General features: G+C 71.7%; 104 protein-coding genes and 1 tRNA gene (1 of these 105 only partly in view). 45 read left to right on the forward strand and 60 right to left on the reverse strand.

What is annotated here, in order from left to right; genetic code table 11:
* Nucleotides 1–568: 568 nt before the first annotated feature.
* The gene (trpS, locus tag NW895_RS23500) at nt 569–1,594 is read left to right on the forward strand and encodes a tryptophan--tRNA ligase (RefSeq protein WP_289937832.1); all 1,026 of its coding nucleotides are present in this window, start codon (nt 569–571) and stop codon (nt 1,592–1,594) included.
* A gap of 41 nt (nt 1,595–1,635) precedes the next feature.
* Here trpS and proC read toward each other — a convergent pair whose 3' ends face one another.
* The 5 genes from proC to NW895_RS23525 all read right to left on the reverse strand — a co-directional run bounded on the left by proC (nt 1,636) and on the right by NW895_RS23525 (nt 5,034).
* Nucleotides 1,636–2,445: a pyrroline-5-carboxylate reductase gene (gene proC, locus NW895_RS23505; protein ID WP_289937833.1), complete on the reverse strand. Its 810-nt coding sequence runs from the start codon at nt 2,443–2,445 to the stop codon at nt 1,636–1,638.
* Between the two features lie 64 nt (nt 2,446–2,509).
* Complete coding sequence (locus tag NW895_RS23510) at nt 2,510–3,265, reverse strand: ABC transporter permease (protein ID WP_289937834.1); 756 nt, start codon at nt 3,263–3,265, stop codon at nt 2,510–2,512.
* Nucleotides 3,262–4,071, reverse strand: a complete 810-nt coding sequence (locus NW895_RS23515) for an ABC transporter ATP-binding protein (RefSeq protein ID WP_289937835.1) — start codon at nt 4,069–4,071, stop codon at nt 3,262–3,264. Before NW895_RS23515 ends, NW895_RS23510 begins: the two co-directional genes overlap by 4 nt.
* Before the next feature lie 84 nt (nt 4,072–4,155).
* Entirely contained in the window at nt 4,156–4,668 is a 513-nt protein-coding gene (locus tag NW895_RS23520) for an EamA/RhaT family transporter (RefSeq protein ID WP_289937836.1), read from the reverse strand.
* A gap of 42 nt (nt 4,669–4,710) precedes the next feature.
* Nucleotides 4,711–5,034 carry an SH3 domain-containing protein gene (locus NW895_RS23525; RefSeq protein ID WP_289937837.1) on the reverse strand — a complete coding sequence of 108 codons (324 nt, stop codon included), beginning with the start codon at nt 5,032–5,034 and terminating at the stop codon, nt 4,711–4,713.
* 181 nt (nt 5,035–5,215) lie between these two features.
* Between NW895_RS23525 and NW895_RS23530 the strand changes: the two genes are divergently transcribed.
* Nucleotides 5,216–7,342 (forward strand): serine/threonine-protein kinase, encoded by a 2,127-nt coding sequence (locus NW895_RS23530; RefSeq protein WP_289937838.1) that lies wholly within the window; start codon nt 5,216–5,218, stop codon nt 7,340–7,342.
* 76 nt (nt 7,343–7,418) lie between these two features.
* Here the strand turns inward: NW895_RS23530 and ilvD are convergent, their stop codons facing one another.
* From ilvD to NW895_RS23550, 4 genes are all read right to left on the reverse strand, one after another.
* Nucleotides 7,419–9,272: a dihydroxy-acid dehydratase gene (ilvD, locus tag NW895_RS23535; protein WP_289937839.1), complete on the reverse strand. Its 1,854-nt coding sequence runs from the start codon at nt 9,270–9,272 to the stop codon at nt 7,419–7,421.
* 159 nt (nt 9,273–9,431) lie between these two features.
* Nucleotides 9,432–10,058 carry a TetR family transcriptional regulator gene (locus tag NW895_RS23540; RefSeq protein WP_289937840.1) on the reverse strand — a complete coding sequence of 209 codons (627 nt, stop codon included), beginning with the start codon at nt 10,056–10,058 and terminating at the stop codon, nt 9,432–9,434.
* The gene (locus NW895_RS23545) at nt 10,055–10,879 is read right to left on the reverse strand and encodes a sugar phosphate isomerase/epimerase (RefSeq protein WP_289937841.1); all 825 of its coding nucleotides are present in this window, start codon (nt 10,877–10,879) and stop codon (nt 10,055–10,057) included. Before NW895_RS23545 ends, NW895_RS23540 begins: the two co-directional genes overlap by 4 nt.
* Before the next feature lie 137 nt (nt 10,880–11,016).
* Nucleotides 11,017–11,949, reverse strand: a complete 933-nt coding sequence (locus tag NW895_RS23550) for a Ppx/GppA phosphatase family protein (RefSeq protein WP_289937842.1) — start codon at nt 11,947–11,949, stop codon at nt 11,017–11,019.
* Nucleotides 11,950–12,020: 71 nt separating this feature from the next.
* On the opposite strand from NW895_RS23550, the gene NW895_RS23555 reads away from it, so the two are divergent.
* Entirely contained in the window at nt 12,021–12,884 is an 864-nt protein-coding gene (locus tag NW895_RS23555; RefSeq protein ID WP_289937843.1) for a hypothetical protein, read from the forward strand.
* 11 nt (nt 12,885–12,895) lie between these two features.
* Here the strand turns inward: NW895_RS23555 and NW895_RS23560 are convergent, their stop codons facing one another.
* On the reverse strand, nt 12,896–14,596 hold the full coding sequence (locus NW895_RS23560) for a hypothetical protein (RefSeq protein ID WP_289937844.1): 1,701 nt from the start codon (nt 14,594–14,596) through the stop codon (nt 12,896–12,898).
* A gap of 508 nt (nt 14,597–15,104) precedes the next feature.
* On the opposite strand from NW895_RS23560, the gene radA reads away from it, so the two are divergent.
* A complete protein-coding gene (gene radA / locus NW895_RS23565; protein WP_289937845.1) occupies nt 15,105–16,514 on the forward strand; it encodes a DNA repair protein RadA in 1,410 nt (469 codons plus the stop codon).
* Between the two features lie 81 nt (nt 16,515–16,595).
* Entirely contained in the window at nt 16,596–17,720 is a 1,125-nt protein-coding gene (disA, locus tag NW895_RS23570; RefSeq protein WP_289937846.1) for a DNA integrity scanning diadenylate cyclase DisA, read from the forward strand.
* Nucleotides 17,721–17,782: 62 nt separating this feature from the next.
* On the opposite strand, the gene NW895_RS23575 is transcribed toward disA, so the two are convergent.
* Nucleotides 17,783–18,634, reverse strand: coding sequence for a hypothetical protein (locus NW895_RS23575; protein WP_289937847.1), 852 nt, complete (start codon nt 18,632–18,634; stop codon nt 17,783–17,785).
* A 354-nt stretch (nt 18,635–18,988) separates the two neighbouring features.
* Here NW895_RS23575 and NW895_RS23580 point away from each other — a divergent pair, with 354 nt between their 5' ends.
* The 5 genes from NW895_RS23580 to cseC all read left to right on the forward strand — a co-directional run bounded on the left by NW895_RS23580 (nt 18,989) and on the right by cseC (nt 23,628).
* Complete coding sequence (locus NW895_RS23580; protein ID WP_289937848.1) at nt 18,989–19,924, forward strand: A/G-specific adenine glycosylase; 936 nt, start codon at nt 18,989–18,991, stop codon at nt 19,922–19,924.
* Nucleotides 19,925–20,169: 245 nt separating this feature from the next.
* Complete coding sequence (locus tag NW895_RS23585; RefSeq protein WP_289937849.1) at nt 20,170–20,709, forward strand: SigE family RNA polymerase sigma factor; 540 nt, start codon at nt 20,170–20,172, stop codon at nt 20,707–20,709.
* Nucleotides 20,710–20,801: 92 nt separating this feature from the next.
* Nucleotides 20,802–21,407, forward strand: coding sequence for a hypothetical protein (locus tag NW895_RS23590; protein ID WP_289938312.1), 606 nt, complete (start codon nt 20,802–20,804; stop codon nt 21,405–21,407).
* Nucleotides 21,408–21,559: 152 nt separating this feature from the next.
* The gene (cseB, locus tag NW895_RS23595; RefSeq protein WP_289937850.1) at nt 21,560–22,264 is read left to right on the forward strand and encodes a two-component system response regulator CseB; all 705 of its coding nucleotides are present in this window, start codon (nt 21,560–21,562) and stop codon (nt 22,262–22,264) included.
* An 8-nt stretch (nt 22,265–22,272) separates the two neighbouring features.
* Nucleotides 22,273–23,628 (forward strand): two-component system sensor histidine kinase CseC, encoded by a 1,356-nt coding sequence (gene cseC, locus NW895_RS23600; RefSeq protein WP_289937851.1) that lies wholly within the window; start codon nt 22,273–22,275, stop codon nt 23,626–23,628.
* A 12-nt stretch (nt 23,629–23,640) separates the two neighbouring features.
* On the opposite strand, the gene NW895_RS23605 is transcribed toward cseC, so the two are convergent.
* The 4 genes from NW895_RS23605 to NW895_RS23620 form a co-directional block, all read right to left on the reverse strand.
* Nucleotides 23,641–24,078 (reverse strand): VOC family protein, encoded by a 438-nt coding sequence (locus NW895_RS23605; RefSeq protein WP_289937852.1) that lies wholly within the window; start codon nt 24,076–24,078, stop codon nt 23,641–23,643.
* Nucleotides 24,079–24,131: 53 nt separating this feature from the next.
* On the reverse strand, nt 24,132–24,572 hold the full coding sequence (locus NW895_RS23610) for a helix-turn-helix transcriptional regulator (protein ID WP_289937853.1): 441 nt from the start codon (nt 24,570–24,572) through the stop codon (nt 24,132–24,134).
* Between the two features lie 165 nt (nt 24,573–24,737).
* A complete protein-coding gene (locus tag NW895_RS23615) occupies nt 24,738–25,439 on the reverse strand; it encodes a DUF4397 domain-containing protein (RefSeq protein WP_289937854.1) in 702 nt (233 codons plus the stop codon).
* Nucleotides 25,440–25,544: 105 nt separating this feature from the next.
* Nucleotides 25,545–26,153: a sigma-70 family RNA polymerase sigma factor gene (locus NW895_RS23620; RefSeq protein WP_289937855.1), complete on the reverse strand. Its 609-nt coding sequence runs from the start codon at nt 26,151–26,153 to the stop codon at nt 25,545–25,547.
* A gap of 107 nt (nt 26,154–26,260) precedes the next feature.
* On the opposite strand from NW895_RS23620, the gene NW895_RS23625 reads away from it, so the two are divergent.
* The gene (locus NW895_RS23625; RefSeq protein WP_289937856.1) at nt 26,261–27,259 is read left to right on the forward strand and encodes a MerR family transcriptional regulator; all 999 of its coding nucleotides are present in this window, start codon (nt 26,261–26,263) and stop codon (nt 27,257–27,259) included.
* A 108-nt stretch (nt 27,260–27,367) separates the two neighbouring features.
* Here the strand turns inward: NW895_RS23625 and NW895_RS23630 are convergent, their stop codons facing one another.
* The 3 genes from NW895_RS23630 to NW895_RS23640 form a co-directional block, all read right to left on the reverse strand.
* Nucleotides 27,368–28,741 carry a deoxyribodipyrimidine photo-lyase gene (locus tag NW895_RS23630; RefSeq protein WP_289937857.1) on the reverse strand — a complete coding sequence of 458 codons (1,374 nt, stop codon included), beginning with the start codon at nt 28,739–28,741 and terminating at the stop codon, nt 27,368–27,370.
* Nucleotides 28,738–30,258 (reverse strand): SDR family oxidoreductase, encoded by a 1,521-nt coding sequence (locus NW895_RS23635; protein WP_289937858.1) that lies wholly within the window; start codon nt 30,256–30,258, stop codon nt 28,738–28,740. Before NW895_RS23635 ends, NW895_RS23630 begins: the two co-directional genes overlap by 4 nt.
* A gap of 389 nt (nt 30,259–30,647) precedes the next feature.
* A complete protein-coding gene (locus NW895_RS23640) occupies nt 30,648–32,237 on the reverse strand; it encodes an MDR family MFS transporter (RefSeq protein ID WP_289937859.1) in 1,590 nt (529 codons plus the stop codon).
* A 122-nt stretch (nt 32,238–32,359) separates the two neighbouring features.
* On the opposite strand from NW895_RS23640, the gene NW895_RS23645 reads away from it, so the two are divergent.
* Entirely contained in the window at nt 32,360–32,956 is a 597-nt protein-coding gene (locus NW895_RS23645) for a TetR/AcrR family transcriptional regulator (protein WP_289937860.1), read from the forward strand.
* Here the strand turns inward: NW895_RS23645 and NW895_RS23650 are convergent.
* Nucleotides 32,953–33,648, reverse strand: coding sequence for a M23 family metallopeptidase (locus NW895_RS23650; RefSeq protein WP_289937861.1), 696 nt, complete (start codon nt 33,646–33,648; stop codon nt 32,953–32,955). The two genes, NW895_RS23645 and NW895_RS23650, sit on opposite strands and share 4 nt — an antisense overlap.
* Before the next feature lie 366 nt (nt 33,649–34,014).
* Here NW895_RS23650 and NW895_RS23655 point away from each other — a divergent pair, with 366 nt between their 5' ends.
* The 3 genes from NW895_RS23655 (at nt 34,015) to NW895_RS23665 (ending at nt 38,412) form a co-directional block, all read left to right on the forward strand.
* Nucleotides 34,015–34,647: an HAD family acid phosphatase gene (locus tag NW895_RS23655; RefSeq protein WP_289937862.1), complete on the forward strand. Its 633-nt coding sequence runs from the start codon at nt 34,015–34,017 to the stop codon at nt 34,645–34,647.
* Nucleotides 34,648–34,777: 130 nt separating this feature from the next.
* Entirely contained in the window at nt 34,778–35,167 is a 390-nt protein-coding gene (locus NW895_RS23660; protein ID WP_289937863.1) for a trypco2 family protein, read from the forward strand.
* On the forward strand, nt 35,164–38,412 hold the full coding sequence (locus tag NW895_RS23665) for a serine protease (RefSeq protein WP_289937864.1): 3,249 nt from the start codon (nt 35,164–35,166) through the stop codon (nt 38,410–38,412). The genes NW895_RS23660 and NW895_RS23665 overlap by 4 nt, the downstream gene beginning before the upstream one ends.
* 66 nt (nt 38,413–38,478) lie before the next feature.
* Here the strand turns inward: NW895_RS23665 and NW895_RS23670 are convergent, their stop codons facing one another.
* Complete coding sequence (locus NW895_RS23670; protein ID WP_289937865.1) at nt 38,479–41,004, reverse strand: ATP-dependent Clp protease ATP-binding subunit; 2,526 nt, start codon at nt 41,002–41,004, stop codon at nt 38,479–38,481.
* A 431-nt stretch (nt 41,005–41,435) separates the two neighbouring features.
* Here NW895_RS23670 and NW895_RS23675 point away from each other — a divergent pair, with 431 nt between their 5' ends.
* Nucleotides 41,436–42,116: an SCO3374 family protein gene (locus tag NW895_RS23675; RefSeq protein WP_289938313.1), complete on the forward strand. Its 681-nt coding sequence runs from the start codon at nt 41,436–41,438 to the stop codon at nt 42,114–42,116.
* A gap of 488 nt (nt 42,117–42,604) precedes the next feature.
* Here the strand turns inward: NW895_RS23675 and NW895_RS23680 are convergent, their stop codons facing one another.
* The 10 genes from NW895_RS23680 to NW895_RS23725 form a co-directional block, all read right to left on the reverse strand.
* Nucleotides 42,605–42,940, reverse strand: a complete 336-nt coding sequence (locus tag NW895_RS23680; protein WP_289937866.1) for an Lsr2 family protein — start codon at nt 42,938–42,940, stop codon at nt 42,605–42,607.
* A gap of 216 nt (nt 42,941–43,156) precedes the next feature.
* Entirely contained in the window at nt 43,157–43,690 is a 534-nt protein-coding gene (locus NW895_RS23685; RefSeq protein WP_289937867.1) for an amino-acid N-acetyltransferase, read from the reverse strand.
* A 9-nt stretch (nt 43,691–43,699) separates the two neighbouring features.
* A complete protein-coding gene (locus tag NW895_RS23690; protein WP_289937868.1) occupies nt 43,700–44,173 on the reverse strand; it encodes a BlaI/MecI/CopY family transcriptional regulator in 474 nt (157 codons plus the stop codon).
* 141 nt (nt 44,174–44,314) lie between these two features.
* Nucleotides 44,315–44,494, reverse strand: a complete 180-nt coding sequence (locus NW895_RS23695) for a hypothetical protein (RefSeq protein ID WP_289937869.1) — start codon at nt 44,492–44,494, stop codon at nt 44,315–44,317.
* A 45-nt stretch (nt 44,495–44,539) separates the two neighbouring features.
* Entirely contained in the window at nt 44,540–45,160 is a 621-nt protein-coding gene (locus NW895_RS23700) for a hypothetical protein (protein WP_289938314.1), read from the reverse strand.
* Between the two features lie 224 nt (nt 45,161–45,384).
* Nucleotides 45,385–46,182, reverse strand: a complete 798-nt coding sequence (locus tag NW895_RS23705; protein ID WP_289937870.1) for a type III pantothenate kinase — start codon at nt 46,180–46,182, stop codon at nt 45,385–45,387.
* Nucleotides 46,183–46,199: 17 nt separating this feature from the next.
* Nucleotides 46,200–47,174 carry a carboxylating nicotinate-nucleotide diphosphorylase gene (nadC, locus tag NW895_RS23710; protein WP_289937871.1) on the reverse strand — a complete coding sequence of 325 codons (975 nt, stop codon included), beginning with the start codon at nt 47,172–47,174 and terminating at the stop codon, nt 46,200–46,202.
* 5 nt (nt 47,175–47,179) lie between these two features.
* Complete coding sequence (locus NW895_RS23715; RefSeq protein WP_289937872.1) at nt 47,180–48,895, reverse strand: L-aspartate oxidase; 1,716 nt, start codon at nt 48,893–48,895, stop codon at nt 47,180–47,182.
* Complete coding sequence (panC, locus tag NW895_RS23720; protein WP_289937873.1) at nt 48,892–49,884, reverse strand: pantoate--beta-alanine ligase; 993 nt, start codon at nt 49,882–49,884, stop codon at nt 48,892–48,894. The genes NW895_RS23715 and panC overlap by 4 nt, the downstream gene beginning before the upstream one ends.
* A complete protein-coding gene (locus NW895_RS23725) occupies nt 49,881–50,810 on the reverse strand; it encodes a DUF2520 domain-containing protein (RefSeq protein ID WP_289937874.1) in 930 nt (309 codons plus the stop codon). The genes panC and NW895_RS23725 overlap by 4 nt, the downstream gene beginning before the upstream one ends.
* Nucleotides 50,811–50,994: 184 nt before the next feature.
* On the opposite strand from NW895_RS23725, the gene NW895_RS23730 reads away from it, so the two are divergent.
* Nucleotides 50,995–52,191, forward strand: coding sequence for a beta-eliminating lyase-related protein (locus tag NW895_RS23730; protein ID WP_289937875.1), 1,197 nt, complete (start codon nt 50,995–50,997; stop codon nt 52,189–52,191).
* Here NW895_RS23730 and NW895_RS23735 read toward each other — a convergent pair.
* Nucleotides 52,181–52,390: a hypothetical protein gene (locus NW895_RS23735; RefSeq protein WP_289937876.1), complete on the reverse strand. Its 210-nt coding sequence runs from the start codon at nt 52,388–52,390 to the stop codon at nt 52,181–52,183. The genes NW895_RS23730 and NW895_RS23735 overlap by 11 nt on opposite strands.
* Nucleotides 52,391–52,547: 157 nt before the next feature.
* Between NW895_RS23735 and NW895_RS23740 the strand changes: the two genes are divergently transcribed.
* Nucleotides 52,548–53,642, forward strand: coding sequence for a DUF5937 family protein (locus tag NW895_RS23740; protein ID WP_289937877.1), 1,095 nt, complete (start codon nt 52,548–52,550; stop codon nt 53,640–53,642).
* Nucleotides 53,643–53,651: 9 nt separating this feature from the next.
* Here NW895_RS23740 and NW895_RS23745 read toward each other — a convergent pair whose 3' ends face one another.
* Both NW895_RS23745 and NW895_RS23750 read right to left on the reverse strand, forming a co-directional pair.
* Nucleotides 53,652–54,323 carry a response regulator transcription factor gene (locus NW895_RS23745; protein WP_289937878.1) on the reverse strand — a complete coding sequence of 224 codons (672 nt, stop codon included), beginning with the start codon at nt 54,321–54,323 and terminating at the stop codon, nt 53,652–53,654.
* A gap of 112 nt (nt 54,324–54,435) precedes the next feature.
* Nucleotides 54,436–55,632 carry a sensor histidine kinase gene (locus tag NW895_RS23750; RefSeq protein WP_289937879.1) on the reverse strand — a complete coding sequence of 399 codons (1,197 nt, stop codon included), beginning with the start codon at nt 55,630–55,632 and terminating at the stop codon, nt 54,436–54,438.
* Between the two features lie 118 nt (nt 55,633–55,750).
* Between NW895_RS23750 and NW895_RS23755 the strand changes: the two genes are divergently transcribed.
* Nucleotides 55,751–56,752 (forward strand): SAM-dependent methyltransferase, encoded by a 1,002-nt coding sequence (locus NW895_RS23755; RefSeq protein WP_289937880.1) that lies wholly within the window; start codon nt 55,751–55,753, stop codon nt 56,750–56,752.
* 24 nt (nt 56,753–56,776) lie between these two features.
* On the opposite strand, the gene NW895_RS23760 is transcribed toward NW895_RS23755, so the two are convergent.
* Nucleotides 56,777–57,928: an NADH-quinone oxidoreductase subunit D gene (locus NW895_RS23760; protein ID WP_289937881.1), complete on the reverse strand. Its 1,152-nt coding sequence runs from the start codon at nt 57,926–57,928 to the stop codon at nt 56,777–56,779.
* Between the two features lie 31 nt (nt 57,929–57,959).
* Between NW895_RS23760 and NW895_RS23765 the strand changes: the two genes are divergently transcribed.
* A complete protein-coding gene (locus NW895_RS23765) occupies nt 57,960–58,502 on the forward strand; it encodes a PH domain-containing protein (RefSeq protein ID WP_289937882.1) in 543 nt (180 codons plus the stop codon).
* Nucleotides 58,499–59,854, forward strand: a complete 1,356-nt coding sequence (locus NW895_RS23770; protein WP_289937883.1) for a PH domain-containing protein — start codon at nt 58,499–58,501, stop codon at nt 59,852–59,854. Before NW895_RS23765 ends, NW895_RS23770 begins: the two co-directional genes overlap by 4 nt.
* Nucleotides 59,855–59,891: 37 nt before the next feature.
* Here the strand turns inward: NW895_RS23770 and NW895_RS23775 are convergent, their stop codons facing one another.
* Both NW895_RS23775 and NW895_RS23780 read right to left on the reverse strand, forming a co-directional pair.
* Nucleotides 59,892–61,262 (reverse strand): hypothetical protein, encoded by a 1,371-nt coding sequence (locus tag NW895_RS23775; RefSeq protein ID WP_289937884.1) that lies wholly within the window; start codon nt 61,260–61,262, stop codon nt 59,892–59,894.
* A 150-nt stretch (nt 61,263–61,412) separates the two neighbouring features.
* Nucleotides 61,413–62,531 (reverse strand): alpha/beta hydrolase-fold protein, encoded by a 1,119-nt coding sequence (locus NW895_RS23780; protein WP_289937885.1) that lies wholly within the window; start codon nt 62,529–62,531, stop codon nt 61,413–61,415.
* Nucleotides 62,532–62,760: 229 nt separating this feature from the next.
* Between NW895_RS23780 and NW895_RS23785 the strand changes: the two genes are divergently transcribed.
* From NW895_RS23785 to NW895_RS23810, 6 genes are all read left to right on the forward strand, one after another.
* The gene (locus NW895_RS23785) at nt 62,761–64,572 is read left to right on the forward strand and encodes a phosphatidylglycerol lysyltransferase domain-containing protein (protein ID WP_289937887.1); all 1,812 of its coding nucleotides are present in this window, start codon (nt 62,761–62,763) and stop codon (nt 64,570–64,572) included.
* A 170-nt stretch (nt 64,573–64,742) separates the two neighbouring features.
* Nucleotides 64,743–65,624, forward strand: coding sequence for a dihydropteroate synthase (gene folP / locus NW895_RS23790; protein ID WP_289937888.1), 882 nt, complete (start codon nt 64,743–64,745; stop codon nt 65,622–65,624).
* Complete coding sequence (locus NW895_RS23795) at nt 65,621–66,124, forward strand: nuclear transport factor 2 family protein (RefSeq protein ID WP_289937889.1); 504 nt, start codon at nt 65,621–65,623, stop codon at nt 66,122–66,124. The genes folP and NW895_RS23795 overlap by 4 nt, the downstream gene beginning before the upstream one ends.
* Nucleotides 66,125–66,408: 284 nt before the next feature.
* The gene (gene folB, locus NW895_RS23800) at nt 66,409–66,768 is read left to right on the forward strand and encodes a dihydroneopterin aldolase (RefSeq protein ID WP_289937890.1); all 360 of its coding nucleotides are present in this window, start codon (nt 66,409–66,411) and stop codon (nt 66,766–66,768) included.
* On the forward strand, nt 66,765–67,376 hold the full coding sequence (gene folK / locus NW895_RS23805; RefSeq protein ID WP_289937891.1) for a 2-amino-4-hydroxy-6-hydroxymethyldihydropteridine diphosphokinase: 612 nt from the start codon (nt 66,765–66,767) through the stop codon (nt 67,374–67,376). The genes folB and folK overlap by 4 nt, the downstream gene beginning before the upstream one ends.
* Nucleotides 67,377–67,431: 55 nt before the next feature.
* The gene (locus tag NW895_RS23810) at nt 67,432–67,920 is read left to right on the forward strand and encodes a DUF3180 domain-containing protein (protein WP_289937894.1); all 489 of its coding nucleotides are present in this window, start codon (nt 67,432–67,434) and stop codon (nt 67,918–67,920) included.
* A gap of 4 nt (nt 67,921–67,924) precedes the next feature.
* Here the strand turns inward: NW895_RS23810 and folE are convergent, their stop codons facing one another.
* The 6 genes from folE to dacB form a co-directional block, all read right to left on the reverse strand.
* On the reverse strand, nt 67,925–68,530 hold the full coding sequence (gene folE / locus NW895_RS23815) for a GTP cyclohydrolase I FolE (protein ID WP_289937895.1): 606 nt from the start codon (nt 68,528–68,530) through the stop codon (nt 67,925–67,927).
* Between the two features lie 129 nt (nt 68,531–68,659).
* A complete protein-coding gene (ftsH, locus tag NW895_RS23820) occupies nt 68,660–70,699 on the reverse strand; it encodes an ATP-dependent zinc metalloprotease FtsH (RefSeq protein ID WP_289938315.1) in 2,040 nt (679 codons plus the stop codon).
* Nucleotides 70,700–70,886: 187 nt separating this feature from the next.
* On the reverse strand, nt 70,887–71,447 hold the full coding sequence (gene hpt, locus NW895_RS23825) for a hypoxanthine phosphoribosyltransferase (RefSeq protein WP_031115895.1): 561 nt from the start codon (nt 71,445–71,447) through the stop codon (nt 70,887–70,889).
* A gap of 61 nt (nt 71,448–71,508) precedes the next feature.
* On the reverse strand, nt 71,509–72,537 hold the full coding sequence (gene tilS / locus NW895_RS23830; RefSeq protein WP_289937897.1) for a tRNA lysidine(34) synthetase TilS: 1,029 nt from the start codon (nt 72,535–72,537) through the stop codon (nt 71,509–71,511).
* A 192-nt stretch (nt 72,538–72,729) separates the two neighbouring features.
* On the reverse strand, nt 72,730–73,869 hold the full coding sequence (locus tag NW895_RS23835; RefSeq protein WP_289937898.1) for a zinc-dependent metalloprotease: 1,140 nt from the start codon (nt 73,867–73,869) through the stop codon (nt 72,730–72,732).
* A 147-nt stretch (nt 73,870–74,016) separates the two neighbouring features.
* Complete coding sequence (gene dacB, locus NW895_RS23840) at nt 74,017–75,639, reverse strand: D-alanyl-D-alanine carboxypeptidase/D-alanyl-D-alanine-endopeptidase (protein WP_289937899.1); 1,623 nt, start codon at nt 75,637–75,639, stop codon at nt 74,017–74,019.
* Nucleotides 75,640–75,718: 79 nt separating this feature from the next.
* Here dacB and NW895_RS23845 point away from each other — a divergent pair, with 79 nt between their 5' ends.
* Both NW895_RS23845 and NW895_RS23850 read left to right on the forward strand, forming a co-directional pair.
* A complete protein-coding gene (locus tag NW895_RS23845; RefSeq protein WP_031115900.1) occupies nt 75,719–76,210 on the forward strand; it encodes an inorganic diphosphatase in 492 nt (163 codons plus the stop codon).
* A 107-nt stretch (nt 76,211–76,317) separates the two neighbouring features.
* The gene (locus tag NW895_RS23850) at nt 76,318–77,976 is read left to right on the forward strand and encodes a threonine/serine exporter family protein (RefSeq protein ID WP_289937900.1); all 1,659 of its coding nucleotides are present in this window, start codon (nt 76,318–76,320) and stop codon (nt 77,974–77,976) included.
* A gap of 21 nt (nt 77,977–77,997) precedes the next feature.
* Here the strand turns inward: NW895_RS23850 and NW895_RS23855 are convergent, their stop codons facing one another.
* The gene (locus tag NW895_RS23855) at nt 77,998–78,945 is read right to left on the reverse strand and encodes a VTT domain-containing protein (RefSeq protein ID WP_289937902.1); all 948 of its coding nucleotides are present in this window, start codon (nt 78,943–78,945) and stop codon (nt 77,998–78,000) included.
* Nucleotides 78,946–79,077: 132 nt separating this feature from the next.
* On the opposite strand from NW895_RS23855, the gene NW895_RS23860 reads away from it, so the two are divergent.
* Nucleotides 79,078–79,443: a YbjQ family protein gene (locus NW895_RS23860; protein WP_289937903.1), complete on the forward strand. Its 366-nt coding sequence runs from the start codon at nt 79,078–79,080 to the stop codon at nt 79,441–79,443.
* A 21-nt stretch (nt 79,444–79,464) separates the two neighbouring features.
* On the opposite strand, the gene NW895_RS23865 is transcribed toward NW895_RS23860, so the two are convergent.
* Complete coding sequence (locus NW895_RS23865) at nt 79,465–80,226, reverse strand: MerR family transcriptional regulator (protein ID WP_289937904.1); 762 nt, start codon at nt 80,224–80,226, stop codon at nt 79,465–79,467.
* A gap of 89 nt (nt 80,227–80,315) precedes the next feature.
* Here NW895_RS23865 and NW895_RS23870 point away from each other — a divergent pair, with 89 nt between their 5' ends.
* Nucleotides 80,316–81,737 carry a glutamate decarboxylase gene (locus NW895_RS23870; protein WP_289937906.1) on the forward strand — a complete coding sequence of 474 codons (1,422 nt, stop codon included), beginning with the start codon at nt 80,316–80,318 and terminating at the stop codon, nt 81,735–81,737.
* Nucleotides 81,738–81,755: 18 nt separating this feature from the next.
* Here the strand turns inward: NW895_RS23870 and NW895_RS23875 are convergent, their stop codons facing one another.
* The 4 genes from NW895_RS23875 to NW895_RS23890 all read right to left on the reverse strand — a co-directional run bounded on the left by NW895_RS23875 (nt 81,756) and on the right by NW895_RS23890 (nt 85,441).
* Entirely contained in the window at nt 81,756–82,397 is a 642-nt protein-coding gene (locus NW895_RS23875) for a PadR family transcriptional regulator (protein ID WP_289937907.1), read from the reverse strand.
* Between the two features lie 25 nt (nt 82,398–82,422).
* Nucleotides 82,423–82,971 carry a DinB family protein gene (locus NW895_RS23880; protein WP_289937908.1) on the reverse strand — a complete coding sequence of 183 codons (549 nt, stop codon included), beginning with the start codon at nt 82,969–82,971 and terminating at the stop codon, nt 82,423–82,425.
* 117 nt (nt 82,972–83,088) lie between these two features.
* A complete protein-coding gene (locus NW895_RS23885; protein ID WP_289937909.1) occupies nt 83,089–84,549 on the reverse strand; it encodes an aldehyde dehydrogenase family protein in 1,461 nt (486 codons plus the stop codon).
* 67 nt (nt 84,550–84,616) lie between these two features.
* Entirely contained in the window at nt 84,617–85,441 is an 825-nt protein-coding gene (locus NW895_RS23890; protein ID WP_289938316.1) for a helix-turn-helix transcriptional regulator, read from the reverse strand.
* A 365-nt stretch (nt 85,442–85,806) separates the two neighbouring features.
* Between NW895_RS23890 and NW895_RS23895 the strand changes: the two genes are divergently transcribed.
* Nucleotides 85,807–86,286, forward strand: coding sequence for an ATP-binding protein (locus NW895_RS23895; protein WP_289937910.1), 480 nt, complete (start codon nt 85,807–85,809; stop codon nt 86,284–86,286).
* Nucleotides 86,287–86,394: 108 nt separating this feature from the next.
* Here NW895_RS23895 and NW895_RS23900 read toward each other — a convergent pair whose 3' ends face one another.
* The 5 genes from NW895_RS23900 to rpmG form a co-directional block, all read right to left on the reverse strand.
* On the reverse strand, nt 86,395–86,664 hold the full coding sequence (locus NW895_RS23900; RefSeq protein ID WP_289937912.1) for a DUF397 domain-containing protein: 270 nt from the start codon (nt 86,662–86,664) through the stop codon (nt 86,395–86,397).
* A 284-nt stretch (nt 86,665–86,948) separates the two neighbouring features.
* Complete coding sequence (gene rpsR / locus NW895_RS23905; RefSeq protein ID WP_289937913.1) at nt 86,949–87,182, reverse strand: 30S ribosomal protein S18; 234 nt, start codon at nt 87,180–87,182, stop codon at nt 86,949–86,951.
* Nucleotides 87,183–87,187: 5 nt separating this feature from the next.
* Complete coding sequence (locus NW895_RS23910; protein ID WP_289937914.1) at nt 87,188–88,408, reverse strand: GTP-binding protein; 1,221 nt, start codon at nt 88,406–88,408, stop codon at nt 87,188–87,190.
* A gap of 4 nt (nt 88,409–88,412) precedes the next feature.
* Nucleotides 88,413–88,670, reverse strand: coding sequence for a type B 50S ribosomal protein L31 (locus NW895_RS23915; RefSeq protein ID WP_289937915.1), 258 nt, complete (start codon nt 88,668–88,670; stop codon nt 88,413–88,415).
* A gap of 8 nt (nt 88,671–88,678) precedes the next feature.
* Nucleotides 88,679–88,843 (reverse strand): 50S ribosomal protein L33, encoded by a 165-nt coding sequence (gene rpmG, locus NW895_RS23920; RefSeq protein ID WP_033524681.1) that lies wholly within the window; start codon nt 88,841–88,843, stop codon nt 88,679–88,681.
* A 62-nt stretch (nt 88,844–88,905) separates the two neighbouring features.
* Between rpmG and rpmB the strand changes: the two genes are divergently transcribed.
* From rpmB to NW895_RS23940, 4 genes are all read left to right on the forward strand, one after another.
* On the forward strand, nt 88,906–89,142 hold the full coding sequence (rpmB, locus tag NW895_RS23925; protein ID WP_289937921.1) for a 50S ribosomal protein L28: 237 nt from the start codon (nt 88,906–88,908) through the stop codon (nt 89,140–89,142).
* An 18-nt stretch (nt 89,143–89,160) separates the two neighbouring features.
* Nucleotides 89,161–89,466, forward strand: coding sequence for a 30S ribosomal protein S14 (gene rpsN / locus NW895_RS23930; protein WP_289937922.1), 306 nt, complete (start codon nt 89,161–89,163; stop codon nt 89,464–89,466).
* 55 nt (nt 89,467–89,521) lie between these two features.
* A complete protein-coding gene (locus tag NW895_RS23935; RefSeq protein WP_289937923.1) occupies nt 89,522–90,010 on the forward strand; it encodes a hypothetical protein in 489 nt (162 codons plus the stop codon).
* A 122-nt stretch (nt 90,011–90,132) separates the two neighbouring features.
* Nucleotides 90,133–90,666, forward strand: a complete 534-nt coding sequence (locus tag NW895_RS23940; protein ID WP_289937924.1) for a DUF4232 domain-containing protein — start codon at nt 90,133–90,135, stop codon at nt 90,664–90,666.
* 4 nt (nt 90,667–90,670) lie between these two features.
* Here NW895_RS23940 and NW895_RS23945 read toward each other — a convergent pair whose 3' ends face one another.
* Nucleotides 90,671–91,789, reverse strand: coding sequence for a DUF2786 domain-containing protein (locus NW895_RS23945; RefSeq protein WP_289937925.1), 1,119 nt, complete (start codon nt 91,787–91,789; stop codon nt 90,671–90,673).
* Nucleotides 91,790–91,876: 87 nt separating this feature from the next.
* On the opposite strand from NW895_RS23945, the gene NW895_RS23950 reads away from it, so the two are divergent.
* The 3 genes from NW895_RS23950 (at nt 91,877) to NW895_RS23960 (ending at nt 95,094) form a co-directional block, all read left to right on the forward strand.
* Entirely contained in the window at nt 91,877–92,509 is a 633-nt protein-coding gene (locus NW895_RS23950) for a LysE family translocator (protein WP_289937926.1), read from the forward strand.
* 74 nt (nt 92,510–92,583) lie between these two features.
* Nucleotides 92,584–93,327 carry a Clp protease N-terminal domain-containing protein gene (locus NW895_RS23955; RefSeq protein ID WP_289937927.1) on the forward strand — a complete coding sequence of 248 codons (744 nt, stop codon included), beginning with the start codon at nt 92,584–92,586 and terminating at the stop codon, nt 93,325–93,327.
* A gap of 66 nt (nt 93,328–93,393) precedes the next feature.
* Nucleotides 93,394–95,094: a bifunctional 3'-5' exonuclease/DNA polymerase gene (locus NW895_RS23960; RefSeq protein WP_289937929.1), complete on the forward strand. Its 1,701-nt coding sequence runs from the start codon at nt 93,394–93,396 to the stop codon at nt 95,092–95,094.
* Here the strand turns inward: NW895_RS23960 and NW895_RS23965 are convergent, their stop codons facing one another.
* Entirely contained in the window at nt 95,095–98,280 is a 3,186-nt protein-coding gene (locus NW895_RS23965) for a BTAD domain-containing putative transcriptional regulator (RefSeq protein ID WP_289937931.1), read from the reverse strand.
* A gap of 413 nt (nt 98,281–98,693) precedes the next feature.
* Complete coding sequence (locus NW895_RS23970) at nt 98,694–99,590, reverse strand: glycosyltransferase (RefSeq protein ID WP_289937932.1); 897 nt, start codon at nt 99,588–99,590, stop codon at nt 98,694–98,696.
* A gap of 224 nt (nt 99,591–99,814) precedes the next feature.
* Between NW895_RS23970 and NW895_RS23975 the strand changes: the two genes are divergently transcribed.
* From NW895_RS23975 to NW895_RS24000, 6 genes are all read left to right on the forward strand, one after another.
* Nucleotides 99,815–102,247, forward strand: a complete 2,433-nt coding sequence (locus NW895_RS23975) for a SpoIIE family protein phosphatase (protein ID WP_289937934.1) — start codon at nt 99,815–99,817, stop codon at nt 102,245–102,247.
* A gap of 680 nt (nt 102,248–102,927) precedes the next feature.
* Nucleotides 102,928–103,902 (forward strand): substrate-binding domain-containing protein, encoded by a 975-nt coding sequence (locus NW895_RS23980; RefSeq protein WP_289937935.1) that lies wholly within the window; start codon nt 102,928–102,930, stop codon nt 103,900–103,902.
* A 42-nt stretch (nt 103,903–103,944) separates the two neighbouring features.
* Nucleotides 103,945–105,219 (forward strand): sugar ABC transporter substrate-binding protein, encoded by a 1,275-nt coding sequence (locus NW895_RS23985; RefSeq protein ID WP_289937936.1) that lies wholly within the window; start codon nt 103,945–103,947, stop codon nt 105,217–105,219.
* A 17-nt stretch (nt 105,220–105,236) separates the two neighbouring features.
* Nucleotides 105,237–106,241 (forward strand): sugar ABC transporter permease, encoded by a 1,005-nt coding sequence (locus NW895_RS23990; protein ID WP_289937937.1) that lies wholly within the window; start codon nt 105,237–105,239, stop codon nt 106,239–106,241.
* Nucleotides 106,238–107,065 (forward strand): carbohydrate ABC transporter permease, encoded by an 828-nt coding sequence (locus NW895_RS23995; RefSeq protein WP_289937939.1) that lies wholly within the window; start codon nt 106,238–106,240, stop codon nt 107,063–107,065. The genes NW895_RS23990 and NW895_RS23995 overlap by 4 nt, the downstream gene beginning before the upstream one ends.
* Before the next feature lie 162 nt (nt 107,066–107,227).
* Nucleotides 107,228–109,546, forward strand: a complete 2,319-nt coding sequence (locus NW895_RS24000) for a TIM-barrel domain-containing protein (protein WP_289937940.1) — start codon at nt 107,228–107,230, stop codon at nt 109,544–109,546.
* A 364-nt stretch (nt 109,547–109,910) separates the two neighbouring features.
* Here NW895_RS24000 and NW895_RS24005 read toward each other — a convergent pair.
* The 4 genes from NW895_RS24005 to tmk form a co-directional block, all read right to left on the reverse strand.
* Nucleotides 109,911–109,987, reverse strand: a tRNA-Thr gene (locus NW895_RS24005).
* Nucleotides 109,988–110,107: 120 nt separating this feature from the next.
* Nucleotides 110,108–111,682: an alpha/beta hydrolase gene (locus tag NW895_RS24010; RefSeq protein WP_289937942.1), complete on the reverse strand. Its 1,575-nt coding sequence runs from the start codon at nt 111,680–111,682 to the stop codon at nt 110,108–110,110.
* A gap of 111 nt (nt 111,683–111,793) precedes the next feature.
* Nucleotides 111,794–112,999, reverse strand: a complete 1,206-nt coding sequence (locus NW895_RS24015; protein ID WP_289937944.1) for a DNA polymerase III subunit delta' — start codon at nt 112,997–112,999, stop codon at nt 111,794–111,796.
* A 124-nt stretch (nt 113,000–113,123) separates the two neighbouring features.
* On the reverse strand, nt 113,124–113,127 hold the 3' end of the coding sequence (tmk, locus tag NW895_RS24020) for a dTMP kinase (RefSeq protein ID WP_289937946.1). Its footprint extends 3,176 nt past the window's final position; only the last 4 of its 3,180 coding nucleotides appear in the window; its start codon lies off the right edge, out of view; the stop codon is at nt 113,124–113,126.

Below are 113,127 nucleotides of genomic sequence, written 5' to 3' on the forward strand. Positions count from 1 at the left end.
AACGGTCGCTTCCTTTGTACTCACCCTCTCGGGCTTTCCTCCGGGCGCTTCCCTTCGGTGTTTCCGACTCTATCAGATCCTTTCGGGCCTGATCCCCAGTCAGCGGGGTTTGTCTTCGCGGCCGTTGGGCCGTTCCGACGAGTGAGACTTTAGCGGATTCCTGGCTCCCGACCTAATCGGGGGCTGCGTCCTTTCGAACGCGGATTCCTCATTTCGCAAATACGCATGCCAAAGACACGCCAGCGCACAACGACAGGTCGTCGATTGTTGGGTAGTACTTGCGGAATGGCTGCCCGGGGACCGACCGGAGTCGGCGCTCACGTCGGACAACCCGGAGAACACTACGGATCGGGTAGGGGCGTGTCAACTCAGGTCCCGAGGGCCCTCTGGAGGCGTACGCTGATGTGTATGAAGACGCGTACGTGCACCCAGCTGTGGTGGGCCGCCTGACGGCGGCCGTACTCACGTATGTACTCAACGGCCGCCGCCTCGGCGGCCGTTCTCGTATCTCCCTCCTCGGAAGGGCGGCCGGCGGGAAGCGGCGGTCCTCATCCAGGAGGTGGAGAAGATGACGCGGGTGTTCAGTGGGGTCAAGCCGACCGGGCATCTGACGCTGGGGAACTACCTGGGGGCCATGCGGCGGTGGGCTGCCGTCGATCAGCACCAGGCCGACGCGCTGTTCTGCATCGTCGATCTGCATGCCCTGACGGTGGAGCACGATCCGGCGCGGGTGCGGCGGCTGAGTCGGCAGGCGGCGTCGCTGCTGCTGGCGGCGGGGCTGGATCCGGAGTTGTGCACCCTCTTCGTGCAGAGTCATGTGGACGAGCACGCACGGCTGTCGTACCTGCTGGAGTGTGTGGCGACCGACGGTGAGACGCGGCGGATGATCCAGTACAAGGAGAAGGCCGCGCGGGAGCGGGCGCGGGGTGGGAGCGTGCGGCTGTCGTTGCTCACGTATCCGGTGCTGATGGCGGCGGACATCCTGGCGTACGGGGCGGATGAGGTGCCGGTGGGGGACGACCAGACCCAGCATGTGGAGTTGACGCGGGATCTGGCGGTGCGGTTCAACCAGCGGTACGGGCATACGTTCGTGGTGCCTCGGGCCACGCGTCCGGCGGTGGCGGCGCGGGTGATGAATCTGCAGGATCCGACGTCGAAGATGGGGAAGAGCGAGGACGTCGGTCCGGGGATCGTCTATCTGCTCGACGAGCCCGACGTGGTGCGGAAGAAGGTCATGCGGGCCGTGACCGACAGCGGGCGGGAGGTCGGGTACGACCGGGAGGCGCGGCCGGGAGTGGCGAATCTGCTGGAGATTCTGGCTGCCTGTACGGGTGGGGACCCCTCGGAGCTGAGCGGTGTGTACGAGTCCTACGGCGCCCTGAAGAAGGACACCGCCGAGGCCGTGGTGGAGGTGCTGAGGCCCGTGCAGGAGAGGCACAAGGAGTTGTGCGCGGATCCCGGTTATGTGGAGGGGGTGCTGCGGGATGGTGCGGAGAGGGCTCGGGCGATGTCCCGGCCGACCGTGGATGCCGCTTATCGGGCGATCGGGTTGTTGCCGGCGGCCGCTGGTACGGGTGTGACGGTGGCCCGGTAGCTGCGGTGTGCCGCCCCCGTCTCGTCGGGGGCGGCGTTCGGTCAGTTGTTGCCGGAGGCGAGTTCGCGGCTGCGGTCGCGGGCGGCTTCGAGGGCGGCGATGAGGGCGGCCCGTACGCCGTGGTTCTCCAGTTCGCGGATGGCGTTGATGGTCGTGCCCGCGGGGGAGGTGACGTTCTCGCGGAGCTTGACCGGGTGTTCGCCGCTGTCGCGGAGCATGGTCGCGGCGCCGATCGCGGACTGGACGATCAGGTCGTGGGCCTTGTCGCGGGGCAGGCCGAGGAGGATGCCGGCGTCGGTCATGGCTTCGACCAGGTAGAAGAAGTAGGCCGGGCCGGAGCCGGAGAGGGCGGTGCAGGCGTCCTGCTGGGACTCGGGGACGCGGAGGGTCTTGCCGACCGCGCCGAAGATCTCCTCGGCGTGGGCGAGGTGTTCGGCGGTGGCGTGGCTGCCGGCGGAGATGACGGACATGGCCTCGTCGACGAGGGCGGGGGTGTTCGTCATGACGCGGACGACCGGGGTGCCCTCGGCCAGGCGCTCCTCGAAGAACGAGGTGGGGATGCCTGCCGCGCCGCTGATGATCAGGCGGTCGGCGGGGACGTGCGGGCCGAGTTCGTCGAGGAGGGTGCCCATGTCCTGCGGCTTGACCGTGAGGATCAGGGTGTCGGCGGTCTTGGCGGCCTCCGGGTTGCTGACCGGGGTGACTCCGTAGCGGGTGCGGAGTTCTTCCGCTCGTTCCTGGCGGCGGGCGGTGACCATGAGGTCGGCCGGGGACCAGCCGGCCCGGATCATTCCGCTGAGCAGGGCTTCGCCGATCTTGCCGGTGCCGAGGACTGCGACTTTCTGGGTCATGGCTGGGGTGCCTCCGGGGGTGCGTCGTCCGGGGTCCATCCTCGCACCCGACGGGCTGGGTCGGTCACGCCGTCCGGCGTCGCAGGGTCGCGGCACCCAGGCCGAGGACCAGCAGGGCGCAGCCGGCCACGATCAGTACGTCCCTCAGGAAGGTGGCGGTGACGTCCGTGTGCCTGAGGACCTCGTTCATGCCGTCGACGGCGTAGGACATGGGGAGGGCGTCGGAGATGCCCTCCAGGACGGGGTGCATGTTCTCGCGAGGAGTGAAGAGGCCGCAGAGCAGGAGCTGGGGGAAGATCACTGCGGGCATGAACTGGACCGCCTGGAATTCGGAGGCCGCGAAGGCCGAGACGAAGAGGCCGAGGGCTGTGCCGAGGAGCGCGTCGAGCAGGGCCACCAGGAGGAGCAGCCAGGGGCTGCCGGTGACGTCCAGGCCCAGGAACCAGACCGCGAGGCCGGTGGCGAGGGACGACTGGATGATCGCGAGGGTGCCGAAGGCGAGGGCGTAGCCCGCGATGAGGTCGCCTTTGCCGAGGGGCATGGCGAGGAGGCGTTCGAGGGTGCCGGAGGTGCGTTCGCGCAGGGTGGCGATCGAGGTCACCAGGAACATGGTGATCAGGGGAAAGATCCCGAGGAGGGACGCGCCGATGTTGTCGAAGGTGCGCGGGCTGCCGTCGAAGACGTAGCGCAGCAGGAACAGCATCACGCAGGGGATCAGGATCAGCATCGCGATGGTGCGCGGGTCGTGGGTGAGCTGGCGCAGGACCCGGGTGGCGGTGGCCGTGGTGCGGGAGGCGTTCAGGGCGCTCGTCGGGCTCATCGCGTGGTCTCCTTCGTGCGGCCCGCTGCGATCGCTTTGTCGACCAGGTGCAGGAAGGCTGCTTCGACCGTCTCGGAGTCGGTGCGGGTGCGCAGGGCGTCGGGGGTGTCGTCGGCGAGGATCTCGCCCTCGCGCATGAGGAGGAGGCGGTGGCAGCGCTCGGCCTCGTCCATGACGTGGGAGGAGATGAGGAGGGTGGCGCCGCGGTCGGCGGCGAGGGAGTGGAAGAGGTTCCACAGGTCTCGGCGCAGGACCGGGTCGAGGCCGACCGTGGGTTCGTCGAGGACGAGGAGTTCGGGGGTGCCGAGGAGGGCCACGGCGAGGGAGACGCGGCTGCGCTGGCCGCCGGAGAGGTTGCCGGCCAGGGCGTCGGCGCGGGTGATGAGGTCGACGTCGGCGAGGACGCGGTCGACGTCGTGCCGGCGTTCGGCGGTGGGGAGGCCGGGGCTGAGGATCGCGGCGAAGTAGTCGAGGTTCTGGCGGACGGTCAGGTCGTCGTAGACGGAGGGGGCCTGGGTGACGTAGCCGATGCGGGTGCGCAGGCCGGGGTGGCCGGCGGGGTGGCCGAGGACGTCCAGGGTGCCGGTCACCTTGGCCTGGGTGCCGACGATCGCGCGCATGAGGGTCGATTTGCCGCAGCCGGAGGGGCCGAGGAGGCCGGTGATCTGGCCGCGGGGGACGGAGAAGTCGAGGCCGCGCAGAACGGTGCGGGAGCCTCGGACGACGGTGAGGCCCTCGGCATGGACGGCGGGGGTGTCGTCGGTGGGGGGCGGTTCGGGGCGTGGTGTACCGGGAGCATTATTCATCACGTGATGAATAATGCTCCTGGGGGTTGGCGCCGTCAAGCGTGGGAGCGTCGGAGAGGGGAGTTTCGGCGCCTGTGACAGGGCCTAGGCGCGGCGGCGCTTCTTCGAGGGGTTGCCGGTGCGGCGGGCGGAGCGGTTCTCGTGCTGGGTGCGGGCCCGGTCGTACTCGGCGCGGTGGAGTTTCTCGCCGGGGGCCTCGATGAGAGAGCGGCAGAAGTAGGCGAGGAGGGAGCCGACGAAGCCGACGGCCAGCAGGCCGCGGAGGGAGGCCTGGCGGTCGGGGTCGGGGCGCCTGGTGAAGCTGTCCCAGGTGTGGCGGAAGGCCAGTGCGCTGCAGATCGCGAACATCACGACCATGAGGAGCGCGACGAAGCCGCCGGTGCCGGCGATCCGGAGGCCCTGGTAGGCGGCGCGGAGGACGAGGCAGGAGGCGACGGCTGCGGCGAGGGAGCCGGCGGCTGCCGCGATACGGCGGATGGTGTAGCCGTGGTCGTGGTGGAGCCAGGTGGTGCCGAAGAAACGGATCGGCTCCGGGCGCGGTCCGGTGGGGGGCGTGGAGCCCGCGGTGGTGTCCGGGGTGCCGGTCTTGTCGCTCACGCGTCGATTATGGCTCCGGCACCGCCGCGGGCTCGGCGCGGGTCAGGAGCAGCGGGGGCGGATGTAGCCGTCGCTGCCGGTGTTGACGTACGCGTCCGAGACGAACTGGCCGCTGGCGATGTTGTCCCAGATGTTCGTGGTGCCGTAGGGCCCGGTGACCGTCGTGCCCGGGCTCTGGCAGTAGATGGCGACCTGGGCGCCCTCGGGCAGGACCTTGACGATCGGGTAGCCGGTGCCGGGGCCGCTGCGGACGTTGAGCCGGACGCCCGGGGCGACCGAGTAGTAGCGGAGCGATGTGGTGGTCGCCGTCGCGGTGAGGGCCTCCTCCTCGCCGCTCGCGAGTTCGTCGACACGATCGACAGACATGCTTTTCCTCCCCCGTTGAACCCATGACTGCCATGGGGTCCCGTTGATTCCCATGAGACGCGCCATGAAACATATGTGCGCGACTCGCACGCGGAGGCTAGCAAGCCGCCTCTGCCGGGGACGAGTCATGGACTAGGCTCCGTGCGTCGCGGGCGCGGACGAACGGCACGGGGGTGGTTCCATGGCGCCGCAGCAGAACGCCGGAGCGGGCGCGGAAGCGGAACTTCCCGAGTACGCCGGTCACTACCGTCTGGAGTCCTGTCTGGGGTCGGGCGGCATGGGGGTCGTGCATCTCGCGCGGAGTACCTCCGGGATGAAGCTCGCGGTGAAGGTGGTGCACGCGCAGTACGCGAGGGATCCCGAGTTCCGGGGGCGGTTCCGGCAGGAGGTGCGGGCGGCGCGGAGGGTGAGCGGTGCCTTTACCGCGCCCGTCGTCGATGCCGATCCGGAGGCGGAGCGGCCGTGGATGGCTACGCAGTTCATCCCGGGGCCGACCCTGTCGGAGCATGTGAAGCGGAACGGGCCGATGGACGCCGCGCAGCTGCGTCGGCTGACGGCCGGGCTCGCGGAGGCGCTGCGGGACATCCACCGGGTCGGGGTGGTGCACCGGGATCTGAAGCCGAGCAATGTGCTGCTCGCCGAGGACGGTCCGAAGGTCATCGACTTCGGCATTTCCCGGCCGAAGGACAGCGAGCTGCGGACCGAGACGGGCAAGCTGATCGGTACGCCGCCGTTCATGGCGCCGGAGCAGTTCCGGCGGCCGCGGGAGGTCGGGCCGGCCGCCGACATCTTCGCGCTCGGGTCGGTGCTGGTGCACGCGGCCACGGGGCGCGGGCCGTTCGACTCGGACAGCCCGTACATCGTGGCCTACCAGGTCGTGCACGACGAGCCCGACCTGCACGGCGTACCGGAGGAACTGGCACCGCTGGTGCGGTCCTGTCTCGCCAAGGAGCCGGAGGAGCGGCCCACGCCGGACGAGCTGATGCGGGAGCTGCGGTCGGTCGCGGCCTCGTACGACACGCAGACGTTCATACCGGCGCAGCGGACCGGTGGGGCGGAGGAGGAGCGCGAGACCGATGGGGCCGGCGGTTCGCCGGAGCCTGAGCCGCGGGTCACGGAGCCGGAGCGTCGGCTCGGGAGGCGTCTCGGGATGCGGGCAGCGCTCGGAGCGGGGGCGATCGGTCTGGCCGTCGTCGGTGTGCTGGCCTCGGTCCAGTTGTTCGGCGGCGGAGACCCGGCGGCGCAGAGCACCAGCCCGCGGACCGCGCCGGCCGGGTTCAGCGCGTGGGAGGCGACGCCGCTGTCCAAGGGGAGCGTCCCCCAATGTGCTTACGGTGCGGGGAAGTTGCTCTGTGCGCAGACGGGGCGGGTGTTCGCCCTCGACCCGGCCGACGGCCGACTGCTGTGGCGGCACGCGGTCGCGAAGACGCCCCCGAGCGGACCGCCCGTCGTGTCCGGTGGGCTGGTGCAGCCGTCGCTGGAGCGGGGGCGGCCGCTGGAGGCGCTCGATCCGGCCTCGGGCAAGGTTCGCTGGCAGTGGGACCGGGCGGCGTACAACGGCCTGCGGTGCGCCGGCGGCATGCTGTTGCTCACCGGTACCGACGGAGCGGTCACCGGGGTGGACAGTGCCTCGGGGGACACGAAGTGGAGCCACGGGATTCCCGGGCACGGCATGCCGATCTTCGCGTCGTTCGCCGGGGACCGGCTGGCGTACGCGGTGAGCACCTCCGGCGACGGGTCGAGCACGCGGGTGACGGCGGTGGATCCGGGTACGGGCGAGGTGCGCTGGGACGCGCGGCTGGACGGAAGCCTGCAGCCGGTCGGTTCGGTGGGTGGCTCCCTGGTGTTCGTCTCCGTCGACGCGGTCTACGGGGACGCGCGGGCCGTGGTCCGCTACACGCCGGGCACGCGGGCGGTGCGGCGGGTGGCGCTGCCCGTGCGGGTCGCCCAGCCCCAGGGCACCGTGCGCGGGAACATGGTCTACCTCACGGGGGCCGGCGGATCGCTCGTGGCCGTCGATCTGGAGGGGCGCAAGGAGCGGTGGCGCCTGGAGACGGGTCTGGCCCGTGGCTCCGCGCCGGTCGCGGACGGCCGGCATGTGTATGTCACCGCCCCCGACGGGCGGCTCCTCGCCGTCGGCGCCCGCGACGGGAAGCTGCTCGGGCAGACGCCCACGCGGCTCGGTACGAACACGGACCGTGTCCCGGCGACCCTGCCCGAGCCTGTGATCGCGAGCGGGCATGTCTACGCGGGCGCCCCCGACGGCACGGTGTTCGCGGTGGACGGACGCGACCCGTCGGTCTGGTAGGCCCCGGCCGCCGCCGGCGCACGCGAAAGGGCCGCCCCCGTCGAGCAGGAGGCGGCCCGGCCGAGCCCGGTGAGCCTCAGCCCAGCTTGCTGACGTCCCGCACGGCGCCCTTGTCCGCGCTGGTGGCCATCGCCGCGTACGCCCGCAGCGCGGCCGAGACCTTGCGGTCGCGGTTCTTCGGGGCGTACGTCCCGTTCAGCGCCTGCTCGCGGCGGGCCAGCTCGGCGTCGTCGACCAGCAGCTCGATCGAGCGGTTCGGGATGTCGATGCGGATCCGGTCGCCGTCCTCGACCAAGGCGATGGTGCCGCCGCCGGCCGCCTCCGGGGACGCGTGGCCGATGGAGAGGCCGGAGGTGCCGCCGGAGAAGCGGCCGTCCGTGACCAGCGCGCAGGCCTTGCCCAGGCCGCGGCCCTTCAGGTAGGAGGTCGGGTAGAGCATCTCCTGCATGCCCGGGCCGCCCTTGGGGCCCTCGTAGCGGATGACGACGACGTCGCCCTCCTTGACCTGCTGGGTGAGGATCTTCTCGACGGCCTCCTCCTGCGATTCGCAGACGACCGCCGGACCTTCGAAGGTCCAGATCGACTCGTCGACGCCGGCGGTCTTCACCACGCAGCCGTCGACCGCGAGGTTGCCCTTGAGGACCGCGAGGCCGCCGTCCTTGGAGTACGCGTGCTCGACGGAGCGGATGCAGCCGCCCTCGGCGTCCTCGTCGAGCGCCTCCCAGCGCTCGGACTGGGAGAAGGCTTCGGCGGAGCGGACACAGCCGGGGGCCGCGTGCCACAGCTCGACCGCCTCGGCGGACGGGGAGCCGCCGCGCACGTCCCACGTCTTCAGCCAGTCGGCCAGGGAGGGGCTGTGAACGGAGTGCACGTCCTCGTTCAGCAGGCCCGCGCGGTGCAGCTCGCCGAGGAGGGCGGGGATACCGCCGGCGCGGTGCACGTCCTCCATGTAGTACGTGCGGTTCTTCGCGACGTTCGGAGCCACCTTGGCCAGGCAGGGGACGCGACGGGAGACCGCGTCGATCTCCGCCAGGCCGAACGGGACGCCCGCCTCCTGGGCCGCTGCCAGCAGGTGCAGGATCGTGTTGGTCGAGCCGCCCATGGCGATGTCCAGGGCCATGGCGTTCTCGAAGGCCGCGAAGGTGGCGATGGAGCGGGGCAGGACCGTCTCGTCGTCCTGCTCGTAGTAGCGGCGGGTGAGGTCCATGACCGTGTCGGCGGCCCGCACGTACAGCTCCTTGCGGGCCGTGTGGGTGGCCAGGACCGAGCCGTTGCCGGGGAGGGAGAGGCCGATGGCCTCGGTGAGGCAGTTCATCGAGTTGGCGGTGAACATGCCCGAACACGAGCCGCAGGTCGGACAGGCGTTCTCCTCGATGCGGAGGATGTCCTCGTCCGAGACCTTGTCGTTGACGGCGTCGGAGATCGCGTCGACCAGGTCGAGCGTGCGGACCGTGCCGTCCACGAGGGTGGCGCGGCCGGACTCCATCGGCCCGCCGGAGACGAAGACCGTCGGGATGTTCAGGCGCAGGGCCGCGTTGAGCATGCCCGGGGTGATCTTGTCGCAGTTGGAGATGCAGATCAGGGCGTCGGCGCGGTGCGCCTCGACCATGTACTCCACGCTGTCCGCGATCAGGTCGCGGGAGGGCAGGGAGTACAGCATGCCGCCGTGGCCCATCGCGATGCCGTCGTCGACGGCGATCGTGTTGAACTCGCGCGGGATGCCGCCGGCCTCCTTGACGGCCTCGCTGACGATCCGGCCGACCGGCGCCAGGTGGGTGTGGCCCGGCACGAACTCCGTGAAGCTGTTGGCGACCGCGATGATGGGCTTGCGGCCGATGTCCGCACCGGGTACACCGGAGGCGCGCATAAGGGCGCGGGCGCCCGCCATGTTGCGGCCGTGGGTGACTGTGCGGGACCTCAGCTCGGGCATCTTCGCTCGCTCCTTCGGAGAGTTCTGCCAGAGGGCGCTTGATTCTGTCAGAGGGCGCTGACAGATCTCTGATTGCCATCGAGCGTACGCCCGTCATCCAGAGGGCGGACACGTTGTCCGGAATGCGGGATGTACGTCTCATCCCGTACGGGGGGGTGCTCACCGTCCGGTGAGATGGCCCTGCACCACCGGCGCCACCCGCGCGATGATCTGCTCCGGGTCCGCCGAGGCCAGCGGTTCCACCCTGATCACGTACCGGATCATGGCGATCCCCACCAGCTGGGCGGCGGCCAGCTCGGTGCGCAGCTCCGCGTCGGGCAGGTCCAGCCGGTCGGCGATGCGGCGCAGCACCTGGGTGGAGAGCAGCCGGCGGAAGACGGCGGCCGCGGCCTCGTTGTTCACGGCCGAACGGACGATCGCGAGAAGCGGCGTCCGGGTCACCGGGTTCTCCCAGAGGCCGATGATCATGCGGGTGAGCCGCTCTCCGACGTCGTCCGGCGGGCCTTCGAGGACGGTGTCCCGGGCCCTGAGCACGGGCGCGAAGGCCACCTCGACGGCCGCCTCGAAGACCTGCTCCTTGGTGCCGAAGTAGTGGTGCACGAGCGCCGGGTCCACGCCCGCCGCCTTGGCGATGCCGCGTACGGACGTCTTCTCGTAACCGCGTTCGGAGAACTCCTCGCGGGCCGCGGTCAGGATGCGGTCGCGGGTGTCGCCGGACTCCGTACGCGGGGGGCGGCCCCGGCGCCGGGAGGCCGGGGAGGTCCCGGGCGCGGTCGCGTCGCTCACCGCCGGGGCACCCCTGCCGCCGAGGCCAGGTGCAGACGTGTGAAGGCCAGCGCCTCCGCCAGGTCGGCCTCCCGCTCGGCGCTCGACATCGCGCGACGGGTGTTGACCTCGATGACGACATGGCCGTCGAAGCCGCTCAGGGCGAGCCGCTCCAGCACCTCGGCGCAGGGCTGGGTGCCGCGGCCGGGCACGAGGTGCTCGTCCTTGGCCGAGCCCCGGCCGTCGGCCAGGTGGACGTGGCCGAGGCGGTCGCCCATGCGGTCGACCATGTCGAGCGCGTCGGTGCGGGCCGTGGCGGCGTGGCTGAGGTCGATCGTGAAATGCCGGTAGTCGTCCTTGGTCACGTCCCAGTCGGGGGCGTAGGCGAGCATCTCGCGGTCGCGGTAGCGCCACGGGTACATGTTCTCGACGGCGAACCGTACGTCCGTCTCGTTCGCCATCCGCCAGATTCCGGCGACGAAGTCCCGGGCGTACTGGCGCTGCCAGCGGAACGGCGGGTGGACGACGACCGTGCCGGCGCCGAGCTTCTCGGCCGCCGCCTGGGCCCGCTGGAGCTTGGTCCAGGGGTCGGTGGACCACACGCGCTGCGTGATGAGCAGGCACGGGGCGTGCACGGCCAGGATCGGGATCTGGTGGTAGTCGCTGAGTCTGCGCAGCGCCTCGATGTCCTGGCTGACGGGGTCGGTCCACACCATGACCTCGACTCCGTCGTACCCGAGGCGCGCGGCGATCTCGAAGGCCGTCGCCGTGGACTCCGGGTAGACGGAGGCCGTCGACAGGGCGACCTTCGCATCCGGGATGCGCACCGCTGGTTCTGCCACGAGGACAGGTTACGGGGTTGGGTCGGGTGCCCATTCGCCGTTGTGGTGTTCGCCACGGGCGCGTGCGGGTCGCCTGGGGTCGATCGCGCCACGCGGCGGAGCCGCAGAGGACACAGGCCCGCGCCCCTTCCGGGGCGCTATACCGACCGCATGTGATCGAGCCGTCGCAGGATCACACCCTCCCTCAGGGCCCATGGGCAGATCTCCAGGTTCTCCACGCCGAAGAGGTCCATCGCCGCCTCGGCCACCAGCGCCCCGGCGAGCAGCTGTCCTGCCCTGCCCTCCGAGACTCCCGGCAGCTCGGCACGCTGCTCGGCGGTCATGGCGGCCAGGCGGGGCACCCAGGCCTCCAGGGACTGGCGCTTGAGTTCGCGCTGGACGTACAGGCCCTCCGCGGAGCGGGCGGCACCGGTGATGCGGGCCAGCTGCTTGAAGGTCTTGGAGGTGGCGACGACGTGGTCGGGGGCGCCGAACCGGCTGAATTCGCCGACCGTGCGGGCGATCTCCGTACGCACGTGCCGGCGCAGGGCCCGGACGTCGTCGGGGTCGGGCGGGTCGCCGGGGAGCCAGCCGGCCGTCAGACGGCCCGCGCCGAGCGGCAGGGACACGGCGGCGTCGGGTTCCTCGTCGATGCCGTAGGCGATCTCCAGGGAGCCGCCGCCGATGTCGAGGACGAGCAGCTTGCCCGCGGACCAGCCGAACCAGCGGCGGGCCGCGAGGAAGGTGAGCCGGGCTTCCTCCTCGCCGGTGAGGACCTTCAGCTCGACGCCGGTCTCGTCCCGCACCCGCGCGAGGACGTCGTCGGCGTTGCTGGCCTCGCGCACGGCGGAGGTGGCGAACGGCAGCAGGTCCTCCACGCCCTTGTCCTCGGCGGCCTGGAGCGACTCGTGGACGACGGAGATCAGTTTGCCGACCCCCTCGGGTCCGATGGCCCCGTCCTCGTCGAGCAGTTGGGCGAGGCGCAGCTCCGCCTTGTGCGAGTGCGCGGGCAACGGGCGCGCGCCTGGGTGCGCATCCACGACCAGCAGATGCACCGTGTTCGAACCCACATCGAGGACACCGAGTCTCATGTACGGAACGCTACTGCCAGCTGGGCGGACAGCGGTCCCGGGCCGGGCCTTGGGCGACTTACCCTGGACGGGTGCCAAAGACGAAAAAGGCGAAGGACGAAAAGAGTGACAAGGCGGCCAGGAAGGCCAAAACCGCCAAGGGTTCTTCGCAGATGAGTGCACCGGACAAGTCGAGGAACGCCCCTGATGACGAGAAGGGCCTCGACTTTGCGCGCGCGTGGGTGGAGTTCCCTGATCCGGCGGACGACGAGCAGGTCTTCCGCTGCGATCTGACATGGCTGACCTCTCGCTGGAACTGCATCTTCGGCAGCGGCTGCCAGGGCATCCAGGCGGGCCGCGCGGCCGACGGGTGCTGCACCCTGGGTGCCCACTTCTCCGACGAGGACGACGAGAAGCGGGTGGCCGAGCATGTGGCGAGGCTCACGCCGGAGATCTGGCAGCACCATGACGAGGGCATGGCGCACGGCTGGGTCTCGGAGGACGAGGACGGCGAGCGGCAGACCCGCCCGTACCAGGGCTCGTGCATCTTCCAGAACCGGCCCGGCTTCTCCGGTGGGGCGGGGTGCTCGCTGCACATCCTGGCGTTGCGGGAGGGCCGTGAGCCGCTGGAGACGAAGCCGGACGTGTGCTGGCAGCTGCCGGTCCGGCGGACCTTCGAGTGGATCGACCGGCCCGACGACACGCGGGTGCTGCAGGTGTCGATCGGTGAGTACGACCGGCGGGGCTGGGGCCCGGGCGGCCACGACCTGCACTGGTGGTGCACGTCGGCGACCTCGGCGCACGGCGCGGGCGAGCCGGTGTACGTGTCCTACCGGGCGGAGCTGACCGAGCTGATGGGCAAGGCGGGCTACGACCGGCTGGTCGAACTGTGCGAGGAGCGGCTGGCCTCGCAGCTGCCGTTGCTGGCGCCGCATCCGGCGGACCCGGTGGACTGAGCCACCGGGTGTCATGAGGCCGACGGGCTCGGAGCGCTGCCGTCGCCGGGCGGGGGCGGCGGGCTCGCGGGATCCGTCGGGGCCGGGTCGGTGGGCGTCGGGTCCGGGGCGGGCGTCGAGGGCGGGTCGCTCGGGGTGGGCTCGGCGGGGGCCGATGCCGTCGGCGCCGGGTCCGGGGCGGGCGGGACGCCGGGGCTGCTGGGGCGGGGGCTCGGGTGGGAGGGGCCGGGCGCGGTGCCGTAGCCCTCGATGGAGACGACGGCGCCGGCGGGTGAGACGGCCACCTGCGCGCTCCAGAACCCGGACGGCTCGCGCAGATGGTCGACGTACACCTTGATCGTGAGCGTCTCGCCGGGGCGGAGGGTTCCCGACGACTGGCTGAGGTAGAGCCAGGGGGCGGTCGTGGACGCGGACCAGTGGACCGGGGCGGCGCCGGTCGCGGTGAGGGTGACGAGGGTGGTGTCGCCGCTGTGGCCGGCCGTCACCGTCAGATGGCCCGCGCCCTTGCGGCCGGCTCCGGTGACGCCGATGACCTCCACGGAGACGTCGGCCTTGCCGTCCTTTCCGAAGCGGGGGCCGGGTCTGGTACTGGCGTTGCCGGCGTTCGCGTAGCCGCCGCCCACCGCCTCGCCGTCCAGGGCGTCCGGTCCGTGCGCCTCGCCGGCGGTGGCCGAGTGGCCCGCGCCCTCGCCGACCGGGGTGCCCCGGTAGGCCGCCCACAGGGCGAGGACGGGGGCCGCCACGACGGTGGCGATGACGGTCGTCGTGACGGCACGCGCGCGTAGGCGGTCCCTTCGGGCCGCGCGGTCCTTGGGGTCCATGGGGAAACCACGCCGGTCGAAGCGGGGTGCGGCGCCCCGCGCGCGCGGGAGGTGCGTCATGGCGTGGTGCAGGGCGGCGCGGGGCGCCGGAAGGACGGGCAGCGCGGCGGGCGTGACGCTGGTGCCGGGCCAGCGGCCGGGGATCGCGCCCTCGGCGGTACGGCGGCACCGGGGGCAGTCGTCGACGTGCCGGACGAGCTCGCGGCGCAGGGCGGCGCCGAGCACGAGCTGGTGGTCGCCGGTGAGGCGGGCCACGCTCGGGCAGGTGCCGGTCTCGACGACGGCGAGGGCCGCGCGGGTGCGCTCCACCTCGCAGGCGGCGGAGGCCAGCAGGTCGCGGGTGGCGGCCAGGCCCATGCCGAGGACGGCGGCGACCTCGTGGGCGGCCAGGTGGTGGCGCACGGCGAGCTCGAGCGCCTCGCGCTGCTCCGGGGTGGTGCCGGCGGCCTCCGGCCAGGCCAGCTGGGCCAGTTCGTCGCGGCGCTGCTCCTGGACCTCCTCGGAGACGGTCGGAGCGGTGGGCTCCTCTCCCCGGCGCGCGTCGCCGTGCCGTCCCGCCGCGTGCGTGCCCTGACGTTTCTGCTTGGCCTCGGCCAGCTTGCGCAGGCACGCCCAGCGGGCCAGCGCGTACAGCCAGGCCCTGCGGTCGCCGGCCGCGCCCGGGCCGCGGCGCTTCTCGGCGAGCGCGAGGGCGTCGCCCAGGGCTGCGGTGGCCGCGTCGTGGTCGCACAGCACGGACAGGCAGTAGGTGAACAGGCCGTCGAGATACGGCTCGTAGCGCCCGGGCGGTCGCTGCACCAGCGTGCGAGCGGCGGCGCGGTCACGCGGTTCCCGCTGCGGCCGGTGGGCGCCGCTCGTGCGGGTCGTGGTCTCGGGACTGCTGCTCATCATCCGGTGACCGTAGGGGGCTGGGGGTGGGGGCTTCTCCCCCGTTCAGCACTTTTAATCCATACGGGTGAAACGATCCCTCATAAGGGGACAGGAGGGGTTGGTTCCGGGGGCGGTGCGGGTCATCGGCGCGACGCGGGGAGGGGGGCGGAAGCAGGGCCCGGGGGACCGGGGAGGGCGGATCACCGGCGCCGGATCCGGGCGGCGCATGCCCGTCTCGCCGCGTCCCCGGCAGGCCCCCGCCGACGGGGGGCGCCCAGCCGCGGGCTCCCGCCCAGAACAGCAGCACCAGGAGGCGCGGGCTGGGCACCCCCGCCGGCGCGGGCGAGGGTGTCGAGGCGGCGGGTGACCCGCGGGCCCGGTCCTGGTCCGGGTCGACGTCGATCACCGACTGGTATCCGGTCAGCCCGGCGTCGAGGAGCACTGCGTACGCCTCTCTGGCCTCCGAGACGCGGTCGTCGTCGGTGGTCGCCGCGCGGTGATGTCAGTGGCCTCGGCTACGGTTTCGTCCATGGCTGCCCGTACCAAGACCACCAAGGACCGGCCGTCCTACCGCTGCACGGAGTGCGGCTGGCAGACGGCCAAGTGGCTCGGCCGCTGTCCCGAATGCCAGGCATGGGGCACGGTCGAGGAGTACGGCGCGCCCGCGGTCCGTACGACGACGCCGGGCCGCGTCACCACCTCCGCCCTGCCCATCGGCCAGGTCGACGGCCGCCAGGCCACCGCCCGTTCCACCGGCGTGCCGGAGCTGGACCGGGTGCTCGGCGGCGGTCTGGTCCCCGGCGCGGTGGTACTCCTGGCGGGCGAGCCCGGTGTGGGCAAGTCCACGCTGCTGCTCGACGTGGCGGCCAAGTCGGCGAGTGACGAGCACCGCACCTTGTACGTCACGGGTGAGGAGTCGGCGAGCCAGGTCCGGCTGCGCGCCGACCGCATCAACGCCCTCGACGACCATCTGTATCTCGCCGCCGAGACCGATCTGTCGGCGGTCCTGGGCCACTTGGACGCGGTGAAGCCGTCGCTGCTGATCCTGGACTCCGTGCAGACGGTGGCCTCCCCGGAGATCGACGGCGCGCCCGGCGGCATGGCGCAGGTGCGGGAGGTGGCGGGGGCGCTGATCCGGGCGTCCAAGGAGCGCGGCATGTCCACCCTCCTCGTGGGCCATGTCACCAAGGACGGCGCCATCGCCGGGCCCCGCCTCCTTGAGCACCTGGTGGACGTGGTCCTCCACTTCGAGGGCGACCGGCACGCGCGCCTGCGGCTCGTACGGGGCGTCAAGAACCGCTACGGCGCCACCGACGAGGTCGGCTGCTTCGAACTGCACGACGAGGGCATCACCGGACTCGCCGACCCGAGCGGACTCTTCCTGACCCGGCGTGACGAACCGGTCCCCGGCACCTGTCTGACCGTCACCCTGGAGGGCCGCCGCCCGCTGGTGGCCGAGGTCCAGGCGCTCACGGTCGACTCGCAGATCCCCTCCCCCCGGCGTACGACGTCGGGCCTGGAGACCTCCCGGGTCTCGATGATGCTCGCGGTGCTGGAGCAGCGCGGCCGGATCAGCGCCCTGGGCAAGCGGGACATCTACTCGGCGACGGTCGGCGGCGTGAAGCTCTCCGAACCGGCCGCCGATCTCGCGGTCGCCCTCGCGCTGGCGAGCGCGGCCAGCGACACGCCCCTGCCGAAGAACCTCGTCGCGATCGGCGAGGTCGGCCTCGCGGGCGAGGTGAGACGGGTCACGGGCGTGCAGCGGCGGCTCACGGAGGCGCACCGCCTGGGCTTCACGCACGCCCTCGTGCCGGGCGATCCGGGCAAGATCCCTCCCGGTATGAAGGTGCTGGAAGTGGCGGACATAGGGGACGCTCTCCGGGTCCTTCCGCGGTCCCGTCGCCGAGAGGCCCCACGGGAGCAGGAGGACCGCCGGTAGACTTTGCCCTGGTCTCGCCCGTCCGTACGAACCGAGTGTGCGAAACGGGAGCGCCCCAGAACCTGCGACCGGAGGAGTGCAGTGGCAGCCAACGACCGGGCAGCAGCTCCCGGAAAGTCCGGTGGGAGTGCCGGTTCCGATGGCCTGATGCGCGCCTCGCTGAGTGCCGTGGCACCCGGCACGTCCCTGCGTGACGGCCTGGAGCGGGTGCTCCGCGGCAACACCGGCGGACTCATCGTGCTCGGCTCGGACAAGACCGTCGAGGCGATGTGCACCGGCGGCTTCGTGCTGGATGTCGAGTTCACGGCGACCCGGCTGCGGGAGCTGTGCAAGCTGGACGGCGGCATCGTGCTGTCCTCGGACCTGTCGAAGATCCTGCGGGCGGGTGTGCAGTTCGTGCCCGACGCGACGATCCCCACGGAGGAGACGGGCACGCGGCACCGCACGGCGGACCGGGTCAGCAAACAGGTCGGTTTCCCGGTGGTCTCCGTCTCCCAGTCGATGCGGCTCATCGCCCTGTACGTCGACGGCCAGCGCCGTGTCCTGGAGGACTCGGCGGCGATCCTGTCCCGCGCCAACCAGGCGCTGGCGACCCTGGAGCGCTACAAGCTCCGTCTCGACGAGGTCGCGGGCACTCTGTCGGCGCTGGAGATCGAGGACCTGGTCACCGTCCGGGACGTCTCGGCGGTCGCACAGCGCCTGGAGATGGTCCGCCGCATCGCCACCGAAATCGCCGAGTACGTGGTCGAGCTGGGCACGGACGGACGCCTCCTCGCCCTCCAGCTGGACGAGTTGATCGCCGGTGTGGAGCCCGAGCGCTCGCTGGTCGTCCGGGACTACGTGCCCGAGCCGACCGCCAAGCGCTCCCGCACGGTCGACGAGGCTCTCGCCGAGCTCGACGCCCTCACCCACGCCGAGCTCCTCGAACTGCCGACGGTCGCCCGTGCCCTGGGCTACACGGGCTCCCCCGAGACCCTCGACTCGGCGGTGTCCCCGCGCGGCTTCCGCCTCCTCGCCAAGGTCCCGCGCCTGCCGGGCGCCATCATCGACCGCCTGGTCGAGCACTTCGGCGGCCTGCAGAAACTGCTCGCCGCCAGCGTGGACGACCTCCAGACGGTGGACGGCGTGGGCGAGGCCCGGGCGCGCAGCGTACGGGAGGGGCTGTCGCGGCTGGCGGAGTCCTCGATCCTGGAGCGGTACGTCTAGCCCTCGGCGCACAGCCTCCGGAAGGTGCCGTCAGGTGCCGTTCCTCGGAACGGCACCCGGCGTCAGTCGTTCTCCAGCACGAAGGACGTCTGCACCTTCGCGAACCCCGGCACCTTGGCCTCCACCAGGTACGTCCCCGCACCGGCCGATCCCGCCGGAGGCGTGGCGCACTGCGCGGCGGACCGCTTGCGGTCCCACTTCACGCTGTAGGTGATCCCACTGTCGGCGGGCACGCGGAACAGCAGGCTCCCCGCTCCCTTGGGGCAGTCGGCCGACGACCAGAACTCGTCGTCGTCGCTCGCCTGAGTGATCGTCAGCACCGCTTTCTTCGGCCCGAGATCGACCTTGCAGTCAGTGCCGGAGATGTTCCGCGCGGTCAGCTCGAAGGCCGGCGTCTGCCCGGGCTCGTAGGTGTTGCGGACGCTGCGCAGGCTCAACTTCAACGCGTCCGCGGTGCAGTTGGGCAACGAGGAACCGGCGGCAAGCGCGTCCCCCGCACCGACACCGGTCGTACCCTCCGCCGCGGATCCCCCGCCGGCCGTGCCACCGCCACCGCCCGAACCGCCGGATCCGCCGGAGTCCCCGGACCCGCCGCCGGACCCCGCACCGGAACCGTCACCGGCCCCCGAACCATCCCCGGAACCCGACCCGTTGGAGTCCCCCGGCCCGGTCTCGTCCCGCCCGCCCGGCGCCTGACTGAACGCCGGCCCCGAACTCGACGGCCCCGGTGTGATGGAGGGCGCGGGATTCTTGCCGTCGGCACCGTTGTCGTGGCCCTTGCCGCCCCCACCGCCCGAGGTCACGATCCACGTGATCAGCAGCGCCAACAGGGCGAGAACAGACAGCAGTACGGCCCTCCGTCGCCAGTAGATGGAGGAGGGAAGCGGCCCGACCGGATTGCGCAGAGATCCCACGGCGCAAACTGTACGAGAGATCGGCGCTTTCCCTGGCCGTACCCGCCGTCCGGAGCACAACTTTTCCGGATCATCATCCCGCAAACAGGCCGTACGCCCCTGTCTGTTGTCAGTTCGCGCCCATGGCGATCGCAGCACGTGACGACGGCGGCGCGATGCCTACGTTCCGTGACCATCAAACCTCGGTGTCACGGCAGCCTCACGCGTTCGCGATCGCGGCGCTTGCACCTGTGGCCACGGCTTTCGCGTAGGTGCCGGTGCGATACGGGGCGCACCGGCTCCGGTCAGTTGCTCCAGGCCCCGCGGTGGCGCTGCGCCCGGATGCGGGCTCCGGCGTGGCAGGATCGGAAGGTCATGACTGCGCCCACGAAGCCCCCGCACAGCCACTCCTCCGACGTCGCCGCCGGCCCGCCCCTCGGCGCGGACCTGCACGCCCCCGTCATCGACTGGTTCGACGAGCACGCCCGCGATCTGCCGTGGCGGCGCCCGGAGGCCGGGCCGTGGGGGGTGATGGTCAGTGAGTTCATGCTCCAGCAGACGCCCGTCAGCCGCGTCCTGCCCGTCTACGAGCAGTGGATGGCCCGCTGGCCCCGTCCCGCCGGCCTGGCCGCCGAGGCCCCCGGCGAGGCCGTCCGCGCCTGGGGCCGGCTCGGCTATCCGCGCCGTGCCCTGCGCCTGCACGGCGCCGCCGTCGCCATAACGGAGCGGCACGGCGGGGACGTACCGTCCGACCACGCGCAGTTGCTCGCGCTGCCCGGCATCGGCGAGTACACGGCCGCGGCCGTGGCCTCCTTCGCCTACGGTCAGCGGCATCCCGTCCTCGACACCAACGTCCGCCGGGTCTTCGCCCGCGCCGTCACCGGCGTCCAGTACCCGCCGAACGCCACCACCGCCGCCGAGCGCCGGCTGGCCCGTGTGCTGCTGCCGGAGGACGAACGGACCGCGGCCCGCTGGGCCGCCGCCTCCATGGAACTGGGCGCGCTGGTGTGCACGGCGAAGAACGAGTCGTGCCACCGCTGCCCGATCGCCGCGCAGTGCGCCTGGCGGCTGGCGGGCAAGCCGGAGCACGACGGGCCGCCGCGCCGCGGCCAGACGTACGCGGGCACGGACCGCCAGGTACGCGGCCGGCTGCTCGCCGTGCTGCGGGAGGCGCACGCGCCGGTTCCGCAGGCGGCGCTGGACCGTGTGTGGCACGAACCGGTCCAGCGGGCCCGCGCGTTGGACGGCCTTGTCGCCGACGGTCTGGTGGAGCCGCTGCCGGGCGGGCTGTATCGGCTGCCGCTGAGCTGAGAGACAGGCATCCCACAGGGCCGGCGGTCTTCGTCACGGCGCCCGGGACCGCCAAATCACCCCATACGCGTCCCAACCAGGCCAGCGCTCTACCCCGTTCCTGCTTTCGTTACACAACCGACGGACAGCCGAGTGCCAGCCGCAGGCTGCTTCGGACAGCGCCGTGACAACACCTCCGTAGCTTCATTTCCGTGCCCGAGAGGGCGGGATGGCTACAGAAAAACGGGGAACGGAGGCGGTTGATCATGTCGCAGGGCGAGGTGCTCGAGTTCGAGGAGTACGTCCGCACCCGGCAGGACGCGCTGCTGCGCAGTGCCCGCCGTCTGGTCCCTGACCCGGTGGACGCGCAGGACCTGCTCCAGACGGCGCTGGTGCGGACGTACGGCCGCTGGGAGGGCATCGCGGACAAGCGGCTGGCGGACGCCTACCTGCGCCGCGTGATGATCAACACGCGGACGGAGTGGTGGCGGGCCCGCAAGCTGGAGGAGGTGCCGACCGAGCAGCTCCCGGACGCCTCGGTCGACGACTCCACCGAGCAGCACGCGGACCGCGCCCTGCTGATGGACGTCATGAAGGTCCTCGCCCCCAAGCAGCGCAGCGTCGTCGTCCTGCGACACTGGGAGCAGATGTCCACGGAGGAGACGGCCGCCGCCCTCGGCATGTCGGCCGGAACGGTCAAGAGCACGCTGCACCGGGCGCTCGCCCGGCTCCGCGAGGAGCTGGAGGCCCGCGATCTGGACGCACGCGCGCTGGAGCGTGAGGAGCGGGAGCGTTGCGCGGCCTAGGCAGGAGCGCCGCCGGCAGCGGGGGCACGGGCGAGGGCTCCGAGGACGTCGGACCCTCCCGGGCCGCTCCCGTGGCGGACGGCGTCGGCTTTCTGGCGGTGAGTGCGGCGGTGGCCGGGCTCGCCGCCCTCGCCCTTTTCCTCTCCGGCTGCGGCGCCGGCGGCACCGGCGCCCGCGACGAGGGCCCCGCCCACGCCGACTCGGTGGCGGGCGCCACCTCCTCCCCTTCGGTGTTCCCCTCCAGCACCCCCGACCGCGTGAACGCGGTCAAGCTGGTCAAGGCCGACCCCCAGGTCTCGGCGGAGGTCAAGCGCGAGCTGAAGCCGTGCGTCGCCGACGAGTACCCGGTCGACGTCTCCTACGGCGACCTGACCGGCTCCTCGGCCGACGACGTCGTCGTCAATGTGCTGACCTGCGGTGACGCGGTGGGTGTGGGCAGTTACGTGTACCGCGAGGAGGGCGGCCGGTACCAGAATGTGTTCAAGGCCGAGGAACCTCCGGTCTACGCGGAGATCGACCGCGGCGATCTGGTGGTGACCAAGCAGGTGTACGAGGAGGGCGACCCGGTGTCGAGCCCGTCCGGCGAGAACGTGATCACGTATCGCTGGGCGTCGGACCGGTTCGTCGAGAAGTACCGCATCCGCAACGACTACAGCAGCGCCGTCGGTCCCGACGCCTCGCCGACACAGAGCGGCTGAGGGCGGTGTGAACCGATCGGGCCGAACGGACCGATGTACGGGGTGAACGCCGGGCGCGATCCTGGCGTCTGCATAGTGGACCGCACCTGCATGGTGACCGCACCTGCTTGGTGACCGCACCCGACAAAGACACGAGGACTGAGAGCACCCGGATGGCAGACCAGACCCACGTCCTGTTCGTCGAGGACGACGACGTCATCCGCGAGGCCACCCAGCTCGCCCTGGAGCGGGACGGCTTCGCGGTCACCGCCATGCCCGACGGTCTGGCGGGCCTGGAGGCCTTCCGGACGAACCGCCCCGACATCGCGCTGCTGGACGTCATGGTCCCCGGCCTCGACGGCGTCAGCCTGTGCCGTCGTATCCGGGACGAGTCCACCGTGCCGGTGATCATGCTGTCGGCGCGCGCCGACTCCATCGACGTGGTCCTGGGCCTGGAGGCGGGCGCCGACGACTATGTGACCAAGCCGTTCGACGGGGCCGTCCTGGTCGCGCGGATACGGGCGGTGCTGCGCCGCTTCGGGCACGCCGGCGGCGGTGACCGGGCGGACCGGTCGGCCTCCTCCGCGGCCGGCGGGGTGCTGACCTTCGGCGACCTGGAGGTCGACACCGAGGGCATGGAGGTGCGCCGGGCCGGACAGCCGGTGGCGCTGACACCGACCGAGATGCGGCTGCTGCTGGAGTTCTCCTCGGCGCCGGGCACGGTCCTCTCCCGCGACAAGCTGCTGGAGCGTGTGTGGGACTACGGCTGGGGCGGTGACACCCGCGTCGTCGACGTCCATGTGCAGCGGCTGCGGCAGAAGATCGGCCAGGACCGCATCGAGACGGTCCGCGGCTTCGGCTACAAGCTGAAGGCCTGAGCCCGGCCATGCGGGGGTATGTGCGGCGCCTGGTCGCCTCGCGGCTGGAGAGCGCGGGGCTTCGGACGGGCCTGAGATGGAAGCTGAGCGCGGCCATCGCGCTGGTCGGGGCGCTGGTGGCGATCGCGCTGAGCCTGGTCGTGCACAACGCGGCCCGGGTGTCGATGCTGGACAACGCGCGCGACCTGGCGGACGAGCGCATCTTGATCGCCCAGCGCAACTACGAGCTGTCCGGGCGGGTGAACTTCCCGGGCGCCGAGCTCGACGACCCGAACCTGCCGGCGGAACTGCGGGAGAAGGTCGAGGCGGGCCGGCGGGCGACCTATGTCACCGACCGGGCGAACGGCGTGCCGGACATCTGGGCGGCGGTGCCGCTGAAGGACGGCCATGTGATGTCGCTGCACACCGGTTTCACCGACCGCAGCTCCGACATCCTCATGGACCTCGACCAGGCACTGGTGATCGGCTCCATCGCGGTCGTGCTCGGCGGCAGCGCGCTCGGCGTCCTCATCGGCGGCCAGCTGTCGCGCCGGCTGCGCAAGGCGGCGGCAGCGGCGAACCAGGTCGCCAAGGGCGAGACGGACGTACGGGTGCGGGACGCCATCGGCGGGGTCGTCCGGGACGAGACCGACGACCTCGCGAGCGCCGTGGACGCCATGGCGGACGCCCTGCGGCAGCGGCTGGAGGCGGAGCGGCGGGTCACCGCCGACATCGCGCACGAGCTGCGCACACCGGTGACGGGACTGCTCACGGCCGCCGAGCTGCTGCCGCCGGGGCGGCCGACGGAGCTGGTCCTGGACCGGGCCAAGGCCATGCGCACCCTGGTCGAGGACGTCCTGGAGGTGGCCCGGCTGGACGGGGCGTCCGAGCGGGCCGAGCTGCAGGACATCATGCTGGGCGAGTTCGTCAGCCGGCGGGTGGCGGCCAAGGACCCGGACATCAAGGTGCGGGTGGTGCACGAGTCGGAGGTCACGACCGACCCGCGCCGCCTGGAGCGCGTGCTGTTCAACCTGCTCGCCAACGCCGCCCGGCACGGCAGTCCGCCCATCGAGGTCACCGTCGAGGGCCGGGTCATCCGCGTCCGCGACCACGGCCCCGGCTTCCCTCAGGACCTGCTCGCCGAGGGACCGAGCCGTTTCCGCACCGGCAGCAAGGACCGCTCCGGCCACGGTCACGGGCTGGGACTGACCATCGCGGCCGGGCAGGCCCGGGTGCTGGGCGCCCGGCTGACCTTCCGCAACGTCCGCTCACCCGGAGCGCCGGAAGACCTGCCGGCCGAGGGGGCGGTGGCGGTGCTGTGGCTGCCGGAGCACGCGCCGACGAACACGGGCAGCTACCCGATGCTGCCGGCGCCGGGCTCGTAGGGCGGCAAGGGTTCAGGAACCGAACTCCTTCGAGAAGTCCAGCTCCTCGCTGCGCTGCGTCAGCGAGTACCAGTTGCCGTTGTCGTCGCGGAAGATCGCCTCGATGCCGTACGGCCGCTCCTGCGGCTCCTGGATGAACTCCACGCCCCGCGCCCGGTAGGTCTCGTAGTCGCCGCGGCAGTCGTCGGTGAAGAATGCCCCGGCGCCGATCACGCCCTTGCCGACCAGCTTCTTCAGCGCCTCGGAGGACTCGGGGTCGAGGCCCGGGCCGTCGAGGCTCATCAGCGCCAGCTGCACGTCCGGCTGGTCCTTGGTGCCGACGGTGATCCAGCGCATGTCCCCCATGGCGACGTCGTCGCGCACCTCGAAGTCCAGCTTCTCGGTGAAGAAGGCCTTGGTGCGCTGCTGGTCGAAGGTCCATACGGTGGTGATGCCCAGGCCCTTGATCATGGCTCTGCTCTCCTGTGGTGGGCGGTCCCGGTGGGTTGCTTCGACCGTAGGTGTCAGGTGCGCCGGGCCGCTTCTCCTGCGTTGCGGTCCTGCCGCGCCTGTCCCTGTCCGAAGCCCCCGGCCCAGAGCATCGCGTAGCACCCGGGGATCAGGGAGGCGCCGCGGCCGACGTGCTTGATCCGGTACTCGGTCGGGGTCAGCCCGGTGCGCGCCTTGAAGCGGGCCGAGAACGTACCGAGGCTGCTGAAGCCGACCAGGTGGCAGATCTCCGTGACCGTGAGGTCGGCGCCGCGGAGCATCTCCTCCGCCCGCTCGATGCGGCGGTGCGTCAGATAGTGGCCGGGCGTCTCGCCGTACGCCTCCTTGAAGGCCCGTATGAAGTGGTACCGCGAGTACCCGGCATGCGCCGCCACCGCGTCCAGATCCAGCTCCGGGTCGGCCCAGTCACGGTCCATGGCGTCCTTGGCGAGCCGCAACCGGTGGGTCTTGTCCATGAGCCCGATGGTGGCACGGGGGTCTGACATCGGCACCGGCCACGGCAGCCTCCCGGGTGCGTCCGCCCGCCTGGGGCCGCGACGGTCCGGCCTCGCGGTGGTGACCGCCGCCGGGACGGCGGTCACCACCGGAAGGCCGGTGAGCCGTCGCCCCGGCGGTCCGCTTCAGCCACTGGCCGGAGAGACGCCGAGCGTCTGGGTGGCCAGCGCCAGGTTCTTGTCCTCGGCGCTGCCCCAGGCGTAGACGGTGTTGCTGGTGCCCTCCTTCAGGTTCAGGTCGGCCGGGCCGATCGCCACGGTGTCCGTGCCGGCGAGCACGACGTCGGCCGAGACGGTGCCGGCGTCGACCACGGTGGTGCCTTCCTTCGGGTTCTCGAGTCCCTTGAACACCGGCTGCCCGCCCGCTCGGACGTCCACGGCCGGAGCGGCGGCGACGTGACGCACGGTCAGCCGTGCCGTGCCGGCGTCCGTCCTGGAGACGTCGTCGACGAAGGCCGTCAGCCGGGGCTTGCCGTCCGCGGAGAGGTGGGCCGCGATGGTGGCGTTCGCTCCGGCCGGTACCTTGATCTCCTTCTCGACGGCCGGTGTGCCGTCGGGGGCCTGGCCGGCGCTGAAGACCTGGATGTCGTAGGTCCCGGCGTCGAGGGCCTGGGGGGCGGTCACGGTGCCGGGCTTGAAGTCGCCGAGCAGCTTGTCACCGTTGGCGTAGACGTCGGCGGTCAGTCCGGGAACGCCGTGGAAGACGGACACCTTTGCCGTGCCGTCACCGCCCGCGGCGGGGGCCGCCATGGCGGGCGCCGTGGCACCGAGGGCCAGAACACAGGCGCCGGCCGCGGCGGCGAGGGCGTGGGAGGTGCGGGAGTTCATGATGAGTCGGTCCCTTCGTCGAGAGGTTCCGCCGGTTGCGGAGTCTCGTCTCTGCTTCCTGCCGGGGCGTCGCCGTGGATGCGCCGGGAGGCGGATGCGGCGTGCCTACGCGGCCCTGCCGGCGGAGCGGGCCTGTTCGATGCCCTCGCGCAGTCGGTGCAGGCCACGCCGGGCGTGGCTCTTGACGGTGCCCAGGGGCATTCCGGTGCGTTCGGCGATCTGGGTCTGTGTCAGGTCGTCGTAGAACGCCATGCACAGCACCTCGCGCTGGTCGCGCGGGAGGCGGGACAGGGCGTCGGCCAGGAGCACCCGGTCCAGGACGTCGTCGGGTGCGCTCACGTCCCGGCGGTGTGCGCCGGCGTCCTGTGCCACCGAGTCGATCAGTGTGAGGCGCCTCGTCCTGGCTGCCAGGGCATCGACGATCTTCCGGCGCGTGATGCCGACGATCCAGGCACCGAGCGGTCCACGCTCCGGACGGAAGCCGGCCCGTCCGCGCCAGGCCCCGAGGAAGACCTGCTGGGTCACGTCCTCGGCCTCGTGCGCGTCGCCGAGCGAGCGGATCGCCATGGTGTGTACGAGGGGCCGCCATCGCCGGTACACGGCCGCGAACGCCGCCTCGTCGGCTGCGCACAGGCCGCGGGCCAGGTCGTCCTCGTACCGGGTCTCCTCCACGGCCGGAGAGCGGTCCGCGGTGGAGGGCGTCTTGGTGCTCATGGCCTGTTCCTCCTGCCCGAGCGGGATGACCGGGTGCCTGGGATCCAGTCTCATGAGCGGAAACGACGCAGACAACATGCGTCGTTTGTGCGTCGTACCATGGGAGTGTGAGGACGAACAGGGACGAGGGGGACGAGGCAGCTGCGCCGCGCGGCGGCGGGCTGACCACCGGAGAGGTGGCGAGGCGGCTCGGGGTGGCGCCCACGACGATCCGTTCCTGGGATCGTCGCTACGGCCTCGGTCCCACCGCACACACCGATGGCCGGCACCGCCGCTGGACCGCCGTCGACGTGGCACGGCTGGAGCGGATGTGCGCTCTCACGGCGAGCGGGTTGCCGCCCGCCGAGGCCGCCCGCCTGGCGCTCGACGAGGCGGGTCCGGACACTTCCCCGCTCACGGGGAGCCCCGCTCCCCCACCGAGGCCGGCAGCCCGGAGACGGAGCCGGGCCGGCACCGGCCTGCGACTGGGCGACGCGCGCCAGGAATGCAGGGGCCTCGCGCGCGCGGCCCTGCGCCTCGACGCCACCTCCCTCGACGAGCTGCTGACGGCCGCGATCGAGGAGCACGGCCTGATCGCCGCCTGGACGGAGGTGATCATGCCTACGCTGCAGGCGGTGGGCCGTAAGTGGGAGAGCTCGGGTGAGAGGTACGTGGAGGTCGAGCACTTCCTGTCCTGGCACGTCTCCGGTGCTCTGCGGCGTCATGCGCCGTCCGTGGCCGCCGACCGGCCCGGAGCCACCACTCTGCTCGCCTGTGTTCCCGCGGAGAATCACACGCTGCCGCTGGAGGTGCTTGCCGCCGCGCTGGCCGAACGCGGCCTTCCGGTGCGCATGTTCGGCGGCGCGCTGCCCGTCGCGTCACTGGTGGCCGCCGTACGCAGGACCGGCCCGGCGGTGGTGGGGCTGTGGGCGCAGTCCCGCACCACGGCGAGCCGGCCGCTGGCCCAGCATGTCGCGGCGATCGAGTGGGGCGTGCGCGGCGCCCGCAGGAAACCGCTGGTCCTCACGCTCGGTCCCGGCTGGGCCGGGCAGACGGCGCCGGGCCTGCCGCATCCCCCGGGGCTGGCGGAGGCCGTCACGGCGGTGGAGTCGGTCGCACTGAGGTGATGCCGACTGTGCGTGCCGGAGCGTCGGGGCACCCGTCGGTCCGGTCGCCCGGCCGGGAGCGGCACGGTCCGCACCGGCGGCTCCGGCGGTGCACGCAGGAGCCGCCCTTCAGCCGCTGCCGCGGGCGCGCCTGAAGCGGGCCAGTCCGTCCGTGAGGCCGATCAGCGGTTCCGGGTAGTCGAGGCGGGCGCGCCGGTCCTCCTGGAGCCGCCATGGTTCGTGCACCAACCGGTCCTCCACGGCGTGCAGCTCGGGCACCCATCGGCGTACGTAGGCTCCCTGCGGGTCGAAGCGTCGGCCCTGGAGCACCGGGTTGAGGACGCGGTGGGGCCGGGTGTCCGTGCCGGTGCCGGCGACCCACTGCCAGTTGAGCTGGTTGTTGACGATGTCGCCGTCGACGAGCAGGTCGAGGAAGTGCCGGGCCCCGATCCGCCAGTCCACGTACAGCGTCTTGGTCAGAAAGCTCGCCACCAGCAGCCGGGCGCGGTTGTGCATCCAGCCCTCGTGACGCAGCTGGCGCATTCCCGCGTCCACGATCGGGTACCCGGTGCGGCCCTCCCGCCACGCGGCGATGTCCTGGGCCGCGTCCTTCTCGCCCCGCCACTGGTCGTGCCGGGTGCGGTAGTCCCGGTAGGACGCGTCGGGGCGGGCCGCCAGCACCTGGTGGTGGAAGTCACGCCAGCACAGCTGCCGCACGAACGCCTCCGCCCCGGGGCCCCCGTGCGCCCGGGCGCGCCGGATCAGCTCGACAGGGGACAGCGCACCGAAGTGCAGATAAGGCGACAGCCGGGAGGTCGCGTCGCCCGCGAGGTCGTCCTGACGTTCCTCGTAGCGGGACAGACCTCCCTCGGCCCACCGGGAGAACCGGTCGCGTCCCGCTCGCTCTCCTCCGGTGGGCAGGCCCGGCGAGACGCCGGACAGGCCGGCGCGGCGCGGCAGCGGCTCGCCGCGCACTTCCTCGGGCACGCGCACGGTACGCGGCGCGGGGCGCAGATCCCGCAGCCGTTCACCCGACCAGCGCCGGAAGTAGGGGGTGAACACGGAGTAGTGGTCGGAGCCGGACGGCGTCACCGCCCCGGGGGCCACAGCGGTGATCACGGCGTCGTGCACCCGCAGCGCCACGCCGCTGTGCCGCAGCAGGCCGCGCAGCCGCTCTTCCCGCCGCTGGGCGTAGCCGGTGACGCCTGCGGCCGTGTGTACCTCTGTGGCACCGCACTCGGCGGCGACCGCCCCGACCTCACGCGCGACCGGCCCCGAGCGCACGACGAGCCGGCCGCCGCGCCGGCGCAGCGAGGCGTCGAGACCGGCCAGGCAGTCGGTGAGGAAGGCGAGGCGGTTGGGGGCGTCGAAGCCCACCGCGCGCATCCCGGGATCGCGTACGAAGAGCGGCACCACCTCGTCGGCCGCCGTGAGTGCGGCGTGCAGCGGCGGATGATCGTGCAGACGCAGATCCGCGGTGAACAGGACGACCGCGACGGTCATGTCGTCCCTCCTGGTGTCATGCCCTTGGCGGCGGCCTGTCCGATGTTGCGGGCCATGCCTCCGAAGACCACGGCGTGGAAGGGGGAGACGCTCCACCAGTAGGCGTGGCCGAGCAGGCCGCGTGGGTGGAACAGGGCGCGCTGCCGGTAGCGGGTGCGGCCCTCGTCGTCGGTCTCGGCGTACATCTCCAGCCATGCGAGGCCGGGCAGTCGCATCTCGGCACGCAGCCGCAGCAGATGGCCCGGCTCGATCTCCTCGACCCGCCAGAAGTCCAGGGAGTCGCCGACGCGCAGGTGTTCGGCATCGCGTCGTCCACGGCGCAGGCCGACTCCGCCGACGAGCCGGTCCAGCCGGCCGCGGACCGTCCAGGCCGGCGGGAAGGAGTACCAGCCGTTGTCACCGCCGATGCCTTCGATCACCTGCCACAGCGCCCGCCGGGACGCGTCGACCCGGAGCTGCCGAGCGTCCTCGTAGAGACTGCCGCCGGCCCAGTCCGGGTCCGTGGGCAGCGGGTCGCTGGGCGCGCCGGGTGCGGCGGCGGACGACCAGCGGGTGGCGACCTGGGCCTCCCGCACGCGCCGCAGCGCCTGGGCCAGTGCCTCGTCGAACGGCAGCGGCCGTCCAGGCGGGTCGGGGACGTAGCGGGTGATGTCGCGTTCGCGGCAGACGACCTCGTGACGCAGCGACTCGGTCAGGGGCCGGGCGATGGAGGCGGGCACCGGGGTGACGAGGCCGACCCAGTGGCTGGAGAGCCACGGGGTGAGGACGGGCACCGGCACGATGATCCGCCGCCGCAGCCCGGCGACGGCCGCGTACCGGCGCATCATCTCCCGGTAGGTGAGGACGTCCGGCCCGCCGATGTCGAACGCCCTGTCCACCTCGGCCGGCATGGTGGCCGAGCCGACGAGGTAGCGCAGTACGTCGCGCACCCCGATCGGCTGCGTCCGCGTCCGCACCCATCTGGGGGTCACCATGACAGGCAGCCGCTCGGTGAGGTAACGCAGCATCTCGAAGGATGCCGATCCCGAGCCGATGACGACCGCGGCCCGCAGCACCGTGGCGGGCACGGGTGCCGCCAGGAAGATCCGGCCGACCTCGGCGCGGGAGCGCAGATGCGGGGAGAGCTCCCGCTCCGGGACGCCGGCGGGCGTGAGTCCGCCCAGATACACGATGCGCCTCACCCCGGCGGCGTGCGCCTGCTCGGCGAAGGTCCGGGCGGCGCGGCGGTCGGTGTCCTCGAAATCCGCGCCCGTACCGAGCGCGTGCACGAGGTAGTACGCGACGTCGATGCCGCGCATGGCCTCGGCGACCGATGCGGCGTCCGTGACGTCACCGCGTACGGTCTCGGCGTCCCGGGCCCAGGGGTGGTCGCGCAGCTTGCCGGGTGAGCGGGCCAGGCACCTCACCCGGTGACCCGCCTCCAGCAGCTCCGGCACCAGACGGCCGCCGATGTAGCCGGAAGCCCCGGTGACCAGGCAGTGCAGCCGCTCCGTCGTCCGCTGTCGGTCCGTGTCCACGAGCGTCCCTCCGTGCGGTCCGGCGTCGTGACCTCTTGTGCTTCCGGTCATGAGCGCTGCGGCGGCGCCGCGCCCGTCGCCGCGGCGCGGCGCGGCGCGAACGGGCACAGGGGCCCGTCCGGCCTCCAAAATCGCCTGCGCGGGCGGCCATGACGGCCGGCTCCCAGGTCACTCGGCAGGACGTCGGGTGATCGGGAGTGCCTCGCAGCGCTGTGGCCCGCGGGACCGGCTGCCGAAGGCATCGGGCGGTTCCCACCACTCCACGCAACCACTTCGGCGGGCACCGGGCATCCGGACGCATGCCCCGGGGACAGTGCCCGGCGCTCACGAGACGCACGGCGAAGCCCCCGGCCGCTGGGCAGCAGCCGGGGGCTTCACTCACCGCGGAATCAGACCGCCTCGGTCACCGGAGCCTTGGCCTCGGCGCCGTCGCCCGGCCCGTCCGCGTCCTTCGGTCCCGCCCCCTTGAGCGGGGTCTCCTTCACGAACACCGCCGCCACCAGCACGACGACCGCCACCACCGCTCCCAGCAGGAACGCCCCGTGCGTCCCGGCGGACACGGCGTGCTGGTACGCCTCCCGCACCGGCGCCGGCAGCTTCTCCAGGCCCGCCGCGTCCAGCTGCGCCGACTGCTCGGTCACCTTGGCGCCCAGCGCCCCGGCCCGCTCGGCCATGACGTCCTGGACCCGGTGGTTGAACAGCGCGCCCATGATGGCGACGCCGAAGGAGGAGCCGAGCGTGCGGAAGAGCGTCGTGGACGAGGACGCGACGCCCATGTCCTTCATCTCCACGCTGTTCTGCGCGACCAGCATGGTGATCTGCATCAGGCAGCCCATGCCGAGGCCGACGACCGCCATGAACACACCGGAGGTGAAGCGGCTGGTCCCGGTGTCCATGGTGGACAGCAGGTACAGCCCGACGAACATCAGCACACCGCCGACGATCGGGAACACCTTGTAGCGCCCGGTGTTCGTGGTCACCCGCCCCGCGATCATCGAGGTGACCAGCATCGCGCCGAGCATCGGCAGGAGCAGCAGCCCGGAGTTGGTCGCGGACGCGCCCTGCACCGCCTGCTGGTACAGCGGCAGGAAGAGCGTGGCCCCGAACATCACGAAGCCGGTGATGAAGCCGATGACGGACATCAGCGTGAAGTTGCGGCTGCGGAAGATGTGCAGCGGCACGATCGGCTCCGCGGCCCGGGTCTGCCAGAAGACGAACCCGACGAGCGCGGCGACACCGATGCCGATGAGCTCCATGATCCGCGCGGAGGTCCAGGCGTACTCCGTGCCGCCCCAGGTGGTGACGAGCACGATGGAGGTGATGCCGACCGTCAGCAGCGCGGCGCCCAGATAGTCGATCCGCGCCTCGGCCCGCTTCTTCGGCAGGTGCAGTACGACACTGATGGCGGCCAGCGCGACCAGGCCGAGCGGCAGGTTGATGTAGAACGCCCAGCGCCAGCCCCAGTTGTCGGTGATGGTGCCGCCGACCAGCGGCCCGCCGATCATCGCCAGCGCCATGACGCCGGCCATCATGCCCTGGTACTTGCCGCGCTCGCGGGGCGGGATCAGATCACCGATGATCGCCATGACGCCGACCATCAGACCGCCGGCGCCGAGTCCCTGAACGGCACGGAAGCCGATGAGCTGGCCCATGTCCTGGGCCATGCCGCTGAGCGCGGAGCCGATCAGGAAGAGCACGATCGAGCTCATGAACGTGCCCTTGCGGCCGTACATGTCGCCGAGCTTGCCCCAGATCGGGGTGGAGGCGGCGGTGGCGAGGGTGTAAGCGGTGACCACCCACGACAGGTGCTCCAGGCCGCCCAGATCGCCCACGATCGTCGGCATCGCGGTACCGATGATCATGTTGTCGAGCATCGCGAGCATCATCGCGATCATCAGCGCGAGCAGCACCACCCGCACGCTCTTCGGCTGTTTGCCGCTGTCCTTGTCGACGGTCCCGCCCGCCGGTGTGTCCGCCATCGTTTCCACTCCCCCACCTACTGCTACTTACTTGCCGCCCGGCTAGTGACTACACTCAGAACGTAGAGGCGTAACTAGCCGGGCGTCAAGTAAGTTTTTGGGAAAGCGCTTGGAGTAGGAGGATGGGCGGCACCATGGACGGCACCAAGCAGCGGCGCCGCGGGAACACCCGCCAGCGCATCCAGGACGTGGCGCTCGAACTCTTCGCGGAGCAGGGCTACGAGAAGACCTCACTGCGCGAGATCTCCGAGCGCCTGGAGGTGACCAAGGCCGCGCTGTACTACCACTTCAAGACGAAGGAAGAAATCCTCGTCAGCATCTTCGAGGACGTCTCCCAGCCGATCGAGGACCTGATCGAGTGGGGCCGCCAGCAGCCGCACACCCTTGAGACGAAGCAGGAGATCCTGCGCCGCTACAGCGACGCGCTGGCGGTCGCGGCCCCGCTCTTCCGCTTCATGCAGGAGAACCAGGCCACGGTACGGGAGTTGCGCATCGGCGAGATGTTCAAGAACCGCATGCTCGGCATGAAGGACATCCTCGTCGACCCGGACGCCGACCTGGTCGACCAGGTCCGCTGTATCAGCGCGATGTTCACGCTGCACGCCGGAATGCACGTCCTGAGCGACATCGAGGGCGACCCCGAGGCCAAGCGCGAGGCGGTCCTCGAAGTCGCGATCGATCTGGTCACCCAGGCCCACCAGGCGACGGAACGCCCTTAGACGGTCACGCCCTTGGCACGCAGGAACTTGACCGGGTCGACGGCCGAGCCGTAGTTCGGGGTCGTACGGATCTCGAAGTGCAGGTGCGGGCCGCTGGAGTTACCGGTGTTGCCGGACTCCGCTATGTGCTGACCGGTCTTGACGACCTGGCCGACCTGCACGTCGATCCGCGACAGGTGGGCGTACTGGGAGTACGTGCCGTTGCCGTGCTTGATGACGATGGCGTTGCCGTACGCGGGACCGTCACCGGCGCCGTTGCCGCCGGCCTTGACCACGGTGCCGCCGTGCGCGGCCATCACGTTGGTCCCGCTCGGCACGGCGAAGTCCTGCCCGCTGTGGGTGGACTGCCACATGCCGCCGGCCTGGGCGAAGCTCGCGGACAGCCGGTACTTCGCCACCGGGTCCACCCAGGAGGCGGCCTTCTTCTCGGCGGCGGCCTTCTTGGCGGCAGCGGCCTTCTTGGCGGCAGCGGCCTTGGCAGCCTTCGCGGCATCGGCGGCCTTCGCGGCCTTGGCCTGGGTGGCGGCCTGCGCCTGGACGGCGGTCGAGGCGCTGGAGGCCGCCGAAGTGTCGGCGGCGGCCGCGACCCCGGCCCCCAGCACGACCGAGGCTCCCAGACCGGCGGCCACCACGGCGGCACGGTTGCGGAGAAGGGACGTACGGGACGAGCGGGACGTGACGCGCTGGGACATCTGAACCTCATGGGGACGGGGACATGAAAACCACCCGGCACTCAGGCGGTCGCCGGATGGGCCATCCCTTGGTAACCCCCGAAGACGAAAATGCCCAAAAGGGCTATCTACTGCCCTTTGTAGTACGTCAGCCCGATAACCCCCTAAAGCCGCATTCCCATCTCCGGATACGCCACTATTCCTGCTAGTAACGGACAAATCGGCTGTGCGGCATGTCACCACAGGGCGAGTTCGGCGGACTGCACAATGTGACGCACGCCTCTAGCCACCTACCGTTCGGTAACCCTACGGTTCCCCTTGCGCCATCCACGCCCCAGATCATGCACCCGTCAATGGCAGCAGTACGGACGTGAGAGGACCCCCCACATGAGCAGCAGACGCCCCTGGTCGCGCCGCGTCTCCGTGACCGCCGTCTCCGCGGCCGCCCTCCTGGCGCTGGCCGCCCCCGCCGACGCCACCACCACGGGCACCACCACGACGGCGACCGCCACATCCGCCGCGGCGGACGTCGACTACGCCACCTGGCAGAAGGACTGCCAGGCCGTCATGGACCAGGCGCTGCCGTACCTGAAGCAGCGGATCGCGGCCACCAGGCCGGGCGAGAAGCAGGCGATCGTCTTCGACATCGACAACACCACCCTGGAGACCGACTTCGGCTTCAGCTACCCGCAGCCCGCCAACAAGCCGGTCCTTCAGGCCGCCCAGTACGCCCAGGACCACGGCGTCGCCCTGTTCTTCGTCACCGCCCGCCCCGGCATCATCTACTCGGCGACCGACTACAACCTCAAGAAGGTCGGCTACAAGGTCTCCGGCCTCCACGTGCGCAGCTTCATCGACCTCTTCAAGAACGTGGCCGAGTACAAGACCGCCCAGCGCGTCGACATCGAGTCGAAGGGCTACACGATCATCGCCAACATCGGCAACAGCGCCACCGACCTGTCGGGCGGCCACGCCGAGAAGACGTTCAAACTGCCGGACTACAACGGACAGTTGTCGTAGGCGGACCTGTCACGACACCAGGGGCCGGTCCCGCCATGGGCCCGGCCCCTTGCGCCAACACCCTCCCCGGCAGCACAAGGGACAGTAAAATCCCCGTAGTTGCTGAGCGCGCGCACTCAACGGGGGACACATGGGCGCCCATTCACCACGCAACGCGCCGGAAGAAGCCGAGGGAATCGACCTCGCCGACGCCGTCGCCACCGTCCGCGACCAGCTCATCGAGGCGGCCGTCCGCGCCTCCGGGCAGCCGGTCTCCTTCGAAGTGGGCGACATCAGCATGGAGTTCACGCTGGAGCTGCGCAGGGAGACCAAGGGCGGCGGCAAGGTCAAGGCGTGGGTGGTGGAAGCCGGCGCCGACACCGCCCGCACCACGGGCCGCACCCACCGCGTCGCCTTCACCCTCACCCCGCGCGACGCCCGGACCAACGCCCCCTGGCGGGTCGGCAACGACGACCCGGGCAGCACGGCGGGCTTCGGCCAGGGCACCCCGGTGCCCCGCCCCGCGCCGCCCGCGCGATGACACCCGCCGACGGTCCGGCCGCCCGCGCCGTCGTGGTGCTGGGCGAGCGGCAGGGCACCGGCGTCGCGCTCAACGGACGCCTCGTGCTGACCTGCGCCCACGTCATCGGCTCCGCCGAGGCGCCGGCCGTCGCCCACCCGCGGCAGGCCGGCCGTACCTCCGCCGAGGTCATCTGGTCCGACCCCGAACGGGACGCCGCCCTCCTCCTCACCTCCGAGGAACTGGCCTGCGCGGCGCACGTACGGGTCGGCCATCTCGCCACCGAACAGCCACTGCCGCACTGCGAGATCATCGGCTACCCGGACATCCAGCGTCAGGACGGGCTGTTCATCACCAGCGACCAGTTCACCGGCACGGTGCTGCCCGCCGCGTCCTACCCGCGCTCCGTCCTGACCTTCGCCTTCGACAGCGCCCCCGCCGCCGAGGTGCCGGACGGCCCGAGCCCGCTCGCCGGCCTGTCGGGCGCGCCGGTCTTCGCCGGCGACGTCCTCCTCGGCATCGTCACCGCCGTCCCGCGCGGCCGCGGCCACCTGCGCGCCGAGGGCATCCGGATCAGCGACCTCACGTCACTGCCGTACGACCTCCCCGAGACCGAGCCGATCACCCGGCACCACCCCCTGGACCGCGCGTACGAACGCGATTACGCCCGTGCCGTCGGCATCGCCTTCCGCACCATGAAGGTCTTCGGCCTCGACGACCTGAACCGCCGGCAGTCCGAATGGGATCTCGACACCGCCTATCTGAGCCTGGAGGCGGCCCCGCGCATCTCCGAGGCGGACGCGCGCAACCTCGACACGGCGACGACCCGGCAGCCGTCCTTCTCCACCTTCTCCACCTCCCTCCCGGAGCGCACCCCGCAGCGCGTCGACACCCTGCTGTCGACCCGCCCCCGCGTCCTGTTGCGCGGCGACGCGGGAGCCGGGAAGACCACCCTGGTGTGGTGGCTGGCCACGCACACCGCCGCCGGCACCCACGGCCCCGCCCTGGCCGCGCTGAACGGCCTGGTCCCCTTCATCGTCCCGCTGCGCACCCTGCGCGCCCAGGGCGGCGCCTTCCCACCGCCCACCCAGCTCCCGCGGGCCGCCCGCCTGGTGGTCGACGAGCCGCCCGACGGCTGGGCCGGCCGCGTCCTGGAGGCCGGCCGCGCCCTGCTGCTCGTGGACGGCCTCGACGAGGTGCCCCAGGCCGAGCGGGAGGAGGCCCACCGCTGGCTGACGGCGCTGCTCGCGCGCTACCCCCGCACCCGCTGCGTGGCGACCGTACGCCCGCTGGCCGTCGAACCCGACTGGCTGGAGGCGGCACGCTTCGAGGAGTTGCGTCTGCTGCCGCTGCGGGACGACGACATCCAGACGTTCGTCGCCGCCTGGCACCGGGCCGCCCGCATGGAGGACGACGACCAGGAGCTGCTCGCGGAACTGGAGCAGGACCTGTCGCAGCAGTTCCGGCACAACCCCGCGCTCCGCGACCTGGCGCGCACCCCGCTGCTGTGCGCGGTGATCTGCGCCCTGCACCGCAGGCACGAGGGCTTCCTGCCCGAGACCCGGTTCAGGCTCTACCAGTCGGCGCTGGAGATGCTCCTCGGCCACCGGGACAAACGGCGCCGTGTGGACGCCCCCGACGGCATCACCATGACCGTCGAGGAACACCATCAGATCCTGCAGCGGATCGCGGTCTGGCTGGTGCGCTGCGGCCAGTCGGAGTTCGGCCGCGCCGAGGCCCGCCCCCTGCTGGAGCAGGCCCTCGCCGGCATGGACCGCGTCCGCCGCCAGGGCAGCCCCGAGGTGATCCTCACGCACCTGCTCAACCGCTCGGGGCTGCTGCAGGAGCGCGGCGACGACTCCTACCAGTTCATCCACCGCACCTTCCAGGACTTCCTCGCCGCGAAGGAGCTCGTGGAGAGCAACTCACTGCGGGAGCTCGTCCGCAACGCCCACGACGAGGTGTGGCAGGACGTCGTCCTGCTGGCGGCCGGTCACTGCCGCCGGGAGATCGGCGACCTGCTGACGGGCCTGCTCGCCAAGGCGGACGCGCCGGGCACACCGCACCCGCTGCGGGTGCAGCTGCACGTCCTGACGGCGCTGTGCGCCCAGCACGCGGCATGGCTCGACGCCGATCTGCTGGAGCGGGTACGACAGCGGATGGTGGCGCTCGTGGGATCCCTGACCTCTGCGGAGGTGCCGCAGGCGGCGCGGCTCGGGCCGTACGTCCTGGAGTTCCTGCCGGATCCGGAGGCCCTGGAGGGCGGGCGGGCGCGGGCGGTCGCGGATCTCGTCGGCCGGGTCGGCGGCGCCGAGGCCATCCCCTACGCCAGACGGCTCGTCGCGGCGCCCGGCCTGCCGAGCTCGGTCTCCGCCCGCCTCGCGCACGCGTGGAGCAACTTCCCCACCGCCGAATACGCCCGCGAGGTACTGAGCCGGATCTCGGCCGGCCTGTCCTTCCCGGTGTCCTCCAGAGAACAGCTGGAACTGGTGCACGAGCTGCCGGTGGGCCGGAGCATCCGCCTCAGCGGCCCCTTCACCTCCCCCGAACTGGCCGTGGCCAACCTGCCGGGGCTCCGCAGACTCCACCTGGAGCGGCTGCCCGCGGTCGAGGACCTGGATTTCCTGCGGCCGCACGGACGGCACCTGCGGTACCTGAGCGTCACCCCGAACACGCCGGCGCTCAAGGACATCTCCGCCGTGGCCGACCTGCCCGCGCTGACCGGTCTGTCCCTGCGGGTCCTGCTGCAGTGCGAGGCGCTGAGGCACCTGGCGGACGCCACCGAGCTCACCTCGCTGACCGTGTCCACGCCCTATCTCACCTCGGTGTCCCAGCTGCCCGTTCACCCGCACGTCACCCAGCTCTCCCTGCCCGTGCAGCGCCTCGTGGAGATCAGCGGCCTCGAAGCGTGGGAGTCGCTGACCTCCCTCACGCTGCCCCGTCCCCTGAACCCGGCCGGGTTCTGGCGGTTCGTCCGCGACTCGCGCCGGATCTCCCACGTCGATACGACCATGGAGTCCCTGACGGAGCTACGGCAGCTCGACGCCATGCCCGCGGTGAGGTCGCTGCGGCTGAGGCAGGTGACCGGACTGCCGGAGGCGGAGGAGCTGACGGCCGCCTTCCCCACGCTCACCGAGCTGGTGCTCAGCCTGGCCCCGGGGCACCGGGTCCAGCCCCACGATCCGGGCCTCGACCGCCTGCGCGTGATCCGGCCGGATCTGAGGGTCGCGTTCTACGAGCCGTCCGCCGCCGGTGGCGCGCACTGACAAGACGAAAGGGGGCCGGCACCCCTGCGGGTACCGGCCCCCTTTCGCGCGGAGACCGCGTGAGGCTTACGCCTCCTTGCTCAGGTTCGGCCCGGCACCGCCGGCCGCCTGCTCGATCGGCGGGACGTCGGGCAGCGCCGACTTCTCCTCACCGCGGAAGGTGAAGGTCTTGTTCTCGCCCTCGCCCTCGGTGTCCACGACCACGATGTGACCGGGGCGCAGCTCGCCGAAGAGGATCTTCTCCGACAGCGTGTCCTCGATCTCGCGCTGGATGGTGCGACGCAGCGGACGCGCACCCAGCACCGGGTCGTAGCCCTTCTTGGACAGCAGCTCCTTGGCGGTCTGGGACAGCTCGATGCCCATGTCCCGGTCCTTGAGGCGCTCGTCCACCTTGCTGATCATCAGGTCGACGATCCGCAGGATGTCGTCCTGGGTCAGCTGCGGGAAGACCACCACGTCGTCGACGCGGTTGAGGAACTCGGGCCGGAAGTGCTGCTTCAGCTCGTCCGAGACCTTGTTCTTCATGCGCTCGTAGTTGGTCTTCGTGTCACCCGCGGCGGCGAAGCCGAGGTTGAAGCCCTTGGAGATGTCCCGGGTGCCGAGGTTGGTCGTCATGATGATGACCGTGTTCTTGAAGTCCACGACCCGGCCCTGGGAGTCGGTCAGACGACCGTCCTCCAGGATCTGCAGCAGCGAGTTGAAGATGTCCGGGTGGGCCTTCTCGACCTCGTCGAAGAGGACGACCGAGAACGGCTTGCGGCGCACCTTCTCCGTCAGCTGACCGCCCTCCTCGTAGCCCACGTAGCCGGGGGGCGAACCGAAGAGACGGGAGACCGTGTGCTTCTCGCTGAACTCCGACATGTCGAGGGAGATCAGCGCGTCCTCGTCACCGAAGAGGAACTCGGCGAGCGCCTTGGACAGCTCGGTCTTACCGACACCGGACGGGCCGGCGAAGATGAACGAGCCACCCGGACGCTTCGGGTCCTTCAGACCGGCGCGCGTACGGCGGATCGCCTTCGACAGCGCCTTGACGGCGTCGTCCTGGCCGATGACCCGCTTGTGCAGCTCCTCCTCCATGCGGAGCAGGCGGCTGGACTCCTCCTCGGTCAGCTTGAAGACCGGGATGCCGGTGGCCGTGGCGAGGACCTCGGCGATCAGCTCGCCGTCGACCTCGGCGACGACGTCCATGTCGCCGGCCTTCCACTCCTTCTCCCGCTTGGCCTTGGCGGCCAGGAGCTGCTTCTCCTTGTCGCGGAGGGAGGCGGCCTTCTCGAAGTCCTGCGAGTCGATCGCGGACTCCTTGTCGCGGCGGACGCCGGCGATCTTCTCGTCGAACTCGCGCAGGTCCGGCGGCGCGGTCATCCGGCGGATGCGCATCCGGGAACCGGCCTCGTCGATCAGGTCGATCGCCTTGTCCGGCAGGAAGCGGTCCGAGATGTACCGGTCGGCCAGGGTGGCGGCCTGGACCAGCGCCTCGTCCGTGATGGAGACGCGGTGGTGGGCCTCGTACCGGTCACGCAGACCCTTGAGGATCTCGATCGTGTGCGGCAGGGACGGCTCCGCGACCTGGATGGGCTGGAAGCGGCGCTCCAGGGCCGCGTCCTTCTCCAGGTGCTTGCGGTACTCGTCCAGCGTGGTCGCACCGATGGTCTGCAGCTCACCGCGGGCCAGCATCGGCTTCAGGATGGAAGCCGCGTCGATGGCGCCCTCGGCGGCACCCGCACCGACCAGCGTGTGGAGCTCGTCGATGAACAGGATGATGTCGCCGCGGGTGCGGATCTCCTTGAGGACCTTCTTCAGGCGCTCCTCGAAGTCACCGCGGTAGCGGGAGCCGGCGACCAGCGCGCCGAGGTCCAGGGTGTAGAGGTGCTTGTCCTTGAGGGTCTCGGGCACCTCGCCCTTGACGATGGCCTGGGCGAGGCCCTCGACGACGGCGGTCTTGCCGACGCCGGGCTCACCGATCAGGACCGGGTTGTTCTTCGTACGGCGGGACAGCACCTGCATGACCCGCTCGATCTCCTTCTCGCGCCCGATGACCGGGTCGAGCTTGGACTCACGGGCGGCCTGGGTGAGGTTCCGGCCGAACTGGTCGAGGACCAGGGACGTCGAGGGCGTGCCCTCGGCAGGCCCGCCGGCGGTGGCGGTCTCCTTGCCCTGGTAACCGGAGAGCAGCTGGATCACCTGCTGCCGCACGCGGTTGAGATCTGCGCCCAGCTTGACCAGGACCTGGGCGGCGACGCCCTCGCCCTCGCGGATCAGGCCGAGCAGGATGTGCTCCGTGCCGATGTAGTTGTGGCCCAGCTGAAGGGCCTCGCGGAGCGACAGCTCCAGGACCTTCTTGGCACGGGGGGTGAAGGGGATGTGGCCCGAGGGCGCCTGCTGGCCCTGGCCGATGATCTCCTCCACCTGCTGGCGGACCGCCTCGAGCGAAATCCCGAGGCTCTCAAGGGCCTTGGCGGCGACACCCTCACCCTCATGGATCAGGCCCAGGAGGATGTGCTCGGTGCCGATGTAGTTGTGGTTGAGCATCCGGGCTTCTTCCTGAGCCAGGACGACAACCCGCCGCGCGCGGTCGGTGAACCTCTCGAACATCGTTAATCGCTCCTCAGAGCGGTCAGGCAGTGGGGGGAACTTCCCCTCCCTGTCCTTCCGCAGCTTAGTCCCGCAAGCGGGGACCGCTCATTCCAACTGCCGACACCCGTGCTTGGCCTCCTGACCCCGAACGCCGACATCTGCTCCAACCCGATGGTGCGAGACGATGTTCCCGCAGGCCAGGCAGTTACCCCCTTCGCCAGTACGCCGATGGCGAACGTGAGACGGCCCTTTCTGCGCAACGCCCCCTCCCACTAGGGATGTCTTACCCGCTGCGACGGACAGTCCATGCCGCGTGCACGGGTTCCCTCCGCTACGGGCGAACAACCTTGCCCCGACCCGAGCCCCCACACGCCCCCTCGTTCCGCACTCTGCGCACTCGAATGGATACCAAGCGTAACCGGCACGCGCTTCCGGTGGTTGCACTTGGCATGGTCGGCACCCCGCCCTCGGTCACCGCGATCCCCCTTCCTCGCAGGCCGTCGGACCCGAGCGGCCCTATCCCCTATGACCCATTTCACACCCGAGATGTTCCGAACCGCAGGGGCGGTCAGGGGCACCGGGGCCACCGCTGGTACCGCCGCTGGTACCGCCGCTGGTACGAGGAGGAGCTGGGCTGGCCGACGGCGCCCGGGTCTCCTCTGCGGCTCCTGGTGGGAGTGCGTTTCGACGTCCTGGACGTCCCCGCCGAGGCGGGTCACGGGGCGCTGCGGCGGCTGAGGCCGGGATCTCCGGTGGCGGTGCAGGGCGACCGGATGCGGCTGCTGGTGGCCGCGGGCAGCGCGGAGGAGGTGCCCGGGCTGCTGGACTGGCTGGAATGGGGCGCGCTGGCGCTCGATCTGACGGCGATCGGCGAGGGCGCCCTCATGGACGCGCCACCGCCCCCCGGGCCCGGTGCCGCGTGCAGGGGGTCGCTTCCCCTGGACCCCCGCGGTGCGGAGGGGGCCGCCGTGTGGCTGCGGCCCCCCGCGCCGGGGCGCGAGGCCGAGGCCTCGCTGCCGGCGCTGTCGGCCTTGGGGGGCGGTGGAGACGCCCCCGATCTCGTTCGGCTGCTCGACACGGTGGCCACACAGTGCCACCGGGTCCGGCTGCGGCACGCCTGCCGCACCTGACCGCCGGCCCGCCCGCGGGCGCCACGCCGGTTGAGCGGGGCGGGGACGGGACTCCGGCGCCGGCGATCCCGGCCCTGCGCGCCTGGTGGTGCTGAGGCGTGGTGGGGCTCGGTTCGTCGGGCTCGGTTCGTCGGCCCCAAGGGTTGTACTTCGTGGCCACGAGCGTTGTGCGGTGTGGACACGAGCGTTGTCGCGCGGTGTGGATCACGGCTTTCGTGCTTCTTGGCCACGGGATCGTGTGCGTGGGCCGCGAGCATCCTGCTCCGTGAGCACGGATTCGGTGCTCCGTGAGCACGGATTCCGTGCTCAGTTAGCACGCATTCGGTGCTCCGTGAGCCACCAGCGCCTTGCTTCGTGACCACGAAGCCGTACTCAGTGGACCGCGAGCGCTGTGCTGCGTGGTCCGGGGTTCGTGGGCCACGGTGGCGCCCATAGACCGCGCGGACCTCGTGCTCGTCGGCCGCGCGGGCCTGGGGTGGGGTGTTCGATCAGGCGTTGGCCTTCTCGTACGCCTCGCGGATCGACGCGGGAACTCGGCCCCGGTCGTTCACCTCGTAACCGTTCTCCTTCGCCCACGCGCGGATGGCAGCGGTGTCCTGGCTGCCACCGGAAGAGGCGCGCGCCTTTCCACGCCCGCCCGAAGCGCGGCCTCCGGTACGACGACCGCCCTTCACGTAAGGCTCGAGAAGGCCACGGAGCTTGTCCGCATTGGCGGTGGTGAGATCGATCTCGTACGTCTTGCCGTCCAGCGCGAACGTCACGGTCTCGTCCGCCTCGCCGCCGTCGAGGTCGTCGACAAGAAGGACCTGAACCTTCTGTGCCACCGGATTTCCTTTCATCGATAACTTGAGGGCCCGGGGGTCTGCCGGCGTCCGCCGTATCGCCGTCCCCTGTTATATGCAGTACTGCAGTACGTCGGAAAGCAAACCGCTTTTGCGGGAAAAACACAAACCCCCGGCAGAGACCGACGGTCCCCCCTCGGTACGGAAACATGCGCGTTTCGGACATAGGGAACCCGAGAGCGGCCGTCACCGGAACGATCACAGATGCAGAAGCATCCGGCTGTTGCCCAAGGTGTTCGGTTTCACTCGTTCGAGACCGAGGAACTCCGCGACGCCCTCGTCATAGGAACGCAACAGCTCCGCGTAGACATCGGTGTCGACCGGAGTCTCTCCGATCTCCACGAAGCCGTGCTTGCCGAAGAAGTCCACTTCGAAGGTCAGACAGAAAACACGGCGAACGCCGAGCCAGCGCGCGGTGTGCAGCAACTTCTCCAGCAACTGATGTCCGACGCCCGCGCCCTTCAGGCCGGGCTTCACGGCGAGAGTGCGCACTTCCGCGAGGTCTTCCCACATCACGTGCAGCGCGCCGCAGCCGACCACCTCGGCGTTGTCGTCCCGTTCCGCGACCCAGAACTCCTGGATGTCCTCGTAAAGCGTCACCGTCGCTTTGTCGAGCAGGATGCCCTCGCGGACGTACGCGTCGAGGAGACGACGTACGGCCGGGACATCGCTGGTACGGGCCCGCCGGACGGTGATGGCTTTTGCGGTGACTTCGGGGCTCTCTGCTGCCATGAGCGGACGCTATCGCCCGCCGCCTCCCTGAGCGGAGCCGGGGTTGCGGCCGGGGCTATCGGTGGCTTCCGTCTCGGTGGAGGCATTCGATGACGGCGGGGCTTGATCGGGTTCCGGTGTTTCCGGACCCTGGACGATGCGCAGGGCGTCCCGGAGGGCCTGTCGCTGTTCGTCGCTCATCATCGCGAAGAAGGCGACGAGGGCGGCCGCGGCGTTGTCACTCTGGGACCAAGCGTCGTTCATCAGCGCGGCGGCGTAGGCGGCACGCGTGGAGACCGCCTCATATCGATAGGCCCGGCCTTCCGCCTCGCGGCGTACCCAGCCCTTCTGATGGAGATTGTCCAAAACGGTCATCACCGTGGTGTACGCGATGGACCGTTCCTGCTGGAGGTCTTCCAGGACTTCTCGAACGGTCACCGGCCGGTTCCACTTCCAGACCCGCGTCATGACCGCGTCTTCGAGTTCTCCCAATGGGCGAGGCACAACTCAGAACAATAGTGGGAGAACTCGACATCTGCGTGACGGACGTGCACTTGTAGTGACAGATGAGAACAAAAAGGGCGTACGACTCTCATGCGCGCGATGTGGTGTGCGCGGAGTCGTACGCCGCCGGGGGCGATCTGGTCAGGCGTCGGGGTGCGCGGGGGCCTGGCGGGCGCCCTCCGCTCGCGCGATGGCGGCGTCGACGGCCGCGTCCTCCTTGGCCTTGTTGGCGCCGCCCTGGGTCTTCACGATCACCCTGATCACGGCGATGAAGAAGACGGCCATGACGACCGGGGGCAGGAGCGCGGAGACGTAGTCCATGGACCCAGGGTAGCCAGGGGGCGGGGGGCGGCCGGAGCGGGGTGGTCAGCCTGCGGCGAGTTGCTGCGGGGGGTTCGCGGGGGGTGGGGTCGGTTTCCGGCGGGGGAAGACCTCGCCCGGGGTGGGGATGGGGCGCTTCGGGGCCGCGGGGGCCGGGGCGGGGGCGGGTTCGGCGGGGGCGGGGCGTGGGGACGGCTTTTCCACGGGCTTCTTCTCGGGCTTCTTGGCGGGTTTTTCGTCTGTCTGGGAAAGGCCGCCGGGGAGGGCCGTGAGGAGGCGGGTGCGGGAGGCGGGGACGGTGGGGGTGCCGGGGGCGGTGGGGACGGCCGGGGTGGTTGCGCAGCGGTTCAGGAGGGCTGCGGCCGCGGGGTTGCCGCTGAGGGCGCGGAGCGCTGCGAGGTCGTCGGGGGTGGGGTGGTGTCCGGCGCCCAGGGCCTCGTCCAGGAGTGCCAGGTAGCCGACGGCGGAGCCGGGGAGGGCGGCGCGGTACCGGGCCAGGTCGGCCACGAGGAAGGCGCGCAGTCGGGCGCCCTCGCGCATCGCCTCGTCGAGCGACTCCACGAGGCGGAGGCAGTTCTGTACGTCCTCGGCCGAGACGGGGCTGGGATGGAGGGCGAGGGCGAGGGCGCGGCGGAGCACACGCAGCTCCTCCGCGCCGAACACCATGCCGCCGCGGGATCCGTATGGCGTGGGCATGCGGCGACGATACGCGCTAATCAGACAAATTTGACATAGCGGATGGGTGTGGCGCGGGGGTGCCACTCGGGTGGTGGTGCGGATGCCTGCGGCGGCCTGCGCGGGCGGGGTGGCGTGGGTGCGCGCCGATCGGCGGCACCCCGTCGCGCCGGGCTGCGGCACCCCGCCCGGGCACCGCAACGCCGGTCACGTGCTCACAGGCGGGAGACGTTCCGTTCGTACACCAGACGGAGTCCGATCAGTGTCAGCCACGGCTCGTGTTCGTCGATGACCGAGGACTCGCCCAGAACCATCGGCGCCAGTCCGCCCGTCGCGATCACCGTCACGTCGTCCGGGTCGTCGGCGAGTTCGCGGGCCATGCGGTTGACGACCCCGTCGACCTGGCCGGCGAAGCCGTAGACGATGCCCGACTGCATCGCCTCGACCGTGTTCTTGCCGATCACGCTCCGGGGGCGGGCCACCTCGATCTTGCGGAGCTGGGCGCCCTTGACACCGAGGGCCTCGACGGAGATCTCTATGCCGGGGGCGATGACACCGCCGACGTACTCCCCGCGGGCGGACACCGCGTCGAACGTCGTCGCCGTACCGAAGTCGACGACGATCGCGGGGCCGCCGAAGAGGTCGACCGCCGCCACCGCGTTGATGATGCGGTCGGCGCCCACCTCCTTGGGGTTGTCGGTCAGGATCGGTACGCCCGTCTTGACACCCGGTTCGACGAGGACCGCCGGGACGTCGCCGTAGTAGCGGCGGGTCACCTCGCGGAGCTCGTGCAGGACCGACGGGACGGTCGCGCAGATGGCGATGCCGTCGATGCCGTCGCCCAGCTCGTCGCCGAGGAGCGGGTGCATGCCCATCAGTCCCTGGAGCAGGACCGCGAGCTCGTCGGCCGTGCGGCGCGCGTCCGTGGAGATGCGCCAGTGTTCGACGATGTCCTCGCCGTCGAAGAGGCCGAGGACGGTGTGGGTGTTGCCTACGTCGATCGTCAGCAGCATGGCCCGTACCCGCTCCCCTATTCCGCCGGCCGCAGGTCCAGGCCGATGTCCAGGATCGGCGAGGAGTGGGTGAGGGCCCCTACGGCCAGGTAGTCGACGCCCGTGTCCGCGTACGCCCTGGCGTTGGCCAGGGTCAGGCGGCCGGACGCCTCCAGCATCGCCCTGCCATCGACGACGGCCACGGCCTCCTCGCACTCGCCGGGCGTGAAGTTGTCCAGGAGGATCAGGTCGGCACCGGCGTCCACGACCTCGCGCAGCTGGTGCAGGGTGTCCACCTCGACCTCGATGGGGACGTCCGGGAAGCGTTCGCGGACCGCCTTGAAGGCCTCGGCGACGCCGCCCGCGGCGACCACGTGGTTGTCCTTGACCAGGGCCGCGTCCGACAGGGACATGCGGTGGTTGACGCCTCCGCCGCAGCGGACCGCGTACTTCTCCAGGGAGCGCAGGCCGGGGGTGGTCTTGCGGGTGTCGCGGACCCTGGCCTTCGTGTCCTGAAGGGCGTCCGCCCACGCGCGCGTGGCGGTTGCGATGCCCGACAGGCGGCAGAGGATGTTCAGCGCGCTGCGTTCGGCCGTGAGGAGGTCGCGGGTGCGGGTGGTGATGGAGAGGAGCTTCTGGCCCGCCTCCACGCGGTCGCCGTCCTCCGCGTGGCGTTCCACGGCCAGTTCCTCTTCGCAGACCACGGAGATGACCGCTTCGGCGATCCTGAGGCCCGCCACCACGCCCGCCTCACGTGCCGTGAAGTCGGCGGTGGCGACGGCGTCCTCGGGGATCGTCGCGACCGTGGTCACGTCCACACCGTGGGCCAGGTCCTCCTGGATGGCCACGTTGGCGATGTCCTCGACCTCCACGGGGTCGAGTCCGGCGTCGGCCAGGAGCTGGGCGAGCGCGGGGTCGAGCCCGCACTCCAGGTATTCCTCGTCGGCGGCCGCGCCGCAGGCGCAGCCGTCGCCGCAGCCGCCCTGGGCGAGGGGAAGGTCGGGGGTGGTCACTTTTGTCACTGCTCCTGGAGAGGCCGGCTGATCGGGGGGAAGTCTGCGGTATCCGTGGTGTTCACGGCCAGCGTGCGGTCGGGGTTCAGGCGTACGACGATGTGGCGGCGCCATGCCGTGTCGTCGCGGTCGGCGTGGTCCTCGCGCCAGTGGCAGCCGCGGGTCTCCTCACGGAGCAGGGCCGCGGCGACCAGGACGCGGGCCACGCACAGGAGGTTGGTGGCCTCCCAGGTGTCGACGCCGGGCTCGGCCGTCTTGCCGTTCTCGTCGAGGGCGTCCCGGGCGTCGGCGTGCAGCCGCTGGAGCTGTTCGGCGGCCTTGGTGAGGGATTCCGCCGAGCGCAGGACGCCGGCGCCGTCCGTCATGATGCGCTGGATCGCGAAGCGGGCCTCGGCCGCCTGCAGGGGATGGGCCGGCTTCTCGGGGTGCTCCACGGGTTGCGGCACGCGCGCGTGGAAGCCGTTCTCCGCGTGGTTGTCCGCGATGTCCGCGGCGATGCGCTCGGCGTAGACCAGGCCCTCCAGGAGGGAGTTGGACGCGAGGCGGTTGGCGCCGTGCACGCCGGTACAGGCGACCTCGCCGCACGCGTACAGGCCGGGGACGGTGGTGCGGCCGTGGGAGTCCGTGCGGACTCCGCCGGAGGCGTAGTGGGCCGCCGGCGCCACGGGGACGGGTTCCGTGACCGGGTCGATGCCGTGGGCCCGGCAGGCGGCCAGGATCGTCGGGAAGCGGTGTTCCCACATGTCGGCGCCGAAGTGCCGGGCGTCGAGGTACATGTGCTCGGCGTCCTGCTCCTGCATGCGGCGCAGGATGCCCTTGGCGACGATGTCCCGGGGGGCGAGTTCCGCGAGTTCGTGCTGCCCGGCCATGAAGCGCACGCCGTCGGCGTCGACCAGGTGGGCGCCTTCGCCGCGTACGGCCTCGGAGACCAGGGGCTGCTGGCCCTCCGCCTGCGGGCCGAGGAAGAGGACGGTGGGGTGGAACTGGACGAACTCCAGGTCGCTCACCTCGGCGCCCGCGCGGAGGGCGAGGGCCACGCCGTCGCCGGTGGAGACGGACGGGTTGGTCGTCGCGGAGAAGACCTGGCCCATGCCGCCGGTGGCCAGGACCACGGCGGGGGCGTGGACAGCTCCCACGCCGTCGTGCTGGCCCTCGCCCATGACATGCAGGGTGACGCCCGCGGTGCGGCCGTCGGCGTCCGTCAGCAGGTCCAGGACCAGGGCGTTCTCGATCGTGCGCACACCGCGCGCGCGTACCGCCTCGACGAGCGCGCGGGAGATCTCCGCGCCGGTGGCGTCGCCGCCGGCGTGGGCGATGCGGCGGCGGTGGTGGCCGCCCTCGCGGGTGAGTTCCAGGCCGCCTTCCGACGACTCGTCGAACTGGGCGCCGGTGTCGATCAGCCGGCGTACGGCGCCGGGGCCCTCGGTGACCAGGAGCCGTACGGCCTCCTCGTCGCACAGGCCCGCGCCGGCGACCAGGGTGTCGTCCAGGTGCTGTTCGGGGGTGTCGCCCTCGCCGAGGGCCGCGGCGATGCCGCCCTGGGCCCAGCGGGTGGAGCCGTCGTCGAGGCGGGCCTTGGTGACGACGACGGTGTTCAGGCCCGCGGCCTCGCAGCGCAGGGCCGCGGTGAGGCCGGCGACGCCGGAGCCGACGACCACCACGTCCGCCGGGATGGACCACCCGGGGGCGGGCGCGTGCAGTCGTATGCCTGTGCTGGTCACGAGGCGGCTCCGAAGGTGAGGGGAATGTTGTCGATCAGCCGGGTCGTCCCGACCCGGGCGGCGACGGCGAGGACGGCCTCGCCGGTGAAGTCGTCCCCGACCTCGGTGAAGTCGGAGGGGTCGACGAGGGCGAGGTAGTCCAGTTCGAGCGGCGGGTCGAGGCGGGTGGCCTCGTCGAGGACGAGGTGGGCGGCCGCACGGACGGCGGAGGGGCCGGCCGGGGAGGCCTTGGCGACGGCGTGCGCGTCGGCGGCCGCGCGGGACTCCCCTATGGCGCTGAGCGCCTCGGCACGCGCGTGCGTGGCGGGCACCTCACGGGCCCGTGCGCGCAGCGCCTCCTGGGCGGCGTGCCGGTCCTGGCCCGCGAACAGGGCCTGGGACAGGGCGAGCGCGGTGCGGCGTTCCGCGGGCGAGAGGTAGCGGTTGCGGCTGGACAGGGCCAGGCCGTCCTCCTCGCGGACGGTGGGCACGCCGACGATCTCGACGCCGAAGTTCAGATCCCGCACCATCCGGCGGATCAGGGCGAGCTGCTGGGCGTCCTTCTGCCCGTACAGGGCGACGTCCGGGCGGGTGAGGTGCAGCAGCTTGGCGACGACGGTGAGCATGCCGTCGAAGTGGCCGGGGCGGGAGGCGCCCTCCAGGCGTTCGCCCATCGGTCCGGCGCTGATGCGGACCTGGGGTTCGCCGCCCGGGTAGACCTCCTCCACCGAGGGGGCGAACACGACGTCCGCGCCCGACAGTCCGGCGAGCTTGAGGTCGGCTTCCAGGGTGCGCGGGTAACGGTCGAGGTCCTCGCCCTTGCCGAACTGCAGTGGGTTGACGAAGACGGTGACGACGACCTCGCCGTCGGGGCCGGCGATCTCGCGCGCGGTGCGGATGAGGGTGGCGTGCCCCTCGTGCAGGGCGCCCATGGTCATCACGACGGCCCGGCGACCATGGCGCACACGCGCGTGCAGCTCGTCGGCGGTGCGCAACAGGGTGGTGGTCATCCGGCGTCTCCCTCGGTGCCGTCGGTGCCGTCGGCGAGTACCCCGAGGAGGTCCTCGGCGAGTTCCGGCTTCAGCAGGCCGTGGGCGAGCGCCCGGTCGGCGGTCGCGCGCGCCATCGCCAGGTAGCCGGCGACGGCCTGCGGGGCGTGCCTGCGCAGCTCGGTGACGTGCGCGGCGACCGTGCCCGCGTCCCCGCGCGCGACGGGGCCGGTCAGGGCGGCGTCGCCGGAGCGCAGGGCGTTGTCGAGGGCGGCGCCCAGCAGCGGGCCGAGCATCCGGTCGGGGGCCTCGACGCCGGCCTCGCGCAGCAGTTCCAGGGACTGGGCGACGAGGGTGACCAGGTGGTTGGCGCCGAGTGCGAGGGCCGCGTGGTACAGCGGGCGCATCTCCTCGGCGATCCACTCGGGCTCGCCGCCCATCTCGATGACGAGGGCCTCGGCGGCCAGGCGCAGCTCCTCGGGCGCCGTGACGCCGAAGGAGCATCCGGCCAGGCGCTGCACGTCGACGGGCGTGCCGGTGAAGGTCATCGCCGGATGCAGGGCGAGCGGCAGGGCGCCCGCGCGGAGGGCGGGGTCCAGCACCTTGGCGCCGTACCGCCCGGAGGTGTGCACGAGCAGCTGGCCCGGCCGCACGGCCCCGGTCTCGGCGAGCCCGGCCACGAGAGGGGGCAGGGCGTCGTCGGGGACGGTCAGCAGGACCAGCTCGGCGCGCGCCAGGACCTCGACGGGCGGCACGACCGGCACGTCGGGGAGCAGGGCCGCGGCGCGCCTTCTGGAGGCCTCGGAGACCCCGGAGACGGCCACCGGGCGGTGCCCGGCGAGCTGGAGGGACGCCGCGAGCGCGGGGCCCACGCGGCCGGCGCCGACGACGCCGACGGTGAGCCGCGCGGGGCGGTCCTTGGGGTCTGGTTGTTGGACTGTACTCACGCGACGGCGGCCTTCCCGTTCCAGTCCGCTTCGGGTACCGGACGATTTCTCGTCATGTTAACGCGATCGGTTCGAGCGGTGTTCGGTTGTCCACAGGCTGTGGGTTTCCGTGCGGCGCTCACCTATGAGTCCGGGTACGGAAATGCGGGTGCCCGCGCGGCCCGGTGCGCGTCATGATCCGGGGATGAGCGATACGGCGGAGCAGGGCGGACAGCGGGTGGACGGGGTGTCCGACGAGGAGCGGCGCGGGCGGCTGCGTGAACGGCGCACAGCGGCGCACCGCAGCGCACGACGTGTGTTCGCGCGCCTCGGTTTCCAGAAGACCCTCCGGGAGCGCCTGGCACTGCTGGACGCGGCGGAGGACGTGTACGACCTGGACGAGCCGTCGGACCTGTACGGCGACGGCGTCGTCGAGGCCCTGGAGGAGAAGGTGGCCGCGCTGCTCGGCCTGGAGGGCGCGGCGTTCTTCCCGACGGGCACGATGGCCCAGCAGGTGGCCCTGCGCTGCTGGGCGGGCCGCACCGGCAGCCCGACGGTCGCCCTGCACGCGCTCGGCCATCCCGAGGTGCACGAGCGGAACGCGTTCAGCCAGGTCAGCGGTCTGCGCCCGGTGCGGGTGACGAGCGAGCCCCGGCTGCCGACCGCCGCCGAGGTGCGGGACTTCGAGGAGCCCTTCGGGGCGCTGATGCTGGAGTTGCCCCTCAGGGACGCCGGTTTTCTGCTGCCCACCTGGGAGGAGCTGTCCGAGGTCGTCGAGGCGGCACGGGAACGTGACGCGGTGGTGCACTTCGACGGGGCCCGCCTGTGGGAGTCCACCGTCCACTTCGGCCGGCCCCTGGACGAGATAGCGGGCCTGGCCGACAGCGTCTACGTGTCGTTCTACAAGTCCCTCGACGGCTTCGGCGGCGCCGCCCTCGCCGGTCCGAAGACGCTGGTGGAGGAGGCGAAGGCCTGGCGGCACCGCTACGGCGGCACGGTCTTCCAGCAGTTCCCCACGGCGCTGTCGGCGCTGGTCGGGCTGGAGCGGGAGCTGCCCCGGCTGCCGGAGTACGTGGCCCACGCGCGTGTGGTGGCCGCCGCGCTGCGCGAGGGCTTCGCGGCGGCCGGCCTGCCGTGGGCGCGCGTGTACCCCGAGGTGCCGCACACCCATGACTTCCAGGTGTGGCTGCCGTACGACGCCGAGGCCGCCGCGGAGGCGGCGGTCCGGACGGCCGAGGAGACGGGCTCCGTGCTCTTCGCCCACGGCTGGGACCAGAAGGGACCGGGCCTGTGCTGCACCGAGGTCTACGTACGGGCCCCCGGCCTGGAGTGGACGGCGGGGGACGTGAAGGCGGCGGTCGCGGAGTTCGTCTCCCGGCTGACGCAGGAGGTCAGGCGGTAGAACGCGGGCTCAGCCACCGGCCCAGGCCGTGCCGGATCCGCCCGCGGGCCGGGCGTCCGGCGACGACCGCCAGGAACTGCCGCCGGTCGCGCCACTCGCGCACGGCCTGCCACTCATGGGTGCCGGGCGCGGGCGGAGCCGGCTCGCCGAGCTGCCGGGCGCGGTAGGTGTCGAGGAGGTACTGCTCGGTGATGCTCATGGCCGGTCGCCTCTCGGGACGTGGGGACGGGTTCCGGAAGGCTCCGCGGCTGCCCCGGTGGGTCCACCGTGCGCCGGTACGGCGGCGAAGTCCCGTCGATTGACGGCGGCCGTCAATCGTGGGCCGCGTTGTCGGTGCCGGGATGCACCATGAGGGCATGAGCGTGAGCATCGACATCGCGGGGCTGCGGCAGGAGGGGATCGCCGTGCTGCCCTCACCCCTGGCCGAACTGGGCTCGGCGTTGCACGTGCTCGCCGAACCCGTCCATCACCCCGGCCTCAGGGGCTGGGCGACCGCTGTCTCGGCACGCCTGGAGCCGGAACTGGCCGACCGGCTGTGCGAGGCCGACTTCCTGTGGACGGCGTTGCCGGACCTCTTCCTGCCGTTCGCCGGCCTACCGGGCCGCGGCACGCTGCCGGGTGCCACGATCGCCGAGGAACTGGATCTGCTGGACAAGCTGTCCGACGAGCAGTTCGTGGCCGCCGCGCTGGAGTTCACCACGTGCGGCGGGCCGGACACGGAGGTGCTCGGCGATCCAGAGCTGCGGGAACGGGCGCTGGAGCTGTCCGCCGCACGCGGTCCCCGCCAGGTGCGCTTCACCCGCAGGCTGTTCGAGGACCCGCCCGCGGTCCGTGCCTGGTTCCGGCAGCTGGTGCGGGACTGCGAGGACGCCTTCTTCGCGGACACCTGGGCGCGCGTGAAGGGCCGGCTCACCGCCGACGCCCGCCACAAGACCGAGGTGCTGCGGCACAAGGGCCTGGCCGGCATGCTGGCCGAGGTGTCCCCGGCGGTGACGCTGGACGAGAAGGGCACGCGCATCACCATCGACAAGCTGTGGGAGGGACGCACCACCGCGGGCGACGGCGGCCTGGTGTTCATCCCCACCAGCCTCGGCTGGCCCCATCTGCTCGTCCTGCATCGGCGGGACTGGCAGCCGGTGGTGCACTACCCGGTGAGTGCGCCCGGCACCGTGGACCCGCCGTCGGTCGAGCAGCTCACCCTGCGGCTGACCGCGCTCGCGCACCCGGTGCGGACGCAGCTGTGCCGCCACCTCGCGCGCGGGGCGTTCACCACGAGCGAGCTGGCGGACGCTCACGGCATGACCGCACCGGAGATATCCCGGCATCTGAGCGTGCTGAAGAAGGCGGGCCTCGTCACCACCCGCCGGCGCGGCCGCTACGCGCAGCACCAGCTGGATCTCACGGCGGTGGCCCGCCTGGGCAGCGACTTCATCGAGGGCGTCCTGCGCTGAACGCGCCCGTCAGCCCTGTCCGCCCGCCCGCACCAGGCCCGTCTCGTACGCCAGGACGACCACCTGCACCCGGTCCCTGAGGCCCAGCTTGGTCAGGATGCGGCCCACGTGCGTCTTCACGGTCGCCTCCGACAGCACGAGCCGGGCCGCGATCTCGCCGTTGGACAGTCCCTGCGCGACCAGCACCATGACCTCCCGCTCACGGTCGGTGAGCCGCTCCAGCTCCTTGTGCTGGGGGTCCTTGCCCGTGCCGGGCAGCATCGGCGCGAAGCGGTCCAGGAGGCGCCGGGTGGTGGAGGGCGCGACCACCGCGTCCCCGCTGTGCACGGCACGGATCGCGGCCAGCAGCTCGCCGGGCGGCACGTCCTTGAGCATGAAGCCGGACGCACCGGCCTTCAGCGCGGAGAAGGCGTACTCGTCGAGGTCGAAGGTGGTCAGGATCAGCACCTTCGGCGGGTCGGTGTCCGCGCAGATGCGGCGGGTGGCCTCCACACCGTCCAGCTTCGGCATGCGGACGTCCATCAGGACGACGTCCACGGCGGTCGAACGCAGCACCTGGAGGGCCTCCACGCCGTCGCCCGCCTCCGCGACGACCTCCATGTCCGGCTGGGCGGCGAGCACCATCCGGAACCCGGTGCGCAGCAGCACCTGGTCGTCGACGAGCATCACGCGGATCGTCATCGGGGCCTCTTCCGTGTTCCGTCGCTGGGACCGGCAGGGTGTCACCGGTGTCAAAGGGTTGTTCCAGGTGTCAAGGGTTGTTACAGGTGTCAACAAGGGGCGCGCGTCGGCCTCAATGCGCCGGTTTGAGCGGCAGCAGGGCACTGATGCGGAATCCTCCGCCGGGGCGCGGTCCCGCGTCCAGGGTGCCGCCGACCATGCCGACCCGCTCCCGCATGCCGATCAGGCCGTGGCCCTGGCCGTCGAGGCCGCCCTCCTCGTACAGCTCGTGCGGGGCGCCCTTGCCGTCGTCCTCGACGAGCAGGCCGAGCCCGTCGTCGAAGTACACCAGGCGCACGCTCGCCCCCGCGTTCGGCCCGCCGTGCTTGCGGGTGTTGGTGAGCGCCTCCTGCACGATGCGGTACGCGGTGAGCTCGACGCCGCTGGGCAGCGGGCGCGGCGTGCCCTCGACCTTGAAGTCGACGGGCAGGCCCGAGCCACGGCACTGCTCGACGAGCTCCTCGATCTGCTGGACGTCGGGCTGCGGCACGTACTCACCGGCCTCCTGGTGCTCGCCGGTGCGCAGCACGCCGAGCAGGCGGCGCATCTCGGCGAGGGCCTGGCGGCCGGTGGAGGAGATCGTCTCCAGGGCCTTCTTCGCCTGGTCGGGCGCGGCATCGAGGACGTAGGCGGCGCCGTCGGCCTGGACGACCATCACCGAGACGTTGTGCGCGACGACGTCGTGCAGCTCGCGCGCGATCCGGGCGCGTTCGGCGGCGACCGCTACCTTGGCCTGCGCCTCGCGCTCCTTCTCCAGCCGGGCGGCACGCTCCTCCAGCTGCGCGAAGTAGGCGCGGCGGGTGCGGATGGAGTCGCCGAGCACCCAGGCAAGGGCGAACGGCACCGTCTTGAGGACCACGAGCGCGATATTGCCCGCGACACCGGTCTGTTCGGTCGGCCAGCGCAGCTGCGCCAGGCTCGCCGCGCACAGGCCGACCGCGAGCGCGAGCCTGGAGGCCCAGCGGGCGCCGTTCGCGGCCACGGTATAGGTGATCACCAGCAGGGCGAAGTCGGCGGGCATCGTCGCGACGTCCAGCGCCAGCTGGGCCAGGCCGACTCCGATGGCGAGCAGCAGCATCCTCTCCGGCATGCGCCGGCGCAGCGCGATCACCAGGCACAGCAGGAGCGCGAGCGGCACGACCACCGCTGGTGAGTCCTCGGCGCCCCGCTGGGTGGACTCACTCACCAGCGAGATCCCGAACAGGACGACGGCCCAGACGCTGTCGACCCACGTCGGGTACCTGCGGAGGAAGTCATAGAGGCGCTGCACGTAACCCAGCGTAAAGAAGCGTGATGTGTGCAGGGGTCAACCGGAGGACCGATCCGCACAGGGCGCGCCTACTCCCCAAGGTGGAGTTTTGTTTATTGCGTGCGCTTAGCCTGAGCCGGTGACAGCACGGACGGCGGGCGAGACGGGCGAGTGGCGTGGGTGGCGGGCGGCCGTGGAGGCCGCCCTGTACGGGCCGGGTGGCTTCTACCGCAGGCCCGAGGGCCCGGCCGGGCACTTCCGTACGTCCGTGCACGCGTCGCCGCTGTTCGCCGGTGCCGTGGCGCGGCTGCTGTGCCGGGTGGACGAGGCGCTGGGGCGGCCCGCGCGGCTCGACTTCGTCGACATGGCGGCCGGGCGGGGCGAGCTGGTCACCGGGGTCCTCGCCGCGCTGCCCGCCGAGGTGGCCGCACGCGCGCGTGCAGTCGCCGTCGAGGTCGCCGACCGCCCCGTCGGCCTCGATCACCGGATCGAGTGGCTCACCGAGCCGCCCCAGGGGGTGACGGGGCTGCTGTTCGCCAACGAGTGGCTGGACAACGTACCGGTGGACGTCGTGGAGGTGGACTCCGCCGGCGTACCGCGCCGGGTGCTGGTCCGGGAGGACGGGACCGAGCGGCTGGGGGAGCCGGTCTCCGGGGCAGAGGCGGCCTGGCTGGCGCGATGGTGGCCGCTGCCGGGCGAGGAGGGGGTGCGGGCCGAGATCGGGCTGCCCCGGGACACCGCGTGGGCGTCGGCCGTCTCCGCGGTCGCACACGGACTCGCCGTCGCCGTCGACTACGCGCACACGCTGGACACCAGGCCGCTCTTCGGGACGCTCACCGGCTTCCGGGAGGGGCGCGAGACGGCGCCCGTGCCGGACGGGTCGTGCGACATCACGGCGCACGTCGCACTGGACGCCTGCGCGCTCCCCGGCGCACGCCTGCTGACGCAACGCGAGGCCCTGCACGCCCTGGACCTCACAGGCGCACGCCCCCCGCTGGCGCTGGCCTCCACCAACCCCTCGGAGTACGTACGCGCCCTCGCGAGCGCGGGAGAGGCCGCCGAGCTCACCGCACCCGGCGGACTGGGCGACTTCGGGTGGCTGCTCCAGCCGGTTGGAATCCCAGACGTACTCCCCCGGTGAGGGAGGTACGCCACCGGTGAGGAGCTACTTGTCGATGTCCCCCACGACGAAGAACATCGACCCGAGGATCGCCACCATGTCCGCGACCAGCGTCCCCGGCAGCAGCTCGGTGAGCGCCTGGATGTTGTTGTACGAGGCCGACCGCAGCTTCAGCCGGTACGGGGTCTTCTCGCCCTTGCTGACCAGGTAGTAGCCGTTGATGCCGAGCGGGTTCTCGGTCCACGCGTAGGTGTGCCCCTCGGGCGCCTTCAGCACCTTGGGAAGCCGCTGGTTGATCGGCCCCGGCGGCAGTTCGGCGAGCCGGTCGAGGCAGGCGTCGGCGAGATCGAGGGCGTTGTGCGTCTGCTCCAGGAGGCATTCGAAGCGGGCGAGGCAGTCGCCCTCCTGCCGGGTGACGACCTTCAGGGTGTCCTGCAGCTCGCCGTACGCGAGGTAGGGCTCGTCGCGGCGCAGATCGAAGTCGACGCCCGAGGCGCGCGCGATCGGCCCGCTGACACCGTAGGCGTGCACGGTTTCCGGCGTCATGGTGCCCACACCGCGCGTGCGCCCCCGGAAGATCTCGTTGCCGAGCACCAGGTCGTCGAAGACGTCCATGCGCGAGCGCACAGCGGCGACGGCGGCACGCGCGCGTGCGGTCCATCCGGCCGGCAGGTCCTCCTTGAGGCCGCCGACGCGGTTGAACATGTAGTGCATACGGCCGCCGGAGACCTCCTCCATGACGTTCTGGAGCGTCTCGCGCTCCCGGAACGCGTAGAAGACGGGGGTGATGCCGCCGAGCTCCAGCGGGTAGGAGCCGAGGAACATCAGGTGGTTGAGGACCCGGTTCAGCTCCGCGAGCAGCGTCCGCGTCCACACCGCGCGCGTGGGCACCTCCATACCGAGCATGCGCTCCACGCCGAGGACCACGCCCAGCTCGTTGGAGAACGCCGACAGCCAGTCGTGGCGGTTGGCGAGGACGATGATCTGGCGGTAGTCGCGCGCCTCGAACAGCTTCTCCGCGCCGCGGTGCATGTAGCCGATCACCGGCTCCGCGCGCGTGATGCGCTCGCCGTCGAGGACCAGCCGCAGCCGCAGCACGCCGTGCGTGGACGGGTGCTGGGGCCCGATGTTGAGCACCATGTCGGTGCTCTCCGCGGCGCCGCCGATACCGACCGTGGTCTCCGTCGTAGGAGTCATGGACACAGTCTCTCCTACGTACGCTGACCCCATGGAAACGGGGAGCCCGGACGACCCGGGCAGGGCGGGGACGGCGGAACCATCCGAGACGGCGGAACCATCCGCGACAGCGGAACCGGTGTGGACCGGGCTGCCGCCGGGGCTGCTGCGGATGCGGCGTCTGTTGCTGGTGGTGTGGATGGGCATGCTCGCGCTCGGCCTCGGCCTGCTGCTGGGGCTGCTGGCCGGCCCCGCCTGGGCGGCGTTCGCGCTGCTGCCGCTGGCGCTCATGGTGTGGGGCTGGGGACTGCTGGAGCGCAACTGGCGGTCCTGGCGGTACGCCGAGCGCGCCGACGACCTGCTGATCAGCCGGGGCGTGCTGTGGCGGGAGCAGACGGTCGTGCCGTACGGGCGGATGCAGCTGGTGGAGGTCACCTCGGGGCCGGTGGAGCGGCACTTCGGGCTGGCCAGCGTGCAGCTGCACACGGCCGCGGCGGCGACCGACGCGACCATCCCCGGCCTCGACCCGGCCGAGGCGGAACGGCTGCGTGACCGGCTCACCGAGCTGGGCGAGGCACGATCGGCGGGGCTGTGACGGCGCCGGAGACCCAGGACGGCCTGGTCGAGCGGCGGCTGCACCCCGTCACGCCGCTCAGGCGGGCATGGGCGCCGGTCGCCGTACTCATCGGGTGGGCCGTGCACGACCCCGGCCAGGCGCACCGCCAGCTGAACCGCCTGACGACGACCACGCTGCTGATCGGCCTCGCCGTGCTCCTCCCGGCCGCCGCCCTCTACGGCTTCCTGACCTGGTGGTTCACCCACTTCGCGGTGACCGACACGGAGCTGCGGATCCGTACCGGCCTGATGTTCCGGCGCACCGCGCACATCCGGCTCGAACGGATCCAGGCCGTCGACGTCACCCAGCCGCTGCTCGCGCGCATCGCGGGGGTCGCCAAGCTCAGACTCGACGTCATAGGAACCGACAAAAAGGATGAACTCGCCTTCCTGGGCGCCGACGAGGCACGTGCCCTGCGGGCCGAGCTGCTCGCGCGGGCGGCCGGTTTCGCGCCCGAGACCGCGCATGAGGTCGGTGAGGCACCGTCGACGCCGTTGCTGCGCGTGCCGCCGCGCGTCCTCGCCGTCTCGCTGCTGCTGACCGGCGCGACCTGGGGCTCGCTGGCCGCCGCCCTCGTCGTACCGCCGCTGCTGTGGCTGGCCACCCACAGCCTGTGGACGGTCCTCGCGACCGCCGTGCCGCTGCTGGGCGGGGCGGGGGCGAGCAGCGCGGGACGGTTCGTCGGCGAGTACGACTGGACGGTGGCCGAGTCCCCGGACGGGCTGCGTATCGACCACGGGCTGCTGGACCGCGCCCACGAGACGGTGCCGCCGGGGCGGGTGCAGACCGTGCGGATCGTGGAGCCGCTGCTGTGGCGGCGGCGCCGGTGGGTGCGGGTGGAGCTGGACGTGGCCGGGTCGTCCAACTCGGTGCTGTTGCCGGTCGCTCCGCGCGAGATCGCCGAGTCCGTCATCGCGCGCGTGCTGCCCGGCGTGTCCGTGCCGCCGCGGTCGGCGCTGTCCCGGCCCCCGCGGCGGGCCCGTTGGTGTGTGCCGGTGTGGTGGCGGGGGCACGGGATCGTGGTCACCGACGCCGTGTTCGCGGCGCGGTACGGACTGCTGCGACGCAGGCTGGCGCTGGTGCCGCACGCCAAGGTGCAGAGCGTACGGGTCACCCAGGGGCCCTGGGAGCGGTTCTGGCGGGTCGCCGACGTGCACGTGGACACCGGCGCCGGCAACACCGTGACAGCGCGCCTGCGGGACGCCGAGGAGGCGGCGGAGCTGTTGCGGGGCCAGGCGGAGCGCTCACGGACGGGACGGCGGGATGCGCGGCCGGACCGGTGGATGGCCCAGGGGTGCTGTCCGGACAGCACCCCTGGGCCCAGGGCCTGAAAGACGGTCAGGCCGCGTCGGTCCGGCCGGGCCGGCGTCAGGAAGCCGCGCTCCGCAGCCTCTGGACGTCGATCTGCTCCGTCTCGTCGTGGGCCGTCAGGTCGATGACCTGGCCGGCGCGGAGGGCCCCCTCGTCCGCCGGCTTGTACTGGGCCTCGGTCTCGGCCTTGTGGAGGGCGAGAGCCTCCTGGCCGACCACGTCCGCGAGGTCCTCGTTCTGCACGGCCTCCAGGGCGGCCCGGGAGGTGGCGTCGTTCTCTTCGTTCTCTTCCTTCGTGCCGAAGAAGTCGAACCCGCCCTCGGCCGTCGCGCGCCGCGCGGGAGCGGCCGGTACGACGGCCACCGCGGGAGGCACGGTGAAGTGCCCGGAGGGCTGCTGAACGGGCGGCGCGGGCTCGGCCGGGGTGGTGGCGGCGGCCGCGTGCTGATGCCCGTCGACCGCCTCGGGCTGCCCCTGCGCCTCGTCCTCCCGCGCGGCCGAGCCCTGCGAGGACCCGTCACCCTCGGAAGCCCCCCGGGAAGCCGCCTCGGTCCGGGCCGCTCCCTCGGCCTTGGAAGCCACGTCTGCCTTGGAGGCCCCGTCTACCTTGGGAGCCCCGTCGGCCGGGGAAGGCCCCTCGCCCCGGGACGCGCCGTCGGCCGGGGAAGGCCCCTCGGCCCGTGACGCCCCCTCGGCCGGGGAAGGCCCCTCGGTACGGGAGATGCTCTCGGCCCCAGCAGCGACGCCATCGGGCTCCGAAGCGCCCTCGCCCTTCGCACCCCCACCGCCGTCGCCGTCACCGCCGCCGTCGAACCGCGCCAACGCCGCGCCGGCCCGCACGAACAGCTGGGCTCCCTCCGGGGAGAACACCGCGGGAACCTTCGGCTCCCCGGCGGTCTCCGCCCCGGCCTCCCCCTCGGCCTGCTTCTCCGGTTCCTGAGCGGACCCCGCCTCCAGCGCACGCGTCGGAACCGCGGCCTCTATCTCCAGCAGACGGCGCCCCTCCAGGGCGCTCGCCCGCTCGGTCTCCGCCGTGGCGTACCGCCGCAGCAGCGCCGCGTGCTCGTTGCGCAGCCCCGCCAGCTCCGTACGCTTGGCCCGCAGCCGGTGCTCCAGCTTGACGCGCAGCTCGCGCGACTCCTCCAGGTCGGCCTCCAGTTCGGCGACCCGCTCCTCATAGCGCCACTCGTCGCTCGCACGCGCGCGCGTGAGGTCGGCGACGCGCTTGCCGGCCTGCGTGTCCCAGCGGCGCATGACGACCGCGCCGACGACCGCCGTGGCCGCCGCTGCCGCGGCCAGCGAGCGGAGCACCGTCGGCTCCGAGAACACCCAGGGACCCAGGGCGCAGACGAGGGAGACGCCTGCGATCGCCGACGGGGGAAGCAGCCTGTGCAGGGGCGGGGAATGGCGGTGACGTCCACGTGGCATGGCCAGAAACTTACCGCGCGTAGGCGAACCTTGGCTCCCCCGCCCCGCAAAAATACCGGCATCTCCGAAGCGTTCACATGACACAGAAGTGTTCACACGACTTCGGAAACACCCGGCCCGATGACAGGCACCCGAATATCCAAGATCATTTCACCGGTCGCTCAGCCGGCCACTGATCCACTCCAGCGTCGCCGGAATCTCCCGTCGCCAGGTATTGAAGTTGTGGCCGCCGCTATTGAGGATGATCGACGAGATCCGCGTCAGCTCCTTGGCCTTCACGCGCTCGATGAACTTCAGCGTGTCCTTGTAGTTGGACTCGCCCGCCTTGCTGCTGGTGACCAGCAGGGAAGTGTCGGGCGCCGGCAGGTGCCTGAGGCACCACCACAGATCCGCCCGGTTCCTGCGTTCCCTGTCGCCTTGGAAGAGGTCACCCGTCGTGGGGTCGATCGGCGCCTTGTAGTACGGGGACAGTCCCGCCCCGGCGGCGAATACGGCGGGATGGTGCATGGCGAGCTTCAGCGCGCAGTAGCCGCCCGTCGAGTTGCCGATGACGCCCAGAGTTCCCGGCTTTTCGGCCACCCTGTAGTGCGCGCGCACGGCCTCGGGAAGGTCCTTGGCGAAGAACGACTCGGTCTGCGGCCCGCCCGGGATGTCCACGCATTCCGTGTCGCGGGGCGGCGCCACCGTCGGCCGCAGCATCACCAGGATCATCGGCCGCATCCGGCCCTCGCGGGCCAACCTCAGTGCCGTACGCGGATAGTGGAGCCTGTCCACCAGCGCCGCCGCCGTACCCGGGTAGCCGGTCAGCACGACGGCCGCGGGGAACGTACGGGTGCGGTACCGCGGCTGGAAGTACTCCGGCGGCAGGTACACGTACGCGGGCGTGGCGATACGGGTCGTACGGCCCACGATCTCCACCTTCTGGATCTGCCCGCCGGCCTGCCGCACCTCCCCGGCCGTCCCCTTCACCGACCGCGTGTCCACCACCCGGACAGGGCCGTCGCCCGGCGTGTGGTCGACCACCACCCCCTGGTCGTCCTCCTGCCCGAACAGGTCCGCCCAACTGGCGTAGAAGCCGAAGGCCTGGTTGGCGGCGAGGCCCACCGCCGCGAAGAGCGCCACCTGGGTGCCGAGCAGCAGGCCGACACGCCCGCTGACGGCCCGCAGGCTCCGCCGGGCCAGCCGTGGCCACAGCCACACCGTGCCGGCGAACAGCAGCACGGCCGACAGGACCGCCAGCACCAGCACCAGGTTGCTCGTGAGACCCATGGATGTACCCGCCTGCGCTTTCCGCCCGGCCCGCGCCGCGATCACTTGGTCGCGAGGTCTTGTCCCGGACTTTCCTTGGCCTTTGAAGCAGCTTTGAGGAGGGGAGTGAACCTCTCCCCCTGAGACACCGTCCTAGAGGGCGCAATGTCGCCGGATGCCCGAATCGGCACCGGATCCAAGGTCTCTCATGGAACTATGGGATGCGATGTCTGTCAGGACAGATGAGGAAATGTCGGGCGGGGTTCCGAACCGATCCAGCCGGGTGCGCCGTGTGCTGCGCGGCCCGCGCCCCGAGGCCGTGCCCGTCCTCGTCGGCAGAGCCTGCGCCGTCGTCGGCCTCCTCGACATCGCCGCAGGCGTCTTCCCGCGCTTCCGGCACAGCCGCATGCACACCTTCGCGGAGGTGCTGCCCGGCGCCCTCGGCCCGTTCGCGGCCGCGCTGTCGCTGAGCGTCGGCGTCCTGTTGCTGCTGCTCGCCCACGGTCTCAAGCGCTCCAAGCGCCGGGCGTGGCGGTGCGCCGTGGCGCTGCTGCCGGCCGGCGCCGTCGCGCAGTTCACCTACCGGCACTCCCCGCTGGGCGCGCTCATCTCCCTCGCGCTGCTCGTGGCCCTGCTGCGCCACCGCGACCAGTTCGCCGCCCTGCCCGACCCGCGCAGCCGGTGGCGGGCCCTCGCCAACTTCGTCCTCATGGGGGCCGGTTCGCTGGCCCTGGGGCTGGTCATCGTCAGCGCTCACTCCGAACGCATGGTCGGCGATCCCAGCCTGGCCGACCGTCTGACCCATGTCATCTACGGCCTGTTCGGCTTCGAGGGTCCGGTCGACTACCAGGGCGACACCTCCTGGACGGTCGCCTTCTCCCTCGGCGCCCTCGGCCTGCTCACCGCCATCACCACCCTCTACCTGGCCTTCCGCCCCGAACATCCGGCCGCACGCCTCACCGAGGAGGACGAGGCGCGGCTGCGGGCCCTGCTGGAGAAGCACGGTGGCCGTGACTCCCTCGGCCACTTCGCGCTGCGTCGCGACAAGGCCGTCGTCTTCTCCCCCAGCGGCAAGGCGGCGGTGACGTACCGCGTCGTCTCCGGCGTGATGCTCGCCAGCGGCGACCCGATCGGCGACGTCGAGGCCTGGCCCGGCGCCATCGAGCGCTTCATGGACGAGGCCAGGGCCCACTCCTGGACACCCGCCGTCATGGGCTGCTCCGAGACCGGCGGCGAGGTGTGGACCCGGGAGACCGGGCTCGACGCCCTCGAACTGGGAGACGAGGCGGTGGTGGACGTCGCGGATTTCTCCCTCGCCGGCCGCGCGATGCGCAATGTGCGCCAGATGGTCAAGCGCATCGAGCGCGCCGGTTACGAGACCCGGGTACGACGTGTCCGTGACCTCGGCGAGGGCGAGCTGGAGCGGATCCGGCAGGCCGCGGAGGACTGGCGCGGCACCGACACCGAGCGCGGCTTCTCCATGGCGCTCGGCCGCGTCGGCGACCCCGCCGACGGCGACTGCCTGATCGCCACCGCGCACAAGGCCGACGCCGAACCCGGCCCCTACGGCGACCTGAAGGCGATCCTGCACTTCGTGCCGTGGGGCGTGGACGGTGCCTCCCTGGACCTGATGCGGCGCGACCGCTCGGCCGACCCCGGCATGAACGAGCTGCTGATCGTGGCCGCGCTCCAGGCGGCCCCCAGGTTCGGCATCGCACGCGTCTCCCTGAACTTCGCGATGTTCCGCTCGGCGCTCGCGCGCGGCGAGAAGATCGGCGCGGGCCCGGTGCTGCGCGCCTGGCGCGGCCTGCTGGTCTTCCTCTCCCGCTGGTTCCAGATCGAGTCCCTGTACAAGTTCAACGCCAAGTTCCAGCCCCGCTGGGAGCCGCGTTTCGTCGTCTACCGCGCCTCCGGCGACCTGCCCCGCATCGGCTTCGCCGCCATGCAGGCCGAAGGGTTCGTCAATCTCGCCCTGCCGCTGCCGCGCTTCCTGCGCCGCCGCGCCCACGCCCCGCGCCCGTGCGCCCACGGCACGGCGGAACGGGGCGTCCGCGCCGCCTGACCGGCCCGCCGACCGCCGGCCGGGCGACGCCCCCAGGACAGGCCCGAGCGGAAGCCCCGCCCCCCAGCCCCGAAGGCTTCCGCTCGGGCCGCACGGACGGCCCCGATCGGGCGTACGGGAAACAAAAGCCCAAGCCAGCCCCGCACCCGCCCACGGCCTACGCTGAACACATGAGCAATCAGACCGGCCGCCGCCACGTGGCGGGCCTTCCCGCTTGGGACCGCTGCGCGGTCATGGGAGTCGTGAACGTGACCCCCGATTCCTTCTCCGACGGCGGCCGCTGGTTCGACACGACGGCCGCCGTGAAGCACGGCCTCGCCCTGGTCACCGAGGGCGCCGACCTGGTGGACGTCGGGGGCGAGTCCACCCGTCCCGGCGCCACCCGCGTCGACGAGGCGGAGGAGCTCAGGCGTGTCATCCCCGTGGTCCGGGGCCTCGCCTCCGAGGGCGTCACGGTCTCCGTCGACACCATGCGGGCCTCCGTCGCCGAGCAGGCGCTCGCGGCCGGTGCCGCCCTCGTCAACGACGTCAGCGGCGGCCTCGCCGACCCCCGGATGATCCCGGTCGTCGCGGACGCCGGCGCCCCCTTCGTCGTCATGCACTGGCGCGGCTTCCTGCAGGGCGGCAACGTCAAGGGCGTGTACGACGACGTCGTCGCCGAAGTCGTCGACGAGCTGCACGCGCGCGTGGAGGCCGTCCTGGAGGGCGGTATCGCCGCCGACCGCATCGTCGTCGACCCCGGCCTCGGCTTCTCCAAGGACGCCGACCACGACCTCGCCCTCCTCGCCCGCCTCGACCGGGTGCTGGGTCTCGGCCACCCGCTGCTCGTCGCCGCCTCCCGCAAGCGGTTCCTCGGCCGTGTCCTCGCCGGCCCCGAAGGCGCCCCGCCGCCCGCCCGGGAGCGCGACGCCGCCACCGCCGCCGTCTCGGCGCTCGCGGCGCAGGCCGGCGCGTGGGCGGTGCGCGTGCACGAGGTGCGCGCGACGGCGGACGCGGTACGGGTCGCCCGCGCCATCGAGGAGGCGCGCGACGGTGTAGAAGGAGCCCGGTGAGCGCCCCCCACACGGACGTCGAACAGGTCGAGGCCGCCAACACCGCCTTCTACGAGGCCTTGGAACGGGGCGACTTCGAAGAGCTGTCCTCTCTCTGGCTCACCCCCTCCGACCTGGGCGTCGACGAGACGTACCACGACCCGGCGGACACCGGCGTGGTCTCCTGCGTGCACCCGGGCTGGCCCGTCCTCACCGGCCGCGGCGAGGTCCTCAGGTCCTACGCGCTGATCATGGCGAACACCGACTACATCCAGTTCTTCCTCACCGACGTGCATGTCTCCGTCACCGGCGACACCGCCCTGGTGACCTGCACCGAGAACATCCTCAGCGGCGGTCCCGCCCCCGAGGGCGGGGAGGAACTCGGCCCGCTCGTCGGCCAGCTCGTGGTCGCCACGAACGTGTTCCGGCGCACGCCCTCCGGCTGGAAGCTCTGGTCGCACCACGCCTCTCCCGTTCTGACCGAAAACGACGAGGAGGAAGGCGACGAAACCCCCTCCTGAGTGGGTAGGCGCCCCTCAGGCACCAGCCAGGGCACGGCACGGATCGGCCCACGGGACACCCGGGAGTGGTTGGAATCACCTACCGCGGGGTAGGGGCGGCTACCAACCCGTGAGCCACCGGGTTCCCCAGGGGAAACGCACGGTGAAACCTGTGGCCCAGGCCCGGGCCCACGCCCCCGTGGCCCGGCCCTGTCGGTGCCCGCAGGTAGATTCGACGTCAGACCGCCGTGCCGCCCGCACACGGCACGGAGCGGCCGAGACCGACGACTGCAGGAGTGATTCGCGTGGATCGTGTCGCGCTGCGCGGCCTGAGGGCCCGCGGGCACCACGGTGTGTTCCCCAAGGAGCGCGAGGAGGGCCAGACCTTCCTCGTGGACCTCGTCCTTGGCCTGGACACCCGGCCGGCCGCGGCCGACGACGACCTGGCGAAGACGGTGCACTACGGCATCGTGGCCGAGGAGGTCGTGGCCGTCGTCGAGGGCGAGCCCGTCAACCTCATCGAGACGCTCGCCGAGCGCATCGCCCAGGTCTGTCTGAAGCACGAGGGGGTCCAGGAGGTCGAGGTCGCCGTCCACAAACCGGACGCGCCGATCACCGTCCCCTTCGACGACGTGACCGTCACCATCACCCGGAGCCGAGTATGACCGCGTTCTTCACCGAGGGTCACAGCGACCCGACCGTACAGCCGGTACCCGCCTCCGTCGTCGAGAAGGTCGACGCCGCCGACACCACGCTGCAGAACCCGAAACGGGCCGTGGTCTCCCTCGGCTCCAACCTCGGCAACCGACTGGAGACCCTCCAGGGCGCCATCGACGCGCTGGAGGACACCCCGGGCGTCCGCGTCAAGGCGATCTCCCCGGTGTACGAGACGGAGCCGTGGGGCGTCGAGCCCGGCACCCAGCCCTCGTACTTCAACGCGGTCGTGGTCCTCAAGACCACCCTGCCCCCGTCCTCCCTCCTGGAGCGGGCGCACGCCGTCGAGGAAGCCTTCCACCGCGTACGGGACGAACGCTGGGGCCCGCGCACCCTCGACGTCGACATCGTCGCGTACGCCGACGTCGTCACCGACGACCCGCAGCTCACCCTCCCCCACCCGCGCGCCCATGAACGCGCCTTCGTCCTCGCCCCCTGGCACGACGTGGACCCCGCGGCCCAGCTGCCCGGCCGCGGCGCGGTCGCCGAGCTCCTCGGCACGGTCACCCGGAACGGCGTCGCGCCACGCCAGGACCTGGAACTCCGGCTCCCCGAGTAGTCGTTAAGGTCGAGACGACCACAGTCCGGGCATCCGGGGGAACTGAAGGGACACCGTGAGAGAGCTGCGCATCAGGGTGCTGGCAGGCGTCTTCGTCGTCGCCGGAGTCCTGTCCTGGGCGGGCGCCCGCCTCTGGAACTCGATCGGGACCCTCCCCAGCGTCCCCCTCGCCGCACCCATCGTCCTCGCCGTGATCGCCGCGATTCTGCTGGCCACGGCGCTCTCGATCCGCGCCCGTCTGAAGGCCCAGCGCGAGCGCCGGCCCGAGGCCAAGGGCGTCGACCCCCTGATGGCGGCCCGCGCGGTCGTCTTCGGCCACGCCAGCGCCCTGGTCGCGGCCCTCGTCGCCGGCATGTACGGCGGCGTCGGCGTCTTCCTCCTGGAGTCCCTCGACATCCCGGCCCGTCGCGACCAGGCCATCTACGCCGGCTTCTCGGTCCTGGCAGGCGTCGGCATCATAGCGGCGGCCATCTTCCTGGAGCGCGTGTGCAAGCTCCCGGAGGACGACGAACACAACGGGGCGGGGGCGGCTCCGGCGGCGTGAGGCGTCAGTGGGCCATGATGAGGCTCATCGCCTCGTTGCGGGTGGCGGAGTCCCGCAGCTGGCCACGCACCGCCGACGTGATGGTCTTCGCCCCGGGCTTGCGGACTCCGCGCATGCTCATGCACATGTGCTCGCACTCCACGACGACGATCACCCCGCGCGGCTCAAGGATCTTCATCAGGGAGTCGGCGATCTGTGTGGTGAGCCGCTCCTGCACCTGCGGCCGGCGGGCGTAGACGTCCACGAGCCGCGCCAGCTTCGACAGACCCGTGATCTTGCCGTCGGCGGACGGGATGTACCCGACGTGGGCGACGCCGACGAACGGCACCAGATGATGCTCACAGGAGCTCAGGACCTCGATGTCCTTCACGAGCACCATCTCGTCGTGCCCCAGGTCGAAGGTCGTGGTCAGCACGTCCTCGGGCTGCTGCCACAGGCCCGCGAATATCTCCCTGTACGCCCGCGCCACCCGCGCCGGCGTCTCCCGAAGCCCCTCGCGGTCCGGGTCCTCGCCGACCGCGATCAGCAGTTCCCGTACGGCGTTCTCGGCGCGCTTCTCGTCGAACTCGCCGATCGGTCCCTCGCCGTCCAGCATCACGGGGTCGGTCATGTGGTGCCTCGTTCCTGTGTGTCCTCTGGGAACGGCATGCGGAAATGGCGCAATGCCGCGCCCCCCAGGCTAGAACCTGGGGGGCGCGGCATTCATTCCGGGCCGGGCGGGCCGCCGGGAGGACCCCGGTCAGCTCTCGGGGCGGTCCTCCGGGGCTCGCTCGGGCGCCGGGGCGGGGTCCGCCGCGGTGCTCTTGGCGGTGGAGATCGCCGCCGTGGCGCCGTTCGCGCCGTTCGTCAGGGCCAGCTCCTTGGGGGAGAGCACCGGCGGACGGGTGGACGGCGTACGCCGGGAGGATCCGGTCCAGGCGGGCCGCGGCGGGCGCTTGACGACCGGGGCGAAGATCTCGGCGATCTCCTCCTTGCCCAGCGTCTCCTTCTCCAGGAGGGCCAGGACGAGGTTGTCGAGGACGTCGCGGTTCTCGACCAGGATCTCCCAGGCCTCGTTGTGCGCGGTCTCGATGAGCTTCTTGACCTCTTCGTCGACGAGCGCGGCGACCTCTTCCGAGTAGTCGCGCTGGTGAGCCATCTCACGTCCGAGGAACGGCTCGCTGTTGTCGCCGCCGAACTTGATCGCACCGAGGCGCTCGGTCATGCCGTACTGCGTGACCATCGCGCGGGCCAGGTTGGTGGCCTTCTCGATGTCGTTGGCGGCACCCGTCGTCGGGTCGTGGAAGACGAGCTCCTCGGCCGCGCGGCCGCCCAGCATGTAGGCCAGCTGGTCCAGCATCTCGTTGCGGGTCGTGGAGTACTTGTCCTCGTCCGGGAGCACCATCGTGTAGCCGAGGGCCCGGCCTCTCGACAGGATCGTGATCTTGTGGACGGGATCGGAGTTCGGTGAGGCCGCCGCGACCAGGGCGTGGCCGCCCTCGTGGTACGCGGTGATCTTCTTCTCCTTGTCCGACATGATCCGGGTCCGCTTCTGCGGGCCGGCGACCACACGGTCGATCGCCTCGTCCAGCATGTGGTTGTCGATCAGCTTCTGGTCGCTGCGGGCCGTCAGCAGGGCGGCCTCGTTCAGCACGTTGGCCAGATCGGCACCGGTCATGCCGGGCGTGCGGCGGGCGACCGCCGACAGGTCGACGTCGGGAGCGACCGGCTTGCCCTTCTGGTGGACCTTGAGGATCTCCAGACGGCCCTGCATGTCCGGGCGGTCGACGGCGATCTGCCGGTCGAAGCGGCCGGGGCGCAGCAGCGCCGGGTCGAGGATGTCGGGCCGGTTGGTCGCGGCGATGAGAATCACACCGCCCTTGACGTCGAAGCCGTCCATCTCGACGAGCAGCTGGTTCAGGGTCTGCTCGCGCTCGTCGTGACCGCCGCCGAGGCCGGCGCCGCGGTGGCGGCCGACCGCGTCGATCTCGTCGACGAAGACGATCGCCGGGGCGTTCGCCTTGGCCTGCTCGAACAGGTCACGGACTCGGGAGGCACCGACACCGACGAACATCTCGACGAAGTCGGAACCGGAGATCGAGTAGAAGGGGACACCGGCCTCGCCCGCGACGGCGCGCGCGAGCAGGGTCTTGCCGGTACCGGGCGGGCCGTACAGCAGCACACCCTTGGGGATCTTCGCCCCGACGGCCTGGAACTTCGCCGGTTCCTGCAGGAACTCCTTGATCTCGTGGAGCTCCTCGACGGCCTCGTCCGCGCCCGCGACGTCCGAGAACGTCGTCTTCGGGGTGTCCTTGGTGATGAGCTTCGCCTTGGACTTCCCGAAGTTCATGACGCGGGAGCCGCCGCCCTGCATCTGGTTCATCAGGAACAGGAAGACGACCACGATCAGGACGAAGGGGAGCAGGGTGAGCAGGATGCCGACGAACGGGTTCTGCTTGGACGGCGAGACCGTGTAGCCGTCCGTGATCTGCTTGTCCTGGTACTTGGCCTGCAGCGTGTTGGCGATGTTCACGCCCTGGTCGCCGATGTAGCTCGCCTGGATCTTCGAGCTGCCCTCGACCTTTTCGCCGTCCTTGAGCTGGACCTTGATGGTCTGCTCGTCGCCGGTGGTCAGCTTGGCCGACTCGACCTTGTTCTCATTGATCGCCTGGACGACCTGGCCCGTGTCCACCGTCTTGTAGCCGCCGGACGAGCCGACGACCTGCATCAACACGACCACGGCAAGGACGGCCAGCACGATCCACATGACCGGCCCACGGAAGTATCGCTTCACGTCCATCCATACGGAGCGGTGCCGCCCCGTCCCTCCTGCCATAGTGAGTTTGATAAAGGCTGTTCTTCGGACGGTACCCCAGCATTGTCACCTGAAGCCGCACGGGACAGCTGGCGATCTCGCCTACGCATGCTCCAACGGCGTGGAGGCCGCCGGGGTTCCCGATCACCGTACGGCGGCTCGGGCCGGGGCCTCAGCCGCCGTAGACGTGGGGCGCGAGCGTACCGACGAACGGGAGGTTGCGGTACTTCTCGGCGTAGTCGAGGCCGTAGCCGACGACGAACTCGTTGGGGATGTCGAAACCGACCCATTCCACGTCGATGGCGACCTTGGCGGCCTCGGGCTTGCGCAGCAGCGTGCACACCTTCAGGGAGGCGGGCTCGCGCGAGCCGAGGTTGGAGATCAGCCAGGACAGCGTCAGGCCGGAGTCGATGATGTCCTCCACGATGAGGACGTGCTTGCCCTTGATGTCGGTGTCGAGGTCCTTGAGGATCCGCACCACACCGGAGGACTGGGTGCCCGCCCCGTACGAGGATACGGCCATCCAGTCCATGGTGACGGGGGTGGACAGCGCCCGGGCGAGGTCCGCCATGACCATCACCGCGCCCTTGAGGACGCCGACGATCAGCAGGTCCTTGCCCGCGTACTCCGCGTCGATCTTCGCGGCGAGCTCGGCCAGCTTCGCGTCGATCTCTTCCTTGGTGATGAGTACCTGCTGAAGGTCGGCACCCATGTCTTTCGCGTCCACCCGCATCACTTTCGGTCGTCCCGCACTTACGGCTCCGGCCGCCCGGCCCCTCCGCGAGGGAGGGGACTCAGCCCTGCCGAATCACCAGTCTGCCACCCTGCCGCTGGGCGACGACCTTGCCGGGGAGATTGATGGCTCCCTGACCGCGCCAGCCGGTGATGAGCCGGTCGACTTCCTCGATGTGGCGGGCGAACAGCGAACCGGCCGGGGCGCCGGCCTCGATGGCGGCGCGGCGCAGGATGCGGCGGCGCACGGCGGACGGCAGGGCGTACAGCTTGGCGCACTCCAGGAGTCCGGCCGCGTCGCGGACGCCGGCCATGGCCTCGCGGGCCCAGGCGTCGAGGGCGTCGGCGTCGTCCCGGGAGAGCTGGGCCGTACGGGCGAGGGCCTCGACGACGCCCTTGCCGAGGGCCTTCTCCAGGGCGGGCAGGCCCTCGTGGCGCAGGCGGGAGCGGGTGTAGGACGGGTCGGTGTTGTGGGGGTCGTCCCAGACGGGGAGGGACTGGACCATGCAGGCCTTGCGGGCGGTCTGCCGGTCGAGCTGGAGGAAGGGGCGGCGGTACCGGCCGCCCAGCCCCGAGACCGCGGCCATCCCGGACAGGGAGCGGATGCCGGAGCCGCGGGCGAGGCCCAGCAGGACGGTTTCGGCCTGGTCGTCGCGGGTGTGGCCGAGCAGGACGGCGGCGGCGCCGTGCCGGGCGGCCGAGGCGTCGAGCGCGGCGTAGCGGGCGTCTCGGGCGGCGGCTTCGGGTCCGCCTTCGCGGCCGACGGTCACGGCGACGGACTCGATCGGGTCGAGGCCGAGTTCACGCAGGCGCTGGACGACTTCCTCGGCGCGGACGTCGGAGCCGGGCTGCAGTCCGTGGTCGACGGTGACGCCGCCGGCGCGGATGCCGAGCTTGGGGGCTTCGAAGGCGAGGGCGGAGGCGAGCGCCATGGAGTCGGCGCCGCCGGAGCACGCCACGAGCACGAGCGGGGAGGGGGTGCGCTCGTGCGGGGTGTGCTCACGCGCCGGGGAGGTCTGGTCGGTGAGGATGTCGTGGAGGACGCGGCGGACCGCCAGGCGTATCGCCGCGACCGCAGGATGGGGACCCATGTCCGGTTCCCTTCATGAAGTTTTCGGGGGGTGAGCCCGAGTTCGGTCACTCAGAGTGTGTAGATGGTGACAGAAATGGGCCGTTCCCCGAGCATCGCACGCCTACCCATCGCTCACGGTCCCTCGGACGGGTGATTGAAGGGGCGTTTGCCTGCCGTCGGCCGCATCCGCTTCACGACTTTCGCACGCTGTTCACGCCTCGGGCCTGCGATGCACCCGCGCGATCCAGTCCGCCGGTTTGGCGATCTCCGCCTTGGTGGGGAGGGTGTTGGGGGAGGTCCACACCCGGTTGAAGCCGTCCATGCCGACCTCGTCCACCACGGACCGCACGAAGCGCTCGCCGTCCTTGTACTGCCTCAGCTTGGCGTCCAGGCCCAGCAGCTTGCGCAGGGCCATGTCGAGCCGGGAGGCGCCCTTGGCGCGGCGCTGCTGGAACTTCTCGCGGATCTCCGCGACGGTCGGCACGACGTCCGGTCCGACGCCGTCCATGACGAAGTCGGCGTGGCCTTCCAGCAGGGACATCACGGCGGTGAGGCGGCCGAGGATCTCCCGCTGGGCGGGTGTCTGCACGATCTCCACCAGGGACCGTCCGCCGTCGTCCTCCTCGCCCTCGGGGCGGCCGCCCGCCAGCGACTGGGCGGCTTCCCGGACGCGTTCCAGGACGGTCATGGGGTCGACGTCGGTCTCCCCGAGGAAGGACTGGATCTCGCCCTCCAGGTGGTCCCGCAGCCAGGGCACCGCCGTGAACTGCGTGCGGTGCGTCTCCTCGTGCAGGCACACCCACAGGCGGAAGTCGTGGGGCTCCACGTCGAGTTCGCGCTCCACGTGGACGATGTTCGGGGCGACGAGCAGCAGGCGGCCACCGCCACTCGGTGCATCGGGCGGGCCGCCGGCCGGGAGCTCGCGGGTGGGCGGGGCGAAGGTCTCGTACTGGCCGAGGACGCGGGAGGCCAGGAAGGACAGCAGCATGCCGAGCTCGACGCCGGTGACCTTGCCGCCGACGGCACCCAGGACCGCGCCGCCGGGGGTGTTGCTGCGCCGCTCCTGCATCTTCTCCAGCAGCGGCTTGAGGATTTCCCGGAACCCGGCGACGTTCGCCCGGACCCAGCCCGGGCGGTCGACGACGAGGACGGGGGTGTCGTGGGCCTCGTCGGTGCCCAGACGAGTGAAGCCCCGGACGTGTCCCTCCGAGGCTTTGGCATGCCGGCGCAGTTCCGCGACGACGGCCCGGGCCTCGTCGCGACTCACCTCAGGGCCCGGCCGTACGAGCCGGGTCGCGGTCGCCACCGCGAGATTCCAGTCGACCATCTCGGCACCACCGATGCTCGTCATGCGTCAACCGTACGTGAGCACCGCCGCTGGGGGCAGGGCGAAGAGGGGTCGGCCGGGTGGGCCCGAGCTTCTGGGGTGCCGGGTGTTGTGGCTGGGGTCTTTGCGTCGGAAGGGGCCGGCGTCCGGTTCCAGCCGGTCGCGACACGCCTACCGGCACCCGCACGCCGCCAGAGCCGTGGCCGCCCTGTCCAGGGCCGACTGGGCCGCCGGCGGGTTGGCCGTGTCCGAGGTCAGGAAGGCGAACGCCAGGAGGCGGCCGCTCTGGTCCACGACCGTTCCCGCCAGCGTGTTCACGCCTGTCAGGGTGCCGGTCTTCGCTCGTACGAGGCCGGCGGCGCCGTCGGTGTAACGGCTGGTCAGGGTGCCGGTGAAGCCTGCGACGGGGAGGCCGGTGAGGACCGGGCGGAGTTCGGGGTGGGCGGGGTCGGCCGACTTGGCCAGGAGGGCCGTGAGCAGGTCGGCGGAGAGGCGGTCGGCACGGTCCAGGCCGCTGCCGTCGTGGAACTCGGTGCCCTTCAGGGGCAGGTCCAGCTTCTTCAGGGCGGCGGCGACGGCGGACGCGCCGCCCGCGAAGTCGGCCCGCTTCCCCGCCGCCACGGCGGTCTGGCGCAGGAGGGCCTCGGCGATGTCGTTGTCGCTGTTGGTCAGCATCCGCTCGACCAGGGCGGAGAGCGGGGGCGAGGAGACCTCGGCCAGCGGCTCCGCGCGGTTCGTCGCCTTGGACGGGCCGGGAGCGGTGGTCCTGATGCCCTGGTCCGCGAGGAAGCCGGCGAACTTGTGGGCCGCGTCCGCCGCCGGGTCGGGGACGCGCGGGGCCGGGCCGCTGGTCGAGTCGTCCGTGCGGGCCTCGTCGGCCATCAGGGGGCTGACGCGGGCGAGGTTGTCGTTGACGCCGATCGGGTGCATGTCGGAGCCGGCGTAGAGGGTGGTGTCGTAGGAGAGGGTGATCTCGCGCAGGTCGCGCTTCTTCAGGGCCGCCGCCGTCCTGTCGGCCAGGGTGCGCAGGCTGGCGTTGCCGTCGGCGTTCTCGCGGGCGGTGAGGGTGGGGTCGCCGCCGCCGACGAGGACGAGTTCCCGCGTGTCCGGTTCGAGTGCGGCGCGGGTGGTGAGGCGGTGGTCGGGGCCCACCGAGGACAGGGCGGCCACGGCGGTGGCGATCTTGGTGGTGGAGGCGGGGGTGAGGGCGTCGCCGGGTGCGGCGCCGTAGAGGCGTGCGCCGGTGGCGACGTCCACGACGGCCGCCGCGGTACGGGAGCCGAGCGCCGGGTCCTTCAGCAGCGGGTCGAGGACGTCCGCGAGGGCCTTGCCGTCCGGCTCCGCCTTCGCCCGGCCCGCGGCGCCGCCGAGGCCGGTCAGCACGGAGGCGGCGCTGGGGGCGGGCCGCGGTGCCCCGGCGGCCGTACCGCGACCGTGATCTACGCCACCCGTGTGGTCCAGTGCCACGGCCCGGTCCCGCTCGGCCGTACGCTGACCCGTGGAGTCCCAGGGGCCGGCGACGGTCACCGCACCGGCGGCGAGCGCCAGCCCGGCGGTCGCGGCGCCCGCCGTGTACTGCCAGGTCCTGACGGTCTTCGGCCTCGTGATCCGCGCAAGCTGCGGCTTCGTGGCCCGCGCGAGCCGCGCGACCCGCGGCCGGGCGGCCGTCGCGGCCCGTGCGAGGCCCGGTCGTACCGCCCCCGCGGCGCGCGCCAGACGCGGTCGTACGGCGTCCGCGACCCGCGCCACATGCGGTCTCGCGGCCCGCCAAGGCCTCAGCTCCGGCACGCCCACCAGCCCCTTTCGCGATCACACACCTGCGTGAGGGACACTTAACCACCAGAACTATGTGCTGATCATGGAGGAGCCACCGGTGGAGTTCGACGTCACGATCGAGATCCCGAAGGGTTCGCGCAACAAGTACGAGGTGGACCACGAGACCGGTCGAATCCGCCTGGACCGGCGACTCTTCACCTCGACCGCCTACCCGACCGACTACGGCTTCGTCGAGAACACCCTCGGCGAGGACGGCGACCCGCTGGACGCGCTGGTCATCCTCGACGAGCCGACGTTCCCGGGCTGCCTCATCAAGTGCCGCGCGATCGGCATGTTCCGCATGACGGACGAGGCCGGCGGCGACGACAAGCTGCTGTGCGTGCCGGCGACCGACCCGCGCGTGGAGCACCTGCGTGACATCCACCACGTGTCCGAGTTCGACCGCCTGGAGATCCAGCACTTCTTCGAGGTGTACAAGGACCTGGAGCCCGGCAAGTCGGTCGAGGGCGCCAACTGGGTGGGCCGCACGGACGCCGAGGCGGAGATCGAGCGGTCCTACAAGCGCTTCAAGGAGCAGGGCGGCCACTGAGACGCCGCATGGGTAACGGGCCGCACGCGAACGCGTGCGGCCCGTGTGCGTTTGGGTGCGCATACTGAGGGCTACTGGAGGGGTGTCGTACAGGGGAGCGCTACGGAGTGACACAGACGGAGGACCGTAAGCCGCGGTCGGACGAGGCGAGGAGTGCCTTCGACTCCGAGATCACGTCCGAGTTCGCGATCCCCGACGGGCTGGCCTTCCCCAGGGCCGGTACGGAGCCGGAGACGACGTCCGAGTTCGCCGTGCCGGAGGGGCTGGAGGTGCCTCAGGTCCAGCAGGCCGAGCCCGAGGGATCGGCGTTCAGCCCGCCCAGCACGTACAGCGCCAAGCAGGCTCCGGCGTTCACCCCGCCGAACGGGGTGCCGATCGTCAGCCTGACCAAGGACGTGCCCTGGCAGGACCGGATGCGCACCATGCTGCGCATGCCGGTGGCCGATCGGCCCGCGCCGGAGCCGGTGCAGCGGGCGGAGGAGGGCGGTCCCGCCGTCCCGCGCGTGCTGGACCTGACGTTGCGTATCGGCGAGCTGCTGCTGGCGGGCGGTGAGAGCGCGGAGGACGTGGAGGCGGCGATGTTCGCCGTCTGCCGGTCGTACGGCCTGGACCGCTGCGAGCCGAACGTCACCTTCACGCTGCTGTCGATCACGTACCAGCCGTCGCTGGTCGACGACCCGGTGACGGCGTCCCGGACCGTGCGCCGCCGGGGCTCCGACTACACGCGGCTGGCGGCCGTCTACCGGCTGGTGGACGACCTCAGCGACGAGGAGACGCAGGTCTCCCTGGAGGAGGCCTACCGGCGGCTCGCGGAGATCCGCCGCAACCGGCACCCGTACCCCACCTGGGTGCTGACGCTGGCGAGCGGGCTGCTCGCGGGCGCGGCCTCCGTGCTCGTCGGCGGTGACGTGGTCGTGTTCCTGGCGGCCATGGCCGGCGCCATGTTCGGCGACCGGCTGGCGTGGCTGTGCGCGGGGCGGGGACTGCCGGAGTTCTACCAGTTCATCGTGGCCGCGATGCCACCGGCCGCGCTCGGTATCGCGCTCACACTGGCGCATGTGGAGGTGGAGGCGTCCGCGGTCGTCACCGGTGGACTGTTCGCGCTGCTGCCGGGGCGGGCGCTGGTGGCGGCCGTGCAGGACGGACTGACGGGCTTCTACATCACCGCCTCGGCGCGCCTGCTGGAGGTCATGTACCTGTACGTCGGCATCGTCGTCGGCGTGCTGCTCATGCTGTATTTCGGGGTGCAGGTGGGCGCCGAGCTGAGCCCCGACACGGCGCTGGCGGGCAGCAATGGGCCCGTGTGGCAGATCGCCGCCGCGATGCTGCTGTCGCTGACCTTCGCGGTGCTGCTGCAGCAGGAACGATCCACCGTGCTGTGGGCGACCCTCAACGGGGGTGTCGCGTGGTGCGTGTACGGCGCGATGCACTACGCCGGTGATATCTCGCCGGTGGCCTCCACGGCCGTCGCGGCGGGGCTGGTGGGTCTGTTCGGGCAGCTGCTGTCCCGGTACCGGTTCGCTTCGGCGCTGCCGTACACGACCGCGGCGATCGGGCCCCTGCTGCCGGGGTCGGCCACGTACTTCGGGCTGCTGGCGATCGCGCAGAACGAGGTTGATCAGGGGCTGGTCTCGCTGACCAAGGCCGCCGCGCTGGCGATGGCCATTGCGATCGGGGTGAACCTCGGCTCCGAGATGTCCCGGATGTTCCTGAAGATCGGGTCGGCCGAGAAACGGCGGGCCGCCAAGCGGACGCGGGGATTCTGACGCCGCGCCGCCTGGTCGGTTTCAGTGCCCCTGGTTGTACGGGTGCTGCTGGCCCTGCTGGGGGTAACCCTGCGGGTACTGCTGCTGGCCGTAGTACTGGTCCTGATACTGCTGATTCCCGTACTGCTGGTCCTGGTACTGCTGGTTTCCGTACTGCTGGTCCTGGTACTGCTGGTTCCCGTACTGCTGGTCCTGGTACTGCTGGTTCCCGTACTGCTGCTGGCCGTAGCCCTGGTGCGAGCCGTACTGCTGCTGGTCCTGGTGGGCCGGCTCGACGCGGCGCAGCTGGGTCGTGGCGTCGTCCATCACGGGGGGCTGCGCCTGGGCGGCCGGGGCGTCGGCGGCGGCGCGCTTCTTCCTGGAGCGCTCACGCAGGTACTCGATGATGATCGGCACCACGGAGACCAGGACGATCAGAACGAGGATCGCCTCGACGTTCTTCTTGATGAACCCGATCTGGCCCAGCCAGTAGCCCGCAAGGGTGACGCCGGTGCCCCAGGCGATGCCGCCGATGACGTTGTAGGTCAGGAACGTGCGGTACTTCATGCGGCCGGCGCCCGCCACGATGGGGGCGAAGGTGCGCACGATCGGCACGAAGCGGGCGAGGACGATCGCCTTGGGGCCGTACTTCTCCATGAACTCGTGGGCCTTGTCCAGGTTCTCCTGTTTGAAGAGCTTGGAGTTGGGGCGGTTGAAGAGCTTCGGACCCAGGAACTTCCCGATCATGTAGCCCACTTGGTCACCGATGACGGCGGCGAGCACGATCAGCGTGCACACCAGCCACAGGGGCTGGCTGATGTAGGTCCCCTCGGCCACGAAGAGGCCCGCGGTGAACAGCAGCGAGTCGCCGGGCAGGAAAGCGAAGAGACCGGACTCGGCGAAGACGATCAGCAGGATGCCGGGCAGGCTGAAGGTCTCGATCAGATAGTCCGGGCTGAGCCACTCGGGGCCGAGCGCAAGCGTGGTCACGGGAATGTGGCTCCTGCTGTGGGGTACGGGCTGGGGCTGGCTGCCCAAACGTATCAACGCAGCCGTGGGGACCCAGGTTCCATGGAGGTACCCAGGATGCACTGTGGCTCCACTGGGGCAAAGCTGTGAACCATGGGCATCGAAGAATACGGCGGCGGACAGGGCCCCGAGCCCGATGTGCTCGTGGTGACCACGAACGACGTACCCGGCTACCGCGTCCAGGAGGTCCTCGGTGAGGTGTTCGGGCTGACCGTGCGCTCCCGGCATCTGGGCAGTCAGATCGGGGCCGGGCTGAAGTCGCTGGTCGGGGGTGAGCTGCGCGGGCTCACGAAGACCCTCGTGGAGACCCGTAACCAGGCCATGTTCCGTCTCATCGAGCAGGCACGCGCGCGTGGCGCCAACGCGGTGCTTTCGTTCCGTTTCGACGTGACGGAGGCTGCGGACGTGGGCACCGAGGTGTGCGCGTACGGGACGGCGGCGGTCCTGGCCCGGGAGTGAACCCCATCCCGGGCCAGGGTCCTAGGCGGTGTGCCGGGCGGCGTTCGCCGTGATCGCGTCCCTGAGGTGCTCGGCGAGGCCTGGCCGCATCGAGTCGTAGAACGCCTTGAAACGCTCGTCGGAGACGTACATCTCACCGAGACCGGTGTGGATCTCGTACGAGCACTCGTAGTACCACCGGCAGATGTGCTGCCGGTGCTCCTCGGCCATGTCCATGGCAGCCTCGCCGGTCGGCGGATCGCCGGCGGTCATCAGGGCGTCGTAGCGCTCGCCCCAGTGGGCCATCTCGGCCTGGATGCGATTCCAGTCCTCCTTGGTGTAGCGGGCGGTGCGGCGCTGCGACTCGGCGTACTGCGGCGTCCCGCCCCAGCGCTGTTCCGCCTCCTCCGCGTACTGTTCGGGGTCCTTGTCCCCGAACACCTCGAACTTCTCCTCCGGCGTGAGGTCGATGCCCATCTTGCGTGCCTCCATGGCGTGCTCCACGGCCGCCGCCATCTTCCGCAGCTTCTCGATCCGGGCGGTCAGCAGCTCGTGCTGACGGCGCAGGTGTACGCGCGGGTCCGCTTCCGGATCGTCGAGCAGGACGGCGACCTCGTCGAGCGGGAAGCCGAGCTCGCGGTAGAACAGGATCTGCTGCAGCCGGTCGAGGTCGGCGTCGCTGTAGCGCCGGTGGCCCGCGTGGCTGCGCTCGCTCGGGACGAGCAGGCCGATGTCGTCGTAGTGGTGCAGGGTGCGCACCGTCACTCCGGCGAAGCCGGCGACCTGTCCCACGGAGTAGCTCACTTCCGCTCCCTTCCGTCTTTACGCACTCCACGGTGAGCCCTTACGCGACGTGAGGTGCAAGCCCGGCACCTCCGCCTTACCGTCGAGACATGCCACTGCACCACGGGCACGACGCCCCGCAGGACGAGAAGAGCGACCGGCGCAGGCTTGCCGTGAACCCGTTCCACGGGGAGGCGAACCCGGTCGGCGGCATGATCGAGGCCCCGCCCACCCACCGGCTTCCGGACGCTCCCCTGCCACCCTCGACGGCGTACCAGCTGGTCCACGACGAGCTGATGCTGGACGGCAACGCGCGGCTGAACCTCGCCACCTTCGTCACCACCTGGATGGAGCCGCAGGCCGGGGTCCTGATGTCCGAGTGCCGTGACAAGAACATGATCGACAAGGACGAGTATCCGCGCACCGCCGAGCTGGAGCGGCGCTGTGTGGCGATGCTCGCCGATCTGTGGCACGCGCCGGATCCGTCGGCGGCCGTGGGCTGTTCGACGACCGGGTCGAGCGAGGCGTGCATGCTCGCCGGGATGGCGCTGAAGCGGCGGTGGGCGCAAAGGAACGCCGACCGGTATCCGGGCGCGCGACCCAACCTCGTCATGGGTGTCAACGTCCAGGTGTGCTGGGACAAGTTCTGCACCTTCTGGGAGGTGGAGGCCCGTCAGGTGCCCATGCGGGGCGACCGGTTCCATCTCGATCCGCAGGCCGCCGCCGAGCTGTGCGACGAGAACACCATCGGGGTCGTCGGCGTCCTGGGCTCCACCTTCGACGGGTCGTACGAGCCGATCGCCGAGCTGTGTGCCGCCCTGGACGAGCTTCAGGAGCGGACGGGGCTGGACATCCCGGTGCATGTCGACGGGGCGTCCGGGGCGATGGTCGCGCCCTTCCTCGACGAGGACCTGGTGTGGGACTTCCGGCTGCCGAGGGTCGCCTCCATCAACACCTCGGGGCACAAGTACGGGCTCGTCTACCCGGGCGTCGGCTGGGCGCTGTGGCGGGACGCGGAGGCGCTGCCCGAGGAGCTCGTCTTCCGCGTCAACTATCTGGGCGGCGACATGCCGACCTTCGCGCTGAACTTCTCCCGCCCCGGCGCCCAGGTGGTCGCCCAGTACTACACGTTCCTGCGGCTGGGGCGGGACGGCTACCGGGCCGTGCAGCAGGCCGCGCGGGACGTGGCCACCGGGCTCGCCGACCGCATCGGGGAGCTGGGCGACTTCCGGCTGCTGACCCGGGGCGACGAGCTGCCGGTGTTCGCCTTCACGACCGCGCCGGACGTGCGGGCGTACGACGTGTTCGACGTCTCCCGGCGGCTGCGCGAGGGCGGCTGGCTGGTGCCCGCGTACACCTTCCCGCCGCACCGCGAGGACCTGTCCGTGCTGCGGGTGGTGTGCCGCAACGGCTTCTCCGCGGACCTCGCCGAGCTGTTCGTCGAGGACCTGACCCGACTGCTTCCGGACCTGCGCCGGCAGCCGCGTCCACTGACCCACAACAAGGACGCGGCCACCCAGTTCCATCACTAGGGCCTGAGGCCCGGGCGGCTAGCGTGCGTCTTCCCGGTGGGGGGCTTGCGTCGCGTACGGGTTCTCCTCGGCCTCCGCCAGGACGCCGACGAACTGCTCGCCCTCGCCCGCGAAGGTGTAGGCGCCGCCTCGGATGCGGTCGATGAGACCCCGGGTCCACTCGGCGCCGGTGTCGGCGGAGTGGACCCAGAAGTTCATGATCTCGCCGATGTGACCGAGCTGACCGGGGCCGTCCTCCGGCGTGTAGTACTCGGTGACGGACGTGCGCCACTCCTCGATGCTGCGCAACCGCTCCTCCAGGAGCCGGACGGCCTCCGCGCGGTCCAGGTCCACCATGAAGCCGAGCGCGGCGGTGAGGACGTCCGGCCTCTGGTCGTACGCGGTGAGGGACGCGCGCAGCAGCGTGAAGTACTCCTCGGTGCCCTCCTCCGTGAGCTCGTACTCGACCCGCGGCGGGCCGCCGACCGTGGACGGCGCGATCTCGTGCGCGTACAGCAGGCCCTGTTTCGCCATCTGCTTCAGGGCGTGGTAGATCGAGCCGGGCTTGGCGTTGGACCACTCGTGCGCGCCCCAGTACTCCAGGTCGTTGCGCACCTGGTAGCCGTGGGCCCGCCCGTGCAGGCGCACCGCGCCCAGCACGAGGAGACGGATCGCTGACATGCCGTCCAGACTAGGCCGCGCCTGGTCAGCCCCAGGAGGTGCCCTGTTCCTTCGCCACCAGTTCGAAAGCGGTGGCGCCGTCCAGCGACTCGCGGATGATGTCGGCGTGTCCGGCGTGCCGGGCCGTCTCACGGATCAGGTGCAGGCACACCCAGCGCATCGAGACGCGGCCCTCCGGCGGGAACCAGGGCTGGTCGGGAAGCGCGAACGTGTCGTCGAGGCTGGGCACCGACCGGATGAACGCCTCCGTCTCGGCGGCGACCTTCTCGTAGTACGCCAGGCACGACTCCACGGTCTCGTCGCCGGTCAGCTGGAAGCACTCGTGCCAGTTGGTCTCGTCCCGGTGCACGGCCGGCGACTCGCCCTTGGCCCGGGCGATCCAGCCCTGCTCGACCTCGGCGACATGCTTGAGCAGCCCCGCCAGGGACAGCTCGCTCGCACTGGGCCTGCTGGTGGCCTGCTGGTCCGTCAGTCCGAGCACCGACCGGCGGATGCCGCCGCGCTGTTCGGCGATGAAGGACAGGAGCGCTCCGCGCTCGTCGCCGTGTGCCTCTGCGGGAACGTGAGTGACCATGACCGGCCGCCTTTCATCGGGTCGCCCCTTGTGGGGTTCCTGCCTGACACCGATGAAGCTACGGGGGCTTGCGGTCAGCTTCTGTCCGCAACGCGGAGCGGTGGCCGCACAGGCCGCTCAGAACGGGAAGCGGCTCCGTCCGTGCTGCACCGAGATCCACTTCAGCGTGGTGAAGGCCTCCAGCATCGTCTCGCCGTTCAGCCGGCCGATGCCGGACTGCTTCTCGCCGCCGAACGGGACGATCGGCTCGTCGTGGACCGTGCCGTCGTTCACGTGGAACATGCCGGTGTCGATCTGCTGGGCGAACGCGACACCGCGCTCGATGTTCCCGGTGTGCACGGCACCGCTCAGACCGTACGGGGTGTCGTTGACGAGGCGTACGGCCTCCTCCTCGCCGTCGAACGGGATGAGGAAGGCGACCGGGCCGAAGACCTCCTGCTTCAGCAGGGAGGAGTCGGCGGGGAGGTCCGTGAGGACGGACGGCTCGACGAGGTTGTCGGTCCGTCCGCCGCGCACCAGGGCCGTCGCGCCCTCGGCGAGGGCCTGCTCGACCGCGCCCGAAAGGGCGTCCGCCTGCGAGGAGCTGATCACCGGGCCGATGACGGTCTCGGGGTCGCGCGGGTCGCCGGTCTTCAGGGACCTCACCTTGGCGACGAACTTCTCGGTGAACTCGTCCGCGACCGAGCGGTCGACCAGGACGCGGTTCGCGGCCATGCAGACCTGGCCCTGGTGGACGTACCGGCTGAAGACCGCCGCGTCGACCGCGTAGTCGACGTCGGCGTCGTCGAGGACCACCAGCGCGCTGTTGCCGCCCAGTTCGAGCACCGAGCGCTTGAAGTTCGCGGCGCAGACGGTGGCGACGTGGCGGCCGACCTTGTCGGAGCCGGTGAAGGAGATGACCTTGGGAATCGGGTGCTCGATGAACGCGTCGCCGATCTCCGCGATGTCCGTGACGACGACGTTCAGCAGGCCGCCCGGCAGCCCCGCGTCCTCGAAGATCTTCGCGACCAGGGTGCCGCCGACGATCGGCGTGCTCTGGTGCGGCTTGAGGACGACGCCGTTGCCGAGGGCGAGCGCGGGGGCGACCGACTTGACCGAGAGCAGGAAGGGGAAGTTGAAGGGGCTGATCACGCCCACGACACCGACCGGGACCCGGTAGACGCGGTTCTCCTTGCCGTCGACCGGGGAGGGGATGATCCTGCCCTCGGGGCGCAGCGACAGGTGGATCGCCTCGCGCAGGAACTCCTTGGCGAGGTGCAGCTCGAAGGCGGCCTTCAGCCGAGTGCCGCCGAGCTCGGCGATGATCGCCTCGCTGATCTCCTGCTCGTGGTTCTCTATCAGCCGCAGCGCCTTCTCGAAGACCGCGCGGCGGGCGTAGGGGTTGGTCGCCGCCCACTGCTTCTGGGCACGAGCGGCGCACTGGTACGCCTCGTCGATCTCGTCGGCCGTGGCTATGGTGATCGACGCCAGCTTCTCGTTGTCGTACGGATTGAAGTCGATGATGTCCCACGAGCCGGTGCCCGGACGCCACTCACCGTCGATGTACTGCTGAGCCAGGTCGGTGAAGTACGACGACATGTGATCCCTCAATCCTCGCTGCCGTAGCAGACATCGCGGTCTGATCACACGTCATCGTACGTCTGCTTCAGGAGAGTTGGAGGAGACCTCGGAGAAGGTCACGGCTCTCCGACGGGCCGGGGCTGTCCTGCTGCAGTTCCTTCATCGCCCGCTCGTACTGGGCGACGTCCTCCTGCTTGTCCAGGTACAGCGCGCTGGTGAGCTGTTCCAGGTACACGACGTCCGAGAGGTCGGACTCCGGGAAGCTGAGGATCGTGAACGCGCCACTTTCGCCGGAGTGACCGCCGAAGCTGAACGGCATGACCTGCAGCCGTACGTTGGGGTGTTCGGACATCTCGATCAGGTGCTGGAGCTGGCCGCGCATCACCTCGCGGTCACCGTAGGGACGGCGCAGGGCGGCCTCGTCCAGGACGATGTGGAACTCCGGAGCGTTCTTCGAAGTGAGGTACTTCTGCCGCTCCAGGCGCAGCGCCACGCGCTTTTCGACGTCGGTCTCGCTCGCGCCCTTCATACCGCGCCGGACCACCGCGCGGGCGTACTCCTCGGTCTGCAGCAGGCCGTGCACGAACTGCACCTCGTACACGCGGATCAGCGACGCCGCGCCCTCCAGGCCCACATAGGTGGGGAACCAGCTGGGCAGGACGTCGGAGTAACTGTGCCACCAGCCCGCGACGTTGGCTTCCTTGGCGAGGGACAGCAGGGAGGCGCGCTCCTGCTCGTCCGTGATGCCGTACAGCGTCAACAGGTCTTCGACGTCCCTTGTCTTGAAGCTCACCCGGCCCAGCTCCATCCGGCTGATCTTCGACTCCGAGGCGCGGATGGAATACCCCGCCGCCTCGCGGGTGATTCCGCGTGCTTCCCGCAGTCGCCTGAGTTGCGAGCCGAGCAGCATCCGCCGCACCACCGATCCGGGCTCTCCCGCGCTCACGTTCGCCAGCCTCCCCAACCGTCTTCAGGGGCCGAAGTCTGCCACTAAATCACTCCGAGCAGTACTCGTCCGGTTACTGAAACGGAATCGAGCCAGCGAATCCGCACCCGGGTGAGCAAGGAAGCAGAGCGTGAACGGCAAGGAGAAGGCGAGAAGATGACGGAAAAATTGGCCAAGAAGCGGTACGGGAAGGTCCATTTCGGTCAGCTGCACGTGCATCTGCCCTTGCATCTGCCCAGCGCATCCGAAACCATGGTCCCGCACCACCGCCGTATCGCTACGACCGCGAATTCCCGGGAGTGCCTCGCATGGGGACGAATGGATCGACCATGCTCGAGCCGTTACGGCAGGGCCTTCCGCCGCTTGATCCCGCGGCCGCGTCCAGCGCCGCCTCCTGCGCGCTGCCCGCCCGTTACGAAGCGGTCCGCGAGGCGCGGCGGTTCACCCGCGGAACGCTCGATCAGTGGGAGATAGGCGACCGCTTCGACGACGTCTGCCTCGTGGTCTCCGAACTGGTCACCAACGCGCTGCGGCACGCCCTGCCCCCCTCCGCCTCGCGCTGCCCGGAGCAGAACCCGCCCGTGCGGCTGCACTTGATGCGGTGGACCGAGCGGCTGGTGTGCGCGGTGCGCGACCCCAGCCACGACAGCCCGGTCGCCCGGGACTCGGACGACTTCTCGGCGGAGTCGGGCCGCGGGCTGTTCCTGGTGGACTCCTTCAGCGACAGCTGGGGCTGGCATCCGCTGGCGGGCACGCTCAGCGGCAAGGTGGTCTGGGCGCTGTTCCGGCTGCAGCGGCCTGCCGAATGACGGACCTCGGCGCCTTCTGGCGTCGAGGTTCTACGCGCGTTACGAAGCGTGATGCGCTGATCGCCCCGAGTTGTGCCGGTTGCCCCGGGTGCGGCCGGGGTCGGAGGCTCAGCCCGCTATCAGATGGTCGAACTCCCCGTCCTTGACGCCGAGGAGCATCGCCTCGATCTCGGCGCGGGTGTAGACGAGCGCGGGCCCGTCCGGGAAGCGGGAGTTGCGTACGGCCACGTCCCCTCCGGGCAGCCGCGCGAACTCCACGCAGGAGCCCTGCGAGTTGCTGTGCCGGCTCTTCTGCCAGGCCACGTCGTGCAGCTTCGTCGCGGCGATGCCGTTGTACACGCCGGACGCGTCGAGGGCGTCGTACACGTCGTGGTCCACAGGTCGCTCCCCGGTGGTGCACTGGCTGATGTGGCCATTGGTGCTGTGGTCAACTGAACCCGGATCATATCCCCGTTCATGTGCAGATGCAGGAGCAGATGCACGTGCACGGGCCGTGGTCCCGCGGTTACGGGGGTTGACGACAGCTTTACCGAAAGCTTCGCCCTCTTTGACGACTGCTGCGCCGAAGTCGTTCCCCCGCCGGCCCGGAAGGCCGGGGAAACATGCGGAAACGCCGACGGGGCCCAGCTCATGGAAGCGGGCCCCGACGGCAGGCGGGTGGGTCAGCGGCTGGAGTACGGCAACAGGGCCATCTCGCGGGCGTTCTTGACCGCCGCGGCGATCTGGCGCTGCTGCTGGGCCGAGACGCGGGTGACGCGACGGCTGCGGATCTTGCCGCGGTCGGAGATGAACTTCCGCAGCAGATCGGTGTCCTTGTAGTCGATGTAGGTGATCCCGGCCTGGTCCAGAGGGTTGGGGCGGTTCTTGACGGGCCGGCGGTCGGTCTTGCGGGGCATCGGGGTCAGACCTCCAGAAGGGTGTCGAAGGCGGGCGGCAGCCGCTTCCAGGCCTCGCGCCCGGCGGCGTACTCGGCGTCGGTGAGCAGGCAGGACTCCAGCAGGTGTGCGAGTCCGTCCCGGTCGAGGCCGGGAGACGTGAAGACCAGGTGCTGGCTGCGGTCGCCGTGCTCGGGGTGCCAGTCGAGCGCGGCGGCGGCACGGCGCACCGGCGGCACCATGTCCCAGGCCGCGTCGGGCAGCGCGGCGAGCCACGGCCCGGCGCTCTCCACGCACAGGGCTCCGCCGGCCGCGTCCCAGTGCAGCAGCGTGTCGGGCTTGTCGGCGAGCCAGAATCGGCCCCGGCTGCGGGCGGCGGCGCAGGTCAGGTCCTCCAGGGCCGCGTAGAGCCGCTCCGGGTGGAAGGGGCGGCGGCGGTGCCAGACCAGGGTGGACACGCCGTGCGCGTCGGCCTCGGCGGGGAGCAGCGCGCAGGCGGGGTGCTGGGCCGCGGCGGCGGCTTCCACGTCGAAGCCGGCCAGGGCGGCCTGCGCGAGCGCCGACCGCGGGCCCGGACGGCCGAGGCCGCCGCTCACCTCCGGCTCACGAGGTGCCGCGCCGCCTGCCGCACGGCCCGTGCCCGCCGGGTCACCGTGGCCGAGGGGCACCCGACGGGCCGTCGGATGCAGCTGGGCGAGCAGCTCGCGGTCCTCGTCGTCGGCCTCGGGTGACTCGGCGACGGCGAGGACGGGGGCGTACTCCAGCTGGCGGGCGAAGGTGTCGGCGACGGTCCGCTGGTCCGAGGCGGCAGCCGCCAGGCCGCGCTCGGCGAGGTCGTCGCCGTTGCCGAGGTACGGCAGCACCAGTGCCGGGTCGACGGCGGTGATCACGCCGGTGACGGTGAGCCCGCCGGCCGTGACCACCTCCGCCATGGCCTTGGGCTCGACGGAGTCCCACAGCTCGACTATCGCGAGCGGGGTGCCGCCGGCCTGCTCGATCCGCTCCAGCTCCGGCACCAGGTCCTCGCGCAGGGCGCAGCAGGCGCAGTCGTTGACGAGCGGCGCCTCGCCGGCGGTGATGTGGCCGGTGGCGTCCCGGACGGTCCTGACGACCGTGCCCGCCGCGGCCGTCGCCAGGTCGTGGTGGAGGACGACGCTGCCGGGCACGTCGGCGAGCAGCTGCTCGACGGCCGCCTTGCGGGCGTCGGCGTGCAGTCCGCCGACGATCACGACGGAGAGCTCGGGCACGGCACTAGCCCCGCTTCCCGTACCGGCGCTCGAAGCGCTCCACGCGGCCGGCGGTGTCCAGGACGCGGGCCGTGCCGGTGTAGAAGGGGTGGCTGACGTTCGAGATCTCGACGTCGACGACGGGGTAGGTGTTGCCGTCCTCCCACTCGATCGTCTTCTCGCCGGCCGCCGCGGAAAGTGTCGAGCGGGTCAGGAAGGCGTAGTTCGCGGCACGGTCACGGAAGACGACGGGGCCGTACTCCGGGTGGATTCCCTCGCGCATGCGGTGACTCAGCGCTCCTCTCGGAAGTCGACGTGACGGCCGGCCATCGGGTCGAACTTGCGCAGGGTCAGGCGGTCCGGGTCGTTGCGGCGGTTCTTGCGGGTCACATAGGTGTAGCCGGTCCCGGCCGTGGACCGGAGCTTGATGACCGGGCGGAGTTCGTTGCGTGCCATGCCGCTATGCTACTGAAAATGAATTCCATTTACATCCCGGCTTCGAGAGAGGTGCATCACCCGTGTCCGCCCACTGCATGCTGACCGGCGCCCGGCCCGGCTTCGGCAACCGCGTCTCCCACTCTCACCGGCGGACCTCCCGCCGCTTCGACCCCAACATCCAGACCAAGCGCTACTGGCTGCCGAGCGAGGGCCGGTACATCCGGCTGCGGCTGAGCACCAAGGGGATCAGGACGGTCGACGCCATCGGCGTCGAGGCGGCCGTGGCGCGGATCCGCGCGCGCGGTGTGAAGGTCTGAGGGAGCCGGGAGTCCGATATGGCGAAGAAGAGCAAGATCGCGAAGAACGAGAAGCGGCAGGAGATCGTCGCGCGCTACGCCGCGCGCCGTGCCGAGCTGAAGGAGATCATCCGCAGGCCGTCCAGCACCGAGGCCGAACGGCTCGCCGCGCAGCAGGAGTTGCGCAGGCAGCCGCGGGACGCCAGCGCCACCCGGGTGCGCAACCGCGACCAGGTGGACGGGCGGCCGCGCGGCTACTTCCGGGCCTTCGGCCTGTCCCGGGTGAGCCTGCGGGCCCAGGCGCACGCCGGGTATCTGCCGGGGGTGCGCAAGTCGTCCTGGTAGCTTGCTGCGGTCGTGGGGCCGACCCGGCCGCCCGGCTACAGCTTGGGAGCTTCCAGTGACATCGAAGGCACGGATCGCGGCCGCCGCCGTGGGCCTGGTGGGCGCGCTCGCGCTGAGCGCGTGCAGCGACGGCGGCGGCTCCGGGGACTCCACGGACAAGGCGTCGGCCACCCCCGGCGCGAGCGCGGACACGGGCGGCGGCTCCGGCGGGTCGTCGTCCACCGCCGCCGACGGGCTGCAGGGCAACTGGCTCGCCACGACCGGCGGCAAGGCAGTGGCGCTGATCGTCACCGGCAAGGAGGCCGGGCTCTTCACCACCGCCGGGACCGTGTGCAGCGGCACCGCGGGCGAGGAGGCGGGCATGCGGATGATCCACCTCAAGTGCTCCGGCCAGGACAAGGACCGGACGACCGGGATGGTCGACTCCGTCGGGAAGAAGACGCTGAAGGTCTCCTGGGAGGGCGGTCTCGGCGAGGAGACGTACACCAGGTCCGAGGGCGGCAAGCTGCCCACCGGGCTGCCGACGGCCGGTCTCGGGTCCTGACGCTCGCAGGTGCCCGGGGCGGCGGGGCGGGCAACCGTGTCGCGGGTCGGTGCGTGATGATCCTTGCACCGGTCCACGGCCTGTGGACTCGATGACCGACGTCACCACCAGAGGAAGCCCCCATGCGCGCCACCGCCACCCCCGTCGCCGTCGTCGCCGCCCTCGCCACGACGCTCCTTCTGTCCGCCTGCGACGACGGCGGCGGCAGCGGCGGGGCCACCGAGAACAGCAAGAAGAGCACGGCCTGCGTGATCGACGACATGGGCGTGCAGGTCCAGGCGAGCGCGGCGCCGGCCGCCGGGGACACCGGCACCGTCTCCGTCACCCTCACCAACCGCGGCTCCACCTGCACCCTCGACGGCTTCCCGTCCGTCGACCTGTACGCGGGCGGCGGCAGGACGGCCGTCCAGCCGAACCAGGCCGCCAAGCCCCGGAAGCTGACCCTCGCCAAGGACGCGGCCGCCTCCTTCACCCTCACCTACGTACGGGGTGAGGCGGGCGGCGGCAAGAGCCTCGCCGCGAAGACGGCGAAGTTCGGCCTGCCCGGTGCCTCCGCCACGCACAGCTTCACGTGGTCGTACGGCGATGTGGCGCTGAAGGGCGCCGAGGGGCAGCCGGACGCCACGGTGAGCCCGTTCCAGCAGGCGGGCGACTGACGCGTCAGGGCAGCGGGCGGCGGGAGCCCATCCGGGCCCGGTCCGCCGCCCGGGTGCCCTCCGTCCAGCCCGCCGTGTCGCCGGCGCCGCGCAGGCGGGTCGTGGTCGTCTCCGGGAACATGCGCTCCAGGCGGTCGGCGACCGCGACCTCGCGGGAGGCCAGGACCGGGAGCAGGTCCGCCGTGGCCTGTGTGGCGGCGTGTTCGGTCACCGCCCGCAGGCGGGTGCCCACGCGGTGGGCGTAGGCGGCGAGGAAGGACTGGCGGAAGGTCTTCGTACGCTTGCGGCCGCCGGCCCTCTGGACGGCCTCCGCCTTCGTCATCGCGCCCTGTGCCTGCACCAGGAGGGACGTGTAGAGGAGTTCGACCGCCTCCAGGTCGGCTTCGAAGCCGACGACGGTGGAGAAGCCGAACGGCTCGTTCCACACGGCCCGGCAGTGGTTCGCTTCGGCCACCGCGTCCAGCAGCACCGCCTTGGCCTGCTCGTACGGAGGTTCCACGCCGATCCGGCAGGCGCCGGGGGCGTCGGGCGCGGGTGCCTGGGCCGCCAGCAGCGCCTCGTCGATGCTGTGCCGGGCCATCAGCTCCTGCGCCTTGGCGCTGAGCGCCTCGGCCTCCTCCGGGTACGCGGTCGCCTCCGCCTTGGCGAGCAGCGCGCGGATACGGGTGAGGGCGCGGGACTCCGGCCGGCTCTCGGGCCGGGACTCGTCCAGCGGCTCCAGCGCGGGCAGCCGCAGCAGCAGGCGGTACAGCTCAAGCACTGCGGTGGCGTGTGAGAAGCGGTCGGCGGGGGGCGGCTCCTCGGTGTGCAGTGCGTCGAGCTGTGCGGTCCAGCGGCGGCCGCGCGGGCGGTCGTTCGGTGCCTGCCGGCGGATCAGTGCCGACACCAGGCGTATGTGCGTCTCGTCCAGCTCGCGCCGCACGATCCGCACCACGTCGGCGGGCTGCCAGCCGCGCTGCCAGGCGGTGGCCAGGAACTCCTCGCCCCGGCGGGCGACGTCGGCGTCGGTCCCCGGGTCGGCCGCGAGCAGGGAGGCGGCGGAGTCGAGGGTCGCGTCGGTGGTGTCGTAGAGGGCGGTCCGGAAGGCCCGGTCGACGGTGGAGGGCGTGCTGGGCGTGCTCACCCGGCGATGGTGTCATGGCCCCCGGTCGCGTCTCACTCCGCGAAATTCGGTCGTCCGCCGTTCCGCTCGGCTTCGAGCATGGCGCCCATGGTGGACATGTCTTTGTACGCGGCGTTCCTCGTCGCCGCTTTCGCGCTCTGCATCACTCCGGGTCCCGACATGATGTTCATCGTGGCGATGGGCGGACGGGGCGGGCCCACGGTGGGGGTGATGGCCGCGTTCGGGGTCGCCTGCGCGATGCTGGTGCACACGGTCGCCGCGGCGCTGGGACTGTCGGCGCTGTTCACGACGTTGCCGACGCTGTATCACGTGCTGCGCTGGGCGGGCGCGGCCTATCTGCTGTATCTCGCGGTGAAGGCGTTCCGGGACCGGTCGGTGCCGGGCGAGGAGGAGGCCGCCACCGGGGAGGCCCGGATGCGGCGGGCGTTCTGGCAGGGCGTGATCACCAACCTGCTCAATCCCAAGGTGATCCTCTTCAACGTGGCGTTCCTGCCCCAGTTCGTGAACCCGTCCCTCGGTCATGTCCCCGGCCAGCTCCTGCTGCTCGGCGTCACGATCGTGGTGATGGGTTTCCTGTGGGACGGCGGCGTCGGGCTGCTCTCGGGGCGTCTGGCCGACCTGCTCAGGCGCAGCGCGCGCGTGAACCGGTGGCTGAACATCGTCTCCGGGACGGTGTTCACCGGGCTGGCCGTGCGGCTGGTGGTGACCTCACCCAAGTAGCGTCAACTTGTGGTTGACGCCTGTAGTGTCAACCCATCGTTGACGCTCCCAGAGTGTCAACCTATGGTTGACACATGTCGCAGAACCCGAGCATCACGTCATCCGTACGTCTCGACGAACTCATCGCCGCCATCAAGAAGGTCCACGCCGAGCCCCTCCAACAGCTCCAGGACGCGGTGATCGCCGGTGAGCACCTCGGCGAGGTGGCCGACCACCTGATCGGCCACTTCGTGGACCAGGCCCGGCGGTCGGGCGCGTCCTGGACCGACATCGGCAAGAGCATGGGCGTCACCCGGCAGGCGGCACAGAAGCGCTTCGTCCCGAAGGAGGGCACGGAGTTCGACCCCAACCAGGGCTTCGAGCGCTACACGCCCCGCGCCCGCAACACCGTGATGGCCGCCCACAACGAGGCGAAGGCCGCGGGCAACGCCGAGGGCCTGCCCGAGCACCTCGTCCTCGGTCTGCTCGCCGAGCCGGAGAGCATCGCCGCCAAGGCAATCCTCGACCAGGGCGTCTCGCTCGACGCGGTCCGCGAGGCCGCGACCGCCGCGCTCCCGCCGGCCGCCGAGGAGGCCCCCGAGCTGGTCCCCTACGGCTCCGCCGCCAAGAAGGTCCTGGAACTGACCTTCCGGGAGGCCCTCCGCCTCGGCCACAACTACGTCGGCACCGAGCACATCCTGCTCGCCCTGCTGGAGCACGAGAACGGCAAGGGCGTCCTCAGCGGGCTGGGCATCGACAAGGGCAGGACCGAGGAGTACGTCGCCAAGGTGCTGGCGCTGATCACGAAGAGCCGCCAGGAGGAGGCGGACCAGGGCTGACCGTCCCCGCCCCCGGCCTCCCGCGAGGCCGGGGGCGTTGTCAGACCCCCCTGTCACACTCGCGGCATGACCGACCGATGGGCGCTCGCCCCGGCCGAGGACGGTGGTGTGGACGTCGCCCCCCTCGGTCCGGACGGGCTGCCCTCGGGGCCGGTGCGGCGGGAGCCCGATCTCGCCGAGGCCGTGCGGAGCCGCCCGGACGTCACGCGGTGGGTGTGGCGGTCCACCGCCGAGGTCTATCCGCGTCTGCTCGCCACGGGGGTGCGCGTCGAGCGGTGCTACGACATCGAGGACGCCGAGACGCTCCTCCTCGGCCACGAGGGCCGCTACGGCGAACCCCGGTCGGCCGCCGCGGCCCTGGCCCGGCTGCGCGGCACCCCCGTACCGCCCGACCCGCCCCAGCGGTCCGCCGAGCCGGGCTCCCAGTCCCCGCTCTTCGAGCCGCAGGGCGTCCACCTCCCGCTGGCCGACCTCGTCGAGGTCTACGCCGAGCAGCAGCGACGGCACGACAGGACCGCGCACCCCGACCGGATGCGGCTGCTGACGGCGGCCGAGTCGGCGGGGATGCTGGTGGCCGCCGAGATGAACCGGGCGGGGCTGCCGTGGAGCGCCGACGTGCACCGCACGGTCCTGCACGACCTGCTCGGCGAGCGGTACGCGGGCGGCGGCGAGCCGCGCCGCCTGGCCGAGCTGGCGGACGAGGTGTCCGCCGCGTTCGGGCGCCGGGTGCGGCCCGACCTGCCCGCCGACGTCATCAAGGCGTTCGCGCAGGCCGGGATCAGGATCAAGTCCACCCGCCGGTGGGAGATCGAGTCCGTCGACCATCCGGCCGTGAAACCGCTCATCGCATACAAGAAGCTGTACCGGATCTGGGTGGCCCACGGCTGGTCCTGGCTGCAGGACTGGGTGCGCGACGGGCGGTTCCGGCCGGAGTTCCTCGCGGGCGGCACCGTCACCGGACGCTGGGTGACCAACGGCGGAGGTGCGCTGCAGATCCCCAAGGTGATCCGGCGGGCCGTCGTCGCCGACCCCGGCTGGCGGCTCGTCGTCGCCGACGCCGACCAGATGGAGCCCCGGGTGCTGGCGGCGATCTCCCGCGACCCCGGGCTGATGGAGGTGGCCGGCCGGGAGACCGACCTGTACCAGTCGGTGTCCGACCGCGCCTTCTCCGGCGACCGCGCCCAGGCCAAGCTCGCCGTGCTCGGCGCGGTGTACGGCCAGACCTCCGGCGACGGCCTGAAGAACCTCGCCGCGCTCAGACGCCGCTTCCCCAAGGCGGTGGCGTACGTCGACGAGGCGGCGCGAGCCGGTGAAGAGGGGCGGCTCGTGCGGACCTGGCTCGGGCGGACCTGCCCGCCGGCGGCCGAGGTGACCGACGACGCGGCGGAAGAGGCGGGCATTCCGGTCACGCAGCCTCCGGTCACGGAGGACGAGAGCGACAGCCGGCAGTGGGTGCCCGGCTACGCCTCCAGCAACGCCCGCGCCCGTGGCCGTTTCGCCCGCAACTTCGTCGTCCAGGGCAGCGCCGCCGACTGGGCCCTGCTGCTGCTCGCCGCGCTCCGGCGCACCTGCGCCGGGATGGCGGCGGAGCTGGTCTTCTTCCAGCACGACGAGGTGATCGTGCACTGTCCCGAGGAGGAGGCCGACGCGGTCGTGGCGGCGATCCGGGAGGCGGCCGACCTCGCGGGGCGGCTGACGTTCGGGCCGACGCCGGTGCGGTTCCCGTTCACGACGGCGGTGGTGGAGTGCTATGCGGACGCCAAGTGATCAGCGGCCGTCCGCCCCGGCCAGCAGCTGCCGCAGCTCCGTCACCACCTCGTTCTCGTCCGTCCCGTCCAGCGCCGCGAGGGCCGACCGCCATGCCTCGTACGCCTCCTGGGTGCGTCCCCGCTCCCGCAGCAGGAGTCCGTGCTGGTGGCGGGCGAGGCCGCCCATGTAGCGGTCGGCGCGGGCGTCGGCGCGGCTCAGCAGTTCGGCGCACTCCAGGGCGGCCCGGCCGGTGCGGCCGAGCAGACGCAGGGCACGGACCAGGCCGAGCCGGGTCTGGGACTCGCCGTGCCAGTCGCCGTGGCGGCCGAGGATGCGCAGGCTCTCCTCGAAGTGCTCCGCGGCGGCGGCCGGTTCGCCGAGGGTGAGATGGGCGTAGCCGATGTTGCAGTGCGCCGAGTGCTGCACGATCACATTGCCGATCTCGTCGCCGATGGCCAGCGAACGCCGGTGCTGCTCGATGGCGGCGCGCGGGTCGGTGTGCTCGTACAGGTTGCCCAGGTGGCTGTAGGTGACGGCCTCGCCGTACGGGTCGTGCAACTGACGCGAGTACTCAAGGCTCTGGCGCAGCGCGTCGCCGGACTCGGCGTGGCGGCCGAGCCCTTCGAGCAGCAGTCCGCGGTTGTTCAGGCAGCGGCGGATCCAGGAGACCACGCCGAGCCGCCGCCAGATGGCGAGCGCCTGGTCGTTGAGGGAGAGGGCGTCGTTCTGGCGGCCGGTCAGGAAGTGCAGGCCGGCGAGGTCGCCCAGCGCGTAGGCCTCCGCGGCCTCGTCACCGAGCCGTCGCGCCACGCCGAGGGCGGCCCGGCCGAGCACCTCCATCTCGGCGACCCGGCCGCTGCGCTGCACGTACGGGAAGAGCAGGCGGACCAGGACGGAGACGCAGGCGGCCGTGTGGTCGTCGGCGTGGCCGGCGTACCGCTCGACCAGCGCGACGACGTTCTCCAGCTCCCCGTCGCACCAGGCGAAGGCCGCTTCGGGGCTCGCGAAGGGCGGGACGCCGGCCACGTGCGCGGCGTGCTCGCGCGGCTGGGCACCGGTCGGGCGGCGACGGTCGTCCTGGTCGAGGCCCGGTTCGACGATGGCGGTCAGGGTGCGCTCGGCGACGGCGGCGTACCAGCGCAGGGCGGTGACGACGACGTCCGAGAGGTGATCGGCGTGCGCGCGTGCGCCCCCTTCGCCGCGGCGCCGGCCCTCGGCTCCCACGCCACCGTCCTCCTCCCCCAGGGCCAGTTCACGGGCGAAGTCGCGGACCAGGTCGTGCGGGGCGTAGCGGCCGTACGCCGTCTCCTCCAGGAGGGCCACGTCGACGAGGCGGTCCAGGGCGGTCTCGGCGCGGCGCTCGTCGGTGTCGGTGAGGCGGGCCAGGAGGGGGGCGCCGTACGTGGGCAGGTCCAGGGCGCCGATGCGGCGCAGGGCGAGGGCCGCGTCGCGGTCGGCCTGGCGGTCGGAGGCGGCGAGGGCGTCGTGCGCGACGGCCAGGGAGCGGCGGACGCTCAGGTCGTCGTACTCCAGGTGGTGCAGCCTCCCTCCGGTGGCGGTCAGCTGACCTGCGAGGACGTCCGGGGTGAGGGCGTGGCGCGCGGCGAGCCGGGCGGCGACGACACGCAGGGCGAGCGGGAGGCGGCCGGTGAGTTCGACGAGGGGGTGGGCGGCGTCCAGGCCGGCCAGGCCGTCGTGGCCGTCACGGCCGGAGGCCGCACGCAGCAGGGCCGCGCTGTCCTCGTCCGACAGCGGCGCGAGCGGGAAGCGGTGGGCACCGTCGAGGGCGGTGAGCGGGGAACGGCTGGTGACGATCACCGCGCAGCCGGCGCCGGCCGGCAGCAGCGGACGTACCTGCGCGGCGTGCGCGGCGTCGTCCAGGACCATCAGGGTGCGCGTCGGCGCGAGAAGGGACCGCAGCAACGCGGACGCCGCGTCCGGGTCTTCGGGGATGGCGCGGGGATCGGCGCCGAGGTCGCGAAGGAGCGCGGTGAGCGCCTGACCGGGCGTCAGCGGGGTCATGCCGGGGGTGGCGCCGTGCAGGTTGACGTACAACTGCCCGTCGGGGAAACGCTCCCTCAGCTCATGGGCGACCTTCAGCGCGAGCGCGCTCTTGCCGACGCCGGCCATGCCGCTGATGACGGCTACGGCGGGGTGGGGGCCGGGAATGAGGGTGCGGCGCAGTACCTCCACCACGGCCGAGCGGCCGGTGAAGTGGGCCGGGGGTGGCGGCAGTTGGGCAGGGCGGGGCGGCTGGGCGAGGGTGACCGTCTCCTCGTCCCTGGTTCCGGCGTCCTCGTCGCGGTCCCCGGCGGGCGCACGCCGGACCCCGGCGTCCTCACCCCCGGCGCCATCCGCCTGGGCCCGGGCGTCGCGCGTCATGGCCCCCGCGGTGCCTCGCAGCACCTCCACATGCGCCTCCCGCACCGCCGGGCCCGGTTCGATGCCGAGTTCCTCGACGAGGCGGGTGCGCAGGTCGCGGTGGACGGCGAGGGCCTCGGCCTGGCGGCCGGTGCGGTGCAGGGCCAGCATCAGCTGCCGGTGGTACGACTCCCGCAGCGGATGCTCGGCGGCCAGCGCCGTCAACTCCGGTACGAGTTCGGCGAGCCGCACACCGCCGAGGGCCAGCTCCGCGTCGTACCGCCACTCCAGGAGCAGCAGCCGCGCCTCCTGCAGGCGCTGCGCGAACGCGTACCCGCCCACCTCGAACGGCAGCCCGGCCAGCGGCGTACCCCGCCACAGTGCGAGCGCCGCCGTGCACGCGCGCACGACCCGCGCCCAGTCGCGCTCGGCGTGCGCGGCGCGCGCCACCGCGGCCTGCGCCTCGAAGACATGCACGTCCAGCTCGCCCTCCCGGACGCGCAGCAGGTATCCGGACGGCACCGTGCGCAGCCGTTCCGGATCGTCGAGCAGCCGTCGCAGCCGGGTCACGTGGTTGTGCAGCGAGGCCTGCGCGGACGGGGGCGGGGCGCCGCCCCACAGTGCCTCCTTGAGCGCCTCGACGGAGACGACCCGGCCACCTTCCAGCAGCAGCGCGGCCAGCAGGGCCCTCATCTTGGCGCTGCCGACCGGCTGAACCCGGGCGGAGCCGCCGCTGTAAGCGCTGTCACCGTCGTACAGCACCGGCGGCCCCAGCAGTCCGAACCGCAGTTCGCACCACTCCCCCACGCTCTCGGCTCTGCTTGAGCAGGGAGGTACCCCCATCGCCGCCCCACTGCCTTCCCGCGCCCCGCACCCGGGCGCGCTCCCCGGCGGAGCTCCGCCGTGCCTGGCGGATTTCCGTCCTCGCCACGGCGGTTTCCCGCCACCTTCGTCCTGACGGTCGCCGCCGGATTCCGCTACTGTTCGGCCGCCTTCCGTCTTCGTCCGATGACTTCACGCCAACCGGCCGACGAGGAAACGGAGAACCGTTGGCCACATGTTAGCGATCTGTTGGTGCGGCCTGATGTGATCACTACATCGGATCTGGCCCGGGGGTGCGCGCGTACGACGCGTTGCTCGGGGGAGTGTCGCCGCCGTGGCCGGATCCGGGGACGCACGAGGGTCCCGGTCGGCGGAGGTGAACGACCGGGGCCCTCGCCCATGTCCGGCCGCCCCGGCCCCCCGCTGTTCCGTTGTCAGATGACGGGCGGTCGTCCCAGCCGGGTGAGCCGCCAGACCGTCCGCCAGCGCATGGGCCGCCGCTCACCCGCCGACTCCCGTACGCCTTCCACGAATCCGCCGAACCATGCGCGCAGACCGGCGCGCGAGGACCGGTTGCGGACGACGGTCAGCAGCACCCAGACGGCCAGGTGCACCGGGACGAGCGGCAGCGGCAGCCGGCGGCGGGCCAGCCACACCCGGTTGCGGGCGTTGACCCGGTAGTAGATGGCGTGCCGGGCGGGCGAGGTCTTCGGGTGCTGGAGCAGCAGTTCGGGCGCGTACAGGATCCGCCAGCCGGCGTCGGCGGCCCGCCAGGCCAGGTCGGTCTCCTCGTGCGCGAAGAAGAACTCGGCGGGCCAGTCGCCGATCTCGTCGAGCATCGCCATCCGCAGGGCGTGCCCGCCGCCGAGGAACCCGGTGACGTACCCGCCGCGCAGCGGATCGGAGGCGCCGAGCCTCGGCACGTGCCGCTGCTGGGTCTCGCCGTGCTCGTCGGCGATGCGGAAGCCGACGATGCCGAGCCGGTCGTCGGCGGTGTACAGGTCCCGTACGCGGCGCAGCACGTCGGCGTCGACGAGCAGGCCGTCGTCGTCCAGCTCGACCACGACGTCCACGTCGCCGAACTCGCGCAGCCGGGCGATGGCCGCGTTGCGCCCGCCGGGGCAGCCCAGGTTCTCGTCGAGCTCGATCGGGGTGACCTCGCCCGGCAGCGACAGGCGCCGGGCGAACTCGGGCAGCGGGCAGCCGTTGCCGACGATCACGATTCGCTCGGGCGGGACGTCCTGCTTGGCCACGGACTCCAGCAGGGCGTCGACTTCCTCGAGCCGGTTGCCCATGGTCACCACGGCGACGGCGATCCTCGGCGCCCCCATGTCCTCACCCCATCCCGGCCGGCAACTGGGTCGCGATGCTAGCCGTTCACAGTAAGGACTTCTTAAGTACGCCGGTTCGTACGCTCCTCGGCGCGGCGCGCAGCGGCCGCTCCCGTACGCCGGTGCGACACCGGCGTCTACCCCCGCGCATCCGACTTGTCCGATCCCTGCGCGACGCGCACGCTGGGACTGTGAGTTACCTCACCAGCGCGAATTGAGCAAAAATGACCACTTTTGATCAGATAAACGGTCACAGTGGGTGGTCAAATGATGTCGCGACAGCCACGATCAGTCCGGAAGGCATCATCACGGGGTGGAGCGAGGGCGCTCGGCGACTGCTGGGCTACCCGGCTCCCGAGGTCGTGGGCCGCCCCGCCGCCGACCTCGTCGTCACTCGGGAGCCGCCCGCCGCCGGAGTCACCCCGGCAGCCCCCCGGGCCTGGGGCGGCACAGCGGTTCTGAGGCACCGGGACGGCCACCGTGTCCAGGTGATCCTGCACGCCCAGCCCTCGCTGGGCGACGACGGCACGACCCGGGAATTCGTCATCACCGCCCCCGAGGGTCCCGCCGAGTCGGAGAACGGCCGCAGGATGATCGAGTGGACCTTCGCCCAGTCCTCCATCGCGCTCACCGCCTACACCATCGCGCCGGGCGCCGCAGCTGAGGGAGGCGGGCGGGTACGGGCGGCCGGAGACGGGCAGACGCAGGACGACTCGCAGACGCAGGACGACTCGCAGACGCAGGACGACTCACGGGCTCAGGACGACGAAGAGTTCCTGCGATTCGTCCGTCGTACCGCCGAGGAGGGCACGCCGCGGCGGTACGAGCGCTTCGCGCCGGCTCCGCCCTCCGCCCGTCAGCGCGCCTGGAGCATCGAGCTGTGGCCCGTCCGCAATCCCGCGACCGCCGAGGTGGTCGGCGTCGGCACCGCGACGTTCGACAGCAGCGGGCACCACACGGCCCGCCGGCGGCTGGCCCTGCTGAACGAGGCCGGGACCCGTATCGGCACCACCCTCAACGTCACCCGCACCGCCCAGGAACTCGCCGACCTGGTCGTCCCGCGGCTCGCCGACTTCGTCAGCGTGGACCTGCTCGACTCCGTCACCCGAGGGGAGGAGCCGATCCCCGGCCCGGTCGACGCCGCCGTGGCGCTGCGCCGGGTCGCGCACCAGTCCTCGGCGCCGGAAGGCGTTCCCGAAGCGGCCGTCGACCTCGGCGCGCTCGACACCTACCCCCCGTTCTCGCCCCCGGCCCGAGCCCTGACCAGCGGGCGGCCGGTGCTCAGCGGCACCGACGACCCCGACTTCTCCCGCTGGATCGCCGGGCACCGGGCACGGACCGCCCGGGTCCAGGAGTACGGGTTCCACTCGGTCATGGCGGTCCCGCTGCTGGCCCGGGGCATCACCCTCGGCGTGGCGGTCCTCGCCCGCGCGGCCGGGTCCGAGCCGTACCAGCAGGACGATCTGATCCTCGCCGAGGAGCTGGCGGGCCGTGCGGCCGTCGGTGTGGACAACGCCCGCCGCTACACCCGCGAGCGCACCAACGCGCTCACCCTGCAGCGCAGTCTGCTGCCCCGCGATCTGCCCCGGCAGGCGGCCGTCGAGGTGGCGTACCGCTATCTGCCGGCCGGCATGGGGGCCGGAGTGGGCGGCGACTGGTTCGACGTCGTGCCCCTGTCGGGCACGCGGGTGGCCCTGGTCGTCGGTGACGTGGTCGGTCACGGCATCCACGCCTCCGCCACCATGGGCCGGCTGCGCACGGCGGTGCGCACCCTCGCCGACGTCGACCTTCCCCCCGACGAGCTCCTCACCCACCTCGACGACCTGGTCACCCACCTCACCTCGGACGACGACACGGTGCTGCGGGACGAGCCGTACACCGGTGAGATCGGAGCGACCTGCCTGTACGCCGTCTACGACCCCGTCTCCCGGGTCTGCACCCTCGCCAGCGCCGGACACATCCCGCCCGCCGTCCTGCTCCCCGACGGCAGCGTCAGCGTCGTTCACCTCACCCCCGGGCCACTGCTGGGCGTCGGAGGCCTGCCCTTCGAGTCCACGGAGCTGGAACTGCCCGAGGGCAGTCTGCTGGCCCTCTACACCGACGGCCTGATCGAGGCCCGCGACCACGACGTCAGCCTCGGCCTCGAACGGCTCTGCGAGGCCCTGGCCTCCCCCGTCCCCTCCCTGGAGGTCACCTGCGACGCCATCGTCAAGGCCATGCTGCCCGACAGCCCCGCCGACGACGTGGCCCTGCTGCTCGCCCGCACCCGGGCGCTGCACGCCGACCAGGTCGCCGCGTGGGCGCTGCCGGCCGACCCGGCGATCGTGGCCGACGCCCGGGCCCAGACCGCACGCCAGCTCAAGGTATGGGGGCTGGAGGAGGCGGCGTTCGTCACCGAGCTGGTGGTGAGCGAGCTGGTCACCAACGCCATCCGGTACGGGGACGTACCGATCGGGCTCCGGCTGATCCGGGACCGGACCCTGATCTGCGAGGTCTCCGACGCCAGCAGCACCGCGCCCCATCTGCGCCGCGCCCGCACCTACGACGAGGGCGGGCGGGGACTGCACATGGTCGCCCAGCTCACCCAGGGCTGGGGCACCCGCCAGACCCCCATGGGCAAGACCATCTGGGCCGAGCAAACCCTCCCGGTCAGCTGACCATGACCACGCCCGACCACACCCACAAGCCCACGACGCCGGAGGCTGCGGTCGTCGACGGGGGGTTCGGGGGGTTGGGGGGTGGTGGGGGTGCGGTGGGGGGCGGGGGTGCGGTGGGTTGTGGGGGTGCGGTGGGCTGTGAGGGTGCGGTGGGTTGTGGGGGTGCCGCAGGCGGTGGAGGCGCCGCAAGCAGCACAGGCGCCGCAGGTGGTGGGGGCGCCGCAAGCAGCCGGGGGGCTTCCGCGGTCAGCGGGGGCGCGGCGCGCGGAGGGGGCGCCACAGGCAGCACGGGCGCCGCAGCCAGCACAGACGCCACAGGCAGCACGGACGCCACAGACAGCCGGAGGGCTTCCGCGGTCAGCGGGGGCGCGGCGCGCGGAGGGGGCGCCGCAGGCAGCACGGGCGCCGCAGGCGGTGGGGGCGCTGCGGGCGGCGGATCGACGCCCCCGGACGACGACGCTGCCACCCGCAGCACGAGGACACCCGCCATCCACAGGGCGACAGCACCCGGCAACGGGACTGCCGCAGGCGAAGAAACCAAACCGAGCGCGGGGGCGACCGCAAGCCCGAGGGCCGCCGTACGCGGCGAACCGGCTACCGCGGTCGGCGGAGCTGCGACGCGCGGCCAAGCGGCTCCTGCGACCGGCGCCCGGGCGTCGACGACCGGCACGCGGGCTGTCGTGGGCGGCGAGGGAGGGGCCGCCCGCGACGCGGCGACTGCCGTGAGCGGCGAGGAACCGGACGCAAGCGGCAAGGCGACGCACACGCTCGGGCTGCTGTATCCGCCGGCCGGACGCGACCGGGACTACACCTCGATGCAGCTTTCCTTCATCGGCGGGGTCGCGGAGGCCGCCACCGCCTACGGATACGACCTGCTGCTGGCCCCCAGCAGCACCTATGACGACCCCTCCGTCCGGCGGATGGTCGGCGAGCGGCGGGTGGACGGGGTGATCGTCATGGAGGTCCGCCGGGAGGACGACCGCATCGAGCGCCTGACCGAGGCGGATTTCCCCTTCGTCGCCATCGGCCGCAACCACCGTACCGAACGGGCCGGCTGGGTCGATCTCGACTTCGCCGGTCTGGCCGCCGGCTGCGTGCGGCACCTCGCCGACCTCGGCCACCGCAGGATCGCCTTCGTCAACAGGTCGGAGCAGCTGTTCAACAGCGGATACGGCTTCGCACGGCTCGGGCACGAGGGCTACACCGGAGCCATGGAGGAGCTGGACCTCGCCCCGCACGCCTACCTCTGCGGGGACGACCTCCTCTCGGGCGAGGACGTCGTGGAGCGGATCCTGCGGGACGACCCGGCGACCACCTCCCTGGTCACCCTGAACGAGGCGGCGCTGGAGGGCGTCTACCGGGGCCTGACCCGGCACGGCCGCAGCGTGCCGCGCGACTTCTCGGTCGTGGGCGTGGCCGCCAGCCCCTGGGCGGAGCAGGTGAACCCGCCGCTCACCGCCGCCGAGATCCCCGCCAAGGAGATGACCCGGATCGCCGTCGACCTGATGGTGGAGCGGCTGCGCTCCCCCGGCTCGCCGCCCCGGCACGTCCTGCTGAAGCCCCTGATCACCCTGCGCGCCAGCACCGGCCCCTGCCGGCCGACGCCCGGTTCCGAACCAGAAAACGAATTTCCGGATTTCGACATTGATTTCTGATACGCCGCTTTTCAAGGTCTTTGTGATGATCTAGGCCTTGCGATGACTGAGCCTGCGATCACCGACCCCTGGGAGTGGAGCATGTCGTACACGGTCGGCCGACGCGACTTCCTACGAGCTGCGGGCGCGGGCGCGGCCGCCCTCGGCCTCGGCGGGGCCCTGGCCTCCTGCGGCTCCGACCAGCCGAGCACGGTCACCCTCACCTGGTGGGACTACTTCACGCTGGACAACTTCCAGCCCGGAATGAACCGCCTCATCAGGGATATTGAGGCCGGCGTCCCGGACGTACGGATCGAGCGGCGGACCTTCCCGTTCGCGGAGCTCGACCGGCAGATCACCCTGGGCGCGATCTCCGGCGAGCTGCCGGACATCGCCATCGTGGACAACGTCGCCATGAACACCCTGGGCGGCAGCGACCTGCTGGCCGACCTCACCGACAGGGTCGAGCGGTGGGGTCAGGCCGACCAGTACTACAAGGGGCCCTGGGAGGGCTGCCAGGTCGGCGGAAAGGTCCTCGGGATCCCCAACAACAGCAACTGCCTCGCCCTCTACTACAACACCCGGATGCTCCAGGACGCCGGAGTGGAACCCCCCACCACCTGGGACCAGCTGGCCTCCGCCGCCGAGCGGCTGACCAGCGGGGACCGGTTCGGTCTGGCACTGAGCGCGATCAAGACGGAGGAGGGCGTCTTCCAGTTCCTGCCGTTCCTGTGGCAGGCGGGCGGCGACCTGGACACCTTCGCCGCCGACGGGGCGACGGCGCTGTCCTTCATCGACGACCTGGTCGCCAAGGGCTCCCTGTCCGAGCAGTGCGTGGGCTGGACCCAGCAGGACGTCAACACCCGGTTCATGAACCAGCGCGCCGCCCTGCAGATCAACGGTCCCTGGCAGATCCCCACCCTCAAGCAGGCGGACTTCGAGTGGAACGTCGTCGCCCTGCCCCGCGACAAGGAGGCCGCCACCTGCCTCGGCGGCGAGAACTGGGTCGTGATGGCGCAGACGGAACACCTCGACAAGGCGTGGGAGGTCCTGGAGTTCACCCAGCGCTCGTCGGTGCTGGTGCCGTACCTGGTGTCGTTCGGCAACCTCCCCGCCCGCAAGGACCTGGCCGACCGGGGCAGCTGGGCCTCCGACCCGGCCCTGCGGCTCTTCCTCAGCCAGCTGCCCCTGGCCCGTCCGCGGCAGTACGGACGCAACTACGCCGACGCCTCGCAGGCCGTCGCCGAGGCGGAACAGGCCGTACTCACCGGTTCCGCGTCCCCCTCCGCGGCGGCGAGGACCGCCGCGGCCAAGATCGACAAGGCGCTGGGCGGGTGAGGAGACCACGCGAGCACGTGCCGCTGCCCCGGTCCCGCGGGCGGCAGGGCCTGCTGTTCCCCCGGGGCGGACTGCCGTATCCGGCCGTCCTGCGCGGACGGCGGGGGCAGCCGTCCCCCTCCTCCCGCCGCCGGCGCCAGGCCTATCTGTTCTGCCTCCCGGGGATGGCCTTCCTCGGCCTCTTTCTGGCGTACCCGCTGTTCTACAACGTGTGGACGTCCGTCCACGACGTGGAACTCGGCACCCTGCTCAGCGGCGGCGAGCGGTTCACCGGCCTCGCCAACTACCGGGCCGTGGTCTCCGACCCGGCGTTCTGGCACTCCGTACGCCTCTCGCTGCTCTTCACCCTGGGCTCGCTGGTGTTCCAGTTCGCCATCGGCTTCGCCCTGGCCCTGCTCTTCGCCCGCCCCTTCCCCCTGAACGGCCTGCTCAGGTCCCTGCTGCTGGTGGCCTGGCTGCTTCCGCCGGTGGTCAGCGGCACCCTCTTCCGCTGGCTGCTGGACGCGGAGTCCGGCGCCTACAACTCGCTGCTGAGCGCGGTGGGTCTCGGCACCCTGTCCCACGACTGGCTCACCGACCCGTCCACCGCGCTGGCCGGCGTGATCTTCGCCAACGTCTGGGTCGGCGTGCCCTTCAACATGCTCCTGCTGCTGGTGGGCCTGCACACCATCGACCCCGAGCTGTACGAGGCCGCGGCGATCGACGGCGCCGGCACCTGGCAGCGGTTCCGCTGGATCACGCTCCCCCTGATGCGCCCGGTGTCGGTGACCGTCCTCCTCCTCGGCCTCATCTACACCTTCAAGGTCTTCGACGTCATCTTCGTGATGACGGGCGGCGGCCCCGTCGACGCCACCCGGGTGCTGTCCCTCTACGTCTACGAGGTCTTCTTCAGGTTCTTCCGGTTCGGGCAGGGCGCCGCCGCCGGCCTGCTGCTGCTCGTCGTACCGCTGCTCGTCGGCGCCTTCTACGTACGCCGTCTGCGACGCGAGGCACGGGAGGAAGCCGTGGGAGGTGCCGCGTGAAGCCGCCCCGCCACCCATGGCTCCTCACCGCGACCGCGACCGTGGTCACCGCCGCCTTCCTGCTGCCGGTGTACTGGATGGTCAAGACGAGCCTCACGCGCCCGGACCGGATCCTGACCCCGTCCCCGCAATGGGTGCCGGCACCGCTCACCGTCGAGAACTACCGGACGGCACTGGACTACGAAGGCCTGCCCCGCGCCCTGGCCAACAGCGTGGTCATCTCCTGCGGGGTCACGGCGCTCACCCTGCTGCTGGGCGTGCCGCTCGGCTACGCGCTCGCCCGGGTCCGGATGCGCGGCTCGGGCACGATGGTGCTCGCCCTGCTCGTCGCCCAGCTGCCGCCCGCGATCGTGCTGGCGGCCCCGCTGTTCATCCTCGAACGCCGGGCCGGTCTAGACGACACGTACGTGGGCCTGATCGCCGCCGACACGACACTCACCCTGCCGTTCACGGTGATCGTGCTCCACCCCGTGCTGCGCAGCGTGCCGGCCGAACTGGAGGAGGCCGCCCTCGTCGACGGCTGCGGACTGCCCGGCGTGCTGCTGCGCGTCGTCCTGCCGCTCATGGTGCCGGGCGTGGTCGCGGCGGCCGGACTGTCCTTCCTGCTCGGCTGGGGCGAGTTCCTCTTCGGCCTCACCCTCGCCGAAGGGCCCGACGTCCAGCCCGTCACCGTCCTGCTCAACGCCTTCATCGGCCAGCACGGAACGTCCTGGGGCGCCCTGATGGCCACCGCCACCCTCATCAGCATCCCGGTCGTCTGCGTCTTCGCCGCCTTCCAGCGCTTCATCGTGGGCGGGCTGACGGCCGGCAGTGTGAGGGGCTGACGATGGGCCGACGAACGCCGGGACAGCCGGAGGGGACGACCCACCACACGGCGCCGAGGTCGCGCGGCTGCCAGTGGTGCGGCGAACCGGCTTCCCACCCCCGCCGGACACCTCCGCCCACTGCGGGCCTCCCCCTGCCGAGAACCCCCCGCCTGGAACGCCATGTCCTCCCTGCACCCCCGTGACCACACCCCGTTCGTCGCGCCGCCCCCGCCGCTGACGCCCGCCGGGCCGGCCGCGCTCGATGCGGTGGTCGGCGCCGGCGTGGTCCACGCCGGTACGGACGGTGCGACCCTGGACGTCCGCACCGCCGCAGGCCGTACCGGCACGCTCCGGCTGCGGCCCGCGACGGCCAGGTCGATCCGGATCACGCTGCGCATGGCCGGCGTACCGACCGCACCCCGGGTTCCCGTCGTCACCCCGCCCCCGGCCGGCGCCGACTGTGCCGCCGAGCAGGCCCCGGACACCGTCGTCCTGCACCTCGGCGCCCTGCGGGTGGACGTGCGCCTGTCCCCCTTCGCGCTGACGCTGACCGACCGTCACGGCCGGGTGCTGCGCCAGGCCGCCGAGGAACGTGACCCCGGCGGCCGGCCGACCGTGCTGCCGTTCGGCGTCACCGAACTCGCCGACGGCCGCCTCGCCCACCACGACAGCTGGCGCACCGAACCCGACGAGCACTTCTACGGCCTGGGCGAACGCTTCACCGGCCTGGACCTGCGCGGCCAGCGGGTCGAGTGCTGGGTCGAGGACGCCCAGGGCTGCACCGGCACCCGCTCCTACAAGGCCGTGCCCTACCTGATCTCCAGCCGCGGCTACGCCGTCCTCGTGGACACGACCACGGCGGCCTCCTTCGACCTGGCGCACAGCAACACCGGCGCATGGTCGCTGACGGTCCCCGACGAGGTGCTCGACTACTACCTGATCGCCGGCACCCCCGCCGAGTGCCTGGCCGCCTACCGCGACCTCACCGGGCCCGCCCTGCTGCCGCCCAAGTGGGCCTTCGGCCCGTGGATCTCCGGCGGCTTCCGCCAGGACAGCGCGGCCGAGGTACGCGCACGTGCCGTCCACGTCCGCGAGCACCGCTTCCCCTGCGACGTCCTGCACATCGACACGTACTGGCAGCCGCACGGCTCCTGGTCCGACATGCGCTGGGACACCGAGGTGTTCCCCGACCCGCGGGGCCTGGTGCACGAACTGGCCGGCCAGGGCTTCCGCGTCTCGCTGTGGATGAACCCGTACGTCGGTGTCGACAGCCCCTACTACGCCGAGGCCGACCGCAACGGCTGGTTCCTGCGCACCGCCTCCGGCGGCACCTGGGTCGGCCAGCTGTGGGGCGGCACGCACCCGGACACGGCCCTGCTGGACCTCACCCATCCCGGGGCCGTCGACTGGTTCCGCGGCCGGATCCGCCAGGGCCTCGCCAGCGGGGCGTCCGTCCTGAAGACCGACTTCGGGGAAGCGGTCCCCGCCGACGCCGTCGCCCACAACGGCATGACCGGCGACCGCCTGCACAACCTCTACCCCCTCCTCTACAACGACCTGGTCGCCGAGATCACCCGCGAGGTCACCGGGGGCCGCGGCCTGACCTGGGGCCGCTCCACCTGGACGGGCGGCCAGCGACACGGCGCCAAATGGACCGGCGACCCCAACTCCACCTGGCCGGACCTCGCCTCCACCCTCCGCGCGGGCCTCTCCCTCTCCTTCTCCGGCCACCCCTTCTGGAGCCACGACATCGGCGGCTTCCACGGCACACCGGACGCCGAGCTCTTCGCCCGCTGGGCCCAGTTCGGCCTGCTGTCACCCCTCAGCCGTTTCCATGGCATGACGTCACGCCTTCCCTGGGACTTCGGCGAGGAGGCGTACACGGCCGCCCTGCACGCGGCCCGCCTGCGCATGAGCCTGCTGCCGTACCTGTACACGGCCGCGGCCGATGCCGTACGCACCGGAGAACCCCTCGCACGCCCCATGCCCCTCGACCACCCGGACCGCCCGGACGCCCACGCGGCCGACCTCCAGTACCTGCTCGGCCCCGACCTGCTCGTCGCCCCGCTGTACGCCCCCGGAGGCCGCCGCACGGTCTGGTTCCCACCCGGCGAGTGGCTGCCCTACGCAACAGGCGGCACCCCGCTCACCGGCCCCGCCTGGCACGACATCGACCTCCCCCTCACCACCGCCCCCCTCTGGCTGCGCTCCGGGTCCCTGCTCCTGACCACACCCCCCGACGACCGCGCGGGCAGCGCCCCCTTCCCGAAGCTGACCGCCCTCTGGGTAAGCCCCCACTCCACCCCCACCCGCACAGCCCACACCGTCCTGACCGAACCCGACGGCACCCGAACCACCATCACGGCCCACCTGCCCCCCGACACCCCTCCAACCCTCCACACCGACGGCCCCACCCCCCGCCTGAAACTCCTCACCTGGCCCGACCCGGACGAGAGCGAAGCCCCGGGCAGGGCACTGCCTGACACGGGCTTCGAGTGAGCCGCAGCACGCCGGACACTGCCTCGTTATGGCAAGGCGTGCGCCCACCTCTACGTCAACGGAGTGCGGCGCGTGAGTCAGTGCCACCACATCACGAAGTGAGTTGTTCATGATCGAGCAGCAACGGCGACCGGACCCGGACCAGACACGGGCAACACACAGGTGACCGCCTCGGTGGAGCCAAGCGGGAGGCTCCACCGACCTCTTCCGACGCACCGTCGGGGACCACTTCATGCCCCAGCCGGAACCCGCTCGTGAGACCAGAAATGAGACCAGGGACAGCCGCGCGGCACGCGTACGCCGTCGTCGCCGCGTCCGCTGAACGAAAAAGCCCAGCTCAGACACCGTCTGAGCTGGGCTTCAGTGGAGCCGCCTTCGGGATTCGAACCCGAGACCTACGCATTACGAGTGCGTTGCTCTGGCCATCTGAGCTAAGGCGGCGAGCCGTCCGCACCATGGTGCGATCAGCGACGTCGGTAAGTCTACACAGTTTCCGGGAGTGCTCTGACCACGCCCCGGAGGCGGGGCTTCCGGGGCGTGGTCAGGCAGGTGCCCAGGCGGTTATGAGCAGCGCTTTCCCTTCGCGGGCGGGGTGCCGCGGAGGAGGTAGGCGTTGATCGTGGAGTCGACGCAGGTACTGCCGCGACCGTACGCGGTGTGGCCGTCGCCGTCGTAGGTGAGGAGGCGGCCGGAGGACAGCTGGCGGGCCAGGGCCTTCGCCCAGCGGTACGGCGTCGCCGGGTCGCGGGTCGTGCCGACCACGACGATCGGGGCCGCGCCCTTCGCCGCGATAGGGTGCGGCTCACCCGTGGGCCCGACCGGCCAGTACGCGCAGTTCAGGGCGGCCCAGGCGAGGGCCCGGCCGAAGACGGGGGACGCCTTCTCGAAGGCGGGGAGCGCCTCCCGTACCTGGTCGGAGGTGTCGAAGGCGGGCGGCAGGTCGAGGCAGTTCACGGCGGCGTTGGCGAACATCAGGTTGGCGTACTCACCGTCGGCGTCCCGCTCGAAGTAGCTGTCGGAGAGGGCGAGCAGATCCGCGCCGTCGTTCTTCTTCATCGCCGAGGCCAGCGCCTCGCGCAGCCGCTGCCAGGCGTCCTCGTCGTACATGGCCGCGATCACGCCCGTGACGGCCAGGGACTCGGTGAGCCTGCGGCCGTCCGCGTCTCCGGTCGCAAGGGGGCGGGCGTCCAGCCTCTGGAAGAACGCTTTCAGGTTCCTGCCCACCTTGGCGGGCGTGGCACCGGAGCCGCCCAGCGGACAGCTGGTCCGCCGTGCGCAGTCCTTCGCGAACGACTGGAACGCCGTCTCGAAGCCCGCCGTCTGCTCCAGGTTCAGCCGCCGGGCGGGCAGGGAGGGGTCCATCGCGCCGTCCAGGACCAGCCGGCCCACCCGGTCCGGGAACAGCCCGGCGTACGTCGCCCCCAGGAACGTCCCGTATGACGCGCCGACGTAGGTCAGCTTCTCGTCGCCCAGCGCCGCCCGCAGGACGTCCATGTCGCGGGCCGCCTCGACGGTGGACATGTGCCGCAGCAGGTTCGGCGAGTGCGCGCCGCAGCCCTCGGCGAACCGCTTGTACGCGTCGACGAGCGCGCCGGTCTCCTTCCGGTCGTCCGGCGTGATGTCCGTCTGCACGTACGCGTCCATCTCCTGCCCGTCGAGGCACTCCACGGGCTCGCTGTGCGCCACGCCCCGTGGGTCGACGGCCACCATGTCGTAGCGGGCGCGGACCGCTGCCGGGTAGCCGACGCCGGCGTAACTCTGCACGTAGCCGACCGCCGAGCCGCCCGGCCCGCCCGGGTTCACCAGCAGCGAGCCCAGCCGCTTGCCCGGGCCCGTGGCCTTCTTGCGGGACACCGCGAGCCGCACCTCGCCGGCGGACGGCTTCGCGTAGTCGAGCGGCACCTTGAGCGTGGCGCACTGGAAGTGGGGGAGGTCGCAGCCGCGCCAGTTCAGCTTCTGCGCGTAGTACGGCGCGAGGGCCGCCGGCGTGGACCTCGGCAGCGCGGCCGGCGCCGCCTCGGCCGCCGGGCTGGCGGAACTCGTCGCGCTTCCGGCGGAGCACGCGGTGACAAGCAGCACGGCGGCGAGGAGGGGTGCTGTGGTACGGGGCCTGCGGGGAGTGCGCCTTGTGTACATTCAGCGAGCGTAACTCTGTGCTACCGAATGATTGCCGTGTGCGCGCGAAGTGCCACGGACGAGTTACGCCGTGCCACGTACGAGTTGAGCAATCGATGATCTTTTACGGGTTCAGCCTGCTCTGAGTGCCATCGTCATCGCCTCCACCGCGAGCAGCGGCGCCACGTTGCGGTCGAGGGCCTCGCGGCAGGCGGCGATCGCCTCGATGCGTCGGAGGGTGGACTCCGGGGAACTGCCGCGGGCCAGGCGCTCCAGGACGTCCTCGGCGTCGGCGTTGGCGATCGCCACGCGGGAGCCGAGCTGGAGGGCGAGGACGTCACGGTAGAAGGCTGTGAGGTCGGTCAGGGCCAGGTCGAGGCTGTCGCGCTGGGTCCGGGTCCTGCGGCGCTTCTGCTTGTCCTCCAGGTCCTTGACCACACCCGCCGTGCCCCGGGGCAACCGGCCGCCCTGGGCCGCGCCCAGCGCCGCCTTCAGTTCCTCGGTCTCCTTGGCGTCCATCTCCTCGGCGAGCTGCTTGGCGTCCTCGGCGGCCGCGTCCACGAGCTCCTGGGCGGCCCTGAGCGCGCCGCCGATCTCCTCGACCCGCAGCGGCAGCTTCAGCACGGCGGCGCGGCGCTCGCGGGCGGCCGGGTCGGTGGCGAGGCGGCGGGCGTGGTCGATGTGGCCCTGGGTGGCGCGGGCCGCCGCGGCGGCGACGTCGGGTTCGATGCCTTCGCGGCGTACGAGCATGTCGGCGACGGCGTCGACGGAGGGCGTCCGCAGGTTGAGGTGCCGGCAGCGGGAGCGGATCGTGGGCAGGACGTCCTCGATGGAGGGAGCGCACAGCAGCCAGACCGTGCGGGGGGCGGGCTCCTCGACGGCCTTGAGGACGGCGTTGGCGGACTTCTCGTTCAGCCGCTCGGCGTCCTCGACGAGGATGACCTGCCAGCGGCCGTTCGCGGGCGAGGTGAAGGACTTGCGGACGGTGTCCCGCATGTCGTCGGCGAGGATCTGCGTGCCGACGGCGGCGACGGTGGTGACGTCGGCGTGAGTGCCGACGAGCGCGGTGTGGCATCCGTCGCAGAACCCGCAGCCGGGGACGCCGCCGAGCGCCCGGTCGGGGCTCACGCACTGCAGCGCGGCGGCGAACGCCCGTGCCGTCCGGGTCCGGCCGGCGCCGGGCGGGCCCGTGAACAGCCATGCGTGCGTCATCTTGGACGCCTCGGGCGGCGGGGCGTCGGTCGCGGCAGCGGTGACCAGGGCGTCGGCGTCCCGGGCGGCAGCAGCGAGCTGCTCGCTCACCTTCTCCTGCCCGACCAGGTCATCCCACACGGTCATGGCCCACGCCGCCCTTTCGTCGCATGTGGTGGTACGGGGTCCATTGTGAGGGGCGGGACTGACAACGGGGCCTCGCACCATCGGGCGGGTCGCGGGTCACCCACCCCGTCACCGCGACGCCGGCTCAG

Source organism: Streptomyces sp. S.PNR 29, assembly GCF_030386795.1.
Lineage (GTDB): Bacteria > Actinomycetota > Actinomycetes > Streptomycetales > Streptomycetaceae > Streptomyces.

Bases quoted from the DNA above. Each gene is read 5' to 3' on its own strand.
- panC (WP_289937873.1), bottom strand. From the start codon at position 49,884: ATGACCACCACCCTGTTGCGCACCGCCGACGAGCTGCACGCGCGTGTG.
- NW895_RS23550 (WP_289937842.1), bottom strand. From the start codon at position 11,949: ATGAGACTCGGTGTCCTCGATGTGGGTTCGAACACGGTGCATCTGCTG.
- rpsR (WP_289937913.1), bottom strand. From the start codon at position 87,182: ATGCCCCGCAAGACCGACCGCCGGCCCGTCAAGAACCGCCCCAACCCT.
- NW895_RS23670 (WP_289937865.1), bottom strand. From the start codon at position 41,004: ATGTTCGAGAGGTTCACCGACCGCGCGCGGCGGGTTGTCGTCCTGGCT.
- NW895_RS23675 (WP_289938313.1), top strand. From the start codon at position 41,436: ATGGTCGGCACCCCGCCCTCGGTCACCGCGATCCCCCTTCCTCGCAGG.
- NW895_RS23950 (WP_289937926.1), top strand. From the start codon at position 91,877: ATGGTGGACATGTCTTTGTACGCGGCGTTCCTCGTCGCCGCTTTCGCG.
- NW895_RS23870 (WP_289937906.1), top strand. From the start codon at position 80,316: ATGCCACTGCACCACGGGCACGACGCCCCGCAGGACGAGAAGAGCGAC.
- hpt (WP_031115895.1), bottom strand. From the start codon at position 71,447: ATGCGGGTGGACGCGAAAGACATGGGTGCCGACCTTCAGCAGGTACTC.
- NW895_RS23835 (WP_289937898.1), bottom strand. From the start codon at position 73,869: ATGACGAGCATCGGTGGTGCCGAGATGGTCGACTGGAATCTCGCGGTG.
- folE (WP_289937895.1), bottom strand. From the start codon at position 68,530: ATGACCGACCCCGTGATGCTGGACGGCGAGGGACCGATCGGCGAGTTC.
- NW895_RS23510 (WP_289937834.1), bottom strand. From the start codon at position 3,265: ATGAGCCCGACGAGCGCCCTGAACGCCTCCCGCACCACGGCCACCGCC.
- NW895_RS23760 (WP_289937881.1), bottom strand. From the start codon at position 57,928: ATGACTCCTACGACGGAGACCACGGTCGGTATCGGCGGCGCCGCGGAG.
- ilvD (WP_289937839.1), bottom strand. From the start codon at position 9,272: ATGCCCGAGCTGAGGTCCCGCACAGTCACCCACGGCCGCAACATGGCG.
- NW895_RS23530 (WP_289937838.1), top strand. From the start codon at position 5,216: ATGGCGCCGCAGCAGAACGCCGGAGCGGGCGCGGAAGCGGAACTTCCC.
- NW895_RS23515 (WP_289937835.1), bottom strand. From the start codon at position 4,071: ATGAATAATGCTCCCGGTACACCACGCCCCGAACCGCCCCCCACCGAC.
- NW895_RS23650 (WP_289937861.1), bottom strand. From the start codon at position 33,648: ATGTCCCAGCGCGTCACGTCCCGCTCGTCCCGTACGTCCCTTCTCCGC.
- NW895_RS23915 (WP_289937915.1), bottom strand. From the start codon at position 88,670: ATGCGCGAGGGAATCCACCCGGAGTACGGCCCCGTCGTCTTCCGTGAC.
- NW895_RS23645 (WP_289937860.1), top strand. From the start codon at position 32,360: ATGGGCGGCACCATGGACGGCACCAAGCAGCGGCGCCGCGGGAACACC.
- proC (WP_289937833.1), bottom strand. From the start codon at position 2,445: ATGACCCAGAAAGTCGCAGTCCTCGGCACCGGCAAGATCGGCGAAGCC.
- NW895_RS23525 (WP_289937837.1), bottom strand. From the start codon at position 5,034: ATGTCTGTCGATCGTGTCGACGAACTCGCGAGCGGCGAGGAGGAGGCC.
- cseB (WP_289937850.1), top strand. From the start codon at position 21,560: ATGGCAGACCAGACCCACGTCCTGTTCGTCGAGGACGACGACGTCATC.
- NW895_RS23585 (WP_289937849.1), top strand. From the start codon at position 20,170: ATGTCGCAGGGCGAGGTGCTCGAGTTCGAGGAGTACGTCCGCACCCGG.
- NW895_RS23705 (WP_289937870.1), bottom strand. From the start codon at position 46,182: ATGCTGCTGACGATCGACGTAGGCAACACCCACACCGTCCTCGGCCTC.
- NW895_RS23765 (WP_289937882.1), top strand. From the start codon at position 57,960: ATGGAAACGGGGAGCCCGGACGACCCGGGCAGGGCGGGGACGGCGGAA.
- NW895_RS23655 (WP_289937862.1), top strand. From the start codon at position 34,015: ATGAGCAGCAGACGCCCCTGGTCGCGCCGCGTCTCCGTGACCGCCGTC.
- NW895_RS23735 (WP_289937876.1), bottom strand. From the start codon at position 52,390: ATGAGCATCACCGAGCAGTACCTCCTCGACACCTACCGCGCCCGGCAG.
- NW895_RS23940 (WP_289937924.1), top strand. From the start codon at position 90,133: ATGCGCGCCACCGCCACCCCCGTCGCCGTCGTCGCCGCCCTCGCCACG.
- rpsN (WP_289937922.1), top strand. From the start codon at position 89,161: ATGGCGAAGAAGAGCAAGATCGCGAAGAACGAGAAGCGGCAGGAGATC.
- NW895_RS23615 (WP_289937854.1), bottom strand. From the start codon at position 25,439: ATGAACTCCCGCACCTCCCACGCCCTCGCCGCCGCGGCCGGCGCCTGT.
- NW895_RS23960 (WP_289937929.1), top strand. From the start codon at position 93,394: ATGACCGACCGATGGGCGCTCGCCCCGGCCGAGGACGGTGGTGTGGAC.
- NW895_RS23685 (WP_289937867.1), bottom strand. From the start codon at position 43,690: ATGGCAGCAGAGAGCCCCGAAGTCACCGCAAAAGCCATCACCGTCCGG.
- NW895_RS23875 (WP_289937907.1), bottom strand. From the start codon at position 82,397: ATGTCAGCGATCCGTCTCCTCGTGCTGGGCGCGGTGCGCCTGCACGGG.
- NW895_RS23775 (WP_289937884.1), bottom strand. From the start codon at position 61,262: ATGCCACGTGGACGTCACCGCCATTCCCCGCCCCTGCACAGGCTGCTT.
- NW895_RS23955 (WP_289937927.1), top strand. From the start codon at position 92,584: ATGTCGCAGAACCCGAGCATCACGTCATCCGTACGTCTCGACGAACTC.
- NW895_RS23605 (WP_289937852.1), bottom strand. From the start codon at position 24,078: ATGATCAAGGGCCTGGGCATCACCACCGTATGGACCTTCGACCAGCAG.
- NW895_RS24010 (WP_289937942.1), bottom strand. From the start codon at position 111,682: ATGTACACAAGGCGCACTCCCCGCAGGCCCCGTACCACAGCACCCCTC.
- NW895_RS23985 (WP_289937936.1), top strand. From the start codon at position 103,945: ATGACTGAGCCTGCGATCACCGACCCCTGGGAGTGGAGCATGTCGTAC.
- NW895_RS24000 (WP_289937940.1), top strand. From the start codon at position 107,228: ATGTCCTCCCTGCACCCCCGTGACCACACCCCGTTCGTCGCGCCGCCC.
- NW895_RS24015 (WP_289937944.1), bottom strand. From the start codon at position 112,999: ATGACCGTGTGGGATGACCTGGTCGGGCAGGAGAAGGTGAGCGAGCAG.
- tilS (WP_289937897.1), bottom strand. From the start codon at position 72,537: ATGGGTCCCCATCCTGCGGTCGCGGCGATACGCCTGGCGGTCCGCCGC.
- NW895_RS23965 (WP_289937931.1), bottom strand. From the start codon at position 98,280: ATGGGGGTACCTCCCTGCTCAAGCAGAGCCGAGAGCGTGGGGGAGTGG.
- NW895_RS23890 (WP_289938316.1), bottom strand. From the start codon at position 85,441: ATGCTGCTCGGCTCGCAACTCAGGCGACTGCGGGAAGCACGCGGAATC.
- NW895_RS23560 (WP_289937844.1), bottom strand. From the start codon at position 14,596: ATGATGAGCAGCAGTCCCGAGACCACGACCCGCACGAGCGGCGCCCAC.
- cseC (WP_289937851.1), top strand. From the start codon at position 22,273: ATGCGGGGGTATGTGCGGCGCCTGGTCGCCTCGCGGCTGGAGAGCGCG.
- NW895_RS23895 (WP_289937910.1), top strand. From the start codon at position 85,807: ATGCTCGAGCCGTTACGGCAGGGCCTTCCGCCGCTTGATCCCGCGGCC.
- NW895_RS23665 (WP_289937864.1), top strand. From the start codon at position 35,164: ATGACACCCGCCGACGGTCCGGCCGCCCGCGCCGTCGTGGTGCTGGGC.
- NW895_RS23695 (WP_289937869.1), bottom strand. From the start codon at position 44,494: ATGGACTACGTCTCCGCGCTCCTGCCCCCGGTCGTCATGGCCGTCTTC.
- NW895_RS23640 (WP_289937859.1), bottom strand. From the start codon at position 32,237: ATGGCGGACACACCGGCGGGCGGGACCGTCGACAAGGACAGCGGCAAA.
- NW895_RS23630 (WP_289937857.1), bottom strand. From the start codon at position 28,741: ATGACCGTCGCGGTCGTCCTGTTCACCGCGGATCTGCGTCTGCACGAT.
- NW895_RS23580 (WP_289937848.1), top strand. From the start codon at position 18,989: ATGACTGCGCCCACGAAGCCCCCGCACAGCCACTCCTCCGACGTCGCC.
- NW895_RS23610 (WP_289937853.1), bottom strand. From the start codon at position 24,572: ATGGACAAGACCCACCGGTTGCGGCTCGCCAAGGACGCCATGGACCGT.
- NW895_RS23620 (WP_289937855.1), bottom strand. From the start codon at position 26,153: ATGAGCACCAAGACGCCCTCCACCGCGGACCGCTCTCCGGCCGTGGAG.
- NW895_RS23860 (WP_289937903.1), top strand. From the start codon at position 79,078: ATGGGCATCGAAGAATACGGCGGCGGACAGGGCCCCGAGCCCGATGTG.
- NW895_RS23975 (WP_289937934.1), top strand. From the start codon at position 99,815: ATGACCACTTTTGATCAGATAAACGGTCACAGTGGGTGGTCAAATGAT.
- NW895_RS23885 (WP_289937909.1), bottom strand. From the start codon at position 84,549: ATGTCGTCGTACTTCACCGACCTGGCTCAGCAGTACATCGACGGTGAG.
- NW895_RS23785 (WP_289937887.1), top strand. From the start codon at position 62,761: ATGTCGGGCGGGGTTCCGAACCGATCCAGCCGGGTGCGCCGTGTGCTG.
- folP (WP_289937888.1), top strand. From the start codon at position 64,743: ATGAGCAATCAGACCGGCCGCCGCCACGTGGCGGGCCTTCCCGCTTGG.
- NW895_RS23970 (WP_289937932.1), bottom strand. From the start codon at position 99,590: ATGGGGGCGCCGAGGATCGCCGTCGCCGTGGTGACCATGGGCAACCGG.
- radA (WP_289937845.1), top strand. From the start codon at position 15,105: ATGGCTGCCCGTACCAAGACCACCAAGGACCGGCCGTCCTACCGCTGC.
- NW895_RS23660 (WP_289937863.1), top strand. From the start codon at position 34,778: ATGGGCGCCCATTCACCACGCAACGCGCCGGAAGAAGCCGAGGGAATC.
- ftsH (WP_289938315.1), bottom strand. From the start codon at position 70,699: ATGGACGTGAAGCGATACTTCCGTGGGCCGGTCATGTGGATCGTGCTG.
- NW895_RS23740 (WP_289937877.1), top strand. From the start codon at position 52,548: ATGAGCGTGAGCATCGACATCGCGGGGCTGCGGCAGGAGGGGATCGCC.
- folK (WP_289937891.1), top strand. From the start codon at position 66,765: ATGACCGCGTTCTTCACCGAGGGTCACAGCGACCCGACCGTACAGCCG.
- NW895_RS23780 (WP_289937885.1), bottom strand. From the start codon at position 62,531: ATGGGTCTCACGAGCAACCTGGTGCTGGTGCTGGCGGTCCTGTCGGCC.
- NW895_RS23730 (WP_289937875.1), top strand. From the start codon at position 50,995: ATGAGCGATACGGCGGAGCAGGGCGGACAGCGGGTGGACGGGGTGTCC.
- NW895_RS23880 (WP_289937908.1), bottom strand. From the start codon at position 82,971: ATGGTCACTCACGTTCCCGCAGAGGCACACGGCGACGAGCGCGGAGCG.
- NW895_RS23700 (WP_289938314.1), bottom strand. From the start codon at position 45,160: ATGGTGTTCGGCGCGGAGGAGCTGCGTGTGCTCCGCCGCGCCCTCGCC.
- trpS (WP_289937832.1), top strand. From the start codon at position 569: ATGACGCGGGTGTTCAGTGGGGTCAAGCCGACCGGGCATCTGACGCTG.
- rpmG (WP_033524681.1), bottom strand. From the start codon at position 88,843: ATGGCACGCAACGAACTCCGCCCGGTCATCAAGCTCCGGTCCACGGCC.
- NW895_RS23745 (WP_289937878.1), bottom strand. From the start codon at position 54,323: ATGACGATCCGCGTGATGCTCGTCGACGACCAGGTGCTGCTGCGCACC.